We start from the raw sequence: 83,861 nt of genomic DNA on the forward strand, positions 1-83,861 counted from the left end.
TCGAAGAACCACAGGCCATTGTCCGAGCTCACCACCTCGACTTCGGCGCCGGCGTCCGTCAGACGCTCGATCACCGCCTGGCAACGGGTCGAATTGCCCAGTCCCAATCCGTTGACCAGGAACAGAATGCGCCGGCTCATCGGGCCTCCAGGGCGCAGACGACCGCCATGGGGCGGACGAAGCGGTCGTTGCGCGATCGCAATCCCGCGTCGGAGATCAGGGTATCGATGCGCCGCCGATCGAACAGGGTGATGTCGAGCCCGTGGCTGCGGTGGAAAGCCTGATAGAGACGCCCGGCGGCGTTGTCCGGCGGCAACAGGGCGACGATGCGGCCGTCCTCGGCGAGATGCCGGCGGGCGTTGCAAAGGACGGCCTGGGGGTGGGCCACGAATTCCAGCACGCCGGCCAGAATGATCCGCTCGAACCGCAGGCCGAGTTCCACCGTGGCGGCATCGCCCTGTCGGGGGACGATACGGGGATCGGTGATTTGTTTCAGCATGCGTTCGGAGGCATCGACGGCGACCACCGGCCGGGCTCCCAACCGGGCGAGACGTTCGGCGTAAAAACCGGCGCCGCATCCCAGGTCGAGGGCCGAAAGCCCGGCCACCTCGCCGCACAGGGCGAAAACGGCGGACGCCTCGCGGCGGCGTTCCCAGGCCCAGAGGCCTCGGCCGGCGGCCTGGCGGTAGACGTCGGCACGAGCGTCGAAATAGCGCCTGACGCTGTTCTCTCCGGGACGGGGCGGTGGCGGGGCCGGGTCCGTCATCCACCGGTCCTTTCGGCGGCGGGCGGCGCGGGACAGCCGGCGGGCGGGGCGGCCATGTCGGGTCCGGGGACCGCCGCCGCCATGCCGGGCAGGGAAATATGCCCCAGCGGGATCTGCAGGAATTGCGGGCTCTTGCCGTCGCGGCCGGTCAACCACAGGCGATAGTCGCCGTCGGGCAGGGTAAAAGGCGCCGATCGCCAGGGGGCGAGGCTGCCATGCTGCGGCGAACCCACGGTCAGTCGCGCGACGGGAACGACCCGGACGGCTCCCCCGTCGCCGACCAGACACAGCACCGGGTTGACGATGGTGGCGAAATGCAAGCCGGTGTAGCCGCGCAGCAGGCGTCCGTGCAGAACCGTGAGATAGCGGCCCTCCTCGCGACGCAGTTCCAATCCGATGGGAAAGCGTTGTCCCGGCAGGCTGGCGGCGAATTGCGCGGCTTCGGCGGTGCTGGTGGCGGCCGGGGCGGTCCCCGGGGCCAGATAAGTCTCTTCGAAGCGGGTGGGAATATAGGCGTTGGGAAAACTCTTCAGGCAGTTTCCGTCGGCCGTCGTGTAGGGGAAATAAGCGAAATGGGCGCTTTCCGCGGCCATGGGCGACAGGGCGGGGGCCAATCCGGAGAAGGCCGGAGCCTTGAGCAAATCCACCGGAACGCCGTCGGCGAGATATTGTTTCGGTACGATGGCCAGACATTCCGTCCGGTCATTGGCGAGGGTTTGCGCCCGTGTCGTCCGATAGACGAAGTCCATCTGGCCCGAAATGCCTTCCTGAACCATCTGCCAGCTCCGGCCGGCCGGCCGCCAGAACAACGCGGCGTGGGCGTCGAACGCCTCGTGGCCGGCATAGAAGGAGGTCTTCGCCGTGGCGGCGATTTCCGTCTGCGCGGCCAGCGAGTTCAGGCCGAAGGGGGCGTCCCGCAGCGTCGCCTCGCCCAGCGAGACGGGCCGTGCCGCCAAGGCGATGAAAAGAACCGCGCCGGCGGCGAAGGCCGGTTTCGGGGGAAGCCGGGTTTCCAGACGGCGCAGACCGGCATCGGCGGCGATGCCGGTCATGATCGCGACCGCCGGCCACACGGCCACCATGTGCCGCGCGTTGACGGTGGATCCCAGGGCGACCGCGAGATAAACGGCCAGGATGAGGGTGAGGGGGCCGAAGAGAGTGCGCGGCTCGATTCTGTCCGCCGGCGGGGTCCCGGCGGGGCGCCGGCGAAACGTCCGGACCGCGAAGGCCATGACCAGCAGCATCGCCAGCAGATCGCCCAGCATCGGCAGGATTGCGGGACCCAAAAACCGCCCGCTGACCACGGCGTCGGTGATTTGCGGGGTTCCCCCAAGCATGCCGTAGACGAGTTGCGCCTTTTCCAGCGGATGGAATTCCCACAGCATGTAATTGTCGACGGCCTCCCCCGGCATTGGAGCGGCGGAGGCGAGAAGATGACGACCGCCGGCCAGCAGCGCCGGCAGATAGGGTACTGCCCATCCCAGGAGGAGAGCCAGGGTATGGCGTTTTCCCCATCCGGGACGACGGAGCAGGGCGGCGACGGTCAAGGCGATGGCAAGCTGAAAGATCTGGAGGTGGATCTGCAGGCCGAGGGCGATTGCCGCCGAGGCGAGGCCCAGGGCGAGGGCGCTGCCGTTTCTGAGATAGCGGAGCCCGAAAATCGTCGCGGCCGTGGCAAAGAAAAGCAGATAGCCGGGGTTCCAGATTTTCAGCACCAGGTCGAGCATGGGGGCTCCGGCCAGGGCAGCGGCGGCGATGATGCCGGCTCTCGGCGATATCTCCCGGGCCACGGCGAAACCCACCAGCAGGACCGAGGCGGCGAACAACGCCAGCAGGCCGACATGAGCGGCAAGCGCGTTTGGCGCGATGGCGAGGATCCCGCCCAGCAGCAGATAGAAGGCGCCACCGGGGGGACGCAGGCCGCCGTTGATCTCGGGTCCCGTCACCGGCCACGCCGAGGCGGCGGTCAGGGCGCGCCACAGATCCCGGTCGCCCCAGACGGTGAGGTCCGTGTGTCCCACCGTCCAGAATGCCGCGCCGATCCGGAAAACCACCGCGCCGGCGAGCAGAAAGACGAAAAAACGACTGTAGGACGGCTTCTCCACGCCCCCGGACATCAATGGCATCCTCTATTAATGCGTCGTTTGCTTGATCGTCATTGCTTCGCTCGCGCTCGCAATGACGCGGTTATTTGTCAATAAGTACTAGGGCATGTGGACTTTTGGCAATCGGCCAGATTCTCTTCGTCCTCTTGATCGTTCCGGTGCGCTCCGGCTTTTGATGAACCACCAAGGCACCAAGGCACCAAGGCGCCTTTCGGATCGGTCGGCGGCGGCCAATCCGCGCCGCAGGCATTCGGCCGACAGCCGATGACGGGACGGGAAAAAGCCTGTAGCACACTCCGCCACCTTGGTGTCTTGGTGCCTTGGTGGTTCAAAATATCCGGAGGTTCCTTTCATGCCATTGGGGACCCAGAGGCAACGGATTAAGGCGCCCATCAAAGGGGGCATGACCGTCATGAATTAAATGTTTTGCAGCAACGTTTCGAAGGATTGGACGTAATAGCCGACCGCCTCGCCGGTCAGGCCGGCTTCCACCGGGATGCAGAGTTCGACGACGGTGTCTTTGTCGGTGAGGTAGACCTTCGGCAGGACTCCCCGGGAATTCAGGGCATTGACGCGATCGGCCGGCATCCTGCCGGTCAGAACGGCGTTCAGCACGGCGATCCGGTAATGATCCTCGCCGGTGGGGGCGAAAAACAGCGTCATCGCATCCACGCCCAGCTTCATGAAGCGGATGGCCGGCTTGCCGTCCTCGGAACGCAGGACCTGGACGACGAAACCGGCTTTTTCGAGAAGGCGGGCCATCCGGTTGACGCTGAGCGCGTGGACGACCTCATGGGAGGGGGGAGCGGGGACTTTCCTGGTCGACATGGTTTTTTGCCTTGATACGCGGGTAGGGGGCGGCGGGGCCTCGGCTGGGATGGCCGTCAGTGGTCGCCGCCGTGCAGGATCTGCTCGGCCAGGCCGGTCTCATAGGTCTGGCCGTCGCGCGTCAGGCGGAGCGCGTAAGGAAAAGATCCCTTGATCATCCCCTTGCGCTCCAGGGCGACCCAGACGGCCTGATTGTGCAGCCCCGTCGCGTCACTGGCGGCGACGACGCGGGCGCCGATATGGAAATGATCGCCATGGGGATGGGGAATCTGCGACAGCAGCAGCTCGTCGCTGTCGGGAACCGGCGTGGCCAGTTCGGGGTGACGGGCGAGTTCCTGTAAAAGGGTCAGGGTCTTGAGCTGCAGGGAATTCAACTTCAAAGGATTCTTCTTGGGCGGCATGGCCGATCTCCAACGTCGAAATTCTGACTTTCCTACAGGAGCCGGCGCCCGAGCGCCAGAACAGGATTGCACTTCTTCCGCCGCCCGTCGCGGCGGGCGGGACCGGCCCGAGCGAAGGTAGCGCCGGTTTCCTCTGGTTCAAAACCATGAGTTGGTGCACATTATCCTCGATAACCGTCGTCAGGACTGAATACCGCAAGGGGGGGCCTTGCATTCGGTCGGTGCCCAGCACCATCTGCGGCAAAAAGAAAGTGCGACTGGTTCGCATCAATGCGGAGACGTTCAAATGACGAGCTTGTTCCCGAAAGTGGGGTGGGTCGCTCTGTCGGTTGTGGGGGCCATCGCTCTTGGCGTGGTCGCTCTCAGCCGTGGGGAAACCATCAATGCCCTTTGGTTGGTGATCGCGGCGGTGAGCACCTATCTGGTCGCCTACCGCGTCTATGGATTGTTCATTGCCGAGAAAGTGATTCAGTCGGATCCGACCCGGCAGACGCCGGCGGTGCGTTACAATGACGGTCTGGATTATGTTCCCACCAACAAATATGTCCTGTTCGGTCATCATTTCGCGGCCATCGCCGGCGCCGGGCCGCTGGTCGGCCCCGTGCTTGCCGCGCAGATGGGCTATCTTCCCGGAACGATGTGGATCATCGCGGGCGTCGTCTTCGCCGGCGCCGTCCAGGACTTCCTGGTCCTGATGATCTCGACCCGTCGCGACGGCCGGTCCCTGGGCGACATCATCCGCACCGAAATGGGCGCCGTGGCCGGTGGCATCGCCCTGGTCGGCGTTCTGCTGATCATGATCATCATCGTGGCCATTCTGGCCCTCGTGGTGGTCAAGGCGCTGGCCGGCAGTCCGTGGGGAACCTTTACCGTCTTCGCCACCATCCCGACGGCCGTCATCATGGGGATCTACTGCCGTTTCATCCGTCCGGGCCGCGTCGGAGAGATGTCGCTGATCGGTCTCGTGCTGCTGGTCGCGGCGCTGATCTATGGGCGGACGGTGTCCGAAAGCGCCACCCTGGCGCCGCTGTTCACCTACAAGGGCGAATCCCTGGCGATCATGATCATGGTCTACGGCTTCATCGCCTCCGTCCTGCCCGTCTGGCTGCTGCTGGCTCCGCGCGACTATCTGACCACCTTCCTGAAGATCGGCACGATTTGCGCGCTGGCCATCGGCATCGTGCTGGTGATGCCCGATCTCAGAATGCCGGCGGTCACCAAGTTCGTCGATGGCACGGGGCCGGTCTTCTCGGGCAATCTCTTCCCCTTCCTTTTCATCACCATCGCCTGCGGCGCGGTGTCGGGCTTCCATTCCCTGATCTCTTCGGGGACGACGCCGAAGATGCTGGAAAACGAGAGCCAGGGGGCCTTCATCGGTTATGGCGGCATGCTGATGGAAAGCTTCGTCGCCATCATGGCGCTGATCGCCGCCACCGTTCTCGATCCGGGTGTCTATTTCGCCATGAACAGCCCGGCCGCCCTGATCGGCGTCGATCCGGCGCACGCGGCCGAGGTGATTTCGAGCTGGGGGTTCGCCGTGACCCCCGAGACGCTGATCCAGGTGGCCCACGACGTCGGCGAAAAGAGCATTTTGTCGCGCGCCGGCGGCGCTCCGACATTGGCCGTCGGCATGGCCCATATCTTCTCGAATCTGATCGGCGGCCAGGCCTTGATGGGCTTCTGGTATCACTTTGCCATCCTGTTCGAGGCGCTGTTCATCCTGACCACCGTCGATGCCGGAACGCGCGTCGCCCGGTTCATGATTCAGGATATGATCGGGGCGGTGGTTCCCAGCTTCAAGGCGACGAAAAGCTGGGCCAACAACCTGATCGGCTCGGCTCTCGCCGTTGGCGCATGGGGGTATTTCCTCTATGTCGGCGTGGTCGATCCGCTGGGCGGTATCAACACCCTGTGGCCGCTGTTCGGCATCTCGAACCAGATGCTGGCGGGTATCGCCCTGATCATGTGCACGGTCGTGCTGTTCAAGATGAAGCGCGAGAGATACGCCTGGGTCCCGATGCTTCCCGCCGCCTGGCTGCTGATCTGCACCCTGACAGCCGGTTTGCAGAAGGTCTTCAGCCCGATCCCGGCCATTGGTTTCTGGGCGCATGGCCAGAAATTCGCCGATGCCATGAACAAGGGGCAGATCCTCGCTCCCGCCAAGACCATGGACCAGATGTCGCAGATCGTCGTCAACGACTATGTGGATGCCACTCTGGCCGCGGCATTCGTCTTCCTGGTGCTGGCGATGCTGTTCTACGGCGTGCTGGCCATCCGCAAGGCGCTGTCCACGTCCAAGGTGACCGCCGTCGAAATTGGAGGAAAAGTGGGGCATGCGTGAGCAGATCAAACTTTTCTGCTGCCGCCTGAAGCAGACCGGTCAACTGATGATCGGCGTGCCCGACTACGATGTTTACGTCGAGCATCGCAAGATCACGCATCCGGGGGAACCGATCATGAGCTATGAGGAGTTCTTCCGGGAGCGCCAGGAAAACCGGTACTCGCTGAGGGTGGGCCGCTGCTGCTGAGGGGAGTCCCCCCTCAGCGGAGGGGGGGCTCGCCGCCGGCTCGCTTGGTGATCTGGATGCCGAATTTCTTGATGCGGTGCCACAGGCTGCGCTCGTTGATACCCAGAAGGGCCGCCGCATTGACCTGGATGCCTTCGGCCCTGTTCACGGCGGCGATGATCAATTCCTGTTCGATGCGGGCCAATTCGCCGTCGAGATCGATCGGAAAGGCGGGAGTTCCGTTGGCGACCGGGCGCGGCGCCGACAGATAGCGCGGCAGGTCCCCCTCGCCGATCTGCTCGCTCTTGCAGACGATCACCGCCCGTTCGATGCAGTTTTGCAGTTCGCGGATGTTTCCCGGCCAGCCATATCCGCTCATCGCCGCCAGCGCGGCGGGAGAAAACCCCTCGATCCGCTTGCCCATGTCGCTGTTGAAACCCTCCAGGAAGAAATGGGCCAGGGAGGGGATGTCCTCGACCCGCTCGCGCAAGGGGGGCAGCGTGATCGGAAAGACGTTGAGGCGGTAGAACAGATCCTCCCGGAAGTTTCCGAGTTGAACCTCCTGTCGCAGGTCCTTGTTGCTGGCCGCGACGATTCGCACATCCACGGCGCGCGTCCGCACGCTGCCCACCGGCTCGAAGGCGCGTTCCTGCAGGACCCGGAGAATTTTGGCCTGGATGGAGGTCGGCATGTCGCCGATCTCGTCGAGGAAAAGGGTGCCGCGATCCGCCTGCTCGAAACGTCCCGGACGGTTGACGACGGCTCCCGTGAAGGCGCCCTTGACGTGGCCGAACAGTTCGCTTTCCAGAAGGGTTTCGGGAATGGCCGCGCAATTGATGGCGACGAAGGGGTGGTCCCGTCGCGGGCTGTTATAGTGGATGGCGCGCGCCACCATCTCCTTGCCGGTGCCGCTTTCCCCGGAAATCAGCACATTGGCCCGGCTCTCGCATACTTCGGTGATGCTCTCGATCACCTTGCGGAAGGCGGGGCTGGCGCCCACCAGATTGTCGAAGCGGTAACGGCCGACCAGTTCCTTGCGCAGCCGCTCGTTGTCGGCCAGGGCATTCGACAGGAGCAGGGCGTTCTTCAGAACCGTTTCGAGGTCGTCGATTTCGAAGGGTTTGCCGATATAGTCGAAGGCCCCCTCCTTGATGACCTCGACCGCATCCTTGACCGAACTGTAGGCGGTCATCACCACCACCGGCAGTCCGGGGCGGCGTTTCTTGCTTTCGCGCAAGAGATCGCGGCCGCTCAAACCCGGCATGCGCAGATCGGTGAGCAGAAGATCCACCGGCTCGCTTTCGAGGAGCCGCAAGGCGGCCTCGCCGCTGTCGGCGGACAGCACGCGGTAACCAAGCCGTTCGATCGCCACGGTCAGGACGTCGGCCAGACGGGCCTCGTCGTCGACGAGAAGAACCGTGTGCGATATTTCTCTCATGCCATCGTTATCGGTGGGCAAAGGCGTCAATCCGGTTTGCTGATCGGCAGGATAAGCGTGAAGGTGGCGCCCGCGCCAGGGCTGCTTTGGCATTCGACCCGCCCGCCATGACTTTCCATCACGGCGAAGACCTTGGCCAGGCCCAGTCCGCTTCCCCTGGGCTTGGTGGTGAAGAAGGGGTCGAAGATCTTGTCGATGATGTCCTTTCCGATGCCCGGTCCGGTATCGGTGAAGGACGTGGCCAGACAGTCGTCGCGCCGTTCCAGGAGAATGGTCAGCCGCCCTCCCTTGTCCATGGCGTCGATGGCGTTCAGGACGAGATTGAGGAAGGCCTGGAACAGATGATTCTCGTCGGCGTCGATCATGGTGTCGCCGCTTTCGTCGACGACGCCGAGCGCGATGTCGTGACGCGACAGCTCGGGTTCGCAGAAGGTGGCGACCCGCTCCACCACCGAAGCGCAGGACATGCGGTGGCGCAATGGTTCGCGGGGACGCGCGAAGGACAGGAATTCCTCGATCAGGCCGTCGATGCGGCGCACCTCCTCGATGACATAGCCGATCAGCTTGGTGTCGGAGGCCGACAGGTGCCCCGCCTTGCGGACCAGTTCGGCCGAGGTTTTGATGGTACCCAGGGGGTTGCGCACCTCATGGGCGATGCCGACGGCGACCTTGCCCAGCGCGCTCAGCCGGTCGCGCCGGCGCAAATCCACCTCTAGGCTTTGCAGATACCCCAGTCGCTCGGCCATATGATTGAAGACCTGGGCCAGTTCGGCGACCTCGTCCTCGCCGCTGGCGTCGACCCGATGGTCGAAGTCTCCGGCGGTGATCGATTTGACGCCTGCCGCCAGGGCCCGCAAGGGCCGCGACAGCCGTCGGGAGACGAACAGGCCGGCGATGGCGGTGAGGCCCAGCCCGGCGGCGAAGACCGTGATCAGGATATTGATCGGCAGATCCCAGATGCTGGGCAGCTCCGTGGACTTCAGTCCGGCGGACATGACGCCGATCATCTCCCCCCGGCCGTTGCGCACCGGCAGATAGAGAGCCCTGTAGCCTCCGTCCTCGGCCTGCGGATCGTAGACGCTTTCCGCCCCTTCCTCGAGCTCGGACGTTACTTCCGCCGGCAGGGGGGTGCCGCTGGCGGCATCGGTGCGCGACGAATAGATCATCTGAAAGCCCGACGGGCGCCGATAGTAAAAACGCAGGTCCAGCGTACTGATCAGCTGCAGGTTTTCGATGAAATTCTCATCGAGCCAGGTCCCGACCAAAATCTCGTAACTGCCGCCGCCGGCCTCGTAAACGAAGGAGCCACCCGTCATGATCTGATTGGAATCCGGCAGTTGCAACGCGTAAAGGGTGTTGCGGACTTCAGGCGACAGGGGCTCGATATGCTGGATCGGGTAGTTGGAATATAGGATGCGATGGTCCCGGTCGGAAACCACCACCACGCTGTATCCCAAGGTCTGGGCCAGATGCAGAAATGCCCCGTCGGCCTTGACCACCGGGTCGGGTTGACCGCGCTTCTGTTCGTAGAGAAAGCGGGCCAGTCCCGCCGCTTCGGACTGCGACTGCTTGAAGCTGTTCAGAAACAGCGCCGACGTTTCGTGCAGAAACGATTGGACGTCGTTGTTGACCACGTGGGTGATCAGGCGCACCGACAGATCGGCGGCGATGGACGTGGGCACCAGGCTGATCAGCAGGGAGGCGATGATCAGCTTGCCCTGAATGGAGGCCAGCCATCGCCGCAGTCTGCCGGATTCTTTCGTCATCGGAAGCTCTTGCCGCCCATCCCGCCGGGGTTCGGGGCCCAAGGTCCGGCCCCTTTTATCAACTCGCCGTCACATGGTCCCGGACCAGCGCCTGCGGGTCGGTCCTGGCCGCAAAGAAGGACGCCAAGGCCCGTCCGACCTCTTTTCTCTGCTTGTCGACGGTAACCATATGATAGCTGTCGTCAAGCAGCAGTAATTCGCGAGTGCCCCCAAGATGACTTTCGATGTAGCGGGCGTTCCAGATACTGCAGACGTCGTCATTGCTGGCATGGATGATCATGGCCGGGGTATCGATGGCGGGCATTTCTCGTTTGACCAGTTCGACCAGCGACAGCAACTGCCGCAGGGAATGCCCGGTCATGCCGAGATTGCCGGCTTCCGCCGAATTGCCCGACGTCATGTTGGCGACCACCCGCTGGCGCAGGCGGTCGTCCTTGATGCCGTAGGGATAGTTTTCGACGAAACGATAGCGCAGGCCGAGCGGCGTATGCAGGAACAGCGGCAGCAGGAAGGATAGCCGGGGAATGGCCCAGCCGTCGTAGCGCAAGGTGGTGGACAGTAAGCCCAACCCCTTGATTTCGCCCGGATGGTTGGCCGCCAGATGCATGGACAGCAGGGATCCCATCGAGAGGCCGGCGACGAAGACGATATCGTGTTTTTTGCGGACCTCGGCATAGGCCTGTTCGACACTGGCGTACCAGTCCGGCCAGTGGGTCCGCACAAGATCCTCTTCGGTGCCGCAATGCCCCGCCAGTTGGCAGCCGTACACCGTGAACCCCGCCTCGGCCAGCGTCTTGCCGAGGAAACGCATTTCCGTCGGCGTGCCGGTCAGGCCATGGATCAGGAGAACGGCCGCCTTTCCTCCCGCATGGAAGAAGGTGGCGTTGGGCAAGGCGGGTGGCGCCTGGTCGGGACCGACCTGTCCAGGTCCCGACCAGGGTTTGGCTCCGAAATAGCGAAGCTTGAATCGCTGCCACGCCGTGTGCCTATCGAACAGGCTTTTTTGCCCGCTTTTCATGACAAGCGCCTCTTTCACCCGCGGGTGGCGCGGGTGAATAATTGATCCAGCAGATTGAACGCCAGGTCCATCTCCTCGTAGCTGATGGTCAGCGACGGGGCCAGGGTGATGACGTTCTTCCAATAGCCGCCGATATCGAGAACCAGGCCCACCTTCTTGCCGTTGGCGTCGAGATCGCCGGCCATGGCGATGTCGACGATCTTGTCGGTCATCGCCTTGTCCGGGGTGAAACGATCCTCGGCGGTGATCTCGATCCTAAGCGCCATGCCGAGTCCGTCGACGTCGCCGACGATCTTGTGACGCTTCTTCAGATCCTTGATCCCTTCCAGGAAATAGGCGCCCTTCTCGCGGGTCATCGTCTCATAGTCGTCCTCTTCCATCATCTTGACGGCTTCGAGCGCCACGGCCGTGCCGAGCGGATTGGACGAGAAGGTCGAGTGGGTCGAGCCCGGCGGGAAGATCTGCGGGTTGATCAGCTCTTCGCGGGCCCACAGGCCGGCGATGGGGTTGAGACCGTTGGTCACCGCCTTGCCGAAGACGATGATGTCCGGCTTGACGTTGAAATTTTCCAGCGCCCAGAACTTGCCGGCGCGATAGAAGCCCATCTGGATCTCGTCGTCGACCAGCAGGATCTTGCGGGCCTCCAGAACCTGCTTCAGCTTTTCGAAATAGCCGGGCGGCGGAATGACGTAACCGCCGGTCCCCTGGATGGCCTCGACATAGAAAGCGGCATATTCGGAGCTGCCGTCCTTGGGATCCCAGACGCCATAATATTCGGTGTCGAACAGGCGGGCGAACTGGTCGACGCAGTGAAGGCCGCAGTCCTCGCGCTTCTTTCCGTAGGGGCAGCGATAGCAATAGGGGAAGGGCACGAACTGGGCGCGGTCGCCGAAGTGGCCGTAACGCCTGCGATAGCGATAGGACGAGGTGATGGCCGATGCGCCCAGGGTGCGTCCGTGGTAGCCGCCCTCGAATGCGAACATCAGGCTCTTGCCGCCCGAGGCGTTGCGCACGATCTTCAAGGAATCTTCGATGGCCTGGGCGCCGCCGACGTTGAAATGGACGCGGCCCTTGGTGCCCCAGGTCTTCTCCACCCGCTTGGCGATGGCGGTGGCCAGTTCGATCTTTTCCTTGTGCAGATATTGGCAGGCCAATTGGGGAAGGGTGTCGATCTGGCGATGGAGGGCGTCGTTCAGGCGCTTGTTGGCGTAGCCGAAATTGACCGCCGAATACCACATCTGCAGATCGAGATAGGCCTTGCCCGCGTCGTCATAGAGATAGGAGCCCTCGCAGCGGCTGAAGATCTTCGGAGGATCGATGTAATGGACCGTATCGCCAAAAGAACAGTACTGCGCCTCGTCGCGCAGCAAATCGGTGTCGCTCATTTATGTTGTACTCCGAGATCAGCCGAAAACGGCCGTGACTCCCAGTCTGGCGGGCTCGTCCAACAAGGTGGCGAGCAGGCCATGGGCATGATTGAAATCGTCAAAGGCGACGAAGGGCAGGCCTTGGTCCCGGCAATGGCCGAGCAGCTTGTCCTTGGCGAAGACCAAGTCGACGCTGCCGGCCGCGCACATGTCCGACGTGCCGTCACCGATCAGCAGACTGAGCGCCCGACCGGCCGTCAGTTCCTCGGCGATCTTGCATTTGCAGGTGCCGCTCGCCTTGGCGCAGGCGCCATTGGCATGAGGGAAGCTCAGCCGGTAGCGGGCGGGTCCGGCCACTTCCAGTCGATTGGCGAGGATCGGCAGATCATCAAGGCCATATCGTCCCAGGATGCGGCGGATGGCATAATCCAGGCCGTCGCTGACCACCGTCAGCGGCACGTCCATGGTTCGGCAGAAGGCCGCGAAAGCCGGAAAGGCGGGATCGATGGCGATCTGATCCAGGTGATCGTCCAGATCCTTCCTGCTGGCCCGGATGAGGGCGATCTGCCGCGCCATGCATTCGCGCGAGCCGATCAGGCCGTTCTTCCAGTCCGTTTCGATATCCTGCCAGTCATCGGAAGCGAAGCGTTCGAGAATGCTGTCGGTAACGTCTTCCAATGCGATCGTGCCGTCGAAATCGCTGAGCACGCGCCAGTTCATTGATTGCCCCCAAGAGACCCCTTTAATTATTGAGGTGTCTCTAGCAATCGTCATGCCAGAGGGGAAAGTGAGGCCGCCGGGCAATTTCGCGGTGGCGAAATCAAATTCGATCTACAAATATTGTAGCTTCATTCACAAGTTGTTGTTGCCGCATCGGTGTTTTTTGGCCGACTGAGGCGGGGCGGGAATTAAAGGCGCAGGGGATGGGACCGGTGGGAAAAGTGTTGAAAGTGTCGGCGATGATTGCCGGATTGGCGGCGTTCGCCTGGAGCGTTCCGGGGGCGGCGGAGGATCTGGGGCCGCCGGGTTCCGGCCGGATTGATTTCAATATCGTCCGTCAGGGCGATGTGATCGGCCATTACCATTCGGACTTCCTGACCCGGTCCGACCGGGTTCTCGAAGTCCGGACAAACGTGTCGGCCAAAGTGTCGATAGGGCCGGTGCGCATCTACGATTTCAGCCATAGCGCGGTCGAAACCTGGCGTGATGGGTTGCTGGTCGGGCTGGTCTCCGAGACCAACGACGACGGGACCATCCATCGCCTGCGCGCCGAACCGATCGGTCAGACGTTGTCCATCCTGGTCGACGGCAAGTCCGAGACGACCAGGGCGGATGCCGTCCCCTCCAGCCTGTGGCATCGTCGGATGCTCGATGGGGCCCGGCCGATTTTCGATATCGAGGATGGTGAACTGTTCCAGACCCAAACCCGTTGCGAGTCTCCCTTTCCTCCTCCCTCCCCGATGCCCAGCGTATGCGAGATCACGGGCAGCCTGGTGCGGACATTGCGCTTCGATCCTCAAGGCGTCCTGATCGAAGTCAGCTTCCCGGTGGAAGACGGATCGAAGGTGACATATCGTCCAAATTGAACGATCATCATTTTAGTTTCATTTTTTTGGCAAAGAGGCGGTACCGGGGAAGACCTGATTTTCGCTTCCAAGCGGTCTTCCCTGGTTCGCATATGCCGAGGCGCGGCGCGGCTGGGGCTTCCCTTTCCCGCAGGAATGCCGTAAACAGCCCAACCGCAGTTATTGGATAGCCGGAGAGGGGCGGTTTTTAAGAGCCGTTTCGGTTTTCCAAAAGGGGGGAACCGAAAGAGGGGCCGTTCCCAAGGGGGCGGCCGGTGGCCTGTCGGGCGGCAGGCCGATCACGCGAGGCTTTGAACAGGGTTTAGGAAAAAATGGCTCGGCGCGAAGTCCAACCGGGACAAAAATATCAGCAAACGGAATCCTCATCCGTCTGGGAGGTCGTCGATCTGACCAAGGATGGTGAAGGGATCGTTCATGCGCGGCTGCTGCGCGTCGGCGACTCGACCGCCGTCAAGATGATCTCCGTCTCCGCTCTTAAAGATCCCCGCTTGTATAAGCTGGTTGGCGAATAGGACCGATGAATCGTCGTAAGAGCCGTCGCGGCGCCGAGCAGCGGCGACGGTTTTTCCTGATTTTCGGCAAGCTTCTGGTCGCCGCCGGTGTGGTGGGCGTAATGACTTATTACGCCTATGAGGTCGGCTTCCGTGTGGCGAGCGGCGAGACGGCGGCCCTGACCGAGGGGTTGCGCAATGCCGAGGAACAGCTCAAGACCCAGCAGATCGGCGCCGACGCCGATCGGGCGGCGTTGGGCGAAGCCAACAAGCGGGTGGCCGAGCTCAAAGCGGCTTACGATCAGATTCGTCCGTCGGACGACATGCGCGATTTGACGGCTCTTTTGCGCGACAAGATGGCGACGGGGGTGACGGCCCGCCGTTTGGCGCTGGTCATCAAATCCGCCGAAATGCCCCGCTCATGCCAGGCCTTGCCCAACCGTCGCCTGCAGGTGCGCGCCCTACACGCCAAATCCTCACCCGGCGTTACCCAATTGCGTTTCGACGAAAAGGTGACGCTGTCGGCCGAGGAGACGGACGCGCGGGATCCCCGCCAGCCGGCCGGAGGGTCTGTTCCCTCCCTCAAGCTGCATGTCTCGGCGGAAGGGGGGCGGGAAACCGACGTCACGGGAATTCCGCCGATCGATTACGCGATCGCCGTCCAGGGGGCCGAATATCATTTCATCGTCGCCCCGGCCAGCGCCAAGGGCTGGCTCGACGTGGCGACGGAGAAATGCAGTTTCCGGTGACGTCGGCCCTTACGCCGTCGTCAGGGCCAGACGCTCGCGCAGGCGCTCGCACACCGTGCGCAGAATCTTGATGCGGGCGTGGTTCTTGTCGTTTCCCTCGACCAGGACCCAGGGCGCCTGTCGCGTGCCGGTGCGTTCGACCATTTCGTTGACGGCCAGTTCATAGGCTTCCCAGTTGGCCCGGTTGCGCCAATCCTCGTCGGTCAGTTTCCATTTCTTGTAGGCGATCGTCTCGCGTTCCTTGAAACGGCGGTATTGCTCGTCCTTGGTGATGTGGATCCAGAATTTCACCAAGACGGTGCCGTGCTGGGCCAACTGCTCCTCGAATTCGTTGATTTCCGCGTAGGCGCGCATCCATTCGTCGACCAGGGCGAAGCCTTCGACGCGCTCGACCAGAACGCGGCCATACCAGCTTCTGTCGAAAACCGTCACCCGGCCGGCGCGCGGCAGATGGCGCCAGAACCGCCACAGATAATGGTGGGCGCGTTCCTCATCGGTGGGGGCGGCGATCGGAATGACCCGGTAATCTCGGGCGTCGAGACCGGCGGTCAGGCGCCGGATCGAACCGCCCTTGCCGGCGGCGTCGACTCCTTCGAAGACCAGCAGGGTCGATATCCTGCGCTCCTTCGCCTGTCGGCAAAGCTGGGCCAAGTCCGCGCGGGCCTGCTTCAAGGCGAGATCGTAATCGGCCTTGGTGAGGATTTGCGTCATATCGAGGACGTCGAGCACCGTGCGCGGCCGGATGGAGCCTTCGGCGGTCAGTGTGGCGGTGGGCTCCTTGCGGCGCCGGCCTTTGTGACGCGCCTCGGCGGCGGCGGCCATCTCGATGGCGTCGCGGTGATCATGCACCTCGACAAGTTCCGCCGAGCGCTTGGCGTTCTGGGCGGCGCGCTGCGCCGCCACGGCCATGGCCCGCTGGCAGCGGTCGGCCAGATGCTTGCGGATCGCGTCCCTGAGGCTGGTCAGCACGGACAGGCTGCGGAAGCGCGGATCTTCGCCCTCGACGATGATCCAGCGGGTCTTGCCGGTGCCCGTATGCTGCAAGGCGCGTTCGGCCGTGGCGATGAATTGGTCGTAAAGCTTCCAGTTCCGCCAGTCGGATTTCTTGACCCGCCAGCTTTGCAGAGGATCCTTCTCCAGGCTTTTCAACCTGCGCTTCTGCGCCTCCTTGCCCAGATGCATCCAGAATTTGAGGATCAGGGTGCCGTCCTCGGCCAGCATCTTCTCAAAAGCCAGGATGCGTTTCATCTGTTCGTCGAATTGCGCCGTTCCGGTCTGGCCGTGCACATGCTCGAGGATTGGCCGCGAATACCAGCAGCTCTGGAACAGACCGATCTGGCCGACGGGCGGCAGATCGCGCCAGAACCGCCAGAAGGGCGGACGTTCGCGCTCCTCGTCGGAGGGCTCGTCATAGGCCTGGGTGACGATCCAGCGCGGATCCATCCATTCGTTGATCAGATTGACCGATTCGCCCTTGCCCGCCCCATCCACGCCGGCGAAGACGACGATGACCGGGAAATCCGCCGTGCGCAGATCCTGCTGCAAGGCCAGCAGTTCTGTGCGCAACTCGTCGGAGACGCGCTCGAAATCCTCCTTGGAGACAGTCTGTCCCAGTTCCGCCGTTTGAAACATTCCGTCGTCCTGCCTTTCATGGCCGATCCGGCCGGAGCCTCGTCGCCCGCATAATTTCGTCGGCAAGGGGGGGGCGTGGGCGCAGGACGGCGCGGTGACGTGCCGAATTTCGCGCCCTTGCGCGGCATGCCAAATTTCCCCAATTAGAAGGGTATGCCATGCGGCGCATGGGGGCAAGTGCGGGGAGGCCGCTTTTGCGGGCGTTTCTCACTGGATTCTTAGGCAGGACTGTGCCAAACCTTTCGCCGGTCTTTTCCCGGCGCGTCCGCTTCCGTGACGCCGCCGCTCGCCCCCCCAAGGCCCGCCGATCGTTGCTCGTGGCGTGCCTTCTGCATCCGTTTGGAGGAGTATCATGACTGTACGCGTCGCCATCAATGGTTTCGGTCGCATCGGCCGTATGGTGTTCCGCGCTGCCGCGAAGGAATTTTCCGACATCGAGATCGTCGCCATCAACGATCTGCTTGATCCCGAATATCTCGCCTACATGCTGAAGTACGATTCCGTGCACGGCCGTTTCCACGGCGACGTCTCCGTGGATGGCAATTTCCTCGTGGTCAATGGCAAGAAGATCCGTCTGACCGCCGTCAAGGATCCGGCCGAGTTGAAGTGGGGCGAGGTCAACGCCGACGTCGTGATCGAATCGACTGGTCTGTTCCTGACCACCGAATCCTGCCAGAAGCATGTGGCGGCCGGTGCCAAGAAGGTCGTCCAGTCGGCGCCCTCCAAGGACGACACCCCGATGTTCGTCTATGGCGTGAACCACACCAAATATGCCGGCGAGCAGATCGTCTCGGCCGCGTCCTGCACCACCAACTGCCTGGCTCCGGTGGCCAAGGTCCTGAATGACAACTGGGGCATCAAGCGCGGCCTGATGAGCACCGTGCACGCCGCCACCGCCACCCAGAAGACCGTCGACGGCCCGTCCTCCAAGGATTGGCGCGGCGGCCGCGGCATCCTGGAAAACATCATCCCCTCCTCGACCGGCGCCGCCAAGGCCGTCGGCAAGGTGATCCCCGAGTTGAACAAGAAGCTCACCGGCATGGCCTTCCGCGTCCCCACCTCGGACGTCTCCGTGGTCGACCTCACCGTCGAACTGGTCAAGGAAGCCTCCTACGAAGACATCTGCAAGGCGATGAAGGCCGCTTCCGAAGGCCCGCTGAAGGGTGTTCTGGGTTACACCGACGAGAAGGTGGTCTCCACCGATTTCCGTGGCTGCAACAACCCGTCGATCTTCGATGCCGACGCCGGCATCCAGCTCGACAACACCTTCGTCAAGGTCGTGTCCTGGTACGACAACGAATACGGTTACACCTGCAACCTGTTGCGGTTCGTCCGGCACGTCGCGGGCGCCAAGTAATCCGAGGGGAAAGCCCATGTTTCAGACGCTCGACGATCTCGACGCCCGTGGGAAAAGGGTCGTGGTGCGGGCCGACCTGAACGTCCCGGCCAAGGACGGCAAGGTCACCGACACCACCCGTATCGACCGGTCCGCGGCCACCATCCGCGAACTGGCGGAGAAGGGCGCCCGGGTCATCATCCTGACCCACTTCGGCCGTCCCAAGGGGCGCGAGGAGAAATACAGCCAGAAGCTGCTTCTCGAGCCGTTGTCCAAGGCGATCGGCCGTCCGGTCGCCTGGGCCGACGACGTGACCGGCCCCGACGCGGTTGCGGCGGTGAACAAGTTGAAGGACGGCGACGTCCTTCTCTTGGAGAATGTCCGCTTCCACCCCGAGGAAGAGAAGAACGATCCGGCCTTCGCCCGCCAACTGGCGGACCTCGGGCAGGCCTATGTCAACGATGCCTTCTCGACGGCGCATCGGGCGCATGCCTCGACCGAAGCCATCGCCCGCCTGATTCCGGCCTATGCCGGACGACTGATGCAGGCCGAACTGGAAGCCCTCGGCAAGGCTCTCGAACATCCCGAGAAGCCGGTGGCCGCCATTGTCGGCGGTGCCAAGGTGTCGACCAAGCTCGATCTGCTGGGCAATCTGGTGGCCCGCGTCGATTATCTGATCATCGGCGGCGGCATGGCCAACACCTTCCTTTATGCGCAGGGAAAATCCGTCGGAAAGTCCTTGTGCGAAAAGGATCTGGCCGATACGGCGCGGTCGATCCTGGAGAAGGCGAAGGCCGCCAACTGCCACATCGTCCTGCCGGTCGACGTGGTGGTGGCAGGCGAGTTTGCCGAGCATGCCCCCTCCAAGGTCGTTTCCGTCGACAGCGTTCCCGACGACCAGATGATTCTCGATGCCGGCCCGGCCAGCGCCGAAGCCATCATCGATCGTCTGGGCGGTTGCAAGACGCTGGTCTGGAACGGTCCCTTGGGCGCCTTCGAAATCGCCCCCTTCGACGCCGCGACCAATGCGGTGGCGAGGGCCGCGGCCCAGCGGACCAAGGAAGGCAAATTGCTGACCGTCGCCGGCGGCGGAGATACCGTTTCGGCTCTGGCCAAGGCCGGGGTCGAGGACAAGTTCTCCTATGTCTCGACGGCCGGTGGCGCCTTCCTCGAATGGCTGGAAGGCAAGGAACTGCCCGGTGTGGCGGCCCTCAACCAGCCCGCGTCGGGTTGCGGTTGCGGCCATAAGCATTAAGGCGGAAGGCGACCGATCCCGTCCTGGATGAAAAAGTGGCACCGGCCTCGCGCCGGTGCCACTGACATTTTGCTTCTGAGCGATCAGCGCAGCAATCTAGTTTGGAGGGCCAACCCAAGGCGTCAAGTCTCAGATCTGAACAGGAGTCATCATGACACAGTATTCATTGACCTGTATCAACAACTCCTCTCTGTCCGGTAGCTTCGTCGTCTTTCAGAAGGCTCCGCCGATGACCATTCCGGGGAATGTTTTCTCCCTGGCCTGGTTCGTCCGGCCGGCCGCGCCTCAAACCAAAGTGACCTTCAATTGGACTCTCGACTACTGCTTCATGTGGTCGGAGACCGGCGTTCTGCAACCGGGCATCACCTTCAATCCGTCGCAGATGGTGGGGGCGGACCCCAATGGCTCGAATTTCGTTCAGCTGACGGCGGATGAATATGGCGCTTCCTATCTCAGCCCGCCCAACACCAGCGGCGCGGTCGGCTTCCTGACCATCCAGCAGCTTGCCAATGTCGTGCCCAACCGGACCTCCGTCGGCGTCGGCATGTCCGGCTCGGGCACTTTCGCCATTCAGGCCGCGCCGAATATGAATGCGGTTTTCACGCCGCATCCGAATTATTGGGTTCTGTTCGGGAATGTTGAACCCGGACAAGTCATGGATGTCGAAGATGTCACCGGCGCTGTCGAGGTATCGTACGGTGGATCCCTGACATCGCGCACCGCAACGCTCGGCATGGACAATCTCATTTCCATCGCCTGATCCGGCCATACAGTCCTGCCCATTAGAACAGGTTTTCGCCTTCACTCAAGCAAATCTGTCAAACCGCGGCCATTGATGATAGCCTGATCGCCTGGGGTGCCGTTTTCGGCGGTTCGGGGCAGGGATTGGAGTGGGGTAATGGCGACGCAAGGTGTCTCGAGCACTCGAACGTCCGGCGTTACGGTTTCGCAGACCAACGGCAACGCGCGGCGTTCGACGTCCGGTACCGATGGGACCAAGGCGAAATCATCCCAGTCGCGGGCGACGCCACGTCAGGTGATCAATATCGACGGGAAAAGCTTCGATCGCTATGCGCCGCGCGGAACTTATCTCAATATCGTCGTTTAGGCCGTCACCCGGAGTCGAATCGCGCCGATATCCGAAGGCGGGACAAGGGCCGGGACGGCGCCGGCGAAGCGGCCGATGAGCGAACCCCCATCCATCACCCATCCTCCATCCGATTTGCGCGTTCCCGACGGCGAGGACCGCGAACGGCTGATCTGCCGGCAGTGTGGCCACATCTTCTATGAAAATCCCAAGGTCATCGTCGGCGCCGTCTGCGTCTGGGGGGACCGTTATCTGTTATGCCGCCGCGCCATCGAGCCGCGCCGGGGCTTCTGGACCATGCCGGCGGGCTATCTGGAACTGTCGGAAAGCAGCCAGGCTGGCGCCGTCCGCGAAGTGCGCGAGGAAGCCGGCGCCGAGGTGGAGGTCGACGCGCTTCTCGCCGTCTATGACCTGCCCATCATCAGCCAGGTGCACATGATCTATCGGGCGCGCATGGTGAGCGCCAGCCATGCGCCGGGGCTCGAATCGCTGGAAGCGGGACTGTTCACCTGGGACGACATCCCCTGGGGCGAACTCGCCTATCCCAATGTCGCCTGGTCCTTGCAGCACCATCGGGATCTCGCCGGTCGGACCGACTTCGCCCCGCGTGGGATCCCCGAGGACGGCTGGACGCAATGGAAGGGCTGGCGGGCAGACTCAGATGGTGCCGGTGGCACCATCTGAGTCTGCCCTATTGGATCTGCATCGCGCTAAGGCGTGTAGATTCATGATGGTCCACATTGAGGATTCTCTCGTTGCCTTTGATTCCCTGATGGCTTGAAAGGCAGCCCCGGATATTTTGAACCACCAAGACACCAAGGCACCAAGGCGCCTTTCGGATCACCCGGCCGACAGCCGAGGACAGGACGGGAAAATGCCTGTGGCACTTTCCGCCGCCTTGGTGTCTTGGTGCCTTGGTGGTTTCTAAAAAAGCCGGAACGCAGCGGAAGCATCAGGACGACATGTGAACATCTGGCCAATTGCCAATGTTCACATGTCGTCAGTCCAGGCCCATAAGGCTCCGGGCGAAGGCCTTGGCTTCGAAGGGGCGCAGGTCGTCGATTCCCTCGCCGACACCGATGGCGTGGACCGGCAGCTTGAACTTCTCGGCCAATGCGACAAGCACGCCGCCTTTCGCCGTGCCGTCCAGTTTGGTGACGACCAGGCCGGAAACCTTGGTGATGTTGCGGAAAATCTCCACCTGGCTGTGGGCGTTCTGGCCCACCGTCGCGTCCAGGACGAGAAGGACGTCGTGCGGCACCATTGGGTCCTGCCGTTTCAGCACGCGGATGATCTTTTCCAACTCGGCCATCAGGTCGGTCTTGTTCTGCAGTCTGCCGGCCGTGTCGATCAACAGCACGTCGTCTCGGCGGGCCTGGGCCTCCTTCAAGGCGTCGAAGGCCAGGCCGGCGGCGTCGGCCCCCTGGTCGCGTGAAATGACCGGGCTGCCGGTGCGTTCGCCCCACACCTTCAACTGCTCGACGGCGGCGGCGCGGAAGGTGTCTCCCGCCGCCAGGGTCACGGAAAGCCCCTGATCGCGGAACGACTTGGCCAGTTTTCCGATGGTCGTCGTCTTGCCGCTGCCGTTGACGCCGACCACCAGCACCACATGCGGCTTATTGGCCGGATCGGGGCGAAGCGGCAGGGCAACCGGCTCCAGCACCGTGGCGATCTCCTCGGCCAGGGCGCTCTTGATCTCCTCGGGGCTGATTTCCTGGTCGAAGCGGCTCTTGGCCAGCAAAGCGGCGACACGTGCCGCCGTGGTCACCCCCAGATCGGCGGCGATCAGCATTTCCTCCAGTTCCTCAAGCGCCGCCTCATCCAGTTTGCGCTTGGTGAACAGGTCGGTGATGCCTTGCGAAAGCCGTGACGAAGACCGGCTCAATCCCTCGCGGATGCGGCTCAGCCAGCCGGATTTCGTCTGCTCGCTCATGACAGCGGTGTTCCCGTCAGTTGTCCATCGGTGAGGCCGGAGATGCGCATCCTTACGATATCGCCCGCCGCCCCCCGGCCATCGGCGAGGCGGACCGGAAGATAATGTTCGCAATGGCCGAAGCCGTCCTTTTCCACCAGCACCCGGGCCTCGTGGCCGACGCGCGACGCCAGGAAGGCGCTCATCGCCGCGTCTCCCTTCGCCCGGAGGCGGGCGGCCCGCTCCTTGACCACATCGCCGGGAACGCGCGGCATGCGGGCGGCCGGCGTGCCGGGGCGGGCCGAGAAGGGGAAGACGTGGAGATGGCTCAGGCCCACCTCGTCGACCAGGGCCAGCGATTGGGCGAACATCTCCTCGGTCTCGGTGGGGAACCCGGCAATGATGTCGGCACCCAGCGCCAGATCGGGACGCAAGGCCCTGAGACGCTCGGCCAGGCCGATGACGTCGCCCCGAAGATGGCGGCGCTTCATGCGCTTCAGGATCATGTCGTCGCCGGCCTGGATGGACAGATGGAAATGCGGCATCAGCCTCGGTTCATCGGCGACGAGGCGCAACAGGTCGTCATCGACCTCGACCGGGTCCAGCGAGGAGAGCCGCAGGCGCGGCAGTTCGGGGACCTGGGCGAGAAGCCGGCGGACCATCTGGCCCAGGCCGGGGCGGCCCGGCAGGTCGGCGCCATAGGCGGTGATGTCGACTCCGGTCAGGACCACTTCGCCGAAGCCGGCGGCGAGCAGGGCGCGCACCTGATCGGTGATATGTCCGATGGGCACGCTGCGGTTGGGGCCGCGTCCGAAGGGAATGATGCAGAAGGTGCAGCGGTGGTCGCAGCCCTGCTGGATTTCCACGAAGGCCCGCGCGCGGCCCTCGAATCCCGCGATCAAATGTTCGGCGGTGTCGCGCACCGCCATGATGTCGGTGACGACGATGCGCTCGGGGTTGGGCGTCAGATAGCTGGCCGCCTGCATCTTTTCGCTATTGCCGATGACCTGGTCGACTTCCGGCATGGCGCCGAACTTCTGCGGATCGATCTGCGCGGCGCAACCGGTGACGACGATCCGGGCGCCGGGACGTTCGCGGCGAAGCTTGCGGATGGCCTGGCGGGCCTGGCGTTCGGCTTCCTTGGTGACCGCGCAGGTGTTGACGATGACCGCGTCCTGCCAGCCGGCGGCGCGGGCGTGGTTGCGCATGACTTCGGATTCGTAGGCGTTCAACCGGCAGCCGAAGGTGACGACGTCCGGCCCGTCCGTCTGGGTCGTCTCGTCGGTGGAGGTGGGCTCGGCCGGCTGGGGCAGGGCGCTCATGGCAGGAGGCTGCCGTCCAGCGTGCCCGAGTAGCTGAGGGCGACGGGACCGGTCATCAGCACGTGATTGTCCTTCATCCATTCGATGGACAAAGTGCCGCCGTCCAGAACCACCTCGGCCGAACGGCCGATCAGGCCCCGGCGGGCGGCGGCGACGACGGTGGCGCAGGCGCCGGTGCCGCAGGCCAGGGTGATGCCGGCGCCACGCTCCCAGACGCGCATGCGCAAGCGATCGGGGCCGATCGGCTGGACCACCTCGATGTTGCAGCGTTCCGGAAACAGCGGGTCATGCTCCAGGATCGGTCCCAGGCGGGAAAGATCGACGGCCTCGGCATCGTCGACGAAAAATACCGCATGCGGATTGCCCATTCCGACGCCGACCGGGTCGGTGAGGCCTTCCAGGCGGAGCGGCAGATGATTGGTGTCGACCGCCTGGCCCAGGGGGATATCGCGCCAGTCCAGATAGGCCGGTCCCATATCGACGCTGATCAGCCCCCCGGCCGCCGTTTGCGCATCCAGCAGTCCGGCCCTGGTTTCGATGACCGCGTGCGGCTGGCCGCTTTCCTGCATCAGCATCCAGGCGACGCAACGGGTGGCGTTGCCGCAAGCCGAAACTTCCGAACCGTCGGCGTTCCAGATGGTCATGAAGGCGTCGGCCAGCTTGGTTTTCGTCGGGCCGACGACGACCATCTGATCGAAGCCGACGCCCGTCCGCCGGTCGCCGATGCGGCGCACGGCCTCGGCCGACAGGACAAGCGGCTGGGAACGGGCGTCGAGCACGACGAAATCGTTGCCCAGCCCATGCATCTTCAGAAAGGAACGGCCTTGCGGCGATAATGCGCTCATGAGGGCCTTAATATGGCGAGATTACGGGCAATCGCAAGCGATTGCTGATTGTTTAAATTGTCCGTTCGGACGTCCCCGGACCGACGGGTTCCCGGCAAGCGAAGCCGCCGCCGGACAGTTGAACATAAAAGCGGGACGCCAGGGACTGGCGAACCAGTCCCGGCGTCCCGCTCTCAGCACCGCCGGCAGGGGGGAAGACCGGCGGCGCACCACCGGAGGGACGGTGGTTATCCTCGGGTTTTCACCGCATAGTCGGCGACGCGCTGGCCGAATACCTTGGCTGTCTCCAGATCGCCCGGCAGCGGCCCTTCCTCGGGCGAGCTGTCGGAGGGCGACTGGGCGAAGGCGCCGGCGAAGGCGCCCAGGAAATTGATGTCGTTGCGCTGGGCCGCCTTGGCGTTGGCGGGCAACTGGCCGGCGCCGATCCACACCATGCAATGCTGCAGGGCGAAGGTGATGAGATACTGCACCGTCGTCTGCTTATCGCCGTTCAGAGAGGCCGAGTTGGTGAAGCCAGCCGCGATCTTGTCCTTCCAGCCCTGGGAGAACCACACCTTGGAACTGGTGTCGGCGAACTTTTTGAACTGCCAGGGGGCGCTGCCCATATAGGTCGGCGCGCCGAAGATGATGGCGTCGGCGGCGGCCAGCTTGTCCCAGCCGGCTTCGGGCAGGTCGCCTTCGGCGTTGATCGCCAACAGCTCCACCGTGGCGCCCTTGGCCGACCCGGCGCCCGCCGCCACGGCCTCGGCCTGCTTCTTGGTGTGCCCATAACCGGAATAAAAAACTACAACGACTTTCGCCATCTCTGAGCTCCTTAATTAAGAAACAGTAGTTGTTACTGTTACATTTTCGCGAAAAAATTATGCGGCGGCGCGCGCCTTAACAGCGGCGGCGACGTCGCCGATGCTGATCCTCCCCAGTTCCTTTTCCTTCGCCGTTTCGGCCTTGGTGAGAATATCGACCAGGACCGGCACGATGTGGGCCCCCACGGGACATTTCGGGTTGGGGGGCTGGTGATGCAGGGCTTGGGCCTCCTGTTCGTCGACGGCCCGGTAGAGATCGAGCAGGGAAATGTCTTCGGGGTCCCGCGCCAGGAAGGAGCCGCCGGCGATTCCCCTTTGGCTCGTCACCAGGCCGGCTTTGGCCAGTGCGGACAGGATACGGCGCACCACCACCGGATTGGTGTTGACGCTGCCGGCGATCCAATCACTGGTCGCGGGGGTGTCGCGGTGCAACGCCAGGACGGCGGTGATATGCACGGCGACGGCGAAACGACAATTTCTGGCCATGGCTCTGCTGAAAAATCTAATTGTAATTATACTAGTTACAAATATTGCGGCTGTCAAGCGGAGGGATTAGCTATTAACCTTCCGCCCGAGCATCGGAGGGGGATGACGCAAAGACCCATCGGGGTCGTTGCGGGGAATAAGGGTTTTAGAGTCGGTCTTGGAAGGATTGGTTCAATGAATGCGCCGAAAAAGCTGAAGTGGCTGCCGGTTCTACAGGTGGCCAGCGGCAATTTCCTCGAAATGTACGATTTCATGATTTTTGGCTATTATGCATCGGCGATTGCGAGGGCCTTCTTTCCCAGCGGCAGCGACTTTGCTTCCCTGATGCTTTCCCTGATGACCTTCGGCGCCGGCTTCCTGATGCGGCCGCTGGGGGCGATCTTTCTCGGATCCTATATCGACCACAAGGGCCGTCGCGCCGGGCTGCTGATCACTCTGGGCCTGATGTCCATCGGGACCCTGTCCATCGGCGTGATGCCGGGTTACGAGACCATCGGGCTTCTGGCGCCGGTGCTGGTGGTGATCGGCCGTCTGCTGCAGGGATTTTCCGCCGGTGTCGAGTTGGGCGGCGTTTCGGTTTACCTGTCCGAGATCGCCACGCCCGGAAACAAGGGCTTTTATGTCAGTTGGCAGTCAGGCAGCCAGCAGATGGCCGTCATTTTCGCCGCCCTGCTGGGCGTGCTGCTCAGTTCGCTGATGCGGCCCGAGGAAATGAGCGCCTGGGGCTGGCGCATTCCCATCCTGGTCGGCTGCATGATCATCCCGCTGATCTTCATGTTGCGCCGTTCCCTGAAGGAGACCGAGGAGTTCGCCAAGCGGAAGCATCATCCCAGTCCGTCCGAGATCATTCGTTCGGTGGGCGCCAATTGGCGCCTGGTGCTGGTCGGCGTCATGATGGTGACGATGACCACGGTGTCCTTCTATATGATCACCGCCTATACCCCGACCTTCGGCAGTCAGGCGCTGCATCTGGCCAGCATCGACAATCTGATCGTCACCCTGTGCGTCGGCATTTCCAATTTCTGCCTTCTGCCGATCATGGGGGCGGTATCGGACAGGATCGGCCGCCGGCCGTTGCTGATCACCTGTACCGTTCTCGCCCTGATCACCGCCTATCCGGCGATGTCCTGGCTGGCCAGCGCGCCATCCTTTACCCGCCTGTTGACGGTTGAACTATGGTTGTCGGTCATCTATGCCAGCTACAACGGGGCGATGGTGGTCTTCCTGACCGAAATCATGCCGACTGCGGTGCGCACCGCCGGTTTCTCCCTGGCCTACAGTCTCGCCACGGCGATTTTCGGAGGTTTCACCCCGGCGATCTGTACCTACCTGATCCATGTTTTCGATAACAAGGCGATGCCCGGCGTCTGGCTTTCCTTTGCCGCCGCCTGTGGCCTGATCGCCGCCTTGTTGACCAGGGGGCAGGCCGAGCAAACCGCACGGGGGGACGCGGCGGAATCGGCAAAGTCCGCCTGACCTCGGCGAGGAGGGCCGCGGGCGTCCGGTCCACCTCCCTTTATCCCAGCCCGTCTTCCTCGCGTGGGGAGAAGGGTTGGGATGAGGGGCGCGTGCGATCCGCCGTTCCGTTCGTACGGGTACGGGTTTTTTCGCGTTCTTTGGCCTTGCTCCACAAGGCGGCCTCTTCCTCCAGGCTCAAATCCCGCCCGGCTTCGTACAACCAGGGCTTCCGATATTTCAGTTTGCTCAAGGCCGTAGCGGAGATCCGTTCCAGGGAAAGGCCATGTTCATCCCCGGCGACGATCAGCGCGAAAAGCAGCGACCAGAGGATGTCTCCCAGTTCCTCCTCCAGGGCACGCGGGTCTCCTTCGTCGAGAGCGTCGCGGCATTCGTCGATTTCGCCTTTCAGCTTGGCAAGCGATTGAGGCAGCGTCTGCGATCGCGACCAGGCCGAACGCGTTCGGTCGAGCCGCAAGCCGTCGATCAGGTCCAGCAACGTCATGTCCGCTCTCGTCAAAGGGTTGGCTCCTGCGCGCTCTCCTGGGGCTGCCACGGGTCGCGCGGGTTCAGAACACCGATGAATCCGCTGATCTCCCGGCGAAGCCGGTCGGCCAGGTCGGCGTGGACGCGCGGGGATTGCGTGGCCTCCAGCATGCCGTCGATGACGGCGGCGCGACGCTCCTTCATCCGTTCGACGAGCGGCGGCACCGTGGCGGGATCTTCGATCATCGCCAAAGTGAGGAATTTGACGAAATCGAAATTCAATTCCTTCGCCGCTTCGACGACATGATTGGGAAATTCGTCGAACAGCGCCATCCGCTGGGCGTTTCGGGCCAGGCGATAGGCATAGTCGGTCTCGTTCTTCCAGATCTGGCACCAGTCGGCGATTTTCTGAACCAGCGGATCTTCGAAGCGATAATCGTATGTCATCTGGTCGAAATCGTAAGAACCGAGCAGGTCGGCGCGCGCGACCCATTTATGGAGCGCCGAGGCTTCCTGAACGTCGATCCGCGATAATGTCTGGCTGGTGATCCTCCATAAGCGGTGACGATCGAGGTTCTCGATATTTTCCATGAGATCGTCGACCGAGGCGAAGGGGTCGAACATGATGAATCCGGATTCCACCGGCAGGCCGATCTCTTCGAGCAATTGCAGGGCCCGGATGTTGCCTTCGGCCTTCGTCGCCTTGGCGAATCGCTTGAGCTGGCGGTCGCAAAAGGATTCGCAGCCGACGAACAGCAGCGAAAGCCCGACTTGCTGAAGGCGCTTCAGCAAAGCCAGGCGGCGGTCGTTCGCCTTGTCGCTGTCGCGGAGCCGGACGACGTTATCGGCCCTGGTCGAGAAGGAGAAGGTCGGCGTGTCGTGAAGCGCCTCCAGCCGGTCGGCCAGGCGGAGGCAGAACTCCGGGTCGTCGCCGATGAAATCTTCGTCGCAGAAGGTAAAACGCCGGATGCCCAGGTCCTTCAATTTCGCGATGGTCTCGACGATCGGGTCGATGGGGAAGCGGATCCAGCGCGGCTGTCCCGCTTCGCGCGGGGGGCGGGTGCAGAAGGCGCAGTGATCGAAATGGCAGCCCCGGCTGGTCTCGACCCGGGCAAAATACTTATGCGGATCGACCCAGGTCGGCACGGCGTAGTCCCGCGGCCAGGCGACCGGTGTCTGATGCATGCGCCCGTCATGACGAAGCGCGATGCCGGGGGTGAGGAAAAAATCCGGCCCCGGCGGAGGCGCGCCCGCCTCCGTCCAGGCCGCATATTGTCGGAGAGCCGATTCGAGGGGAATTTCTCCGAAACTCCGCACGACCAGGAGCCCCGGATAGCGGTCGAGATAGATTTCCGGGCGGTAGGTCGGCAGCGTATTGCCGACGACGATCTGCGGAAGGTGTCGTTCCGCCGCGGTTTGCGTATAAAGTCGATCCAGCAATGCGCAACCGACGCTATGAGTCCCCTGCATCATGGAAATGCCGATGACGTCGCTTCCGCGCGCACCGAGATCCCCGACGAGTTTCCCGATATCGGCCGGATCGCGATTGTCCAGGATGAACAAGGCGACATCCCATTCCGGCAGTGTCTTGCGGATATATCCGGCAAGCACCTCAATGGAATAGGGGGCAGAGGTCGGCGATTGTTCCTCACTGTAAAGTTGCACAAGCGAGAGCCTCATGTCACTTGCCCTCCATCGCGGATGGATGAAACCTATGATAGAAAAACAAGAGATCCTATTTTGTTATCATAGAGAGCACAACGTGACTTCTCGCATAACGTGTATATATGAAGGCTAATACTCATTAAAGGTGTAGTCGCTCCGGAGGATGGCCATCGAAAGCCGTTCGCCGCAGTTCTTCCGGAGTTTTGGAGGCGATGAATGCGCGTGTTGCTTTGCAATGACGATGGGATCGAAGCGCCCGGCCTCTGGTACGCCTATGACGGGCTCCGCGATTTCGACCGCGAGGTGGTGGCTCCGATGACCGACCAGAGCGGGTCATCCCATTCGACGTCGTGCCTGTCCGCGCCGTTTGGCGTATGGGGACGCCAAATCAACGATACCGAGGCGATGGTGGTCGACGGAACGCCGTCCGACGCCGTCAAATTCAAGCTCTATCACAGCCGGAAACCGTTCGATGCCATGGTTTCGGGCATCAATGCCGGCGAAAATGCCGGGCTTTCCCAATATTATTCGGGAACGGTCGCCGCCGCGCGCGAGGCGGCCATGCGCGGCATTCCCTCGGTCTCCATTTCGGTATGGCGCAACGACCCGGCGCATTACCGGGCCGCCGCCGATTTCTTGCGAAAATGGTTGCCGCAATGGTTCGGACGGCCGGGCGACGGGCGACCGCCAGGCCCCCTGCTGTTGAATGTCAATTTCCCCGACGGAAATCCCGCGGACATTCGCGGAATCCGTGTGGCTCGCCAGTCGATGGCCTATTTCGAGGATCACTTCCGCCGGATCGACGGCGACGGTCCGACCGCCGAATATGCCTTGGTGATAGGGGAGAAAAGGCAGGACCGGATGGGCCGGGAATCCGACGATTGGGCCCTGCGGCACGGATACGTCACCGTCGTTCCGCTGTCGGTCGATACCACCTGCATGACGGGGGCCGCGTGGTTGCGCACGATTCATGACGGCGGGGACGGCCCGGCTTGACGGTCCTCTCGGATGGCCGGGCGCTATTACATCGCGCTTCGCGACACCCCGCGATTCTGGCTGTTGAGCAAGGACCGGTAGAAGCCATTTTTCCGGATCAGGCCGGCATGGCTGCCGGTTTCGACGATGCGGCCATGGTCGAGCACGATGATGGTGTCGGCATCCCTGACGGCGGCCAGGCGGTGGGCGACGACGATGATGGTATGGCCGGCCATGCGTTGGCGGATGCCCGACAAGACGCTCTGTTCGGTGACCGCGTCGAGATTGGATGTGGCCTCGTCCAGCAGCAGGACGGGCGATCGCTTGAGCAGGGCGCGGGCGATCAGCAGGCGCTGGCGTTGGCCATCGGACAGTTTCAGTCCCTGTACGCCGATTTCGGTAAAATAGCCTTGCGGCAGGGCTTCGACGAAATGATGAATATGGGCCGATCGGGCCGCTTCGACGATGGACTCCGCATCCGCGTCCTCCTGGCCGAGACCGATATTGTGCCCCACCGTGTCTTCGAACAGGAAGGAGCGCTGGTCGACGCAGGAAAAGACCTTTCGCAGGCTTTCCCTGCGAAAGTTCCGGATGTCTTCGCCATCGATCCGCACCGACCCTTCCAGCGGGTCGTAGAATCGCAACAGCAGTTTGACCAGGGTGCTTTTCCCCGAGCCGGAGGCGCCGACGATGCCGACGACGCTGCCCCTGGGAATGCGCAGGTCGATGTTCCGGATCGCCAGTTCCCGCGCTCCGGGATAGCCGAAGACGACATTGGAGAACTCGATGGCGTCGGCCGGGGCATCGGGGGCAAGGGCGGTCGAGCCGTCGTCGCGCTCGATCGGCAACGCGCTGATCCGGCTCAATGAGCGATAGGCCGCGAGGCCGTGGTTCACGCTGTCCAAGGCCTGCCCGAGATTGGAGAAGGGATAGAACAGGTGGCCGCTGATCAGCATGAGCACCAGATGGCTGCCCGGGCTGATGGTTCCCGCGGCCAGCGCCAGACCCGCCGCCAGGGTGACGGCGGAGACGCCCAGCAGCGTGATCAGTTCCAGGCGGAGCGGATAACGGACCGACTGCCGCGAAGCTTCGATGCTGATGCGTTCGTACGCCGTCGCCGCCTGGCGCATGTCGGCCAGGACACGCTCCTCAAGGCCGTATCCTCTGATGGTCGTCAGGCCGTCGATCAGTTCGGTGAGCTTGCGGTCGGGCAGATTGCGGGCTTCGCCGGCGATTTCATAACGCTGTCGCATGTCGCGGTAGCTGCGTCTGACCTCGACGACCATGGCAAGCAGGGCGAGCAGCGGAATCCACACCAACTGCGGGGCCAGGACGAAGAACGTCAGAGTGAGCAGGGCGGTGTTGAGGGCGATGTGCGCCAGGGCGCTCAATCCGTCGAATCCCTGTTCGATCTGGACCAGATTATGCCTGATGCTGTTGGCGAGACTGCTGGTCGACTGCCCGTCGAGCGCCGGTTGGTCCGCCAGCAGCAGGCGTTGGCTCAAGGCCAGGCGCATTTCGGTTTCGACGGTGCGTCCCAGGCGATGCCATATGTTGCTGCTGCGCCGCTTCAATTCGATATAAGCGAAGGTGCCGGCCAAGATGCCGGCCAGTGACAATCCCATCGGTCCCGCCAGAGCGACCCGCCCCGACAGGGCTCCTCCGCGAAGCAGGCGGTCGAGGGTGCGGCCCAGGGAGAAGATGCGGACCAGGGACGCCACGGCGGCGCCACCGGCCAGAACCGTGCCCAGGCGGGCTTCGGGCGCCCGGATCAGGCGTCCCGTCAGATCCGGCCAGTCGACCGTTTCGGGAGCGGTCTCGGGCGAAGACCACAGCGCCGAAATGACGGCTTCGAGCGCGTCGACATCGGTGCGCCGGTCGAAGAGCACCAGAATTCGCATGATGCGGGAATCGACTTGCACCTGCAGAACGCCGGGACAGCCGTTCAAAGCCTCGGTCAGCCGCTCGGGCAGGCCGGGCGTATCGCGGAGCGCCCGCCACCGCCAACGGATGCGGCCGGGAACCAGGGAAAGCCGTTCGAGGTTGGCGCCGTCGGAATATGGGAGCGGAACGGACTGGCGCCTCAATGCGAATGACCGTTCGCCGGAGCCGCGGAGCCGCGCGTCCGGCCGGAGACGGGACTTTCGGCCGCCACTTCCGCCCGGGCGTCATCCATTTCGGCCCGCCAGGTTCGATAGCCGTCGCCGACGGCACCGGCGCCTCTGAAGGCCGATTTCGTCAAAGCCTTGGCGGTGCGCCGCAAGGGTTCCTGGAGAACCAGCGCGGTGACGGCGCCGGCGACGAACGCGCCGACGATCATGACGGGAACGGCAAAAAATAATCGCGGCATGAGCCCTCCGGAATCGATCGTCGCGACAACCATTATTGCGAAGGGCTGTCGCGCATTGGTTGTTCAGGAAGGTACATACGAAAGTTGATTTGTTGAGAAAAGGGAAAAATTAATTGTATAACGTATCGCATATACTACTTTTACGTTAGTTTCCCAGAGCCGCTCTCGGCTATGATTTTCCCCGGATCAGAATGAGGAGCGCAGAATGCCCGACTCGACGGAACAGCTTACGAATGGGGTCAAACTTGTCGGTGAAGCGTTGTTGCCGGGAACGAGCCTGCTGATGGATGGCCGATTCGTCGACGGCGCGGCCCATGTGGTCGTCGGATTGGGCGCCCGCATCCTGTTGGGACCGCTCGGCGTTTTGGTCGTCGCGGCCGATTCCTTCAGTAAATCGGTGACGGAGCGTCATCTTTGGGACCATGTTCTGGCGGCCCGGCCGAAAGCCGCCCCGGCAGCCGGGGCGCCCCCGGCGAGGGCGGAGACCTGACGCTCGGGGATAAAACGCCGCTCGTCCCTTCCAAGCGTCTCCTCGGATCTCCCCCTCAGGGTTGAGCGGGGGCCGGGGGGAGGGCCGTCGTTCCGGTGAAGGGATTGAAGCGGCGTTCGGCCAGGGCGATCCAGGCCGTCGCTCCCAGATGGGGCAGCCGGTAATAGAGACGAGGCTTCGTCGGATCGGTCTGCAGCATGAAGCCGGTCGGCAGGGCCTGCGTGTTGGTGGCATAAAAGTATCCATCCGGCGCTCGCAGGGTGCCGATGGCGCCGAAGATCGCCCGGGTGTCGCGGCCGCTCAGGGAATAGAGCAGGGCCATCTGCGCCGTGCCTTCCGTCCAGATGCCGTCCCTGGCCTCGCCGTAGGCGAAGCCGTTTTGCACCGAAAGACGCCCCTCGACGGTGGGGACGGCGGCGGCGTAGCGCCGATTCCCCCCGGCGAGGGCCAGCAACGGCCAGACTTGCGCGTCCAGCGCCAGGATGGGATTGCGGGTGACGCCGTCTTCCCCGGTGCCTGCGGCGAAACAGCCGCATTTCCCGTCCCACATGCTGCGCACGAAGGCATTCGCCTGTTCCGCCCGCTCACGCCACATGGCCCTGCCGGTGCTCTCCTCCAGGCGGGTGAAGGCCGCGGCCAGATCGGTATTGTGTTCCGTCGATTTCCAGCGCAGCGCCTCGGGTGAGGGTTCATGCCCGAAGGTGCCTCCGGTGTAGCCTCCGCCGCCCCGCTCGTCGCGCATCCCGGCGACCCAGCGGCCGATCCGTTCCGCGCCGGCGGCATAGGCGGCCCCGGCGCCATCTCGGTCGAGGGCCAGCAGGGCCAGCATGGCCCAGGCCATGTTTCCGACATCGCTGCCGACCTGATAGCGATCCTCCAGCCACTGTCCCCGGGCGGGATCCCACCAGCCGGAAAGCTTCAGCGGCTTCGCGTCGGCGGCTCCCGCCGCATAGGCGTTGCGCAATCGGCCGTCATGCCAGAAACGATCGTTGTCGAGGGCGAGAAGAATGGCGTCGCCGATCCGCCGCGCCTCCCCGGTCCGTCCGCAGCCGACGAGGGCGATGGCCGCCGCGGCGTTGTCGTAAAGGAAGGCCGCGCCATGCAGCGGTCCCTCTGCGGCGGTGGGATAGCTGGCCAGGAAGACCGGCCCCGCCGGCTGGCTGGCGATGGAGGCGGCCAGGGCGTCGCAAGCCGAGGGCGCCGCCGCCGCGCTCCAGCCCGTGCCGCTCAACAGTAATCCGACGAAGCCGGCGATGCCCTGCCTGATCGAGGTGCCGCGCATGGGGTCATGTCCGGATAGGGGGCTTTAAGGGACGAAACCCCGAAGATGCCCCCGGATCGTCGCCGAAAGCAACCGGAACCGCATGACCCCAGGGCAACGTGTTCGAAACCTGAGTTCGGTGCCCTGGGTTAAACTCTCCGTTCCTCACGCGGCTTTGGCGTGCCGTTCGGCCATCCGTTCCGCCGTACGCAAGGCGGCATGCGTCATGATGTCGAGATTTCCGGCATAGGCGGGCAGATAATGGGCGGCCCCTTCGACCTCCAGGAAAACGGTGACTTTCAGCCCGCTGACCGTTTTGGCCCCGCCGGCCAGCCGGATCGGTGATTCGGCGGGAATGGTTTCGAACTGCACGGCCTGTTTCAGCCGGTACCCCGGCACATAGGCCTGGACGGAGGCCACCATGGCGGCGATAGAGTCCTCTATCGCACGGCGATCATCGCTTTGCGCCAGGCAAAAAACGGTATCGCGCATCATCAGCGGCGGTTCGGCCGGGTTGAGAATGATGATCGCCTTGCCGCGTTTCGCCCCGCCCACCGTTTCGATGGCCCGCGACGTGGTCTCGGTGAATTCGTCGATATTGGCGCGTGTTCCCGGTCCGGCCGATTTCGAGGCGATCGAGGCGACGATTTCGGCGTAGGCGACCGGGGCGACCCGCGAGATGGCTGCGACGATGGGAATCGTCGCCTGTCCGCCGCAGGTCACCATATTGACGTTGTCGCTCCCGACATGCTGATCGAGATTGACCGAAGGCACCACATAGGGACCGACCGCGGCGGGGGTCAGATCGATGGCGCTCTTGCCATCCTGGCGCAGGATCTTCGCATGGGCCTCATGCGCTTTGGCGGAGGTGGCGTCGAAGACGATGCCGATATCGCGATATATGGGCATGCGACGCAAGCCCTCCAGACCATCGACCGTGGTGGCAATGCCGAGACGATCGGCTCGGGCCAATCCTTCCGATTTGGGGTCGATCCCGACCAGGGCGCCCATTTCCAGGCGTTGTCCGTGGCGCATGATCTTCATCATCAGATCCATGCCGATGTTGCCCGATCCGATGATCGCGACTTTCACTTTGCTGTTCATATGTTTTCTCCCGACGAAACGACGAAGATGGACGGATGGCGATGCTCACTTCGCCGCGGCGGAAACGAGATCGAGCGCCACATCGACGATCATGTCCTCCTGACCGCCGACCATCTTGCGTCGCCCCAGCTCGACCAGGATCGATCGCACGTCGACGCCATAGGTTTGCGACGCCTTTTCGGCATGGCGGAGAAAGCTGGAATAAACCCCGGCATAACCGACGGACAGGGTTTCGCGATCGACCCGTACCGGACGATCCTGAAGTGGGCGCACCAGGTTGTCCGCCGCATCCATCAGGCCGTACAGGTCATAGTCGAGATCCCACCCCAGCCGTTCGGCCACCGCGACGAAGGCTTCGATCGGCGTATTGCCAGCCCCGGCCCCCATGCCGGCCAGCGAAGCGTCGACCCGGAATGCGCCCTGTTCGACGGCGGCCACGCTGTTGGCGACGCTGAGCGTCAAATTGTGGTGCGCATGAACGCCGATCTGGGTTTCCGGCCGCAGGGCGTCGCGCACCGCCCGGACCCGATCGCTCATCCCCGACATGGTCAGCGCTCCGGCGCTGTCGGTGACGTAAACGCAATGGGCGCCATAGCTTTCCATCAGGCGGGCCTGTTCGGCCAGTTTCTGCGGATTGGCCATATGCGCCATCATCAGGAATCCCGAGACATCCATCCCCATCTCGCGGGCCGCCTGGATATGCTGACAGGAAACGTCGGCTTCGGTGCAATGCGTGGCGATGCGCACGCTTGCGACCCCGGCGTCGCGAGCGTGACGCAGGTCGTGAACGGTGCCGATGCCGGGAATGAGCAATGCGGTGAGTTTCGCATGGGTCAGAACGCCGGCCACCGCATGCAGCCATTCCAGGTCGTCATGGCGGCCAAAGCCGTAATTGAAACTCGATCCGGCCAATCCGTCGCCATGACAGATCTCGATCGCGTCCACCCGGGCCCGGTCGAGGGCCTTGGCGATCTTGAGAACGTCGTCCAGGCCATATTGGTGGCGGACCGCGTGCATGCCGTCGCGCAGCGTAACGTCTTGGAGGTAAATCTTATTCACTTTCGCACCTTATCTTTTTTGTGTTCTGCCGGGACCGCCCAGCATCGAACGCTTTCTTGTCCGCCCAGTCATCGCGAGCCGAGAGGCGAAGCAATCCAAAGGATTGGTCTTCTGTGACCGGATTGCTTCGCTTTCGCCCGCAATGACGGACGGGATCGATATCCCGGAGCGTCAGACCTTGGCCTCGACGGCTTGCGCCATGTTCGCCGCCGACGATTCGGCGCGCTTGCAGACGACATAGACCAGGAGACTGCCGACAACGGTGCAGCCGCCCATGAACAACAGTCCGCTGATGAAGGAGCCGGTCGATTCCTTGATGTAGCCAACGAGGAAGGGGCCCAGGAAACCGCCGAGGTTTCCGATGGCGTTGATGAACCCGATTCCGGCGGCAACCGCGGTGCCGGTCAGAAAGGTCGGCGGAATCGTCCAGAAGATCGGCATGCAGCCATACATGCCGATACTGCTGATCGACAACAGCAGGATCGTCAGTACCTGATTCTGCTGGGTGAAGGCGCTGGCCACCAGCGCGCAACCGGCCACCAGTGTCGAAACGGTGACATGCCACTTCCGCTCCTGGAATTTATCGGAGCTCATGCCGATCAGCAGCATGCCGATCGACGCGGCGAAAAATGGGATGGCGGCGACCACGCCGATCTGGCCGGCGCCGGCATTGCCGAACGACTTGACGATTTGCGGCAGCCACATGTTCACGCCGTAGACGCCGATCACCATGCAGACATAGATCAGGCACAACAGCAGCACGCGGGTATTGGTCATGGTCTCCCACAGGCTGTATTTCGGCCCGGCCGACTCGACCGAACGCCGTTCCTTGTCGAGTTCGCCTTGCAGCCACGCGCGTTCCTCGGGTTTGAGCCACATCGCCTTGAAGGGCAGGTCGGTCAAATAGAACAGCGCGATCACGCCGACGAGGCTGGAGGGAATTCCTTCAAGGATGAACAGCCATTTCCAGCCGGCCACCCCCATCACCCCATCCATCTCGAGAAGCCATCCCGACACTGCGGAACCCAGCGTCAAGGCGATCGGCTGGGCAAACATGAAACGCGATACGATGCGTCCCCGGTATTGGGCGGGAAACCAGAAGGTCAGGTAAAGGATGATGCCGGGAAAAAATCCCGCTTCGGCGGCGCCGAGCAGAAAACGGACGGCAAAGAAACTCGCCGTTCCCTGGATGAGAACCATGCTGGCGGAAACCAGCCCCCAAAGGATCATGATGCCGGCGATCCAGCGTCTCGCCCCATATTTGTTCAGACCCAGATTGCTGGGGACGCCGAAGAAGAAATAGCCGACGAACAAAATGCCCGCGCCCCAACCAAAAATGGTTGGAGAAAACCCGAACTCCTTATTCATCGTCAGGGCGGCAAATCCAAGATTCACCCGATCGACAAAACACAAGATATAGGAAAAGACTAGAAACGGTATAAGTCGTAGCGAGACCTTCCTGATGACATCTTTCTCGCAATCATATGGGGCAGCAGACATTCCTCATTCTCCCATTTCAAAAATATTATTTATTTTTTAACTAGGATTGTTGATCATCCGGCCGAGCCAATTCAGCTCCCGTCGCCACCGGGCTCGATCCGGTGGCGACGGCGGAGGGAAATGATCCGGCATGCTCGCAAACCGCTCTATTTCAGAGCCATGACGGCGCCCTTGTCGGCGGAACTGGCCAGGCGGGAATACAGTCCAAGATATCCCTTGGTGAATTTGGGTTCCGGCTTCCGCCACGACTTGAAGCGCTCGGCCAGAACGGCATCGTCGACGCAAAGGCGAAGCGCGTTGTTGGGAATATCGATGACGATCTTGTCGCCATCTTCGACGACGGCGATCGGCCCGCCCTCGGCCGCTTCCGGGGAAATATGGCCGACGAAACAGCCATTGTTGGTGCCGGAGAAGCGGCCGTCGGTGATCAGCGCCGTCTTCTTCGCCAAGCCCATGCCGTAAAGATATTTCATCGCCTTGTACATTTCGCGCATGCCGGGGCCGCCCTTCGGTCCCTCGTAGCGGATGACGACGACATCGCCCTCTTGAATGAGGCCGCCGAGAATGGCTTTCTCCGCCTCCTCCTCGGAGTTGAAGACCTTGGCGGTTCCGGTGAAGACATGCATCGCGGGATCAATCGCCGCCGGTTTGGTGACGCCCGTGTCGGGCGCCAGATTGCCCCTCAGGATCGCCAGCCCCTTCAGCTTGCTGAACGGTTTTTCGATCGTGCTGATGATCTCGGTGCCGCGCGGCGAAGCCCCCAGTTCCGGACCGAGATTCTCCGCCACAGTCCGGCCGCTCACGGTGAGGCTGTCGAGATTGAGCAAGGAGCGCATCTCGTTCATCACGCGCGGGATTCCGCCGGCCAGGTAAAAGTCCTCCATGTCGTATTTCGAGGCCGGATTGACCTTGGCGATCTGTGGAGTGTTTTCGCTGAACCGTGCGTAGATCCGCATCATGGCGTCGGCGTCGATACCGATTTCGGCCGCAATGGCCGAAAGGTGCAGCACCGCATTGGTCGACCCGCCGGTCGCCATCAGCACGCGAACCGCGTTCTCAAGCGACTGGCGCGTGATGATCTGGCGGAAATCCGACTGAACGACCAGATCGACGATAGCCTTGCCGGTCGCTTCGGCCAGGCGGAACCGCTCGGCGTACACCGCCGGCACCAGGGCGGCGCCCGGCAGCGACATGCCCATCGCCTCGGCCAGGCAACACATGGTGTTGGCGGTTCCATAGAAGGCGCAGGACCCGCTGCACGGACCACAGGTTTCTTCCAGCCGATTGTAGGTCGGCTCGTCGATCCGCTTGCTTTTCAGCATGCCCAACCCCTCGGACATGGTGGTCAGGTCGGACTTGCGGCCATCGAACTCGGTTCCGCCCAACATCGGGCCGCCGGGTAGAAAAATTGCCGGAACACTCAGCCTGGCGGCGGCCATCAACATGCCGGGGACGATTTTGTCGCAAGAGCCGAGCAGGACGATTCCGTCCAGCCGATGCGCCTCGACCATCACCTCGACATCGTTGGCGATCAGATCTCGTGACGGCAGGATGAAATGCATGCCCGCGTGACCCTGGGCGGTGCCGTCGCAGGCGCCGATAACGCCGAATTCCGCCACGCTGCCGCCGGCGCGATAGATGCCCTTGCGGACAAAATCGGCAACTTTTCGAAGATTTTCGTGGCCGGGAACAAGGTCACTCCATGCATTGGCGATGCCGATAATCGGTCTGTCAAGATCGTTGTCGGAATAGCCAACTGTTTTAAAAACAGATCTATTGAATGACCAGTCCGGTTTTTCCAATATTTTCCGGCTTCTCCAACTCATTTTAGGTCTCCTCCTGCAAACTATATTCTTGTTGTGGCGGTTATTGGCGTGGTCACTTCAGCAGCACAACAGGGATCGTCACTCTCGTCGTTCCGCATCGCCATGGGATTGCCCGCAAACGATGTTGGTTCCATATACGGAACCTTAGTTCCATATACAGATTACACAGAGACCCCCAACATCTCAACGTCTTTTGCATTTCGTCGATGGGCGAGGCCGCGAGGCAACGGGGGTAAGGGCGGCGCGCGAGCGCGCCCGTGCAGGGGCACCCCGCGACGAGGTCAAGCCCGGCGCGGGGTGGTATCGGTTGAAGGATCGGGGAATGTTCGCGGAACAGTCCTGTCCGCGTTTATTCGTGTTCCGGCGACTCGCTGGGAGTGGCGGGAAGGGTCATCGGGAAAGAGCTGTCGCGCCCGGTTCGAATCCCAATTTTTTCGAGACATTGGTGCAGATCTCGATGACCTGTCCCGCCAGGGTTTCCACCCGCTCGTCCGGGATTTGAAATTTGAGGCCGACGACGCTGACGGCGGCGACCACCTCTCCATGCACATCGCGTATCGGCGCCGCCACGCAACGGATGTTTTCCAGTTCCTCCTCGTCGTCGAAGGCCCATCCCCGTTGTCGCACCGTCCGCAACTCCTCTTTCAGCCGCACGACGCTGGGCACCGTGTTCCGGGTGAAGGTGGGCAGCGCGGGGGACGGAAAAATGGCGTCGATTTCCGCCTCGCCATGGTCCGACAACAGGGCCTTGCCGACCGCCGAGCTGTGAAGCGACAAACGCTTGCCTTCCCAGGTCTTGACGCTGAGAACGCTGGGGCTCTCCAATTTGGCGAGATAGATCGCCTCGTTTCCATCCAGGACGCCGAGATGGCAGGTGAGGTTGGTCACCTGCCGCAATTGATAAAGCTCGGACAGGCTTTCTCTTTTGACGTCCAGATGGGAAATCGCGACATTGCCCAATTCGTATAGGCGCAACCCCAAACTGTACATCCCGCTGGCGTCAAGTCGTAAAAGCTTTAATGACACAAGGGTCTTGAGCAGAGAATAGAGGCTGCTTTTCGGAAGATTAAGTTCCTTGTGGATACGAATAAAACTTTCCTGCCTATTTGCCTTAATAAACTCCAGGACGCGATCCATTTTTATCAAAGCAGGAATTAGTCCGGTGTTTTCGTCCATTTCCGACAATATTCCACAGCAAATAAGCCAAAAGATATCGGCGCCGGCCAATCAGATAAATACGATTATAGGACATTCATGATGTTTTCAACTCCCCTATCCCACAAGGGGGCGAAGGGAAAACGGATGAATCCGCCAGTGCTTTCGCGGGGATGGGGGACGAATTTGACGCTTTTCAAATCCGGCGCCGCGCCTCAGCGATAACTCCGGGCAGGACAATTGTCGGTTGTGACCGGGCGGGCTATGCTGGCCCCTCCTTGTCTCCGGACATGGGAAAGCCAGTCCACGCCCAGCGTCTCCGTTCGAGGAGATATGGAGGAAGAATGCAATTTCATTTCAAGCGCACCTGCCTGACCATGGCCATCGGCCTCGTCCTGTTCTCCTTCGGACCGTCCGCCCAGGCCCGCGAACCCGGCGCCTTGCCCAATGTGACGATTCTGGCCACCGGCGGCACCATCGCCGGAACGGGAGCCAGCAGCACCACGACCGTCGGCTATACCGCCGCCAAGGTCGGCGTCGACGCATTGATCGAGGCGGTGCCCGAACTGAAGAAGGTCGCCAATGTCAAAGGCGAACAGGTCTTCCAGATCGCCAGCGAGAATATGAACAACGAGTATTGGCTGAAGCTGGCCAAACGGGTCAATACGCTGCTGGCCCAGAACGATGTCGACGGCATCGTCATCACCCATGGCACCGACACCATCGAGGAAACGGCCTATTTCCTCGATCTGGTGGTCAAGAGCAAGAAGCCGGTGGTGATCGTCGGCGCCATGCGTCCCTCGACGGCGATCAGCGCCGACGGGCCGATCAACCTCTACAACGCCGTCATCCTGGCCGGTGCCGAAGAGTCAGTGGGCAAGGGCGTGCTGGTCTGTCTGAACGACCAGATCAACGCCGGCCGCGAAGTGACCAAGACCAACACCTCGTCGCTTGATACCTTCCGCACGCCAGAACTGGGCTTCCTGGGCTATATCCAGGACAACAAGCCGCACTTCTACCGGCAGTCGACCCGCAAGAACACGGCGGATACCGAATTCGACATCTCGGGTCTCGATAGCCTGCCCCGTGTCGACATCGTCTATGGTTACGCCAACATGGACCCGACCGCGCTCAACGCCTTCGTCGCGGCCGGCGCCAAGGGAATCATCCATGCCGGCGTCGGCGACGGCAGTCTGGCCAACACGGTCAAGCCGGCCCTGATCGAGGCCCGCAAGAAGGGTGTGCTGATCGTCCGTTCGTCGCGCGTCGGCAACGGCATCATCGCCCGTAACGGCGAAGCCAACGACGACGAGCTCGACTTCGTCGCCTCCGATACCCTGAATCCGCAAAAGGCCCGCATCCTGCTGATGCTGGCCCTGACCCGGACCACGGACAGCAAGGCCATTCAGAAGATATTCTATACCTACTGAGCCGACGCCACCGGGGCTGAGATGGGTTCAGCCCAGATCTCGGTGATCGGAACCGATCACCGAGCCCTCAATCGCCGGGCGGGTTTCTCCGAAACCCTGGGCTTCGCGCCAACGATGGCGCGGGCGCGCTAATCGCGCCAGACCAAGTCTCGATGAGTCATCCTCATCGAGACTTGGTATTAGCCCCGATCACGGCGCCACATGTCCCGGAAAGCCTCTTCCATGGCTCGGGCCAGGCCGGCGCCGTCGCCCAGCGGGGATGCCAGGAAACGCGGGCGCAGGCCGTTTCGCAATTCGGCCAGACCGCTGATGTCGGCGGCCAGGGTCCGAGCCGCGTCGGTGAAGCCGGTCGCGTCTGACGCCACCAGATCGCCGAGGCCGATCGCGGCGAGGATCGAGGCGCCATAGCGGCCGACCAGACGATCCGTCGCCAGGCTGATCACCGGTACCCCCATGTACAAGGCCTCGCAGGTGGTGGTGGCTCCGTTGTAGGGGCTGGTATCGAGGGCGATATCGATCTCCCCATAGGCGGCCAGGTGGCTTTCCGATCCGGCTGAGTGGGTGCGGAACGACAGACGACCGCTCCCGATTCCCTCGGCCGCGAAGGCCGCCAGCAGACGGTCGCGGAGCCGGGAATCGGCCAGTTGCCGGGTTTTCAGCAGCAGGCGGCTATCGGGAACGGCTCGCAAGACCGACGACCACAGCCGCACCGTGGCGGCGGTGATTTTCGCGCCGTTGTTGAAGGAGCCGAAGGTGATCCGTCCCTCGCGCAGCGCCGGCGGCGGCGCGCAGTCCGGGGCGTCGGTCAGGGGCTCGAAGGCGAAGGAACAGCGGGGCAGACGCCATGGCGTCTCGGCGAACCATTCGGCGCTGTCCGGCGCCAGCAGGACATCGTCGCACAGATAATAATCGATGGCGGCAACGCCGCTCGTCGCACCGTAACCCAGCCAGGAGACCTGCACCGGGGCGGGCTTGCGGTTGAACAGTCCGAGACGGTTGTCCGTGGTGTGGCCGGCCAGGTCGACCAGGATGTCGATGCCGTCGGCGGCGATGATGCGGGCCAGGCGCTCGTCGCCGATAACGGCGGTGTCTTTCCAGACATCGGCAAGGGCCGCGCAGCGGCCGGTGACCGCGTCGGGCTGGACCACGTCGGAATAGAGGTGAATCCGCACCGCCTCCCGGTCGTGGTTTTCCAGAAGCGGCAGCAGGAAATGGGATACCGAATGCCGGCAGAGATCGGGGGAGACATAGCCGATCCGTAAAGGCCGGCTGAGCGGCGAAAGGGGTTCGGCCGGCGCCAGGCGGGGTGCCTCTCCCAGGGTCGCTTGCACGCGACGGCCGGCCTCGGCGAAGCGGGCCAGGGTGGTTCCGTCATGGTAGCACAGGGTGAACAGGACGGCGGAGACGATGCCCAGGTCGTCGGGCGCCAGCCGTGCCGCCTCGGCGAAGGCCGTCAGGGCCGCCTCATGGTCCCCCAACGCTTGCAGGGCGGCGCCCTGGCCGGCGTGGACGGCCGGCAGGTCCGGCCGGAGCGTCAGCATCCCGCGCAGACGCTCCAGCGCTTGGGACGGGCGGCCGGTGCGCAGCTCCACGTCGGCCAGCGCGCAGCAGAGGTCCGCATCTTCGCCCGACAGTGCGACGGCCCGACGCAAGACCTCCTCCGCCTCGGCAAGTTTCTGCTGCAAGGTGAGCGTCCGTCCGAGGTCGCGGTACACCGGCGCGGTGGCGCCGCCATGGTCGATGGCCCGCCGCAGCGCGGTCTGTGCGTCCGTCAACCGGTTGGCGGCGAGCAGAGCCGCGCCCAGTTCGGCCAGGACGGCGCCATCCTTCGGGTGGCGATCGGCCAGCTCGGCAAGCTCGCTCAGGCCGTCTTCCACCCGCTCCAGATCGAAAAGCGCGCGGGCCAGGTTGCGCCGCGCTCCCGCGGAATCGGGCTCGGCTTCGATCGCGCGGGCGAAGGCCTGGGCGGCCTCCTCCGTGCGGCCCTGGCCGCGCAACGCCACGCCGAGGTTGTTCCATGCCCCGGCGAAACCGGCGCGCAGCCGCAGCGCCTCGCGCAGGGACGCCTCGGCCTCGGTCCAGCGTTCGCCGGCGATCAACAGGCTGCCCATCTGATTGTGCACTTCGGCGACGCCCGGCCAGGTCGCGGCTACCTCCCGGAGCCGGGTCTCGGCCTCTTCGTGGCGCTCCAGGCTCTGCAACGTCACCGCGCGGTTGAAGGCGGCTTCGAAAAAGCGGGGAGCCAGGACCGCGGCCTTGTCGAAAAGCGTCAGGGCGGCGTCCGGCCGGCCCTGGGCCTGGCGGGCGACCCCCAGATTGTAGATCGCGCCCAGATGTTGGGGATTGCGGTCCAGGGCCCGTTCCAGCAGGCCGGCGGCATGGTCGTGGCGGCCGCTCATGTTCTCGGCCGCGCCCAGCATGGCCAGCCCGTCGACATGTCCGGGGTCCAGCTTGAGCAGCTTGCGGAAACACTGTTCAGCCCGGGTCAGCCGTCCCGACTGAAGATGCTGGACGCCCGTCTTCAGGAGATCGGACGCTTTCTGTGCCGGAGTGCTCATCGGGGAAACGGTTTCCTTGAGGGACAGCGGCCGGCATCATAACAACCGCCGTGTCGCCAGCTCAATCGCTTCGTTTGCCCGCCCCGTTCAACGGATTCCCGCCCGCAGGAAGCTGTTCACGAACTGGCGCTGGAAGGCCAGGAAGGCGATCAGCAGGGGCGCCGCCGTCATCAGTGTCGCGGCCGAGATCACCGACCAGTCGATGCCCTGGTCGGTGGCGGCGAAGACCGACAGGCCGACGGTCAGCGGCCGGGTCGAGACGCTGTTGGTGATGATCAGCGGCCAGAGGAAATTGTTCCAATGGTAGCTGACCGAGACCAGCCCATAGGCGACATAGGTCGGCCGGGCGAGCGGGATATAGACCCGCCAGAGGACGCCCAGCGGGCCGCAGCCCTCGATGCGGGCCGCGTCGTCCAGTTCCCGCGGAATGCCCTTGAAGGTCTGGCGCAGCAGGAAGATGCCGAAGGCCGACGCCACATAGGGCAGGCCGATTCCGGCGATGCTGTCGATCAGCCCCAACGCCTTGATGGTGCGGTAATTCTCCACCAGCAGCAGGTCGGGCATGATCATCAATTGCATGAGGACCAGCGCGAAGACCAGTCCGGCGCCGGGAAAGGGAAAGCGGGCGAAGCCGTAGGCCGCCAGGGTGCACAGGATCATCTGGCCGGCCATGACGCCGGCCACCAGCAGGCTGGTGTTGAGGAAGTAACGGGCGAAGGGCGCCGCCTCCCAGGCGCGGGAGAAATTCTCCAGGGTCAGGGGGGCCGTCGGATCGAAGTGGGCGGCGAAGGCGCTGGGGTGAAAGGCCGTCCACAGGGCGAAGGCCATGGGCAGCAGCCAGAGGGCGGCCAGCAGCCAGGCGGCGAGGCCGGCCATCGCCGGCCCGATGGGGGAACTCCGGCCGAGGCCGCTCATCGGTAATGGGTCCGGCTGTCGAGAAAGTGGAATTTGAGCGCGGCGACCAGCGAGAGGATCGTCACCAGCACCACCGTCAAGGTGGCGGCATAGGCGCTGTCCCAGAAGCGGAATCCCACCTCGAAGATATGAAAGAGCAGCAGCGACGTCGCATTGTCCGGCCCGCCGCGGGTCATCACCACCACATGGTCGACCATGCGAAAGGCGTTGATCAGCGCGTTGATCAGCACGAACAGGGTGGTCGGCATCAGAAGCGGCAGGGTGACCCGGCGGAAGCAGGTCCAGGGGCCGGCGCCTTCCAGGGCGGCGGCTTCGCGCAGGGTCGCCGGGATCTGCTGCAGGGCCGCCAGATAGAAGATCATGAAGAATCCCGATTCCTTCCAGATTGCCACCGCGATCAGCGCCCAAAGGGCGGTGCCGCGTTCGCCCAGCCAGTTATGGTGCGCCATGCCCAGGAAGCCCACCAGCCGGTCGAGCAGTCCGTAATCGGGGGTGTAGAAGAACAGCCAGATATTGGCCACGGCGATCATCGGCAGCACGGTGGGCGTGAAAAAGGCCAGCCTGGCCAGGGAGCGGCCGGGAAAGGAGCGGTTGACCAGCAGGGCCATGGTCAGCGCCAAAGCCACCGAGACGGGGATGGTGGCCAGCGCGTAGATCAGATTGTTCCACAGGCTTTGCCAGAAGATCGGATCCGCCATCATGTCCCGGTAGTTGTCGAGACCGACGAAGTGCGGCGGCCGGGTTCCCCTGGGCGTCGAATGGACGGAGGCGAGCAGGGTCATCACCGCCGGCAGATGGGTGAAGGCCGCCAGCAGCGAAACCGCCGGCAGGATCAGCAGCCATCCGTAAAGGGCGTTCAGGCGTTTGCTCATCATGGGTCCGGGAAAGGGGCGGGTCCCGGCCAAGGGGGGCGGCCGGGACCCATCCCGCCTCAGCGATAGGACTTGAGTAGGCGCTCGGCGTTGGCCTGGGCCTCGCCCAGGGCCTCGGCCGGCGATTTGGCACCGGTCAGCACCGCTTGCAAGGCGTCGTTCAGCGCCTTGGTGACCCGCTGGTTGTCATGGGTCGACAGTTCGGCGACGGAATATTGCAGTTGGTCGCGGGCCACGGCGGCGGCCGGGAAGCCGGCGACATAGGCCTTCATGGCCGGGGTTTCCCAGGCGTCGGGGCGGGTCGCCACATAGCCGGTGTCGATTCCCCATTGGGCGGCCCGCTCGGCCGAGGTCATGAACTTGACGAATTCCAGCGCCGCCGTCCGCTGTTCGGGGCTGGCGTTCTTGAAGACGTAGAAGTTGCCGCCGCCGGTGGGCGAGCCCCGCCGGACTTTCTCCGGCAGCATGGAAACGCCGAAGGCGAAGGGCGCGTTGGCGCGGATGTTGGTCAGGTTGCCGGTGGTGGTCCAGATGATCGCCGCCTTGCGTTCGAAGAAGTCCTTGGGCGTCGTGCCCCATTCCACCACGCCCGAGGGATGGATCCGCTCCCTGGCCGACAGATCATGCCAGAACTGCAAGGACTCGATCGCCTTGGGATTGGCGTAATCGGTCTTGTCGCCGGCCTCGTTGGCCAGGACCACGCCGTTTTCGATGGCCAGGCATTGGAACAGCCAGTAAGGGAAACCCGAGGAGGGGATCTGCACGCCCCATTGGGTGACGGCGCCGCCCGCGTCGCGCTTGGTGAGCCGGTGTCCGAACGCCACCAGTTCGTCCCAGGTCTGCGGCGGCTTCTCGGGATCCAGCCCTGCCTCCTTGAAGGCTTCCTTGTTCCAATATTGGACGACGGTGGAACGCTGGAACGGCACGCCCCAGACATGCCCGCCGGCCCGGCTGTTTTCCATGAAGGCGGGATAGAAGGCGTTGAGCCAAGCCTTGTCGGCGTCGGATTTGGCCAGTTGCTCGAAGGGCAGCACGGCATCCTCGTCGATCAGGGTGAACATGTCGGTGGACAGCAGGATCGCCACCTGCGGCGCGTCGCCGCCCTTCAGCGCGGTCAGCGCCTTGGCCAGGGTATCTTGGTAGCTGCCGGCGTAGACGGGCGATATCCGGATATCGGGATGGGCCTTTTGGAACTCGGCGACATAGCCGTCGATCAGCTTGGTGATGGGGCCCCCCACCGCCACCGGGAAATAGAAGGACAGGTCGGTCGCCGCCGCCGGCAGGGCGGCCGCCATGCTCAGTCCGCAGGCCAATGTGACGCCGGCGATCATGCGTTTCAGGGAAATGAACATTATTGGCGGCTCCTGCTGGTCAGCATATTTGGGACAAACGGGCGCGGGTGAAGGCGGTCGGGCAGTCGGACAGGCGGTCGTCGCGCCGCCGGCCGTCGGCGGCGTTGAACAAATGCGTGGCCTCCTCCGGCCATGTCAGATTAACCCCGGTGCCTGGGGCCATCGTCGCGGCGCCGGGCAGGCGGGCGGACAGCCTTTGCCCGCCGGCCGCCCGGCAGGAGAGCAGCGTATCGGCCCCGAGATATTCGGACGCCTCGACCACCGCCGGCAGGCCGTGGCCCGGCGCCGGGGAGACGGTCTCGGGGCGCAGGCCGAGAAGCAGGCCCGCGCCTTTTTCCGGATCGCCGAAGACGAATCGGCTCAAGTCCGGGTCGGATAGGTCGAGGATGTCCATGGCGGGCGAGCCGATGAAGCGGGCGGTGAACAGGCTGGCCGGGCGATTGTAAAGATCGCCGGGGCGGCCCTGCTGTTCGATGGCGCCCCTGTTCATCAGCACCACGTGATCCGACATGCTCATGGCCTCCGCCTGATCATGGGTGACGTAGATCATGGTGATGCCCAGTCGCTCCTGAAGCGCGCGGATCTCGCGGCGCATCTCGCCGCGCAACTGGGCGTCGAGGTTGGACAGCGGCTCGTCCATCAGGCAGACCGGGGCCTCGGCGATCAGGGCGCGCCCCAGGGCGACGCGTTGCTGCTGGCCGCCCGACAACTGGGACGGCTTGCGCGAAAGCAGTCCGTCGATGGACAGAAGCTCGGCCACCCGGGTCAGCCGGCGGCGCCGTTCCACCGGCGCCACCTTGCGGACCTTCAGGCCGAAAAGCAGGTTTTCCGCCACCGTCATATGGGGAAACAGGGCGTAGGACTGGAACACCATGGAGAGCGCCCGGCGTGACGGCGGCAGCCGGGTGACGTCGCGGTCGCCGATCCGCACCGATCCCCCGTCCACCGTCTCAAGGCCGGCGATCACCCGCAAGGTGGTGGATTTTCCGCATCCCGACGGTCCCAGCAGGGTGACGAAGCGCCCTTCCCCGGCGGACAGGGAAACGCCGGCCACGGCGAGGGTTTCCCCCCAGCGCTTGGTGATTTCCGTCACGGTCACGGTGGCGCCCGTCATGACGCCCCGCCCGCTTCGGAATCCGCGACATGGATGGCCACTCCGGCGGCCATCGCCATCTCCTCCATTGCCGGCGGCAGGGGGCGCTCGGTGAAGATGGCGTCGACGTCGCACAGGTTGCCGCCGCGCGCCACGGCCGGCCGGCCGAACTTGCTGTGGTCGAGCACCAGGAAGGATTGGCGGGCGTTGGCGGCCATGGACAGGCGGGTCCGGACCTCCTCCCGGTCGAAATCGAGGAGGGTGCCGTCCTCGGGATCGACGCTGCCCACTCCGAAAACCGCGATATCGACCTTGAAGCCGGCAAAGAAATCGACCGCCGCGTCGCCGATCACGCCCCGCTGGCGCAAGCGGCCCCCGGCGATGGTGACGTCGAAGCCGTCCTGGCCGCAGGCGATGAAGGCCGCGTTCAGATTGTTGGTCAGGATGCGCAATCCCGACTTGTGGACGAGCGCCCCGGCCACCGCCTCCGGCGTGGTGCCGATGCCGATGGAAAGGGACGAGCCGTCCGCGACATGGCCGGCGACCAGGGCGGCGATCCGCCGCTTGGCGTCGAGATTGAGATCCTGCCGGGTTTCGAAGGCGAGATTGTCGCGGGCATCGCCCGGTCCGGCGCCGCCGTGCAGACGGCGCAGCAGGCCCTCCGCGTCGAGGCGGTTGATGTCGCGGCGCACCGTCTGCGGCGTCACGCCGAAACGGCGCGACAGATCGGTCACCCCGACGAACCCGGTTTCACGGACCAGACCGAGAATCAGTCGATGTCTTTCGCTTTCATGCATGGACGATTGTGATGCACCGCCAGCCGTCCCTTATCAAAAGAAGGTTTTGTGTTCGTTCATTTTCGCTTTTGTTACATGGCGTTGGAAAATGCCCGGAATTTTTTGCCCGGGCCCCGTTCGTTTTTTCCGGCCGGCACGTCATCGGCCGCCGGGGACGATTTTCATCCCATTGAAACAGCGCCCTATTTTTTTTCAGATCGGCGGGGTCCGCCTTTTGCATGACGGCATCTTCGGCGTCGCCAAGGCGGCTTGCCGCGACAGGAGGATTCCGATGTCTTTGACCGTCAACAGCAACACGCTCGCCCAGCAGCAACTGCAGAAACAATTGGCCTCCGCGCAGGCCAACGCCGATACGCAAAGCAGCGCCTCGACCAGCAGCAGCGATTCCTCCGCCTCCTCCTCTTCCACGACATCGGGCACGGCCGGCGCGCTGACCGGCGGCCAGTCCCCGCTGACCAGCGGCATCCTGGCCACATTGCTTCGGGAACAGGCCGGCGAAAGCGGCACGTCCAGCAATAGCAATCCGATCACCATGCTGCTTGACGCCGAAGCCGGCGGAACCGGCACGGCAAGCGGCAGTGCGACATCCCTGGCGACATTCCTGCAAGAGGTGGCCGGCGGGAGCAGTTCCACCACCACCGATCCGTTGACGTCCTTGCTCGAAACGCAGGTCGCCAAGTCGTAAGCGGTGTCGTTGTCGATTTCGATACGGCCATCGTCGATGGAATAGGCAATGGCCGGCCTGGCCGTGAGAAGCGCGTAACGGAAGCGAACGGCTTCGGTTCCGATCATGGCCCTCTTGCCCCATCCTGGTGTTGGGGCAACCGATAGGGCAAAGTTTTCCCTTGCTCATGCCGAGGGGGGCCTTTTCCGGCACAAACCCCTTTGAGGAAAGGGGTAAAGATTCACCCTCCCTGCGGGCTCTATACGATCGAACAAAAAAGGGGCAGTATCGGCGCCCGCCCGCAGAACAGGCATGTAAAGCCCTGTCTCCGGGGGATGGACGGCCAACGGTCGGGATAACGAGGCGAGGCGTTTGGATGAGGCGGGAAACAAGGGGGAATTCGTGGTCGTGACACCAAGATCCTCCGCGCCGGAAGCTCTCGTCGTCCGCGACATTTATAAGAGATATGGTTCGCATGAAGTGCTGAAGGGGGTCTCCCTGACCGCCCACGAACATGACGTCGTCGCCATTCTGGGCAGCAGCGGGGCCGGCAAGAGCACTTTTTTGCGCTGTATCAATTTTCTCGAAGCCCCCAATTCCGGCAGCGTGGCGGTGAAGGGCGAGGAACTGCGCCTGACGCCCGGCCCCCAAGGGCTGGTCCCGGCCGACCGTCGTCAGTTGGAGCGCATCAGAAGCCGTCTGGCCATGGTCTTCCAACAGTTCAATCTGTGGGCCCACATGACGGTGCTGGAAAACGTCATCGAGGCGCCGGTCCATGTGCAGAAGCTGGATCGCAAGACGGCGATCGCCAGGGCCGAGGCCGTGCTGGAGAAGGTGGGCATGGCGGAGCGCCTGGACGCCTTTCCGAGCGAGCTGTCGGGCGGACAGCAGCAGCGGGTCGCCATCGCCCGCGCCCTGGCCATGGAGCCCGAGGTCCTGCTGTTCGACGAGCCCACCTCGGCGCTCGACCCCGAACTGGTGGGCGAGGTCTTGAAGGTGATGCGCGATCTGGCCCGCGAGGGCCGGACCATGCTGGTGGTCACCCATGAGATGGGATTCGCCCGCGAGGTGGCCAATCATGTCCTTTTCCTGCATCAGGGGCAGATCGAGGAGGAGGGGCCGCCCGAGCAGTTGTTCGACGCTCCGGTCTCCGAACGCTCGCGGCAGTTCCTCGCCAGCGTTCTCAAAGGGTGATGTTTTTTGGAATATGGGGATTGGAAATGAAGAAGATTGGTCTGTTCTGTGCCTTGGCGATGCTGGGGATGGCCACGGCGGCCCATGCCGCCACCAAGGTCCGCATCGCCACCGAGGCCGATTACGCTCCTTTCGAATACAAGGACGCCGACGGGGTTCTGAAGGGCTTCGAGATCGAACTCGGCACCAAGATGTGCGCCGCCGCCAAGCTGGACTGCGAATGGGTCAACATGGACTTTGACGCCGAGATCGCGGCGTTGAACGCCGGCAAGGTCGACGCCATCCTGTCGCAGATGTCGGTGACCGACGAACGTAAGAAAAGCGTCGATTTCGGCGACCTTCTGACCATCGCCCCGGTCAGCCTCGTCGCCAAGAAGGGAGCCGCCATCGGTGCCGACGCGGCCAGCCTCAAGGGCAAGACCGTCGGCGTGCAGAGCGGCACCACGCACGAGACCTTCATGAAGAAGCGTCTTCCCTCGGTGGCGATCAAGGTCTACCAGTCCCAGGAGGAAGCCTATCTGGACCTGGAGGCCGGCCGCATCGACGCGACGCTGGCCGACAAGACCATCGAATGGGACTGGCTGCAGAAGACCGGCAAGGCCGAGGGCTTCGATTACGTGGGCAAGGACATCGACGACGTCGAGATCTTCGGAACCGGCACCGCCATAGCCTTCCGCAAGGGCGACGCCGCCTTGCGCGCCAAATTCAACGAGGCGCTGGTCCAGGTCCTGAAGGACGGGACCTACAAGGCGATCAACGACAAGTACTTCCCCTTCCCGATCAACGGCAAATGAGGTCCGTCCGGGATCGCCGCTGAGCAGTGGGGGAACAGCCGTCCATGGCGCTTTTCGGATATGAGGCCCAACTGCTGCAGGGGATTCTGGTCACCCTGGAGGTCGCCGTCGCCTCGGCGGTGTTCGGCGTCCTTCTGGGGATTCTGGGGGCCGCGGCCAAGTTGTCTCGCCATGCCTGGATAAGTCGTCCGGTCGGTGCCGTCACCGATCTCCTGCGCGGGATTCCCGAATTCCTGATCCTGCTGATCTGCTATTTCGGCCTGACCAACCTCCTGACCGGCTGGTTCGGCACCAGGGTGGACATCAGCCCGTTCGCGGGCGGGGTCTTCGCGCTGTCGATCGTCTTCGGCGCTTATGCCTCGGAAGCCTTCCGCGGCGCCTTCCTGGGCGTGTCGGCGGGTCAGCTCGAAGCGGCGCACGCTTTCGGCATGCGGCCCCTGCAGGTCTTCTTCCGCATTCATCTGCCACAGGCCTGGCGGCTGGCCCTGCCCAGCCTCAACAACCAATGGCAGAACGTCATCAAGGACAGCTCCCTGGTGTCGATCGTGGGGCTGGAGGACCTGATGCGCAAGGCTCAGATCGGCGCCCAGGTGACCAAGCATCCCTTCAATTTCTATATCGCGGCGGCCCTGGTCTATCTGCTTCTGCTGACCCTGTCGAACCCGCTGTTCAATCTTCTCGAGCGGCGCGCCGGCCGCGGGCTGCGGAGGCGATAGGGATGATGGGTGTCGATCTGTCCACGCTGGGCGGGCTTTCCGATACCGCCGCCCTGTTCGGCAGGGGGCTCGTCATCACCCTGGAACTGCTGGTCGTCTCGACGGTCCTGGCGATGGTCCTGGCGGTGCCGCTTGCCGTCGCCCGGCTGTCGGCCAATCCGTTTTTCCGCTGGCCGGCTTTCGCCTATTCGGCTTTTTTCCGGGGCACGCCGCTGCTGGTGCAGATCTTCCTGTTCTATTACGGCCTGTCCCAGTTCCCGTGGATTCGCCAGTCCATCGCCTGGCCTTTCCTGCGCGACGCCTTCCCCTGCGCCCAGGTGGTGTTGACGCTGAACATGGTGGCCTATGTGGCGGAGGTGGTCCGGGGCGGCATCATGGCCGTGCCGTCCGGCGAGAAGGAGGCGGCCCTGTCGGTCGGCATGGGGCCCTTCCTGATGTATCGGCGGATCATCCTGCCCCGGGCCTTCCGCCTGATGCTGCCGGCCCTGAGCAATGAGGTGGCGATCCAGCTCAAATCGACGTCGCTGGCCTGCACCATCACGCTCTTGGACGTCACCGGCGTCGGCCGGCGGCTGGCCGCCGCCAGCTACAGCACCGAGCCCCTGATCGTCGCCGGGGTCATCTACATGATTCTGGCCTTCCTGATCGGCCGCGTCTTCAAGCTGGCCGAAGCCCGGCTATCCTTCCAGCGCCGGGCCTGACGGGCGGCGCCGTTCCGCCCCGATATATGTTCTCTTTTTGTTCGGCCTGTGCCAACATTCCTCATCGTTCCGGGAGGGGTGCATGGTAAGCCAATTGAGCAAGCATCAGGCGTTCCGAAAGTTGCATAGTCGGCCGGGAGCTTTCGTAATTCCCAATCCTTGGGATGCGGGCTCGGCCCGTATTCTTACCGCGCTCGGTTTCGAGGCATTGGCCACAACGAGCGCCGGATTTGCATTTGCGATCGGGCGTCGAGACTCGGCCGCGGCTCTCTCGCGTGAGGCCATTTTGCAGAATGCGCGGAGCATCGTCGAGGCGACCGACTTGCCCGTTTCTGCCGACCTGGAAGATGGGTTCGGATCAGACCCGGCATCCTGTGCCCTGACGATTTCCCTGGCGTCCGAGATTGGTCTTGTGGGTGGATCAATCGAGGACGCCACGGGCAATCCGGCAGATCCGATATTCGACTTTACTCTGGCGGTGGAACGGGTCGCCGCCGCGGCCGAGGAAGCTCGCAAACATCCTTTCATCCTGACCGCGCGCGCTGAGAACTTCCTGCACGGGCGGCTCGATTTGGATGACACGATCCGCCGTCTTCAAGCATTTGAGAAGGTGGGAGCCAATGTCCTCTATGCCCCGGGCCTGCCAAATCTCGACGCGATCCGAACCGTATGTTTCTCCGTCAATCGTCCGGTAAACGTTGTGATGGGGCTGGCCGGTCGGACCTTCACCGTCGGAGAGCTGGAGGAGGCGGGGGTCAAGCGAATCAGCGTCGGCGGCTCATTCGCGCGGGCGGCGCTTGGGGGGTTCGTGCGCGCCGCACGCGAGGTCAAGGATCATGGCACCTTTACTTATGCCGAGGACGCGATGTCTGCCCGCGAAGCTGAATCATACATGTTGGACATGGGCAGATGAAGGGACTCCGGGGCGGTGGAGGTGAGGGGTGGTATCGGCATGTCGGTGCATGGTTCTGTCTCTATCGAGGGATGTCTCTGGCAGAGGCCTTGAAAGCCATCGAGACCGACGGGCACCTCCCATCCCCTAGGACCCACACCCGCGCCGTCGCGGGTACGGTGGAGGGTGCCAGACGGGCTCGCTCTGTGTCCACCCGTCCTCCACGAGATCGGGAGGCGGTTTTGTTGCGTGATGATCAGGAAGCGCTCGGATAGCGCAAGGTAACGGTAAACACTTCGGTGATACCGAAGTGTTTACCGCCTCATTTTTCAGATGGAACAGATCTGCATCCTGTAACAGCTGCTCAATGCCAATTTGCAGCAATCACCGGTTCCAATTGGGTGGCTTGGGTCGTGCTGAGCGTCGTCTGGCCCGGGGCGGGTGCCGAAAGGCTCGCCATGGCATCAACGAGGTTGCTGACTTGAGTGTTGAGAAGGGCATGGCCGTCAGCCGTTTTGAACTGACTAATGTCGGAAGACGTCCCGGCATACCAATTTTGCAAATCAGTTTGCTCATTTGTGCCAATGACACTGACCAGTAAGTCGTCTCCATTTCGGCTGAACCAAAGTTGATCCGCAGAAATACCACTACCGAATTGGATGATTGCATCGGAAGCGCCACCGGCATCAATTGTCGTGGTTCCGCTCGCGCCGATCGAAACGGTATCTTTCTGCCCCGTCACCCTGATGTTGTTGTCGGAGCCGCTTACTGCGGTCGTGTCCCATGAGCCGCTCACGGTGACGCTCGCCGAATCGCCGTTGATAGTCGTCTGGGCGAAATTACCGGAGATCGCGACGGTGGCGTTGTTTCCATAAAATGCAAGCGTATCGGCGCTTCCGGTGACCGACACCGTGTCGTTGTCCCCTTGCAGAGTGGCGGTGCAGTTCTGCCGGGCGATTGTCGCCGTCTGTGAATCGACTGGAGTCGAAAGCGTGCTGGCGAACCCGTTCGCAGTCATGGTTGAGCCATCCGACAGATGGACGACAAGACCGGACGAGTCCAATGTCTGGCTGACGATCGGTGTCGATGCAAAGCCACTGAAGTCGATCGTGTCGGCGGTTGTCGACAGGTTTGCGATCGTGATGGAATGGGCATCGCTCCCGGCGATGATATGAATCCGGTCACCCTGGGCACTGGCTTGAATATAATCGTTTCCGGAGCCGGTGGTGATGTCGTCCGCGCCGAGGCTGATCACGTGATCATTGCCTTTTGCCAAGGTGACAACGGCGCCGGTGGTGCTGGTCGTTATGGTTGAGGCGTTGCTTCCTCCCCAGGTGTAGATCGTTCCGACGCCTGTCAACGTGGCGTCGATATCGTCGCCTTGTGAAACTCCACTAAAATGGATGGTGCCGCCATTGTCGTTAATATTACTGACCGTGCCGGATGCGATAACCGTCGCAATGGCGCTATCTCCGACGTTAATTGTGTCTGATGCGTAAGACGTCAAGGAGTCAATTCCATTAAGAGTATAATGGCTGTTGCCCTGTCCTCCGGTAATAGTCGCATTGCCAGTTGCAATAATATTTGTTCCCCATGATCCGCACGTAATGGTGTCGTTACCATTACTGTAAACATCCGCGCCATAAATCATGCTGATGGTATTGGTTGATCCTGCGGCAGTGGTGATGGTGTCGCCACCGAGTGCATTAATGACATCGATGCCGCCGCTGCCGCCGTTGATCGTTCGTACCCAACCTGTTCCGGTAATGGTCAGGTGGCCGTTTCTTCCATCGATTTCCGTGTAAGACAGATTGTCGACGATCGAGGCCGCCTGGCTGTCGCCGATATAATCGATTCCACCGCTATCACCGTCGATCAGCGTGGTGCCGCCATTTCCATAGACGGTGGCAACACCGGATTCGCCGCGACCAAAGACCGAAAGCTGGCCGCTGCCCGCATAAATCGTTGAGTTGCCGGATACGATGATCGTGTCGTTTCCGGAACCGGCGTGAATGATATCGGCGCCGACGCTGGTCAAGGTCACGTTACCGGCACCCAGCGAGACGTTCGATCCGATCGATCCGCCGGCAAGGGTGATATTGGTATGTCCCTGGTAAACTCCCGCGGTGCCTCCGCCGCCGATGAAGGTGGCATCGCTCGTTGTTCCGTCTTGCGTAATGGAATAGGCGAATTGACCGCCGGACCAGGTTCCCGACAGCAGGACCGCATTGCCCGAAACGGTGGCGCTGGCGCCGGAAGCGATGGTGATCCAGTTGGATCCCCCGGTCATGTCAAGTGCCAGCGTCGCTCCCGCTCTGACCTGAAATGTGGAGTTTCCCGTCCCGCCGGAGATATTCGCGGTGCCACTGACGCCGATAGTGCAGTTTCCGTTGCCCAGCGTAATCGTGTCTGTGCCCCGGCTGTTGATCGTGTCTCCGCCAAGCACCGCGATTTGGTTGATCGACCCGATGGCCGTGGTGATGTTGTCACCAGCCTCCGCGGACGCGGGGCCGGTATCCGTATAGATCAGGCCGCCCTGTCCGCCAATTACGGTTTCATGCCCCCAGTCGGAGCTGATCGTCAAAAGGCCGTCGCCGCCTTGGGCTGCCTGTCCGTAATCCGTGAAAACCAGTGAGTGAGGCTGGTCATCGGCAAAAATCCAGACTCCGTCGCCGGGGGTCAATGCATCCTGTGTGGTATTGCTGATCGCGGTTCCGTCGCCATCGACATTTCCCGTCAGTTCGGCGCCGCCTTTCACCAGATTTGCCGAGGAGGCAAAGTTGTCGAAGGTGTTGCCTGACACGGTAGCCACATCAATGGTCGAGTTCGTCAATGCTATGGCGGTGCCGCCATAGTTGTTTACAAACGTGTTGTTTTCAAGATCAAGACTGGAATTGGCATAAGGTATTCCCTCTCCGCCAAAATGGACCATGGTCTGATTCTCGGCGTTGGACCCTTTTTCTATAAAATTCCCCTTTATCGTTGCGGCCCCTCCGTTCGGCAAGTCAATTTCGTAACTGCTTGTCCCCGTAGCTCCGTCCTGAATAATATTATTTTCAATGTCACTTACGTCTGCGCGACTTTTTACCTCATGGCCCACAAAAGCGCTGGAGATAATGCTATTGGTGAGAGTGAATTTCGAAACTTCACCAATGTATATATCGTGAGTGTAGCCATCTCCTGCGCCATTATTTTCAAAAGTAGAGTGATCTATCTTAATGGTTCCCGTGGAATCCGCATTTGCAAGAATTCCATTCTGATTATCATGAAAATCATCATTTATTAACGTAAGATTACCTGAATCGTATCGGATGCCGGCTCCGTTTCCTCCGGAATCTGCGGAAATTTCAACGCCACTGAAGGATATATTTTTAATGGTGACGTTTCCCTCGATAACCAATATGCCTTTTTCGTTCGGCGGGGCTTCCGTCGCGACCATATTCACCATGCCACCGACACCCTCGATGGTGATGTTCTTCTTCACATAGGAAAAGTCATTGATCAGTGTCGTGCCGCCCGTGATGGCGATCACATCGCCGTCGCTGGAGGCCGCGATTGCCGCAGCGAGCGTGGCGTATTCTTGCCCAGCCCCAACGGTGAGGATGTGTCCTCCCTCGGCTGGAGTGTCGGCGGTACCGGCATAGGCGGAATCGGAAGTCAATATACCGGCTTGAGCATAGGGAGCCGTACTGGACGCTTCATCGGGAATATCCATTCTAAAATCTCCCACCATTCATATGCAAAACAAGGACGATTCTAAAAAATTTCGTCTTTTGAGGGTGTTTTCTATGTCTTGTCCAATCAAGGCACCTCATATTCATATGAGATACACCTTAAAAATGTATTGAAAAGTATGCGCGGCGTCCGGTGATTTTTTGGCTGAGCGCAACGACGGCACAGCAGGACATGGCTTTCCGCGCGACAGCAGAAGCATCTGTGACGCGAAAGATGAGTGTGCCGCGCTTTCTGATCCCCGGAATAGGAGGGCTACCGGTTGGATGGCGTAAAAGACGCCTATCGAAAGCGTAAGGAGTGCACTTCCAGTGATTTTCAGATGGGAAATGGTGCGCCCGGCGGGATTCGAACCCACGGCCCCAGGATTAGGAATCCTGTGCTCTATCCTACTGAGCTACGGGCGCCCAAGGGCGGTTATCGCATGGCGCGCGGCGGCGATCAAGAAAGGTGCTCAAGGCAATGCCCGATAGCGGTCGGTGGCGGTGACCAGGGCGGCGCGGATGCCGGGCTCCATGGCCGAATGGCCGGCGTCGGGGATGATCTGGAAGGCGGTGCCGGGCCAGGCGCGGGCCAGGTCGTCGGCGCTGGCGATGGGGCAGACCATGTCGTAGCGCCCCTGGACGATGGTGGCCGGCCGGCCGTGCAGCTTCGCGATGTTCCGCAAAAGCTGGTCGGGCTCCATGAAGCCGTCGTTGATCATGTAATGGGCCTCGATGCGGGCCATGGCCAGCGCCGAGGGCGAGGAGCGGGTGTCGCCCGGCTCGTTGATCAGGCGCGAGCAGGATTCCTCGTAGCTGCACCAGACCTGGGCGGCCGGCATATGAATGGCCGGATCGCCGTCGGTCAGCCGGCGGTAATAGGCGCGCAAGGGATCGGCGCGTTCGACGGGCGTCAGCGGCTGAAGGAAGGCGCGGCCGGCTTCGGGGAAGAAGCGGCCCATCTGGTGCATGAACCAGTCCACCTCCTGCGGGCGGAACAGGAAGATGCCGCGCAGCACGAATCCCAGGCAGCGTTCGGGATGGGCCTCGCCATAGGCCAGGGCGAGGGTGCTGCCCCAGGATCCACCGAAGACCAGCCAGCGTTCGATGCCCAGGAACCTGCGCAGGGACTCGATGTCGGCGATCAAAAGCGGGGTCGTGTTGTCGGAAACCAGGGCGGCGGGAACGGACCGGCCGGCGCCGCGCTGGTCGAACAGGATGATGCGGTAATGGGCGGGATCGAAGAAGCGGCGGTGCAACGGCGCGCAACCGGCCCCGGGGCCGCCATGCAGGAAAATCACCGGCTGGCCGGCGGGATTGCCCGATTCTTCCCAGTAAAGGCGATGGCCGCCGCTGACCGGCATCCATCCCTGCCGAAAGGGCTCGATGGGCGGATAAAGCGCGCCCGCGGTTTCCTTGTCGCCTTTCATGCCCCGTCTATCCTCGATTCTTCTCTGCGTTCAGGCCCTTGAACATTGGGGCGGCATGGCCTTCCGTCCATGGCGCGAAAGCCGTCCGGCCACAAAAAAGCGCGAAAGCCCGAGCCATCCCAGCCATCTCATGCCTTGAGGACTTGCAGAAGGGCGCCGTCGGCGTCGAACTGCGCGGCCAGCAGATCGCCCCCGAAGCCGCAGCCGCCATCCAGCGACACGGTGAAGGGGGTCTCGGCCACGCCGCCATGCTGACGGTCGTAACCGCGCACGATGCGGCGATATTCGCCGTAAGGCCGGTCGATGGTGGCGAAGGCCGAACTGCCCCACCAGAAACTGTCGCTTTGCGCCGACAGCGGACGCTGCGGATCGATGCCGGCATGGACGAACAACAGCGTGCCGTTATCGCTGAAGGCGGCATGGCGCAGCACGCTCATCAGCGTCGCATGCCCGTCGAGGGCGCGCAGATTTTGCCGAAGCTGGCCGGTCCAGCGGGTCAGGGACAGAGTGCCGTCGCGGGCGGCCAGGACGGCTTCCTGGACCGAGGCGCCATAGGCCTCGATGGTGGGCTCGATGCCCTGGCCGACCATCCATTGCAGGACTTCCGCCGGATTTGGGGCGAACTGAAGCTGTAGAAGCTTCTGCCACATTTCCTCCTGCGCGCCGCGCAGGAAGACGATATCGGCGCAATCGACGCCGTCCCGGGCCAGGATGGCCCGGCGGAACAGCAGCAATTCATCGATGGTCCGGCGAACTTCGCGGCCATGGCCGGAATAGTTGCCCAGATAGACGATCTGGTCACCCGGCTGAAATTTCGTAAAAAGTTGTCGATGGATGGCGGACAGCCGATCGGCCTGGCCGTGGATGGCGGCGATGGCCCAGACGCGGGACCGGCCGCGCAATGTCGCGAAGATGCTTTGCTCCGAGGACATGCGCCGCGTACCACCTCCCCAAAGGTCGCAAGGAGCGGCATCGGGACGATGCCGCTCCCGATACCTTAAGCGGCGTCGAGCAGCTTTTCCAGTTTTTGCGTCGCCATTTCGGGCTCGATGCGTTCGACGGCGGCCAATTCACTGGCCAGACGTTCAAGCGCGGCTTCGTAGATCTGACGTTCGCTATAGGACTGGTCCGGCTGGTTGGCGTTGCGATGCAGATCGCGCACCACCTCGGCGATGGAAATCGGATCGCCGGAATTGATCTTCGCCTCGTATTCCTGGGCGCGGCGGCTCCACATGGCGCGCTTGACCTTGGCGCGGCCACGCAGGGTGCTGAGCGCGGTGTCCATCACGCCGGGGGTGGACAGCTTGCGCAAACCGGACTTCTTCGCCTTCGGCACCGGAACACGCAGTGTCATGCGGTCGCGGTCGAAGGTGATGACGAACAGTTCGAGCTCGTGTCCGGCAATCCGTTGCAGTTCGATCGATTCAACTTTGCCGACCCCATGGGTCGGATAAACCACGTAGTCGCCTTCAGAAAACGATTCGTCCAGCATATCCTGCTCATCCCTCAATAAAACCTGGGCAACGGCCAGGCACAGCAAATTTTGCCGCGCACCGCACCGCAAAAAGCGGTCGATTCGGAACTCCTGGTCTTGCCGTGTGGGGCAACAGCCCAAATGGCCTAGCCGCTAGGCGGCCGTCCGCTGACCCTGGTTCAGCGGAAAGGACTATATAGCATAGCCAAGGGCCGAGGAACAGAACGAATCCGCCTCGATACAAAAAACACTACCAGAGGTTGCGGTTTGGCGGCCGGCACTTTTCCGCGCCGCCGCCCGAAAACCTCTGCCATGTGGAGACCGGTGCGATCTTTTGCAACCGGCCCGGCAATCCCTCTCAGGGACCGCTCCGCCTCAGCGCTTGCCCGGATTGGGGCTCAGCAGCTCGGCCTTGCCCGGCTTGCCCTTCCACTCGTCGGCGTCGGCCGGCGATTCGCCCTTGCGGGTGATGTTGGGCCATTGCTCGGCATAGGTGCGGTTGGTCTCGGCCCATTCGGCGGCCTTTTCCTCGCTGTCCGGGAAAATGGCCTCGGCCGGGCATTCCGGTTCACAGACACCGCAATCGATGCATTCGTCGGGGTTGATCACCAGGAAGTTTTCGCCTTCGTAGAAGCAATCGACGGGGCAAACCTCGACGCAATCCATGAATTTGCACTTGATGCAGTTTTCCGTGACGACGTACGCCATGACATTCTCCGTAGGGGTTGGTTTTCAGACCGGGGAACCGGCGAGCCCGAGACGGGCCATGGCCCTCTGGCGCGCGGCACCGCTGTCCTGATCGGAAACAAAAAGCAGTCCGGCCACCCGGCGCACCAGGCTGGCCTCGTAATCGTGCAACTGGCCGTTGGCGAAGACGACCTCCCACAACATCTCGATTACGCTGATGCGCTGGGGGGCGTCGTAGCGGTCGACAATCACCTTGGTGAAGGGGAACAACTGGTTGGATTGTCCCTGCAGGGTGCGCGCCTGATCCAGCAGCCCGCGCGCGGCGGTGTCGGGCAGGCCGAACCTTTCGCGCAGCAGGCGCAGAATCTGGGCGCCCTCGGCGCCTTCCAGGGTGCCGTCGACCATCGCCGCCTCGACCAGCAGGGCCGCTGCCGCCAGGCGCGGATCGTCTCCGGCGACGGACCGGCCGCTTTCACCAAAAAACAAAGACTTGAGACTATCGAACATGGGGTCTTGCCTAGCACAGCGCGTTCGCCGGAACAACCCCCACGCTGTCAGGGTTTTCGTCGCGTCCCGCCGGGAGGGGAATCGGACGTGGGAAAGGGGAGGGCCGGCGGCCATTCCCAGGGGTCGGTGGCGGCTTCCGGCGCCGCCAACTCGCGATACAGGCCCTGCGCCTCGGGGGCCGGACCGCGGCGATGCCCGAGATCGAGCACGAGGACGCGACGCCAGGCGCGGCCCTGCCGGAAGATCAGTTCGTCGCCGCTTCGGACCGTCGCGCTTGCCTTGACGACCGGCCGCTCGTTGAGGATCACCCCGCCCTCGGCGAGCAGATGCTGGGCGAGGCTTCGCGATTTACAGAACCGGGCGAACCAGAGCCATTTGTCGATACGCAAGGCCTCCATGGGTTTTCATGCCCGCGTGATCTGCAAAAGCGCGGCGAAGGGAGATGCCTCCCGTTTGTCGGCGGACCGGGGCCGGCGGTGAGCCTCCGTGCGGCGGGAGGGGGCGCGGAACAGCGGCCCGCCCTCGGCGGTCGCCTCCGCCCGATAGCCCAATGCCTCCAGGATGGCGCCCGTATCGCCCGGCGAAAGGTTGAGCCGGGACGACAAGGCCGGGCCGACCGGGAAGGCGCCCTGGCGGGCCAGTTGGCGGGCCTGGGCGGCGAAACGCTCCAGCATGTCCAGGCGGACCGCCCGTCCGCCCAGGGGGCGCAAGCCGATGGCTTCGAGGAAGGCTGGCGGCGTCCCGGGGGCGAGCGGCACGCTGATGCTGCCGGGCGGCGGCGGCGCCAAGGGGGCTAAGCTTCGATGGACGCACCACAAAAGCCCCCTCAGGGACTGGCTGGCCGGCTTCAACAGCCGGGGCAGGAACACGCTTTCCACGCCGAGCCGGACGTCGAGGGCTGCCAGCGCCTTGCGGTCGTCGGCCGTCAGCGGGCGGATCTGCGCCTCCGCCGCCCGCCGCGGCAGGGAGCCCAGACCCTCCCCCAATTGAAAGGCTAGGCCCCGCCCCGGACCGGAGAGAGGGGCCTCCAGCACGGCGAAGAGGGGCGCCAGGGCCTGGCCGAGAAAGGCGTCGAGCCAGTCGCCGAGACGCCGGTTCAGCCGATCGCGGGCGGCGGTTTCGATCAGTTCCGAGGGCAGCAGGGTGACGGCCGGCCTCAGGACGGCTCCCCCCGCCGCCAATCTGGCCACGGCATTGTCCCGCCAGAGGACGAAACCCTGGCCGTCGAGGCGGAAGGCCTCGTCGGGCTCGGCGGCCAGCAGGGCGACGCGTCCGGCGATCTCGGGGCGCAAGGCGCGCGTCGCCGCGGCGGCCACGGTGCGCGTGGCATGCATGCCCTCGGCATGGTCGGCCTCGAAGCGGAATCCCCGCAGCTTGCCGACGAAATGCCCTTCCACCCGCACCTCGCCGTCCGTTCCAACATCGGAGGCCAGGGTGTCGGCATCCTTCATCCGCCGTACCAGCATGGTGGTGCGGCGGTCGACGAAGCGCTGGGTCAGGCGTTCGTGCAGGGCGTCCGACAGGCGATCCTCGATGGCGCGGCTGCGCTCCTGCCAGGCCGCCGCGTCCTTCAACCAGTCTCCGCGATGGCTGATATAGGTCCATGTGCGGATATTGGCGATGCGGGTGAGCAGGGTGTCGATCTCGCCATCGGTGCGGTCGAGCCGGCTGATCTGCTGGTCCAGCCAGTCGGTGGGCAGGGTTTCCTCCGGGCCGCTCAAATGCCGGAAAATGACGCCGAGCAGCCGGCTGTGCTGTTCCGCCAGGGTCTTGCGGAAATCCGGGACCTGGCAGACCTCCCACAACAGGCGGACGCGCTCCGGCGAACGGGCCCTGGCGGCGATCTCGGCGTCGGCGGCCAGGGCCTGCAACACCAGTTGGTCGTCGGCGTCGCGGGCGCGGATCAGGCCGGGACGGTCGGGCTGGCGATTGAGCGAGGCCAGCAGGGCCTCGATCGAGGTCAGGCGCAAATCGCTGTTGCGCCATTGCAGACGCTGCAACGGCGGAAACGTGTGATTTTCGACGGCATCGACGATTTCGCCGGGAATCGGTCCGATGTCGCCGGTGGTGCCGAAGGTGCCGTCGTTCATGTGGCGCCCGGCCCGTCCGGCGATCTGCGCCACCTCGGTGGCTTCCAGATGCCTGGGCACCCGGCCGTCGAATTTGCGCAAGCCGGCGAAGGCGACGTGATCGACATCCATGTTGAGGCCCATGCCGATGGCGTCGGTGGCCACCAGATAATCGACTTCGCCGGCCTGATAGAGGCCGACCTGGGCATTGCGGGTCCTCGGGCTCAAGGCGCCGAGGACCACGGCGGCCCCCCCTTTCTGCCGGCGCATCAGTTCGGCCAGCGTATAGACGTCGGTGGCCGAGAAGGCGACGATGGCCGAGCGGGGCGCCAGGCGCTGCAGTTTCTGCTCGCCGGAATAGCTGAGCTGGGAGAAGCGCGGCCTGGTGACGAACTCGGTGCCCGGCACCAGCCGGCGGATCAGCGGCTTGATGGTCTCGGCACCGAGGAACATGGTCTCGCTGGCGCCTCGGGCGTGCAGCAGCCGGTCGGTGAAGACGTGGCCACGGTCGGGATCGGCGCAGAGCTGGATTTCGTCGATGGCGAGAAAATCGACGCGGCGATCCAGCGGCATGCTTTCCACCGTGCAAACGAACCACTGGGGATGGGCGGGGACGATCTTTTCCTCGCCGGTCAGCAGGGCGACGGCCCCCTTGCCCTTGATGCGGGCGATGCGGTCGTAATTCTCGCGGGCCAGCAGGCGCAACGGGAAGCCGATCATGCCGGAGCGATGGCCCAGCATCCGTTCGAGAGCCAAGTGGGTCTTGCCGGTGTTGGTGGGACCCAGCACCGCGATCACCCGGCCGGAGGCGGACAGCGACGTCATGGCCTAAAAATCAGGTGGCGGGGGAAAGAATGCAAGTTTGTTTGTTTGTCTTAAATAGCCCTCAAGCGCCGGGCGGGGCCATCCGGCCCCTTGGCTTACGCGCGAACGCTCGCGCGGGGCCTCAACGGCCCAGTCGCGGGCAAGCCCGCTCCGTCCCTCTCCTCTCCCGTCCTTTGTGTGACCCGACCGGAACCGGCTTTAGCCGGTGACTAGCGCGTTGAGCGCGCCGCAGCTTATGCCGGGAGCGCCAGCGGAGGCATAAGCGAGGAAAGCCAAGGGGCCGGATGGCCCCGCCCGGCGCTTGAGGGGCAACAAAAAAAACAGCGCGCCGTCTTCCGGCGCGCCGTCCCTTCATTTCGCCGCGAAAGAGCCGCCCGGTTTACTGGGCGGCGCGGGTCTTGGTTTCGACGCGGGAGCGCGCCACGAAATCCTTGAGCTGCCGTTCCATGTTGTCGAACGCTTCACGCAAGGCGACCAGGATATCCTCATTGACGTGGGGGTCCTTGGGGTCACGTTTCACCACAAGTTCCCCACCGGGAATCGTGACATTGACGGTGATGTGAAAGGGTTCTCCCTTGCGATGAAGGCTGCTGGTGTTGCGATGGTGGACTTCGATCACCACGCGGCAACGGGTAATGCGGTCGCAAACCTGTTCGAGCTTGGCCGCTTTTTCACGGATGCGCTCCTCGATGGCATCAGAGTGGTCGATGCCATGAAAGGTGATCTGCAAAGGAATCTGCATGAGCCTCTCCGTCAAAGTTCGCCCCTACCGGCGAAAATGTTCCCTGGGACCCCCAGTTTGGGCCTGAGGTCCCTACCTCCCTTTGGCGAACCATCCGCCGCGGGATTGTTATGCATACCCAAGTCTGCGGGAAGGGGGCAACGCCCTCGTCGAGGGTCCAAGGAATTTCTTCTATGACACCAGGGACTTGCGTAGCGTCGTCCTTTCCCTCATATCCTGCGGGCAACGTGTTCACCCACTGGACAGCATTAAGGTTACTCCTCCCATGGCCGAAGAAAAGCTCAGTTTTCAGGCGGAAGTCAGCAAGCTCCTGGATCTTGTCGTTCACTCGCTTTACTCCAACAAAGAGATCTTCCTCAGAGAGCTGATCTCCAACGCGTCGGATGCCTGCGACAAGCTCAGATATGCCGCTCTCACCCAGCCGGATCTCCTGTCCGGCGGCGGGGGCGATTTCCGCATCCTGGTGACCCCCGACAAGACGGCGCGGACGCTCACCGTCGCCGACAACGGCATCGGCATGAACCGGGAGGATCTGATCGACAACCTGGGCACCATCGCCCGCTCGGGCACGGCGGCCTTCCTGGATCAGATCACCGGCGAAGCGAAAGGGGACATGAACCTGATCGGCCAGTTCGGCGTCGGTTTCTATTCCGCCTTCATGGTGGCCGAAAAGGTCGAGGTGATCAGCCGCAAGGCGGGCGAGGATCAGGGCTGGCGGTGGACCTCGGACGGCAAGGGCGAGTTCACCCTGGCCGAGGATGCCGACGCCCAGCGCGGGGCGACGCTCATTTTGCATTTGCGCGAGGGCGAGGACGAATTTCTGGACGGCCATCGCCTGCGCAATATCGTCAAAACCTACTCCGACCATATCGCCCTGCCGGTGGTGCTGGTCGAGGACGGCAAGGAAGAGGCCGTCAACAGCGCCTCGGCCTTGTGGACCCGCGCGAAATCGGAAATCACGCCGGAGCAGTACAAGGAATTCTATCATCACGTCGCCCATGCCTTCGACGAGCCCTGGGCGACGCTCCACTACAAGGCGGAAGGGGCGATCGAATACACTGGCCTGCTGTTCATCCCCAGCCAGAAGCCCTTCGACATCTTCCACCCCGACCGCAAGCAGCATCTGAAGCTTTATGTGAAGCGGGTGTTCATCACCGATACCTGCGACGAGCTGCTGCCCCCCTATCTGCGTTTCGTCCGCGGCATCGTCGACAGCCAGGATCTGCCGCTCAACATCAGCCGCGAAATGCTGCAGCACAATCCGTTGCTGGCCAAGATCCGCACCGGTCTGGTCAAGCGCATCCTGAGCGAACTCAAGAAAAAGGCCGAGGACGCCGACGGCGATTACGCGACCTTCTGGTCCACCTTCGGCGCCGTTCTCAAGGAAGGTCTTTACGAGGATTTCGAGCGCAAGAGTGAAATCCTCGATCTCTGCCGGTTCGCCACCACGGTCTCCGACGAGCCGATCAGCCTCGCCACCTATGTCTCGCGCATGAAGGAGGGACAGGAGGCCATCTACACGATCAGTGGCGACGACATCGAGGCCCTGAAAAAAAGCCCGCAGCTCGAAGGCTTCATCGCCAAGGGCATCGAAGTGCTGCTGCTGACCGATCCGATCGACGAGTTCTGGCCGAACGCCATCACCGCCTATCAGGAAAAGCCGCTTCGCGCCGTCACGCAAGGCGCCGCCGACCTGTCGGCCATCAAGGGGGCCGAGGGCGCCGAGGAGACGCGGCCCGAGCCCGCGGCCGGCGACGCCATGGCATCGTTGATCGCGGCCGTCAAGCTGGCGCTGGGTGAGCAGGTCAAGGATGTGCGCAGTTCCGACCGCCTGATCGACAGCCCGGTCTGCCTGGTCGCCGACGAGGGTGACGTCGGGCTGCATCTGGAGCGCCTGTTGCGCCAGCATCAGCAGGCCAATCAGCGGGCGCCCCGAATCCTCGAGATCAATCCGCGCCATCCGCTGATCCGCCGTCTGGCCGAGGAGGCGAAGGCCGATGGCGCCGCCGACCGCCTGGCCGATACCGCCTGGCTGTTGTTCGATCAGGCCCGCATCGTCGAGGGCGAGGTTCTGCCCGACCCGGCTGCTTTCGCCCGGCGTCTTTCCAAGATGTTGGAAAAGGTGGGGTGAGGCGGACCTTTCCGGGGCCTTGGCCGGCGTCGCGGGGGGACGTGAAAAACATGAACCACCAAGGCACCAAGGCACCAAGGTGATTTTAGCGCCGCAGGCATTTAACCCCTCCGGCATCGCTTGAGCGATGGACATGGGGACGAATGCCTGCGGCGCTGTGCGAGCGGGTCCGTCGCCTGACATTTCCCGAAACGCCTTGGTGCCTTGGTGTCTTGGTGGTTCAAAAGCCCGAGGGATCCCCGTCACGCATCCGGGTTGGCGAAGGCGCCGGCCTACCTCAACAGCAATTCATTCAGCAGATGCCGGCCTTCCGGCCAGGCGCCCAGGCCGGACTTGCCGTTGATATGGCCGGCCCGGCCGATGTCGATGAATTCGGCGCGCCAGTCTTCGGCGAATTCCCGGGCGCGGGCGACGTCGACATAGCTGTCGTCGCGGCTGGCGATCACCTTCGTCGGAAATGGCAGGGGATCGCGCGGCAGCGGTGCCAGGCACCAGGTGGCGGGGGGCGTCCGCGCTTCCTGTTCGACATCGGCGGGGGCCACCAGCATGGCGCCGATGACGCGGCCGGTGGCGCCGCTGCGGGACCAATGGGCGACCAGGGCGCAGCCCAGGCTATGGGCGACCAGGACCACCGGCGAGGGGGCGGTGACCACCGCCTCCTGCAGATTGTCGATCCACTCCGACAGGACGGGATTTTCGTAATCCTCCTGTTCGACGCGCCGGGCGCCGGGCGTGGATATCTGCCAGAGCGTCTGCCAATGCGACAGTCCGGAATCCCCCAATCCGGGCAGGATCAGCATGGTGGTTTGGCGCATCCCTTGTTCTCATCCTCCAGATGGCGGCGGGCGGAGCGATCACTGTAAGACTAACCGAGGGGATGAGCCAGGCATTCGAAGACGTCGCCGTCCGGCGCCACGCCGCGCAAATGCCGCCGATGCCAGAGGGCGAAGAACAAAAGGCGCCAGGCGGCTTCCAACGTGTGGCGGTCGCGGCCGGAAAAGGCCGCCTTGACCTTATCGGCCGGCGCGATGGCTTGAATGGCGGGATCGGCGGCAACCAGCGCGCCCAGTTTTTCGCCCTGTCCGGCGATCCAGTCGCCGACCGGCACGGTGAACCCCTTCTTGCGGGCGAAGGCCGGTGATCCGGGCACATGCTCCTCCAGCCAGCGGCGCATCAGATATTTTCCTCGCCCGCGGCCCAGTTTCAGCTCCTGGGGCAGGCAGTAGCCGAAGTCGCCGACGACCGGATCGAGCAGCGGCGTCCGGCCTTCCAGGCCGTGGGCCATCAGGCAGCGGTCGAGCTTGACCAGCAGGCCGTTGGCCAGCCAGTCGACGCAATCGGCGGCCTGGGCGATCTGCAGCTTGCTGCGGCCGGGCAGGGCGCATGCGGCCTCGGCGGCGACAATGCCGTCGCGCCAGTCCTTCGGTTCCTCGAACAGAATGCCTCGGCCCGAGAAGGGGCCGGTGCGCCGGCGCTGCCGGCCGCCCAGCCACCAGGGGCGGATCTGCCGCCGATAACGGCCGTAACCGGCGAAGATCTCGTCGCCGCCTTCCCCGCAAAGGATGACCTTCAGGTCCTTGGCGGCTTCCCTGGCCAGGATATAGGTGGGGACGATGGCGTAATCGGCGGTGGGATCATCGACGCAGGCGACGATTTTCGGCAGGTCGCGCCAGAAATCGTCGGCGGTCACCTCGACCTTGATGTGATGCGCTCCCATGGCCTTGGCCATTTTGTGGGCCTCGTCATATTCGTCATAGACGCCGGTCTTCGGGAAACAGGCGGTATAGGCCTGGACCGGATTGTTGGCGAGACGGGTCATGCAGGTCAGGATGGCGGCGCTGTCGATGCCACTTGAAAGGAACAGGCCGTAGGGCACGTCCGCCCTTTGATGGATATTGACGCTTTCCATCAGGATGTCGTCCAGCCGCTTCAGCGCCTCGGCCTCGCCGATGGCACGCGGGCCGTCGGTGGGCAGGGCCGGCAGGATCCGCCGTTCGGTGATCCTCCCGCGCGTCACGCGCAGGGTTTCGCCGGGCAGCAGGCGGCGAATGCCTTTGAAGATCGTCTCGGCGCCGGTGGTGAACTGCAATTGCAGCAGCTCTCCGACCGGGCGGCGGACAAGCTCGGCCTCGACCAGGCCGGCGGCGATCAGCGCCTGCGGTTCGGAGGCGAAGGCGAAGCAGCGGGGGGTTTCGACGTAATAGAGCTGCTTGATGCCGAAGGGGTCGCGGGCCAGGGTCAGGCTTTTCGCATCCGGGTCATGCAGGGCGAAGGCGTACATGCCGCGCAGATGACTGGCCGCATCCAGGCCATGGCGCTCGTAAAGATGCAGGATCGGCTCGCAGTCCGAACGGGTGCGCAAATCGGCGTCGGGAAGCTCGCGTTCGCGCAATTCGATGTAATTGTAGATCTCGCCGTTGGCGACCAGCGCCGACCCGCGCGGGCCGAACAGGGGCTGGTCGCCCGAGGTCAGGTCGATGATGGCGAGCCGGGCGTGCACCAGCCCGACCTCATCCTTCACATAACGTCCGGTGCCGTCGGGACCCCGATGCAGCAGGGCGGTTTCGAGGTGATCGAGGAGAGCGGCGTCCGGCTGGGAGCCATCGGCCATCATGATACCGGCTATGCCGCACATCAGGGCACCATCTTTCGAAAAAAATCCAGGTAAAGTTCGACCACCGCCTTGCGGCTGAAACGGGCGAGATAGTGGGCGTGGCCGGCTTCGGCGAGACGTCCGGACAGGGCCGGATCGGTCAGTACCCGGTTCAACGCCGCCGCCAGGGCGTCCGCGTCTTCCATGGGAACGATCAGTCCGGTCCGTTCCGTCTCGATCAGTCCGGCCGGTCCGGTCGAGGCCGCGGCCACGACGGGCTTCTTCTGGATCCAGCCTTCCAGGATGACGTTGCCCAGCGGCTCGACCCGGGAGGGGCAGACCAGGCAGTCGGCCGCCGCGAGAAGGGACGCGCCGTCGGTTCGCCAGCCGAGGAAATGCACGCGTCCGGCGATGCCCAGGCTTTCGGCCTGCGCCTTCAACGGGGCGTCCAGGCCTCCTTCGCCGGCCAGCCACAGATGGGCGGCGGGCACCCGGGCCATGGCGTCGAGCAGCACGTCGAAGGCCTTGTCCGAATGCAGCCGGCCCAGCGCCAGGATGACCGGTACGTCGGGCGGTGTTTGCAGGGCGGCCCGATCGATCGGGCGGACGGGCGTTTCATCGACGAAATTGGGAAGATAGCTGGCCTTTTCGCGAGGCCAGCCATGTTTGACCAGATAATCGACGATCTCTTCGGTGTTGGCGATCAGATGATGGCAGGACTGGTAGTATTTGAGATCGTAATAGCCGCCCAGCCTTGCTATCCGGACGAAAGGGCCGGTGGGGCAGACCGAGGTCGCCCGGCTCATCCAGGTGAGAACGATGTCGGGGGCGAATTGGGCGATCCGCCGCTTCAGCAGGAAGCGGGTGGCGATGTCGCCGGAATAGAAGAAGGGCAGCTCCACGGGCGTGATGCCGCCGTCCAGCAGATCCTGCTTGCAAGGCGCGTCGCGGCGGATCACCACCTGCTGGGCAAGTCCGCTTTCCCCCAACGCTACGCAAAGACGGGAGAAGAAATTCTCGGCCCCGCCGCGCTTGTCGCTTCCCATAACCTGCATGACGCGCATGTCAGACCGTATCCGAACCAAAGTGCTGCCGAAGGAAAGGTTTCCTCCGATCCGGCGCCACCATAAAAGCACCGTTCCATGCTTTCAAGGCGCATCCCGGTCGCCGTCATAGCCGGGACCGAAGACGAACAGGCCGCCCCGGTAGTCCTCCGCCAGATAAAGATTATAGCTGTCCGCGGGCTGTTTGCCCCATCGCAGCTCGACCCGGCGCAGAAGGGTGACGCGGGTGAAATAGCCCTCAAGGTCGCGCGCCCCGTCGTCCCTGGCCCGGGTGATGAAGATGCCGTTCCGGCCCTTCAGGGACAAAACCTCGGCGGCGCTGTAATAGGAGGGGCGGATATGGCCTTCCAGAAAGACCGGCGGGTGATCGGGCAGATGGAAGGAAACCGGCCCCGTCGCCTCGTGTTTCTGGGTAAACAGGAAGCTTCCCGGATGGGCCTGGCGTTCGGTTTGCACGGCGGATGCGAGGGTGTCCCAGCCGCCGAGCCGTTTCAGCGCGTCGATGGCGGGCGGCAAGGGAAGAAGGGCGGTGGCCGCCTGGAAATAGACGACGAGGACGATGGCGCCGCCCAGAAGGGGCGCGGCGCGGAACCATCCGCTAAAGCGTCTCCGGGGACTGTGCAGGATGCCGCCGACCGCCGCCATCAATCCGCCCAGGTAAGCCGGTCCGGACCAATGGGATTGCACCACGCCGCTTTGCGTATGCAGCGTGAAAAAAATCAGGATCGGCAGCGAGGTGGCGCCCAGCAGGAACCATTCCGGCCGGTTTCGCCGCCAGCCGGCCAGCAGCGCCCATCCCATGCCCCAGAGCGCGAAGACGAAGAGCAGCGGCGTCAGCAGGCCGATTTGGCTGCCGACGAAGGTGAGCAGGTTTTTCGCCGGATCCGGAATGTCGGTGGCGAAGGCATGGTTCAATTGCTTGGCGAAGCTGGCCCAATGATTCCGGCTGTTCCACAGGAGGACGGGGGTTGTGCAGGCCAGGGCGAGGAGGGCGGCCAGCCACAGGTGGATGCTCAACAGCCAGCGCCGCAATTGGGGATAGAGCAGGACGGTGGCGGCGATGCCGGGCAGGATCAGGGCGATAGTGTATTTGGAGATCGCGCCCAGGCCAAGCGCCAGTCCCAGGACGTAAAGGAAGCGGACCCCGCCGCCGTTGACCAGGCGAATCACCGCCCACAGGGCGACGGCCCAACAGAGCAGCAACGGCGCATCGGGGGTCATGACGACGCCGGAGGCCGAAAACAGCAAGGCGGCGTTCAGCCAAAGCGCGGTCACGGCACCGGCCGGCCGCGAGGCGAAGGCGATACGGGTGGCGTCCCAGATGACCAGGGTGGTGGCCATGCTGCCCAGGATGGCGGCCAGACGCACTCCGAGTGTGGTGTCGCCCAGCAAATGGATCCCCGGCCATATCCATAAGGCGACCATCGGCGGATGATCGAAATAGGAAAGCTGGAGGGGGCGCGTCCATTGCCAATAATAGGCCTCGTCCGAGGACAGCGGGGCCAGGCCGGCCACGGTCAGGCGGAGCAGGAAGATCGCCAGAAGCGCCGCCAGGGTCCAGCGCTCGATGGGCAGCAGGCGGCGCGAAGAGGTGGATGTGGTGAATGATTGCATGGGGCCGGTCTCTGTTCGGCGCACATTTGCCATGCAATAGGTACGGCTTGTCAATCGCCCTGGGCAGCGAATTCAGGTTAACAGACGGTTGGCGCCACCAATTTCATTTGCCGGCTCACTCCCAAGAGACGTCATCCCCATGTTTCTCAAACGCCGGAACTTTTCAGGCAGTAGGCGAGAATCGGGGCGACGAGGACGCTGGCGAGGCCGGCCAGAACCATCACCAGACCAGCGATCGATCCTTCCTCGGCGCCGACCTGTCGGGCCCGCGCGGTACCGGCACCGTGCGCCCCCATGCCGAACAGGGCTCCGCGGGCGAACGAGGACCGCAGCGGCAGCCACTTCATTACCAGTTCGCCCAGCGAGGCGCCGATCAGGCCGGTGATGACCACGCAGGTGGCGGCCAGTTCGGGAACGCCGCCGACATCTTCGGCGAAGGCGAGGGCGAAGGGGGTGCTGATCGACCGGGGCAACAGGCTGAGGCGCAGCGACGGGGAGAGGTCGAGCGCGCTGGCCAAGGCCCAGGAACTGCCGATGGCGATCACCGTGCCCGCCACGATGCCGATGGCGAGGATCGGCCAATGGCGCCGGATCAGGTCGCGCTGTTCGTAGATCGGCATGGCGAAGGCTACCGTCGCCGGCCCCAGCAGGCTCACCAGCCAATGGGTACCCCTGATATATTCGCCGTAGGTGGCGTGCAGCGAGAGCGTCAGGGCAAAGCAGGCCAGCCAGGTGACCAGCAGGGGGGAGGTCCACCAGCGGCCAAGGCGCCGATGCGTGTAGTGCGAAACGACATAGATGACGAGAGTGGCTACGGCCCAGAACACGGCCCAGAGCAGCCCATGAAGTTCAGCGGGCATGGCGGACGCTCCAGCGGAAACAGGCTTCCACCACCAGGGCGGTGCCGACCATCACGATAAGGGTGCCGAAAAAGATCACCGCCAGCACCTTGAGGCCGGTCAGGCTGAACAATTCGGGATGGTCGAGCAGGGCCATGGTCGCGGGGACGAAAAACAGCAGCATATGGTCGAGAAGGCCGGTGCTGCCGCGGCGGAACCAGGCGATGCGAACCTGTCCGCTACCCAACAGGATCAGCAGGAAGGCCATGCCGACGACACCGCCCGGAACGGGCAGTCCGATGGCGTGAACAAGGGCCTCCGAGGCCCACCAGATGGCGATCAGGCCACCGATTTGCAGCCAGCGGTTCCGGCCCATCAAAATACCGGTTCTGCGTAACATTTTAATGATTCTCCTAGCAGAAGCTCCGGGGGCGAAAATCCGATGCCGCGCGTCCCCCGCGCGGTCTTTGACGTCTTCCCGATGGATGTCTCTTGTGATGGACCGGGCTCGTCGGCAGTGGGGCGAATCGGCTGCCGCGAACGACTGTCAGGATATAGGCATTTGCTGACTATGTATGAAATGAATTGATTGAATATGAAATATTCCATATAAGAATGGCATGGATTTGCGAAGCCTGCGGGCCTTTGTCGAAGTGATGCGCCAGGGCGGTTTTTCTGCCGCCGCCAAGGTGGTTTTCGCCACCCAGCCAACCGTCAGCAAGGCGGTGCGGCAGCTGGAGGAGGAATTGGGGGCGCCCCTGCTTGAGCGCCAGGGGCATCGGCCACAGCTCACCGCCGTCGGCGAGGTGGTCTACCGCCGCGCGATGGCCATGCTGGCGGAACGCGATCACATGCTGGGCGAACTGGCGGCCCTCAAGGGGCTGGAACTCGGCACCCTGCGGCTCGGCCTGCCGCCATTGGGCAGCGCCATTTTGTTCGCTCCTCTGTTCGCCGAATTTCGTAGTCGGCACCCCGGCATCGCCATCGAATTGTTCGAACATGGCAGCACCCGTCTCGAGCAGGCGGTGCTCGCCGGCGAGGTCGAGTTGGCGGTCTCGCTGTTACCGGTCGACGACGCTTTCGCCTGGCAAGCCGTTCGCGATGAGCCCCTGGTGGCGTTGCTGCCGCCGGGGCACCGGTTGGGCGGCCAGCCCACGGTGAGCTTGACGGATCTGGCCGACAGTCCCTTCATCCTGTTCGAAAGCGGATTCGCGCTCAATCGGATGATTTACGCGGCCTGCCGGCGGCGCGGCTTCGTGCCGAGGGAGGCCGCGCGCAGCGGTCAGGCGGATTTCATCATCGCGTTGGTCGCCGCCGGTCTCGGCGTGGCCTTGCTGCCCCGGCTAAACACGGAGCAACGGGTGCATCCCCCGATTCACGCCGCCCTGCTCGATGAGAAGGATCTCCGCTGGCACGCCGCCTTGATATGGCGCCGGGAGGCCACGCTGTCGCCGGCGGCGCTGGCATGGCGGGCGCTTGCTCAAGAGAAGAGCTAAGCTGATCGACCGCCGGCCTTTTTCAATGTGGGGGACCCGGCGGAGCACCGGGGGGAGGCGGTGGCCGCCACTGGGCCAGACGGCGACGCCCTTCGGGACTTAGTCTTTCAAGAGTCTCGGGCAGGGCGGCATTGAGGGTTTCCCGGGCACGCTGACTTTGTTCCAGCAGATCGTGAAAGGCGGCCTTGTCGAACGGCTCCTGTCCGAGAATGCTCTGCAGGCGTTGCGGAAGGGCCTCTTCGGCCCTGTGCGCCCTGTCGACCTCGCTCAATCCCAAAGCCAGGCCATCCCGCAGGATTTTCCCGTCCGCCGGCGACAGGTCGCGGATCATCTCTTCCAAGATGGCGTCGGGCGGCGGCGGGAGGGGTGGTTGCCGCCGCCATTCCTGGCCCAGATGGACGAGGAATGCCGCGCAGAGAAAAATGTTGAAAGTCAAAGACGCCGGAAGCAGCCAGCGGGTCCGGAACCGAGAGAGGGACATCAAAATCCGAGAGGTTGTGAAGGGGCTGTGGCACTGATAAGGGAAAGCAGGGGCGGCCGCTGGGCCATTGCCTCCCGCTGCGGTAGGACGGCCGATCCCAATAGGACGCCCAGAAGCGCCGCCGTCGCCATTGGCAGAGCGTAACGCGGCAGTACGGACGGCATGGAGGGCGGCGGAAAGGCGATCCGTCCCGTTGACGGCAGGTGATCGATTCGCATTTGAACGGCCGTCGTCAAATCATGGACGCGGCTGTCGGCGATCTTGACCGGTGGCGCGGCGCTGTTCACGAAGTTGTCGAGAGGGTCGGCCTTCACAGCACGTCACCCAGGCCGTTGATGCCCATGCCGGCGAGGATCTTGCGCAAGGTCTTCTTGCCGCGCGCCAGCAGCGCCTCGCAGGCGGATAGCGAAAGGTTGAGGATTTCCGCCGCGCGGGGCGCGCTGACTTCGCCGAAATAGTGAAGCGAGAGAGCCGTCTGCTGGCGGGGCGGCAACTGCGCCATGGCCTGGATGAGAATATGATGGCGCTGCTGGGCGAGGGCCCGGTCCATGCTGCTTGGGGTGCGGTCGGCCAATTCGCCCACCTCGTCGAGCGGCGCCATCGGCATGCGCCGGAGACGGTCGAGACAGGCGTTCAGCACCACCCGGTAAAGCCAGGTCGAAAATTTGGCTCTACCCTCCGGTTCCCACCGCGACGCCATGCTCCACACCTTCAAAAAAGTCTCCTGCACGACTTCATCGGCATCGTGGGCGTTGCCGAGAACCCTCTGCGCCAAGACCAGCATCGGCTTGGAGTGCCTTTCCATCAGACATTGAAACGCTTTCCGATCACCCTCCGCTGTGCCCACCAGCAAGGCGTCGTCACCGGGCCCGTCTTCCGGTGTTCGCATCCCGTCATTCTGACGCAAAGAGTGCTTCCCGTGAACCACTCTCACACCCTTTCACGTTTGAAGGGTGGGAAACTGGGCGGAAAAAACGACCATGTCGGCGGAGAAAAATCGGCAATTTTTGCCTGGTGGGAAGGGAAAAATGGCCGCGTATCGGTCCCCGTGGCGACGGCATCGTGGAAAATAATATTGGGAATCAACGGGTTGTCTTTTCTGTATGGGTTTGGCCCGACTCTTGCGTTGCAGATCCCACCAAGGCGCCAGGTAAGCACTCCATAAAGCTGAAGCAGAAACCATTAACACCTCATAATAATATGACGGTGTATTTTTTCGTGTGCAAGTGAAAAATAAGAATAGTTTTTTAATATTCGAGAAAATAAAAAATATTTCGAATGTAGCGCATGGATTTTTTTTTCTACGCGTGGAAAGCTTAGTGGAGGTTGTCTGTCTTCCTCACGCCAAGGAGAAACCTTATGAGCATCTCAAGCGTCAGTAGCAGCTCTCAGCTACAATCGCTACTCGCTGCATTGAGGGGCGGCACCGCTCAAACCAGCAGCGTGTTGACCGATTCCGCGTCGACTTCGTCCTCCTCATCCTCTGCGACCTCGACCTCGTCCACTTCGACGTCCTCCACGACGCTCAGTGCGAACGATTTGGCAACGGCATTCCAGATGATGAGTGCCATGTTGCAGTCATCCCTGTTGCAGGCGCAGAGCATGAGCAGTTCCGCCAGCGATTCGTCGCTGGTGTCGAGTGCGAGTTCCAGCTCATCGTCGTCGACCGACAGCACGTCGTCGTCAGCGAGCGACAGCGCGGACGTTTACGGTCCGCCGCCGCCGCCGCCGTTTGGCGGGGGGGGCGGTCTGACATCAGCGTCGTCGACCTCGTCGTCGAGCACGGACTCGACCTCGACCTCGACATCCTCCTCGACCTCGAGCAGCGACAGTTCCGTGACGGCTTTTGGGGCTCCGCCTCCGCCGCCAGCCGGCGGTGCTGTTGATTCCAGCTCATCGTCGACCTCGACCAGCAGCACGGATTCGACCTCGACCAGTTCGACGAGTGATGCGCTCGAACAGCAGATCGTGGCGGAAATGCAACAGATCCTGCAGTCCCTGCAATCCGTAGACTCGTCGGCGACGTCTTCCGGCAGCAGTACGGTCTCAAGCGTAGCCTCCACCAGCGCTACAACGACGTCGAGCACCAGCACGTCCACCACCAGCACGGATTCGACGTCGACCTCGTCGACCTCCAGTGCTTCGCTGGCGGACAAGGTTTCCCAGGATTTGCAGAAAATCCTGACGGCCTTGCAGTCTTATGCTGCGTCGGGCAGCGCCAGCACGACGACCGCAACCTCGTCGGTCGTGGTTGCCGCGTGATCGGATCTTAAAAAAGCTTGTGTCGAATTGTCCTTTGGAATGGCCTGAAACCGTTTTAGGCCATTCTTTTTGACGGGGTGGCGATGATCTGCTTGCGCCAAATCGTGGCTCTTTTGCCACAGTGTAACCACAATTTCGATCAACAATATTGATGTTGCATCGCAGCTAGGCTAGAAACGCTTCAGTCATAGCCAGCTGGCGGCCGACGTTCCCGTGCCAGTGAACGAGTTCTCCATGAATATCGATCTCGCACGCACCTTTTTGGAAATTGCCGAAACTGGAAATTTCAACAAAGCCGCTGAGCGCCTGAACGTCACGCAATCGACGGTATCCATGCGCATCAAGGCGTTGGAGGACGAACTGGGCCGCCCCCTGTTCGCCCGAAGCAAGGCGGGGACGGAGTTGACGACGGCCGGCGCCCAGTTTCGCCGTTACGCAACGACGCTGGTCCGTGTCTGGGAGCAGGCGCGCCAGGAATTGGCCCTGCCCCCCGGTTTCCGTTCCGTCCTGACCGTCGGTGGACAGTTTTCGCTCTGGGACCGCATGCTGTTGCGCTGGGTCCCCTGGATGCGGGCGGCCATGCCCGATGTCGCCCTCAGGGTCGAGGTCGGACTGTCGGACGGCCTGATGCGCCACCTGTCGGAAGGCTTGATAGACATCGGAGTGATGTATTCGCCGCAGAGTCGGCCCGGCCTCGCTACCGAGAAACTGCTGGAAGAGCGTCTCGTCCTGGTTTCGACCACGCCCCGCGAGATGGGGCAATGGGACGGCGGTTACGTCTTCGTTGATTGGGGGCCGGAATATCGGGCCGCTCACAGCCAGGCCTTTCCCGATCTGTCCACTCCGGCCGTTTCCGTCGGGCTTGGGGCGCTCGGGCTGCAGCATATCCTGGCCAATGGGGGGTTCGGGTACTTCCCCATGCGCGTGGTTCGGCCATTCCTGCAGGATGGCCGCCTCTTCGGTGTCCCCGAGGCACCGGAATTTCGTCGGCCCGCTTACATGGTCTTTCCGGCGGCCGATGAGCAGTCGGAATGGTTGCGTACCGCCGTTCGTGGACTGCGCTATGTCGCGTCGCTTGAAACGGAAGATTGAAAACTAAAAACGGCGTGTGATCATCCCCACCCTTCCTTCGTCGTCGCCGGGTTTGGCGGTCGGTATGAAGGTGCGGGGCGGGAAGTCAGATGCCCTTTTAATAAATCAGCCTCGTCCGCACTGCCTGGATCAGTTCCAGCAGACGATCCTGCTGAACGCCGTCGCTGGCCATCAGCGAACCCATCGTCGGGTCTTGCAGCATTTCGGCGAGGGTGGGTTCTTCTTTCCCACGAAAGCCGCCGCCGTCAGGCCGTCCATCGCGGGGAGATGGCGGACGGATTTGGGTGATCTTCTCGGCAGCGACCTTTTTCGCTTCGCAGACGCCAAAAGCCATCATGCTGCCTCCCTCCCGTCAGGGCCGATCACCGGCCATGGAATAGGCATACTATAGCGCGTTGAAAGAAAAAGCCAATAGTCTTCATAAAATTATACTGAAGTCTATTCATTACGATATAAAATTTATCTAACATAGAAGACATCAAAATGTTGCGCCGCACTGTAGAAATTGAATTTATCAAAAATAGCGGAAAATATTCCGGACAAGTTGTCAGACCAATGCGCGGCCGACGACCGCCATCGAGCATCGGGCGAGAGAAAGCCTCAGGTTTTTCCGGAACGGTCCCGACCTATTTCGAAACCGCTCCGGGTGGAAAAAGGCGCCGGATCTTTAAGCGACGAGGCTGCGCAGCACATAGTTGAGGATGCCGCCGTGGCGGTAATATTCGATTTCATCCACGGTATCGATGCGGCTCAGGCATGAAATAGTCTGGCGGGTGCCGTCCCGCCGGGTGATCGTCACCGCAATATCCTGACGTGGGACCAGGCCGTCGGACAACCCGTCGATATCGAACAGTTCGCTGCCGTCCAGGCTCAGTGTCTTCCGATCGACCCCGGTTTTGAATTGCAGGGGCAGGATCCCCATGCCGACCAGATTGGAGCGGTGAATGCGCTCGAAGCTTTCGGCGATCACCGCCTTGACGCCGAGCAGTTTGGTGCCCTTGGCCGCCCAATCGCGCGAGGAGCCGGTGCCATATTCCTTTCCGGCGATGATCATCAACGGTACGCCCTGGGCCTTGTAGGCCATTGCCGCGTCATAGATGAACATCTGCTCGCCGGAGGGCTGGTGACGTGTCCACCCGCCCTCGGTGCCGGGGGCCATCTCGTTGCGCAAGCGGACATTGGCGAAGGTCCCCCGCGTCATCACATCGTCGTTGCCGCGCCGGGCGCCATAGGAATTGAAATCCTCGGGCGATACGCCCCGGCTGATCAAGAAGGCGCCGCCGGGCGTCGCCTTCTTGATGGAGCCGGCCGGAGAGATGTGATCAGTGGTGATGGAATCACCCAGGATGGCCAGCGGTCGTGCGCCCCCGATATTGTCCAGGGCGGCCGGGGGTTCCTTGGCCAGTCCCACGAAATAGGGCGGATTCTTCACATAGGTCGAGGCGTCGTCCCAGGCATAGGTTTGGCCGACGGCCACGGGAACGGCCCGCCACTGCGCTGGTCCCTGGAAAACATCGGCGTAACGTTTGAGGAACATCTCCCTGGTCAGCGAACTGGCGATGGTTTCTTTGATTTCGTCGCTGGACGGCCAAATATCCCTCAGATAGACGGGCTTTCCGTCCTTGCCGGTGCCAAGAGGTTCCGTGGTCAGATCGATATTGAGCGAGCCGGCGATGGCATAGGCGACGACCAGCGGTGGCGAGGCCAGGTAGTTGGCTTTGACGTGTGGGCTGATGCGCCCCTCGAAATTGCGATTGCCCGAAAGCACCGCGCTGACCACCAGGGCATTGTCGTCGACCGCCCTGGCGATGGGCGGATCGAGCGGACCGGAATTGCCGATGCAGGTGGTGCAGCCGAAGCCGGCGATATAGAACCCCAGTGCATTCAAGCTGTCCTGCAAGCCCGATACCGCGAGATAATCGGCGACCACCTGTGAACCGGGCGCCAGCGATGTCTTGACCCAGGGTTTGCGGGTCAGGCCCCTTTCCACCGCCTTCCTGGCCAACAGGCCGGCGGCGACCAGGACGCTGGGATTGGACGTGTTGGTGCAGGAGGTTATGGCGGCGATGACGACGTCGCCATGGGTCAGCCGGTAGTCCTGGCCTTCGACCTGGACGGGCGTAGTGGGGGGCTCGTTGCTCAATGTCGGCAACGCTTCGGCGAATCCTTTCTTGACACCGGACAGGCCGACGCGGTCCTGCGGGCGTTTGGGGCCGGCCAGCGACGGCTCGACGCTTTGCAGTTCGAGCGACAGCGTGTCGGAAAACAGCGGCTCGGGAGTCCGTTCGTCGTGCCATAGTCCTTGCGCCTTGGCGTAGGCTTCGACCAGTTTGACCTGCCCGGCGTCGCGTCCGGTGAACGACAGATAGCGGATGGTTTCCTCGTCGGTGGGAAAGAAGCCGCAGGTGGCGCCGTATTCGGGGGCCATGTTGGCGATGGTCAGGCGGTCCGGCAAGCTCAGCGCACTCAGGCCGGGGCCATAGAATTCGACGAATTTGCCGACCACGCCCTTCTTGCGCAGCATCTGGGTCACGGTGAGGACGACGTCGGTGGCCGTCACGCCTTCGCGAACCGCGCCGATCAATTTGAAGCCGATCACTTCGGGGATCAGCATGGAAATCGGCTGGCCCAGCATGGCCGCCTCGGCCTCGATGCCGCCGACACCCCAGCCCAGCACGCTCAGGCCGTTGACCATGGTTGTGTGGCTGTCGGTTCCGACCAGGCTGTCCGGATAGGCCAGGCTGCGACCGTTCTCGGGAGACGTCCAGACCACCTTGGCCAGATATTCGCAGTTCACCTGATGGCAAATACCGGTGCCGGGGGGAACGACGCGGAAATTGTCGAAGGCCTTCTGGCCCCAGCGCAGGAAAGCGTAGCGCTCGCCGTTGCGATGAAACTCCATGTCGGTGTTTTTGGCCAGGGCATCCGGACCGCCGTAATAATCGACCATCACCGAATGGTCGATCACCAGGTCGACGGGCGTCAGCGGATTGATCTTCCGGGGATCGCCCCCCAAAGCCACCACGGCGTCGCGCATCGCGGCCAAGTCGACCACCGCCGGAACGCCGGTGAAGTCCTGCATCAGCACGCGTGCCGGGCGATAAGCGATTTCACGTTCCGGTCCGGGCGCGGTGGCCCGGGCGGCCAGGGCCTTGATATCCTCGACGGTGACGGTGCGGCCGTCTTCGTGGCGCAACAGATTTTCCAGCAAGACCTTAAGCGATGCCGGCAGTCGGGAAATATCGCCCAAACCGTTTTGCGCCGCGGCCTCCAGGCTGAAGTAGTCGAACGGGACGCCATCGACGACGAGGGGGCGGCGCGTTTTCAAACTGTCGTGGCCAACCGGAGACATGGCTTTTCCTTTGCGACTGGAGCGAACCATTCACTCTGGAGCGGGATGCGTTCAATTCGCGTCACGGCCCAGCTTGTTTTTCAAGTTCCTGGCTTTAGGCACGCATCCGCGTGCTTAAGGCCGCATGAGAGCATCGAGGGGCAGATTCGATCTCGATTCTCTATATGGGCCGCTGCCGGCTTTTCGCCAAACGGTTGGTCCCGCGAAAAAAGAAGCCCTCGCCGGGGCTGGGCCGGCGAGGGCTGTCGTTCATCCCGTAATGCTTAGGCTCTGGGACGAAATAATCGCCCCAGAGCCCAAGGTTTATATGACGTCGGCCAGTTCGGCCGTCGTTCTGAACGATTCGATCTGGTCGAAGTTCATGTAACGGTAGACGTCCTTGGCCTTCTCGCCGATGACTCCGGTCCGCGCGACATATTCCTCCACCGTCGGGATCCGGCCGAGCAGGGCGCAGACGGCGGCCAGTTCGGCGGAGCCCAGATAGAC

The 83,861-nt window shown here is 63.1% G+C and carries 79 protein-coding genes, 1 tRNA gene and 1 pseudogene (1 of these 81 running past the window's edge); 22 read left to right on the forward strand and 59 right to left on the reverse strand.

From position 1 onward, the window contains the following. The 5 genes from CWS72_RS11980 to CWS72_RS12000 all read right to left on the reverse strand — a co-directional run. Positions 1-140, reverse strand: partial view of a glycosyltransferase family protein gene (locus CWS72_RS11980; protein ID WP_101250847.1) — the 5' portion only. It extends 964 nt beyond the left edge of the window; 140 of the gene's 1,104 nt are visible here — the first part of the coding sequence; it begins with the start codon at positions 138-140; its stop codon lies beyond the left edge, outside the window. Then, a complete protein-coding gene (locus tag CWS72_RS27785) occupies positions 137-766 on the reverse strand; it encodes a class I SAM-dependent methyltransferase (protein ID WP_101250848.1) in 630 nt (209 codons plus the stop codon). The genes CWS72_RS11980 and CWS72_RS27785 overlap by 4 nt, the downstream gene beginning before the upstream one ends. After that, positions 763-2,883, reverse strand: a complete 2,121-nt coding sequence (locus CWS72_RS27790) for a hypothetical protein (protein ID WP_101250849.1) — start codon at positions 2,881-2,883, stop codon at positions 763-765. The genes CWS72_RS27785 and CWS72_RS27790 overlap by 4 nt, the downstream gene beginning before the upstream one ends. Before the next feature lie 405 nt (positions 2,884-3,288). Continuing rightward, complete coding sequence (locus CWS72_RS11995; RefSeq protein WP_101250850.1) at positions 3,289-3,699, reverse strand: YbjN domain-containing protein; 411 nt, start codon at positions 3,697-3,699, stop codon at positions 3,289-3,291. Positions 3,700-3,755: 56 nt separating this feature from the next. Continuing rightward, positions 3,756-4,100, reverse strand: coding sequence for a hypothetical protein (locus CWS72_RS12000; RefSeq protein WP_101250851.1), 345 nt, complete (start codon positions 4,098-4,100; stop codon positions 3,756-3,758). Between the two features lie 286 nt (positions 4,101-4,386). On the opposite strand from CWS72_RS12000, the gene CWS72_RS12005 reads away from it, so the two are divergent. Together CWS72_RS12005 and CWS72_RS12010 are read left to right on the forward strand one after the other, a co-directional pair. After that, positions 4,387-6,441 (forward strand): carbon starvation CstA family protein, encoded by a 2,055-nt coding sequence (locus CWS72_RS12005; protein ID WP_101250852.1) that lies wholly within the window; start codon positions 4,387-4,389, stop codon positions 6,439-6,441. Beyond that, positions 6,434-6,628: a YbdD/YjiX family protein gene (locus CWS72_RS12010; RefSeq protein WP_101250853.1), complete on the forward strand. Its 195-nt coding sequence runs from the start codon at positions 6,434-6,436 to the stop codon at positions 6,626-6,628. The genes CWS72_RS12005 and CWS72_RS12010 overlap by 8 nt, the downstream gene beginning before the upstream one ends. 13 nt (positions 6,629-6,641) lie before the next feature. On the opposite strand, the gene CWS72_RS12015 is transcribed toward CWS72_RS12010, so the two are convergent. The 5 genes from CWS72_RS12015 to CWS72_RS12035 are packed head-to-tail and all read right to left on the reverse strand — an operon-like array spanning position 6,642 to position 12,916. Continuing rightward, on the reverse strand, positions 6,642-8,045 hold the full coding sequence (locus CWS72_RS12015) for a sigma-54-dependent transcriptional regulator (protein WP_241911700.1): 1,404 nt from the start codon (positions 8,043-8,045) through the stop codon (positions 6,642-6,644). A gap of 26 nt (positions 8,046-8,071) precedes the next feature. Further along, a complete protein-coding gene (locus CWS72_RS12020) occupies positions 8,072-9,811 on the reverse strand; it encodes a sensor histidine kinase (RefSeq protein WP_101250854.1) in 1,740 nt (579 codons plus the stop codon). A 58-nt stretch (positions 9,812-9,869) separates the two neighbouring features. Further along, the gene (locus tag CWS72_RS12025; protein WP_101250924.1) at positions 9,870-10,829 is read right to left on the reverse strand and encodes an alpha/beta hydrolase; all 960 of its coding nucleotides are present in this window, start codon (positions 10,827-10,829) and stop codon (positions 9,870-9,872) included. Positions 10,830-10,843: 14 nt separating this feature from the next. Then, positions 10,844-12,214 (reverse strand): aspartate aminotransferase family protein, encoded by a 1,371-nt coding sequence (locus tag CWS72_RS12030; RefSeq protein WP_101250855.1) that lies wholly within the window; start codon positions 12,212-12,214, stop codon positions 10,844-10,846. Positions 12,215-12,232: 18 nt separating this feature from the next. Continuing rightward, positions 12,233-12,916, reverse strand: coding sequence for an MtnX-like HAD-IB family phosphatase (locus CWS72_RS12035; protein ID WP_158240622.1), 684 nt, complete (start codon positions 12,914-12,916; stop codon positions 12,233-12,235). 212 nt (positions 12,917-13,128) lie between these two features. Here CWS72_RS12035 and CWS72_RS12040 point away from each other — a divergent pair, with 212 nt between their 5' ends. From CWS72_RS12040 to CWS72_RS12050, 3 genes are all read left to right on the forward strand, one after another. Next, on the forward strand, positions 13,129-13,782 hold the full coding sequence (locus CWS72_RS12040) for a DUF6134 family protein (RefSeq protein ID WP_146002726.1): 654 nt from the start codon (positions 13,129-13,131) through the stop codon (positions 13,780-13,782). Between the two features lie 311 nt (positions 13,783-14,093). After that, complete coding sequence (locus CWS72_RS12045) at positions 14,094-14,294, forward strand: hypothetical protein (protein ID WP_101250858.1); 201 nt, start codon at positions 14,094-14,096, stop codon at positions 14,292-14,294. 5 nt (positions 14,295-14,299) lie between these two features. Further along, on the forward strand, positions 14,300-15,022 hold the full coding sequence (locus CWS72_RS12050; RefSeq protein ID WP_101250859.1) for a hypothetical protein: 723 nt from the start codon (positions 14,300-14,302) through the stop codon (positions 15,020-15,022). A 9-nt stretch (positions 15,023-15,031) separates the two neighbouring features. Here CWS72_RS12050 and CWS72_RS12055 read toward each other — a convergent pair whose 3' ends face one another. Continuing rightward, the gene (locus tag CWS72_RS12055; RefSeq protein WP_101250860.1) at positions 15,032-16,654 is read right to left on the reverse strand and encodes a polyphosphate kinase; all 1,623 of its coding nucleotides are present in this window, start codon (positions 16,652-16,654) and stop codon (positions 15,032-15,034) included. A 352-nt stretch (positions 16,655-17,006) separates the two neighbouring features. Between CWS72_RS12055 and gap the strand changes: the two genes are divergently transcribed. The 5 genes from gap (at position 17,007) to CWS72_RS12080 (ending at position 21,016) form a co-directional block, all read left to right on the forward strand. Further along, on the forward strand, positions 17,007-18,011 hold the full coding sequence (gap, locus tag CWS72_RS12060) for a type I glyceraldehyde-3-phosphate dehydrogenase (RefSeq protein ID WP_101250861.1): 1,005 nt from the start codon (positions 17,007-17,009) through the stop codon (positions 18,009-18,011). A gap of 16 nt (positions 18,012-18,027) precedes the next feature. After that, positions 18,028-19,245, forward strand: a complete 1,218-nt coding sequence (locus CWS72_RS12065) for a phosphoglycerate kinase (protein ID WP_101250862.1) — start codon at positions 18,028-18,030, stop codon at positions 19,243-19,245. A 151-nt stretch (positions 19,246-19,396) separates the two neighbouring features. Continuing rightward, the gene (locus tag CWS72_RS12070; RefSeq protein WP_146002727.1) at positions 19,397-20,005 is read left to right on the forward strand and encodes a hypothetical protein; all 609 of its coding nucleotides are present in this window, start codon (positions 19,397-19,399) and stop codon (positions 20,003-20,005) included. Between the two features lie 138 nt (positions 20,006-20,143). Further along, positions 20,144-20,353 (forward strand): hypothetical protein, encoded by a 210-nt coding sequence (locus tag CWS72_RS12075; protein WP_101250864.1) that lies wholly within the window; start codon positions 20,144-20,146, stop codon positions 20,351-20,353. Between the two features lie 75 nt (positions 20,354-20,428). After that, a complete protein-coding gene (locus CWS72_RS12080; RefSeq protein WP_101250865.1) occupies positions 20,429-21,016 on the forward strand; it encodes an NUDIX hydrolase in 588 nt (195 codons plus the stop codon). Positions 21,017-21,332: 316 nt separating this feature from the next. On the opposite strand, the gene ftsY is transcribed toward CWS72_RS12080, so the two are convergent. From ftsY to CWS72_RS12105, 5 genes are all read right to left on the reverse strand, one after another. Then, complete coding sequence (gene ftsY / locus CWS72_RS12085; protein WP_101250866.1) at positions 21,333-22,265, reverse strand: signal recognition particle-docking protein FtsY; 933 nt, start codon at positions 22,263-22,265, stop codon at positions 21,333-21,335. After that, positions 22,262-23,566: a tRNA (N(6)-L-threonylcarbamoyladenosine(37)-C(2))-methylthiotransferase MtaB gene (gene mtaB / locus CWS72_RS12090; RefSeq protein WP_101250867.1), complete on the reverse strand. Its 1,305-nt coding sequence runs from the start codon at positions 23,564-23,566 to the stop codon at positions 22,262-22,264. Before mtaB ends, ftsY begins: the two co-directional genes overlap by 4 nt. Continuing rightward, positions 23,563-24,411, reverse strand: a complete 849-nt coding sequence (gene dapF / locus CWS72_RS12095) for a diaminopimelate epimerase (RefSeq protein WP_101250868.1) — start codon at positions 24,409-24,411, stop codon at positions 23,563-23,565. The genes mtaB and dapF overlap by 4 nt, the downstream gene beginning before the upstream one ends. Before the next feature lie 227 nt (positions 24,412-24,638). Beyond that, positions 24,639-25,214, reverse strand: a complete 576-nt coding sequence (locus tag CWS72_RS12100) for a flavodoxin family protein (protein WP_101250869.1) — start codon at positions 25,212-25,214, stop codon at positions 24,639-24,641. Positions 25,215-25,271: 57 nt separating this feature from the next. Further along, positions 25,272-25,700 carry an Rrf2 family transcriptional regulator gene (locus tag CWS72_RS12105; protein ID WP_101250870.1) on the reverse strand — a complete coding sequence of 143 codons (429 nt, stop codon included), beginning with the start codon at positions 25,698-25,700 and terminating at the stop codon, positions 25,272-25,274. Positions 25,701-25,874: 174 nt separating this feature from the next. Here CWS72_RS12105 and tcuC point away from each other — a divergent pair, with 174 nt between their 5' ends. Further along, a complete protein-coding gene (gene tcuC / locus CWS72_RS12110; protein ID WP_101250871.1) occupies positions 25,875-27,176 on the forward strand; it encodes an MFS transporter in 1,302 nt (433 codons plus the stop codon). Positions 27,177-27,216: 40 nt separating this feature from the next. Here tcuC and CWS72_RS27795 read toward each other — a convergent pair whose 3' ends face one another. Next, complete coding sequence (locus tag CWS72_RS27795; protein WP_158240623.1) at positions 27,217-27,660, reverse strand: MazG nucleotide pyrophosphohydrolase domain-containing protein; 444 nt, start codon at positions 27,658-27,660, stop codon at positions 27,217-27,219. 11 nt (positions 27,661-27,671) lie between these two features. Further along, positions 27,672-29,321, reverse strand: coding sequence for a B12-binding domain-containing radical SAM protein (locus CWS72_RS12120; RefSeq protein ID WP_101250872.1), 1,650 nt, complete (start codon positions 29,319-29,321; stop codon positions 27,672-27,674). A gap of 201 nt (positions 29,322-29,522) precedes the next feature. On the opposite strand from CWS72_RS12120, the gene surE reads away from it, so the two are divergent. After that, complete coding sequence (gene surE, locus CWS72_RS12125; protein WP_101250873.1) at positions 29,523-30,302, forward strand: 5'/3'-nucleotidase SurE; 780 nt, start codon at positions 29,523-29,525, stop codon at positions 30,300-30,302. Between the two features lie 26 nt (positions 30,303-30,328). Here surE and CWS72_RS12130 read toward each other — a convergent pair whose 3' ends face one another. Both CWS72_RS12130 and CWS72_RS12135 read right to left on the reverse strand, forming a co-directional pair. After that, on the reverse strand, positions 30,329-32,368 hold the full coding sequence (locus tag CWS72_RS12130; protein ID WP_101250874.1) for an ABC transporter ATP-binding protein/permease: 2,040 nt from the start codon (positions 32,366-32,368) through the stop codon (positions 30,329-30,331). Beyond that, positions 32,365-32,631 (reverse strand): hypothetical protein, encoded by a 267-nt coding sequence (locus CWS72_RS12135; RefSeq protein ID WP_146002728.1) that lies wholly within the window; start codon positions 32,629-32,631, stop codon positions 32,365-32,367. Before CWS72_RS12135 ends, CWS72_RS12130 begins: the two co-directional genes overlap by 4 nt. 205 nt (positions 32,632-32,836) lie before the next feature. Here CWS72_RS12135 and CWS72_RS12140 point away from each other — a divergent pair, with 205 nt between their 5' ends. Then, the gene (locus tag CWS72_RS12140) at positions 32,837-33,121 is read left to right on the forward strand and encodes a DUF6072 family protein (protein WP_199175656.1); all 285 of its coding nucleotides are present in this window, start codon (positions 32,837-32,839) and stop codon (positions 33,119-33,121) included. A 55-nt stretch (positions 33,122-33,176) separates the two neighbouring features. Here the strand turns inward: CWS72_RS12140 and CWS72_RS12145 are convergent, their stop codons facing one another. The 7 genes and pseudogenes from CWS72_RS12145 to CWS72_RS28800 form a co-directional block, all read right to left on the reverse strand. Then, the gene (locus tag CWS72_RS12145; protein ID WP_199175657.1) at positions 33,177-34,403 is read right to left on the reverse strand and encodes a hypothetical protein; all 1,227 of its coding nucleotides are present in this window, start codon (positions 34,401-34,403) and stop codon (positions 33,177-33,179) included. A 144-nt stretch (positions 34,404-34,547) separates the two neighbouring features. Continuing rightward, on the reverse strand, positions 34,548-35,486 hold the full coding sequence (locus CWS72_RS12150; RefSeq protein WP_101250876.1) for an acetaldehyde dehydrogenase (acetylating): 939 nt from the start codon (positions 35,484-35,486) through the stop codon (positions 34,548-34,550). A gap of 45 nt (positions 35,487-35,531) precedes the next feature. Beyond that, positions 35,532-36,545 (reverse strand): 4-hydroxy-2-oxovalerate aldolase, encoded by a 1,014-nt coding sequence (gene dmpG / locus CWS72_RS12155; protein ID WP_101250877.1) that lies wholly within the window; start codon positions 36,543-36,545, stop codon positions 35,532-35,534. A 171-nt stretch (positions 36,546-36,716) separates the two neighbouring features. After that, positions 36,717-38,045: an MFS transporter gene (locus tag CWS72_RS12160; protein ID WP_101250878.1), complete on the reverse strand. Its 1,329-nt coding sequence runs from the start codon at positions 38,043-38,045 to the stop codon at positions 36,717-36,719. A gap of 146 nt (positions 38,046-38,191) precedes the next feature. Continuing rightward, entirely contained in the window at positions 38,192-39,871 is a 1,680-nt protein-coding gene (gene ilvD / locus CWS72_RS12165; protein WP_101250879.1) for a dihydroxy-acid dehydratase, read from the reverse strand. A gap of 390 nt (positions 39,872-40,261) precedes the next feature. After that, a complete protein-coding gene (locus CWS72_RS12170; RefSeq protein ID WP_241911701.1) occupies positions 40,262-40,852 on the reverse strand; it encodes an IclR family transcriptional regulator in 591 nt (196 codons plus the stop codon). A 30-nt stretch (positions 40,853-40,882) separates the two neighbouring features. Further along, positions 40,883-41,047 (reverse strand): annotated as a pseudogene (locus CWS72_RS28800) (helix-turn-helix domain-containing protein); the annotation flags it as partial. A gap of 323 nt (positions 41,048-41,370) precedes the next feature. Here CWS72_RS28800 and CWS72_RS12175 point away from each other — a divergent pair. Further along, entirely contained in the window at positions 41,371-42,456 is a 1,086-nt protein-coding gene (locus CWS72_RS12175; protein ID WP_101250881.1) for a type II asparaginase, read from the forward strand. A gap of 179 nt (positions 42,457-42,635) precedes the next feature. Here the strand turns inward: CWS72_RS12175 and CWS72_RS12180 are convergent, their stop codons facing one another. The 7 genes from CWS72_RS12180 to CWS72_RS12210 all read right to left on the reverse strand — a co-directional run bounded on the left by CWS72_RS12180 (position 42,636) and on the right by CWS72_RS12210 (position 50,835). After that, complete coding sequence (locus CWS72_RS12180; protein WP_101250882.1) at positions 42,636-45,014, reverse strand: tetratricopeptide repeat protein; 2,379 nt, start codon at positions 45,012-45,014, stop codon at positions 42,636-42,638. 87 nt (positions 45,015-45,101) lie between these two features. Continuing rightward, complete coding sequence (locus tag CWS72_RS12185) at positions 45,102-45,929, reverse strand: carbohydrate ABC transporter permease (RefSeq protein ID WP_101250883.1); 828 nt, start codon at positions 45,927-45,929, stop codon at positions 45,102-45,104. Continuing rightward, on the reverse strand, positions 45,926-46,804 hold the full coding sequence (locus CWS72_RS12190; RefSeq protein ID WP_199175659.1) for a carbohydrate ABC transporter permease: 879 nt from the start codon (positions 46,802-46,804) through the stop codon (positions 45,926-45,928). Before CWS72_RS12190 ends, CWS72_RS12185 begins: the two co-directional genes overlap by 4 nt. 56 nt (positions 46,805-46,860) lie before the next feature. After that, complete coding sequence (locus tag CWS72_RS12195) at positions 46,861-48,153, reverse strand: ABC transporter substrate-binding protein (RefSeq protein ID WP_101250885.1); 1,293 nt, start codon at positions 48,151-48,153, stop codon at positions 46,861-46,863. A 19-nt stretch (positions 48,154-48,172) separates the two neighbouring features. Next, positions 48,173-49,267: an ABC transporter ATP-binding protein gene (locus CWS72_RS12200; RefSeq protein ID WP_101250886.1), complete on the reverse strand. Its 1,095-nt coding sequence runs from the start codon at positions 49,265-49,267 to the stop codon at positions 48,173-48,175. Continuing rightward, positions 49,264-50,043: a DeoR/GlpR family DNA-binding transcription regulator gene (locus tag CWS72_RS12205; protein WP_101250887.1), complete on the reverse strand. Its 780-nt coding sequence runs from the start codon at positions 50,041-50,043 to the stop codon at positions 49,264-49,266. Before CWS72_RS12205 ends, CWS72_RS12200 begins: the two co-directional genes overlap by 4 nt. A 192-nt stretch (positions 50,044-50,235) precedes the next feature. Then, positions 50,236-50,835: a hypothetical protein gene (locus tag CWS72_RS12210; RefSeq protein WP_101250888.1), complete on the reverse strand. Its 600-nt coding sequence runs from the start codon at positions 50,833-50,835 to the stop codon at positions 50,236-50,238. 280 nt (positions 50,836-51,115) lie between these two features. On the opposite strand from CWS72_RS12210, the gene CWS72_RS12215 reads away from it, so the two are divergent. The 5 genes from CWS72_RS12215 to CWS72_RS12235 all read left to right on the forward strand — a co-directional run bounded on the left by CWS72_RS12215 (position 51,116) and on the right by CWS72_RS12235 (position 55,025). Continuing rightward, entirely contained in the window at positions 51,116-51,901 is a 786-nt protein-coding gene (locus tag CWS72_RS12215; protein ID WP_101250927.1) for an ABC transporter ATP-binding protein, read from the forward strand. Between the two features lie 26 nt (positions 51,902-51,927). Beyond that, the gene (locus CWS72_RS12220; RefSeq protein ID WP_101250889.1) at positions 51,928-52,695 is read left to right on the forward strand and encodes a transporter substrate-binding domain-containing protein; all 768 of its coding nucleotides are present in this window, start codon (positions 51,928-51,930) and stop codon (positions 52,693-52,695) included. 44 nt (positions 52,696-52,739) lie between these two features. Beyond that, positions 52,740-53,411 carry an ABC transporter permease gene (locus CWS72_RS12225; RefSeq protein ID WP_101250890.1) on the forward strand — a complete coding sequence of 224 codons (672 nt, stop codon included), beginning with the start codon at positions 52,740-52,742 and terminating at the stop codon, positions 53,409-53,411. A gap of 2 nt (positions 53,412-53,413) precedes the next feature. Further along, on the forward strand, positions 53,414-54,112 hold the full coding sequence (locus tag CWS72_RS12230; RefSeq protein WP_241911702.1) for an ABC transporter permease: 699 nt from the start codon (positions 53,414-53,416) through the stop codon (positions 54,110-54,112). An 82-nt stretch (positions 54,113-54,194) separates the two neighbouring features. Continuing rightward, positions 54,195-55,025: an isocitrate lyase/PEP mutase family protein gene (locus CWS72_RS12235; protein ID WP_101250891.1), complete on the forward strand. Its 831-nt coding sequence runs from the start codon at positions 54,195-54,197 to the stop codon at positions 55,023-55,025. Positions 55,026-55,368: 343 nt separating this feature from the next. Here CWS72_RS12235 and CWS72_RS12240 read toward each other — a convergent pair whose 3' ends face one another. From CWS72_RS12240 to CWS72_RS12285, 10 genes are all read right to left on the reverse strand, one after another. After that, positions 55,369-58,719 (reverse strand): beta strand repeat-containing protein, encoded by a 3,351-nt coding sequence (locus CWS72_RS12240; protein WP_146002729.1) that lies wholly within the window; start codon positions 58,717-58,719, stop codon positions 55,369-55,371. Positions 58,720-59,066: 347 nt separating this feature from the next. Further along, a tRNA-Arg gene (locus CWS72_RS12245) sits at positions 59,067-59,143 on the reverse strand. 47 nt (positions 59,144-59,190) lie between these two features. Next, on the reverse strand, positions 59,191-60,147 hold the full coding sequence (gene pip, locus CWS72_RS12250) for a prolyl aminopeptidase (protein WP_101250893.1): 957 nt from the start codon (positions 60,145-60,147) through the stop codon (positions 59,191-59,193). 128 nt (positions 60,148-60,275) lie between these two features. After that, entirely contained in the window at positions 60,276-61,079 is an 804-nt protein-coding gene (locus tag CWS72_RS12255; RefSeq protein WP_101250894.1) for a hypothetical protein, read from the reverse strand. A 65-nt stretch (positions 61,080-61,144) separates the two neighbouring features. Continuing rightward, the gene (locus tag CWS72_RS12260; protein ID WP_101250895.1) at positions 61,145-61,639 is read right to left on the reverse strand and encodes a CarD family transcriptional regulator; all 495 of its coding nucleotides are present in this window, start codon (positions 61,637-61,639) and stop codon (positions 61,145-61,147) included. 357 nt (positions 61,640-61,996) lie between these two features. After that, positions 61,997-62,329, reverse strand: a complete 333-nt coding sequence (gene fdxA / locus CWS72_RS12265; protein WP_101250896.1) for a ferredoxin FdxA — start codon at positions 62,327-62,329, stop codon at positions 61,997-61,999. 24 nt (positions 62,330-62,353) lie between these two features. Further along, on the reverse strand, positions 62,354-62,815 hold the full coding sequence (locus CWS72_RS12270) for a tellurite resistance TerB family protein (protein WP_158240625.1): 462 nt from the start codon (positions 62,813-62,815) through the stop codon (positions 62,354-62,356). Between the two features lie 47 nt (positions 62,816-62,862). Further along, positions 62,863-63,213, reverse strand: coding sequence for an RNA-binding S4 domain-containing protein (locus tag CWS72_RS12275; RefSeq protein WP_101250898.1), 351 nt, complete (start codon positions 63,211-63,213; stop codon positions 62,863-62,865). A 6-nt stretch (positions 63,214-63,219) separates the two neighbouring features. Continuing rightward, positions 63,220-65,709 carry a helicase-related protein gene (locus tag CWS72_RS12280; protein ID WP_101250899.1) on the reverse strand — a complete coding sequence of 830 codons (2,490 nt, stop codon included), beginning with the start codon at positions 65,707-65,709 and terminating at the stop codon, positions 63,220-63,222. A gap of 379 nt (positions 65,710-66,088) precedes the next feature. Continuing rightward, positions 66,089-66,451 carry an HPF/RaiA family ribosome-associated protein gene (locus CWS72_RS12285; RefSeq protein WP_101250900.1) on the reverse strand — a complete coding sequence of 121 codons (363 nt, stop codon included), beginning with the start codon at positions 66,449-66,451 and terminating at the stop codon, positions 66,089-66,091. Between the two features lie 265 nt (positions 66,452-66,716). On the opposite strand from CWS72_RS12285, the gene htpG reads away from it, so the two are divergent. Continuing rightward, positions 66,717-68,582, forward strand: a complete 1,866-nt coding sequence (gene htpG / locus CWS72_RS12290) for a molecular chaperone HtpG (RefSeq protein WP_101250901.1) — start codon at positions 66,717-66,719, stop codon at positions 68,580-68,582. Between the two features lie 272 nt (positions 68,583-68,854). Here htpG and CWS72_RS12295 read toward each other — a convergent pair whose 3' ends face one another. The 6 genes from CWS72_RS12295 to CWS72_RS12320 form a co-directional block, all read right to left on the reverse strand. Further along, a complete protein-coding gene (locus CWS72_RS12295) occupies positions 68,855-69,397 on the reverse strand; it encodes an RBBP9/YdeN family alpha/beta hydrolase (RefSeq protein ID WP_101250902.1) in 543 nt (180 codons plus the stop codon). Positions 69,398-69,447: 50 nt separating this feature from the next. Next, positions 69,448-71,217 (reverse strand): asparagine synthase (glutamine-hydrolyzing), encoded by a 1,770-nt coding sequence (gene asnB, locus CWS72_RS12300; protein WP_101250903.1) that lies wholly within the window; start codon positions 71,215-71,217, stop codon positions 69,448-69,450. Next, positions 71,217-72,239 carry a glycosyltransferase gene (locus tag CWS72_RS12305; RefSeq protein ID WP_101250904.1) on the reverse strand — a complete coding sequence of 341 codons (1,023 nt, stop codon included), beginning with the start codon at positions 72,237-72,239 and terminating at the stop codon, positions 71,217-71,219. Before CWS72_RS12305 ends, asnB begins: the two co-directional genes overlap by 1 nt. Positions 72,240-72,323: 84 nt before the next feature. Beyond that, the gene (locus CWS72_RS12310; protein WP_158240626.1) at positions 72,324-73,853 is read right to left on the reverse strand and encodes an ArnT family glycosyltransferase; all 1,530 of its coding nucleotides are present in this window, start codon (positions 73,851-73,853) and stop codon (positions 72,324-72,326) included. Positions 73,854-73,999: 146 nt separating this feature from the next. Continuing rightward, a complete protein-coding gene (locus CWS72_RS12315) occupies positions 74,000-74,713 on the reverse strand; it encodes an LrgB family protein (protein ID WP_101250906.1) in 714 nt (237 codons plus the stop codon). Then, the gene (locus tag CWS72_RS12320) at positions 74,703-75,092 is read right to left on the reverse strand and encodes a CidA/LrgA family protein (RefSeq protein WP_101250907.1); all 390 of its coding nucleotides are present in this window, start codon (positions 75,090-75,092) and stop codon (positions 74,703-74,705) included. Before CWS72_RS12320 ends, CWS72_RS12315 begins: the two co-directional genes overlap by 11 nt. Before the next feature lie 220 nt (positions 75,093-75,312). Between CWS72_RS12320 and CWS72_RS12325 the strand changes: the two genes are divergently transcribed. Continuing rightward, on the forward strand, positions 75,313-76,188 hold the full coding sequence (locus CWS72_RS12325) for a LysR family transcriptional regulator (protein WP_101250908.1): 876 nt from the start codon (positions 75,313-75,315) through the stop codon (positions 76,186-76,188). 22 nt (positions 76,189-76,210) lie between these two features. Here CWS72_RS12325 and CWS72_RS12330 read toward each other — a convergent pair whose 3' ends face one another. From CWS72_RS12330 to CWS72_RS12355, 6 genes are all read right to left on the reverse strand, one after another. Continuing rightward, complete coding sequence (locus CWS72_RS12330; RefSeq protein WP_101250909.1) at positions 76,211-76,669, reverse strand: periplasmic heavy metal sensor; 459 nt, start codon at positions 76,667-76,669, stop codon at positions 76,211-76,213. Continuing rightward, the gene (locus CWS72_RS12335; RefSeq protein WP_101250910.1) at positions 76,669-76,983 is read right to left on the reverse strand and encodes a hypothetical protein; all 315 of its coding nucleotides are present in this window, start codon (positions 76,981-76,983) and stop codon (positions 76,669-76,671) included. Before CWS72_RS12335 ends, CWS72_RS12330 begins: the two co-directional genes overlap by 1 nt. Next, a complete protein-coding gene (locus tag CWS72_RS12340) occupies positions 76,980-77,558 on the reverse strand; it encodes an RNA polymerase sigma factor (RefSeq protein ID WP_101250911.1) in 579 nt (192 codons plus the stop codon). Before CWS72_RS12340 ends, CWS72_RS12335 begins: the two co-directional genes overlap by 4 nt. A 541-nt stretch (positions 77,559-78,099) precedes the next feature. Next, complete coding sequence (locus CWS72_RS12345) at positions 78,100-78,345, reverse strand: hypothetical protein (protein ID WP_101250912.1); 246 nt, start codon at positions 78,343-78,345, stop codon at positions 78,100-78,102. A 30-nt stretch (positions 78,346-78,375) separates the two neighbouring features. Beyond that, positions 78,376-78,825: a hypothetical protein gene (locus CWS72_RS12350; RefSeq protein WP_101250913.1), complete on the reverse strand. Its 450-nt coding sequence runs from the start codon at positions 78,823-78,825 to the stop codon at positions 78,376-78,378. A 42-nt stretch (positions 78,826-78,867) separates the two neighbouring features. Beyond that, on the reverse strand, positions 78,868-79,077 hold the full coding sequence (locus CWS72_RS12355; protein WP_101250914.1) for a hypothetical protein: 210 nt from the start codon (positions 79,075-79,077) through the stop codon (positions 78,868-78,870). 88 nt (positions 79,078-79,165) lie between these two features. On the opposite strand from CWS72_RS12355, the gene CWS72_RS12360 reads away from it, so the two are divergent. Beyond that, positions 79,166-80,023, forward strand: a complete 858-nt coding sequence (locus CWS72_RS12360) for a LysR family transcriptional regulator (protein ID WP_101250915.1) — start codon at positions 79,166-79,168, stop codon at positions 80,021-80,023. Between the two features lie 97 nt (positions 80,024-80,120). Here CWS72_RS12360 and CWS72_RS12365 read toward each other — a convergent pair whose 3' ends face one another. The 3 genes from CWS72_RS12365 to CWS72_RS12375 all read right to left on the reverse strand — a co-directional run. Continuing rightward, positions 80,121-80,360, reverse strand: coding sequence for a hypothetical protein (locus CWS72_RS12365; protein WP_101250916.1), 240 nt, complete (start codon positions 80,358-80,360; stop codon positions 80,121-80,123). Positions 80,361-80,690: 330 nt separating this feature from the next. After that, positions 80,691-83,375: an aconitate hydratase AcnA gene (acnA, locus tag CWS72_RS12370; protein ID WP_101250929.1), complete on the reverse strand. Its 2,685-nt coding sequence runs from the start codon at positions 83,373-83,375 to the stop codon at positions 80,691-80,693. Positions 83,376-83,678: 303 nt separating this feature from the next. Next, on the reverse strand, positions 83,679-83,861 hold a 183-nt coding region (locus CWS72_RS12375), incomplete at its 5' end, for a hypothetical protein (RefSeq protein WP_146002730.1).

The sequence above is a fragment of the Telmatospirillum siberiense genome, from assembly GCF_002845745.1.
Classification (GTDB): Bacteria; Pseudomonadota; Alphaproteobacteria; order Rhodospirillales; family Magnetospirillaceae; genus Telmatospirillum; species Telmatospirillum siberiense.

Bases quoted from the DNA above. Each gene is read 5' to 3' on its own strand.
- CWS72_RS27785 (WP_101250848.1), bottom strand. From the start codon at position 766: ATGACGGACCCGGCCCCGCCACCGCCCCGTCCCGGAGAGAACAGCGTC.
- CWS72_RS27790 (WP_101250849.1), bottom strand. From the start codon at position 2,883: ATGTCCGGGGGCGTGGAGAAGCCGTCCTACAGTCGTTTTTTCGTCTTT.
- CWS72_RS11995 (WP_101250850.1), bottom strand. From the start codon at position 3,699: ATGTCGACCAGGAAAGTCCCCGCTCCCCCCTCCCATGAGGTCGTCCAC.
- CWS72_RS12000 (WP_101250851.1), bottom strand. From the start codon at position 4,100: ATGCCGCCCAAGAAGAATCCTTTGAAGTTGAATTCCCTGCAGCTCAAG.
- CWS72_RS12005 (WP_101250852.1), top strand. From the start codon at position 4,387: ATGACGAGCTTGTTCCCGAAAGTGGGGTGGGTCGCTCTGTCGGTTGTG.
- CWS72_RS12010 (WP_101250853.1), top strand. From the start codon at position 6,434: ATGCGTGAGCAGATCAAACTTTTCTGCTGCCGCCTGAAGCAGACCGGT.
- CWS72_RS12015 (WP_241911700.1), bottom strand. From the start codon at position 8,045: ATGAGAGAAATATCGCACACGGTTCTTCTCGTCGACGACGAGGCCCGT.
- CWS72_RS12020 (WP_101250854.1), bottom strand. From the start codon at position 9,811: ATGACGAAAGAATCCGGCAGACTGCGGCGATGGCTGGCCTCCATTCAG.
- CWS72_RS12025 (WP_101250924.1), bottom strand. From the start codon at position 10,829: ATGAAAAGCGGGCAAAAAAGCCTGTTCGATAGGCACACGGCGTGGCAG.
- CWS72_RS12030 (WP_101250855.1), bottom strand. From the start codon at position 12,214: ATGAGCGACACCGATTTGCTGCGCGACGAGGCGCAGTACTGTTCTTTT.
- CWS72_RS12035 (WP_158240622.1), bottom strand. From the start codon at position 12,916: ATGAACTGGCGCGTGCTCAGCGATTTCGACGGCACGATCGCATTGGAA.
- CWS72_RS12045 (WP_101250858.1), top strand. From the start codon at position 14,094: ATGGCTCGGCGCGAAGTCCAACCGGGACAAAAATATCAGCAAACGGAA.
- CWS72_RS12050 (WP_101250859.1), top strand. From the start codon at position 14,300: ATGAATCGTCGTAAGAGCCGTCGCGGCGCCGAGCAGCGGCGACGGTTT.
- CWS72_RS12055 (WP_101250860.1), bottom strand. From the start codon at position 16,654: ATGTTTCAAACGGCGGAACTGGGACAGACTGTCTCCAAGGAGGATTTC.
- gap (WP_101250861.1), top strand. From the start codon at position 17,007: ATGACTGTACGCGTCGCCATCAATGGTTTCGGTCGCATCGGCCGTATG.
- CWS72_RS12065 (WP_101250862.1), top strand. From the start codon at position 18,028: ATGTTTCAGACGCTCGACGATCTCGACGCCCGTGGGAAAAGGGTCGTG.
- CWS72_RS12070 (WP_146002727.1), top strand. From the start codon at position 19,397: ATGACACAGTATTCATTGACCTGTATCAACAACTCCTCTCTGTCCGGT.
- CWS72_RS12075 (WP_101250864.1), top strand. From the start codon at position 20,144: ATGGCGACGCAAGGTGTCTCGAGCACTCGAACGTCCGGCGTTACGGTT.
- CWS72_RS12080 (WP_101250865.1), top strand. From the start codon at position 20,429: ATGAGCGAACCCCCATCCATCACCCATCCTCCATCCGATTTGCGCGTT.
- ftsY (WP_101250866.1), bottom strand. From the start codon at position 22,265: ATGAGCGAGCAGACGAAATCCGGCTGGCTGAGCCGCATCCGCGAGGGA.
- mtaB (WP_101250867.1), bottom strand. From the start codon at position 23,566: ATGAGCGCCCTGCCCCAGCCGGCCGAGCCCACCTCCACCGACGAGACG.
- dapF (WP_101250868.1), bottom strand. From the start codon at position 24,411: ATGAGCGCATTATCGCCGCAAGGCCGTTCCTTTCTGAAGATGCATGGG.
- CWS72_RS12100 (WP_101250869.1), bottom strand. From the start codon at position 25,214: ATGGCGAAAGTCGTTGTAGTTTTTTATTCCGGTTATGGGCACACCAAG.
- CWS72_RS12105 (WP_101250870.1), bottom strand. From the start codon at position 25,700: ATGGCCAGAAATTGTCGTTTCGCCGTCGCCGTGCATATCACCGCCGTC.
- tcuC (WP_101250871.1), top strand. From the start codon at position 25,875: ATGAATGCGCCGAAAAAGCTGAAGTGGCTGCCGGTTCTACAGGTGGCC.
- CWS72_RS27795 (WP_158240623.1), bottom strand. From the start codon at position 27,660: ATGACGTTGCTGGACCTGATCGACGGCTTGCGGCTCGACCGAACGCGT.
- CWS72_RS12120 (WP_101250872.1), bottom strand. From the start codon at position 29,321: ATGAGGCTCTCGCTTGTGCAACTTTACAGTGAGGAACAATCGCCGACC.
- surE (WP_101250873.1), top strand. From the start codon at position 29,523: ATGCGCGTGTTGCTTTGCAATGACGATGGGATCGAAGCGCCCGGCCTC.
- CWS72_RS12135 (WP_146002728.1), bottom strand. From the start codon at position 32,631: ATGCCGCGATTATTTTTTGCCGTTCCCGTCATGATCGTCGGCGCGTTC.
- CWS72_RS12140 (WP_199175656.1), top strand. From the start codon at position 32,837: ATGCCCGACTCGACGGAACAGCTTACGAATGGGGTCAAACTTGTCGGT.
- CWS72_RS12145 (WP_199175657.1), bottom strand. From the start codon at position 34,403: ATGCGCGGCACCTCGATCAGGCAGGGCATCGCCGGCTTCGTCGGATTA.
- CWS72_RS12150 (WP_101250876.1), bottom strand. From the start codon at position 35,486: ATGAACAGCAAAGTGAAAGTCGCGATCATCGGATCGGGCAACATCGGC.
- CWS72_RS12160 (WP_101250878.1), bottom strand. From the start codon at position 38,045: ATGTCTGCTGCCCCATATGATTGCGAGAAAGATGTCATCAGGAAGGTC.
- ilvD (WP_101250879.1), bottom strand. From the start codon at position 39,871: ATGAGTTGGAGAAGCCGGAAAATATTGGAAAAACCGGACTGGTCATTC.
- CWS72_RS12175 (WP_101250881.1), top strand. From the start codon at position 41,371: ATGCAATTTCATTTCAAGCGCACCTGCCTGACCATGGCCATCGGCCTC.
- CWS72_RS12180 (WP_101250882.1), bottom strand. From the start codon at position 45,014: ATGAGCACTCCGGCACAGAAAGCGTCCGATCTCCTGAAGACGGGCGTC.
- CWS72_RS12185 (WP_101250883.1), bottom strand. From the start codon at position 45,929: ATGAGCGGCCTCGGCCGGAGTTCCCCCATCGGGCCGGCGATGGCCGGC.
- CWS72_RS12190 (WP_199175659.1), bottom strand. From the start codon at position 46,804: ATGATGAGCAAACGCCTGAACGCCCTTTACGGATGGCTGCTGATCCTG.
- CWS72_RS12195 (WP_101250885.1), bottom strand. From the start codon at position 48,153: ATGTTCATTTCCCTGAAACGCATGATCGCCGGCGTCACATTGGCCTGC.
- CWS72_RS12200 (WP_101250886.1), bottom strand. From the start codon at position 49,267: ATGACGGGCGCCACCGTGACCGTGACGGAAATCACCAAGCGCTGGGGG.
- CWS72_RS12205 (WP_101250887.1), bottom strand. From the start codon at position 50,043: ATGCATGAAAGCGAAAGACATCGACTGATTCTCGGTCTGGTCCGTGAA.
- CWS72_RS12210 (WP_101250888.1), bottom strand. From the start codon at position 50,835: ATGATCGGAACCGAAGCCGTTCGCTTCCGTTACGCGCTTCTCACGGCC.
- CWS72_RS12220 (WP_101250889.1), top strand. From the start codon at position 51,928: ATGAAGAAGATTGGTCTGTTCTGTGCCTTGGCGATGCTGGGGATGGCC.
- CWS72_RS12225 (WP_101250890.1), top strand. From the start codon at position 52,740: ATGGCGCTTTTCGGATATGAGGCCCAACTGCTGCAGGGGATTCTGGTC.
- CWS72_RS12230 (WP_241911702.1), top strand. From the start codon at position 53,414: ATGATGGGTGTCGATCTGTCCACGCTGGGCGGGCTTTCCGATACCGCC.
- CWS72_RS12235 (WP_101250891.1), top strand. From the start codon at position 54,195: ATGGTAAGCCAATTGAGCAAGCATCAGGCGTTCCGAAAGTTGCATAGT.
- CWS72_RS12240 (WP_146002729.1), bottom strand. From the start codon at position 58,719: ATGGATATTCCCGATGAAGCGTCCAGTACGGCTCCCTATGCTCAAGCC.
- pip (WP_101250893.1), bottom strand. From the start codon at position 60,147: ATGAAAGGCGACAAGGAAACCGCGGGCGCGCTTTATCCGCCCATCGAG.
- CWS72_RS12255 (WP_101250894.1), bottom strand. From the start codon at position 61,079: ATGTCCTCGGAGCAAAGCATCTTCGCGACATTGCGCGGCCGGTCCCGC.
- CWS72_RS12260 (WP_101250895.1), bottom strand. From the start codon at position 61,639: ATGCTGGACGAATCGTTTTCTGAAGGCGACTACGTGGTTTATCCGACC.
- fdxA (WP_101250896.1), bottom strand. From the start codon at position 62,329: ATGGCGTACGTCGTCACGGAAAACTGCATCAAGTGCAAATTCATGGAT.
- CWS72_RS12270 (WP_158240625.1), bottom strand. From the start codon at position 62,815: ATGTTCGATAGTCTCAAGTCTTTGTTTTTTGGTGAAAGCGGCCGGTCC.
- CWS72_RS12275 (WP_101250898.1), bottom strand. From the start codon at position 63,213: ATGGAGGCCTTGCGTATCGACAAATGGCTCTGGTTCGCCCGGTTCTGT.
- CWS72_RS12280 (WP_101250899.1), bottom strand. From the start codon at position 65,709: ATGACGTCGCTGTCCGCCTCCGGCCGGGTGATCGCGGTGCTGGGTCCC.
- CWS72_RS12285 (WP_101250900.1), bottom strand. From the start codon at position 66,451: ATGCAGATTCCTTTGCAGATCACCTTTCATGGCATCGACCACTCTGAT.
- htpG (WP_101250901.1), top strand. From the start codon at position 66,717: ATGGCCGAAGAAAAGCTCAGTTTTCAGGCGGAAGTCAGCAAGCTCCTG.
- CWS72_RS12295 (WP_101250902.1), bottom strand. From the start codon at position 69,397: ATGCGCCAAACCACCATGCTGATCCTGCCCGGATTGGGGGATTCCGGA.
- asnB (WP_101250903.1), bottom strand. From the start codon at position 71,217: ATGTGCGGCATAGCCGGTATCATGATGGCCGATGGCTCCCAGCCGGAC.
- CWS72_RS12305 (WP_101250904.1), bottom strand. From the start codon at position 72,239: ATGCGCGTCATGCAGGTTATGGGAAGCGACAAGCGCGGCGGGGCCGAG.
- CWS72_RS12310 (WP_158240626.1), bottom strand. From the start codon at position 73,853: ATGCAATCATTCACCACATCCACCTCTTCGCGCCGCCTGCTGCCCATC.
- CWS72_RS12315 (WP_101250906.1), bottom strand. From the start codon at position 74,713: ATGCCCGCTGAACTTCATGGGCTGCTCTGGGCCGTGTTCTGGGCCGTA.
- CWS72_RS12320 (WP_101250907.1), bottom strand. From the start codon at position 75,092: ATGTTACGCAGAACCGGTATTTTGATGGGCCGGAACCGCTGGCTGCAA.
- CWS72_RS12325 (WP_101250908.1), top strand. From the start codon at position 75,313: ATGGATTTGCGAAGCCTGCGGGCCTTTGTCGAAGTGATGCGCCAGGGC.
- CWS72_RS12330 (WP_101250909.1), bottom strand. From the start codon at position 76,669: ATGTCCCTCTCTCGGTTCCGGACCCGCTGGCTGCTTCCGGCGTCTTTG.
- CWS72_RS12340 (WP_101250911.1), bottom strand. From the start codon at position 77,558: ATGCGAACACCGGAAGACGGGCCCGGTGACGACGCCTTGCTGGTGGGC.
- CWS72_RS12360 (WP_101250915.1), top strand. From the start codon at position 79,166: ATGAATATCGATCTCGCACGCACCTTTTTGGAAATTGCCGAAACTGGA.
- CWS72_RS12365 (WP_101250916.1), bottom strand. From the start codon at position 80,360: ATGATGGCTTTTGGCGTCTGCGAAGCGAAAAAGGTCGCTGCCGAGAAG.
- acnA (WP_101250929.1), bottom strand. From the start codon at position 83,375: ATGTCTCCGGTTGGCCACGACAGTTTGAAAACGCGCCGCCCCCTCGTC.